This window comes from Leclercia sp. EC_58 (genome assembly GCF_019584355.1).
In the GTDB taxonomy this organism is placed as follows: Bacteria; Pseudomonadota; Gammaproteobacteria; order Enterobacterales; family Enterobacteriaceae; genus Enterobacter.
Map to the genome: position 1 here is coordinate 2593858 of NZ_VDAM01000001.1, position 115343 is coordinate 2709200.

The window sequence follows — 115343 nt, forward strand, 5'->3', positions numbered from 1 at the left end:
TACGCACCACGCCTTCAGTAGCGGAGCAGGAAGGACATCTGATGGAAATGGAAGCCACGCAAGCACCTTAAAATCACCATCATACACTAAATCAGTAAGTTGGCAGCATTACCCGGGAACGGTGGTGATCACAGAGGAAAGCGCGAAGCGCCTGTGGATCACCGCAGGCACATGGGATTTTGGTTCGGTATCGGTTAGGGCGGAATTATGACAACGAAGCCGGAAGTTGATTTTAACGAAGTGGTGAAAAAAAGCGGGATGCCGACCACGGCGGAGGAACTGCGCACGCAGTTCAACGCCATCGCGGCAGAAGAAGGGCTGATTACTAATACCTCCCGCATGTCGCCCTTCTGGCGGCTGATCACTGCCATCGTGACCACACCCGTTCTTTGGCTGAAAGACGCCCTGGTATCCACGGTGCTGGCGAATATGTTCGTGGCCACGGCATCCGGCCAGCTGCTGCGCCTGCTGGCATGGGCGGTGAACGTGACGCCGAAACCCGCCGTTGCCGCCCAGGGTGTTATTCGCTTTTACAAAACAGATGCGCGCGCGGTGGTCACGGTGAAAGCGGGAACGCTTATCCAGACTGAGCGCATTAACGGGGTGGTGTACGAGCTGGCGACCACGGCGGATTTCACCATCACCGCCGACACGGGCAGCGCACTGATCCCGGTAACTGCTTCCGCCACGGGCGGCGCCTGGAACCTTGCGCCGGGCTATTACCGTATTTTGCCTGTGGCCGTGGCGGGCATCAGCCGGGTGGTCAATGAGGATGACTGGCTGACCACACCGGGCGCGGATGAAGAGAGCGATGACGAGCTGCGCGAACGCTGCCGGAACCAGTTCAACCTGGTGGGTAATTACCACACCGATGCTGTTTACCGCTCAATGATTGCCAGCGTGGCCGGGCTGAGTATTGACCGCATTTATTTTGAGCATGACGCGCCGCGGGGGCCGGGTACGGCAAACGCTTATCTGTTGCTGGATACGGGCGTTATCTCGCAGCCGTTTATTGACGCGGTGAATGACCACATCACCGGGCAGGGCCACCACGGACATGGCGATGATATGCAGTGTTTTCCCCTGCCGGAAACCCTGCATCAGCTGAATGTGACCGTGTACGTTGAGAACCTGGCGAATCTGGCCGTGGATGAGTACACCGCCCTGCAATCCGGCGTTGAAAACCTGATCCGCAGCGCGTTCCGGGAAAACAGTGATTTTGATGTGAAGCGCACCTGGCCGTATGACCGGTTTTCATTTTCAAACCTCGGGCGGGAACTGCACAAAGCCTACGCTGTGATCGACTCCCTGGCATTTTCGCTGACCGATATCGTCAGCGATCTGAATGTCCCGCGCCTGTCCGATCTGACCGTGGAGCTGAAAGATGCCTGATTTTCTGAAAAAGCTGGCGTCACTGGCGCTGCCATTCTGGATGAATGACGGGGAGCCGAAAAAGCTGCTTGCCGCTGCCCGGCGATTCTGGGCGCAGGTGTATGGCTGGATTACATGGCCTGTTAACCAGTTTGATCCGCTGACCTGTAATGAGTCGCTGCTGAACCTGATGGCCTGGGATCGGGATATTTCCCGATTCAAGAATGAGCCGCTGAGCCTGTTTCGTAAGCGCGTGGCTTATGCCTTTGTGAATGCCCGTGATGCCGGGTCGGTTGCCGGGTTTATTGCCATTTTCGAGCGCCTCGGGATCGGTTATGTGGAACTGCTGGAACGCCAGCCCGGCATTGACTGGGACATCATCACCGTGCGCGTTTCAGACAGTCAGCTGGCGGCGAACTCAGAGCTGATGATCCAGATTATTCGCCAGTACGGGCGTACCTGCCGTCGTTACCAGTACGAGGTAATGACGGTTCTGAAACTGTTTATTAATGCCGGGTGGGATGAGGGGGAGCTGATTTGTTACAGCGCCCGCGAACCTGTGTCCGGCGCTGACCGGGAATACGGGGAATACATAACATTTCCCGCTGTATCACAAAACGAAAATAACGCCGTCTTTGGCGCAAAATTATAGGTGCTTTTATGAGTCAGACCGTTATCACCCAGGCCTTTGAGGCACTGAAAGCGCAGGAAGCAGCCAACGGCGGCGTGGTTACGCTTGATGAGTTCGTTTTTGCCAGCGTGCCGAACCTGAATATTACCGATCCCATTGACCGTTCCGAAGGCCTGCCACCTGCAGAACAAATCGTGCATCGCCAGGCCGTCAGCAAAACGGGCATGGTGAACAGCAACGCCGTGGTGTATTCAGTGGTGCTGGGCGCGGACGTGGGCGACTTCGAATTTAACTGGGTGGGTCTGCTCAATAAAGCCAGCGGCGTGGTGGCCATGATTGTGCACGCCCCGTCGCAGAAGAAAATTAAAACTGCCTCCGGCCAACAGGGCAACGTACTGACGCGCTCTTTCCTGATGGAATACAACGGGGCATCGACCCAGACGCAAATCACCACGCCTGCTGATACCTGGCAGATTGACTTTACAGCGCGTCTTAACGGTGTTGATGAGCGTGCGCGCATCGAAAATATTGATTTATATGGAGCAGCCTCTTTCCTGGGGGATGGCTTTAAGGTCAGTAAAAATGGCACAAAATACGCAGTAGAAAAGGGCACAGCTTATATTGCGGGTTTGCGTGCAGAATTGCTTTTTAATCAGGATATGACCGTCAGCAACGTCCCGTCAAAAATCTGGGTGGATGTGAGCTGGCAGGGAACAATGACCAGCGTATGGGCGGCGCAAACCAGGCTGACCGTTGCGGCAGAGCTGAATGATTACGTGGAAAATGACGCAGCCCACCATGTGTACGCTATTGCGGAAATTATGGCTGACGGCTCTGTGAAAGACCTGCGCCCGGTGGGCAGTGAAGCTGAACGAAAAACCCAGCCGCGCTCACCACTGCTTTCGGCTTTGTCGGGTATGGATACAAAAGCCGATACCATCCTTTATTTCACCGGGAAAGACCTTCCTGCGCTGACGCCACTGACTCAGTTTGTCCGGGGTATCCTGTCCAAAGATGACGTGGCAGGTGTGCTGGAGAGCATCGGCCTGGAAAAAGCACCTGGCAAATTGCTTGAGCTGGTGAGTATCAGTGATTATCTGGTTAACGGCGATGTGGCTGCTGCAATCATCAGCGCGCTGGCGGCGACCACAGGTACTGTGATCGTGCCGCCCGGTGACTTCACCGCCACGCCAACGCTTGCGCAGGTTCCGGCCGTGCTCAGGCTCCTGTCGCGCGCCGAATTGCGTGGGAAGCTGACGATCAAACTGCCAACAGGAAAAGCCACGCTTAGAGAGCCGGTTCTTGTGCAGGTGGCGGGCGGTGAAAATCTTTCACTTATTGGTCAGGACAGCATTGATGTAAACATCACGGGTCAGGTGAGTGTCAGCGGAAATGCTGGTAACTATCTGGTTACGCTTTCAGTGAACAGTACGGCAGGCATTGCTGTGGGGGATTACCTCCACACTAATCAGGCCAGCGGCACAGGTGCCTGCGATGTGCATCGTGGAGCGTGGCGCATTACCGCCATCGGTAGTGGAACCATCACGGTGCGTAACACCTGCTGGCTGGCTGCATTTCCGGCGAATACGATTTTTGGCAGTGGTAGCCGCGTTCTGAAATCAACGCTGCGCTTTGAAAACTGTGACGGACTTGTCGTCCCTGCTTCAGTAGTTGGGAATCTGGCCAACATCGCTCTGGAAGGTAACTCCGATGAATACTGGCTGGCACTGAGCGTGAGCAGTACGGAGAAAGGAACGCATGGCATTACCGTGGGTTCGAATACCGTAACCAGTAACGGCAAAGCCGACAGTGTCAATCCGCAGGGAATCAGCGGGGGGAGCGTGAGCTGTGGCAAATATGTCGGGATCAATGGCTTTGATCAGCAGGGAGTTGTTACAGAGCTGGGTGGCCGTGTATGGGGTGACTATCTTTGCTCCTGCAACAACAAACGCCGCGGTTTTTATGCCTCCACAGCGTCGGGAATCAGGGCAAAGCAGATTTCTGCGAACGGCAACTATCTTGATGGCGTTATTGCCGATCTGGGCGGTGATGTCTATGCGTCCAATATTTCCTGCGCAGTGGGTAATGGAGCCAGCGGCATCAGTGCCACTCAGAACGGGGTGATTGCGTTTGACACTGGCCGCTGCAGCTACAACAAGACGAACGGCGTCAACGGTGCTGCAGGTGGCTTCGCGCAGATGACAGGCGGCGTGATGACCGGGAACCTCGGATGCGGTGTCTTGCTGGTTTACGGAGCTATCGGGTATATCGACAACTCGGCCCTGGTTGGCAACGGAACTTATGGCATTGATCTGCAGGTGGGGGCGGTGTCCAGGATGAATACCTGCACCATCACAGCGAACGGCACAAATGGTATCCGTATCAGCCAGGGGTCAAAAGCGGTTTACACGGGCTCCAGTATCTCCGGCAATACCAGTTCAGACGTGAATATCCGGGAGGGTGGCATTGCTGTCAACGGGAATGACATTTACGGCGGTCCGGTTGTCGCAACAGAGTTGCGGCTGCTGAATTACAACACCGGGAAAAGTGCAAAGATTGCCACTACAACGGGCGGGGATGATCTGATCATCCTTCATGATACGGCGGGAAATGGGTCTTACACGGAGGCTTTCCATTTTCGCAGTGGTGACTCCGGGTTTTATGCTGGTTCTGATGCTTTTGCCAACGTCGGGCGTGCGGCTAACCGCTTCAATGTGGGGTTTTTTGCAGGTGGCACGCAATCAACCTCTGATGCACGGTTAAAAGATCCGGTTCGGGAGTTTACCCCGCAGGAACTGAACGCCGCCATGAAGCTGGCAAAAATGTTCGGGTTCTGGACATGGCTGGATGATGAGGCAAAACGACTTCATGCCGGAACAACAGTACAGGAAGTGCTGCGCGTGCTTGAAGAAGAGGGGCTGGACTGGCATCAGTATGGCTTTATTGGTTTTGACCAGTGGGGCGATGAATATAAGGCTGTGACCCGGGTCAATGAAGAAGGCGAACTGGTTGAAACTGGCGAATTGCAGCATGTGCGTCATGCTGGCTCCTTATGGCAACTTCGCGACCAGGATTTTGACCGTTTTGTAATGCGTGGTCTTTCCCAGCGCATCAGCAATCTGGAAGAGCGGCTGGAGGGTTACAAACCACTTATTCAGGAAGGGGCGTGATGATGTGGAAAAGAGCCACAATTGCGTTAAATCCTGATGTATCAGAGCTGGCGTGCTCAATCTCTGCCGCTCATCCGTGGGTTTACGGGCTGGGACAGAAAACGGAAAACGGCGTATACCTTAGCCCGGCAAACGCCGTGACCTGGCTTGCTGAAAAGATGGCCAGCCTGACGGATAACACAGAAGTGGTGATCCTCATGGTGACCGGGCAGACCCATGAAGAATTTATGGCAAATCTCGATCCGCTGACGGCTGTTTTCCCTGTGCCGGCTTTTACCCAGGTGTCGCGTCTGGCACGTTCGGCGGCGGAACTGGCCACGGTAAAAATGCAGATACCGGCGAAAGTCCCGAACGGCCTGCCATTAGCAGTTCCGCTTTCCGTACAGACAACGCGAATCATGAGCAGCGCGGCGGCAGTGGCCAGCGCAGCTGCACCCGGTTCGATGAGTCTTTCCGGCCTGAAAGCAAGCCTGGCAGATTTTATGGCGCAGCGTGCCGGGCTGCTGTCAGAAATTGCGGAGGCGGCGGGGGAGCTGGCGGGTAAGAGTGCCAGCGCCTGGGTGTTCACATCAACCGGAAGCGGTACCGGGATGGTGCGGGAACTGCTCACTGATATCCCGGCGGTGTCGTCAATCTACACCGCTGCCATCATGCTGACCGGTTCCGATCTCAGCAGCATCAGGGGGATGATCCATGACCGCGATCACACTGGCGCTTAACGGCGAATCCATCCGGCTTAAAAATATGCGGGTCACCGTTTCCCAGCAGTTCCCGGATAAAGACCAGTCGGGCGGTACATCGTCCACGGCCAAATCAGAAGAAGGCGCAAAAGGCAAGGAGCTGCGTGTGTCCGGTGAAATCCCGTTTAAGGATATTGCCATTCTTACGCGCCTGTTTCAGCTGGCCAACGCCACGGGATCAGGTGGCGCGCGCACCGTGTACCGGGTGGCAAATAACGTTGCCCGGGCAGTCAATCTGCGTGAAGCCTCGTTTTCCGGGACGATTGATGCACCACAGCAGGAAGGGCGCATGTCCTGGCTTGTCACGTTTACCCTGACCGAGTTCCTGAGCGTGGCAGAGAAAAAAGAAGCAGCTGCAACCTCCCGCGCAAACAGTAAAGCGCAGGGTGCTGGCGCTGGCACAGGTGATTCTGGAGCCGCAAGCGCGGGTGAATCAGACGAAAAAATGACGTGGTTTGAACGCAAGGTGCTGAAACCCGTAAACGATGCCCTGGAGTGATGAGTGAAACCAGTTAAACGCCTGTATTTGTCCACTGACGAAACCCATATAGCCGATGTGAATCTGGTGCTGGAGCTGAACAGCTGCGGCCGGGGCTTTATTACTGCCCAGACCGAGCAGAACTACACCGGGAAGATGGTGCGCCTTGATGTAGGCTATTCCGGTCAGCTGCTGCGCTGGTTTACCGGATACGTTGAGCGTGCGCAGCCCGCTGAAAAAGGGTTTATGCGTCTGTTTGTGCGGGAGCTGGCAGGCGTCTTTGACAGGGCGTGGCCATGTTCCTTTCAGCACCCGACGCTGCGCGACGTCGCTGCCTGGCTGACGGAAAACAGCGGCATCACTGTGTCCGTCCCTGATGCCAGCTACAGCAGGACGCCGATCCCGCATTTCACCCATTCAGGTACGGGCTTCCAGCTGCTGAGCAATCTGGGTAAAGCGTTCGGTATTAACGATTATGTCTGGTATCAGTTGCCTGACGGGTCGATGTACGCAGGCGGCGCAGAGGCGGCGCTGTTCGCCGGGCGTCCGGTTGAAATCCCCCACGAGTTCAGCCAGGGCGCAGCGGGCGGCAATACGATGACGCTGCCGCTGATCCAGTCCCTGCGCCCAGGTGTGGAGGTGAACGGCGAACGCCTGACACGGGTTGCGCTGACCAATGACACAATGGCGATCACCTGGACGCCGCGTAACAAAGCCACGGGGAAACCACTGCAAAAAACACCGATGCAGCGGCAGATTGAAAGCCATTACCCGGAGCTGGCCAGCGGCCTGCATGTGCCGAAGATGGCGCGGGTGGTCGCAGCCAGTGAGCCCGTTTCCAGCGGGAATTTTGCAGATCCCTATCGCCCACGTTATGCGGTGGATGTACAGCTGCTTGACGCAGACGGCAACCCGGACAGCACAACCCCGGTTTACTCTGCCGTGCCGCTGCCGGTTCCGATGGCCGGGAATGATTCGGGTATGTTTCAGTTTCCACCGGAAGGCACGCTGGTTGAAGTCGGTTTTACGGGCGGACGCCCGGATAAGCCGTTTGTACGCCAGACCATGCCGGAAGGGACGAGCCTGCCGGACGTGAAGCCGGGCGAGCAGCTGCAGCAGCAACGTGATGGTGTATCGCAGCGCGTTACCCAGGGCGGAGACTGGGAGCGGCAGACCGATCAGACTATCCGTGAAACGTCGATGGCGCGTACCGTTACCGCCGATACGGAAACCCGTGAACTGGTAACGCGGGAAACGACCATTAAGGCCACGGATAAAACAACGGTGATCGGCACGGCCACGCTGATGGCCGGAGTGATCCAGCGTATCAGCACGGGCGATTATGCGATGGCTGCAGGCGGGAACTATCTGGCCAGCATCAAAGGCGATGCTGAAATGGATGTTGAAGGCCGGCATTCCAGCAAGGTGGCCGGAAATATTGATATTGAGTCGGGCGGCGCGCTGACAGAGAAGATTGCTGCCCTGAGAAAGAGCGTGGCTGCAGGTCAGCAGATTATCGGCGATACGGTGCATATCGGCACCGGGAGCACCAACACCCTGACCATGCTGCTGGATACCATCGATCTGCTGGCAGAACTGGCGCAGCAGTGCGCCGGGCATACGCACCCGGGAACAGGTGCGCCAAACCAGGCCAGTGCCTTTACGGAAACGGCCAGCAAGGCAGGCGTAACGCGAGCAAAGTATGAACAGATAATTGCCTGAGTGAATGCACCTTTTGCCCGCCATTGCGCGGGCTTTTTTACGCCCTCTCACCAGACGCACCAGAACGCGCCCTGAGCGCATCAGCAGACAACCCACCCGCACGTAACACCCCAAAACGATCAAAGGCACGCTGTAGCGCTGGCGCAGCGGCGCAGCCACAAAATAAACGTGTCGCAGACAAAAACGGCACTACACCGCACCCGCCTGCGGTTTTTGGATCGCAGAAATTTTTCAGTTTTATTTTTCTACAAACCAGGCCGCCAGAGCGCGCCACCGCTGGCGGCTTCGCGGAGAACCAGAACTGAAAACATTGAAAAGAATTTCAGTTTTTTTCAGTTATAGATACCAGATAAAGATCGGGTAACATAATTAAGAATATGATTTTTATAGGTATTTATAGTATTTTGTCAGCGGGGGGAAGCATGTTTGGATCTTGGGCGATATTAACTCATTTAACAGAAAGCTAGACCGTGCAAGCTCCGCAAGCACTACAAGGCTTTTTAGAAACTGAAAAATAAAGTAACGATATAGGCCTTGTAGTGGTATGGATATGATAAAAATTAGGCTATCTTATAATCCAGTCAGTCTTGCATCAAGGAAATGCATTCTCTTTGCTTCATCAGCAACCCCTTTATAACCGGGGTATATTCTGGATGGGCCATAGCCAAAGTCTTTAAGATATTTTAAAGCCCTCCCGGCACAGCCTTTTTCAAGGGTTATACATTCGAAAAATTGTTCTTGTTTAAATTCATCGTCGATTGAATTGTAAATACGTTCATCTAATGGGCGTCTATCGACTTTGGCTTTATCCCTTACAGAAAGTGAGTCGGAAGAAAGAATAGTTTCAAAGTGCGTAAATAAACCCTGCTGGGCATTGAGGTTGGGATTGTCATAATAGGGTGGTGTAATAAACTTCAATAGTTTGAGTTCATTATTAAACATACTCATAAGTCTTACTTTTTCAGTGTCAAATTTCCAAATATGAATATCAGACTCAGCGGTTGCGTTTTCTAGTGCAAAATATATTGCTACAAATGGATCATGACTCCAGTCAAGAAATCTGGTTGGGATACCGTAGTGTTGGGCGAGTGCAGCAATTTCATGGAGGTCATCTGGAAGCCAAACACCATTATTGTTAGCTATGCTCAGTATCCATGAGTGGTCGATTTGGCCTTTTCTCAAAATATGAGAGACTGGTAATTTCAAACCACGCCGATCTGCAATTTTAAAAAATGAATTTATAATATTAATTTCAGCGTATAATTGCGTTTTAAGTTTATCTTTTTCTTCCGGACGGTCATGGTAAAAATGCAAAAGAGAATCTCTGTTTTCTGGTCTTAATACATTCGGGATAAGTTTGTAAGAAGTTTTTGAATGGCCTCGGTAAATGTAATTACCATGGTTTAAACCATAGTTATCCCACGGAAGGAAATAATTTAAAAAATTTTCAATGCTGGCGAAATATGTGTTTTTAATAAACATAAGAGCACCCATGTTAAAAATGTTAAATAAAGATATTAATTTTTGAGAACTATCAACTAAGAAGGTTCGGTTTGATGTCTTATTGTCATATCGGTTTCAACCTTAAGTTTCGTGGCTAAAGACAAAATAGGCGCTGAATTTTTTAGTTAACTATCTGTTTTTTTGATTTATTTTTTCGGCTTTGAATCCGATTCAGAAGTTTTCACAGATTCGACATCTGTTATTTTGATTGCATCGGCAGCTTGGATTAGTTTAAGAGCATCTTCAGTGGAAACTCCGCTTAAGCTAATAACCTTTCTGTCCGCGGCAACTTCGATCTTTATACTGCTTTTTCTTTGTAACATGTTCAAGACCTTCAATACCTGAGGTGCATACTTTTGTCCGCGCTCAAAAACTATACTGAGATAATCTTTGATGCTTGGGTTTGCCGAAAAGCACTGAACGTTTTTTGCTTCGAGGCCAACTTTTGAGCACTCATCAATAAAAAATTGTTTAATCTCTTCCGGTACATAGAAAGCTATTGAAGAGTACCTGGATTGATTTTGAGATGACACAATAATTTTCCCTTAGGTAAACAGCGCAAAAAGCTGTCGCCACTTTGTCGCCAATTGGCTTGATGAATGACTGTAACTTATTGGTTTCAAGGGGATAATATAGCAGGCAACAAAAAACCCATCAACCTTGAACCAAAACGGCGGGGTTGATGGGCTCCACAAATTGGGGACATCAAAGAAAAGCAGTGGCAATAGTTATGACTGACGTCTGGCAGAAAAGTTCTGCGCATAGCGAAAATTTTTTCGTCATTGCGCAAAAATTTTTTATCCCAGACCCGGCCAGATGATGATGATTAGCGTCCCCGCGAGGGTTAACAATACGTTAGCGATGGCATAGGTGCCCGCGTAGCCCAGCGCCGGAATGTTGCTGCGCGCGGTATCGCTGATGATTTCCATCGCCGGAGCGCAGGTACGCGCCCCCATCATGGCGCCAAACAGCATAGCGCGGTTCATGCGCAGCACGTAGGCACCGAACAGGAAACAGATCACCACCGGCACTAGGCTGACGATCAACCCGGCCACCAGCATCTGCCAGCCTACCGCGCCCAGGCTGTGGCCAATGCCGCTGCCTGCGCTTAAGCCGACGCCCGCCATGAACACCATCAGGCCAAACTCTTTCACCATGTTCAGCGCGCCCTGGGGGATATAGCCGAAGGTGGGATGGTTGGCGCGCAGGAAGCCGAGCATGATCCCGGCAAACAGCAGGCCGGCGGCGTTGCCGATGCCAAAGCTGAAATTGCTGAACTGGAAGGTGATCATCCCAATCATCAGGCCGACGATAAAGAAGGCGCAGAAGGCGAGCAGGTCGGTCACCTGGCTGTGAATGGAGATAAAGCCGATGCGGTCCGCAACGGTCTTCACGCGGCGCGTGTCGCCGCTCACCTGCAACACATCGCCCTTGTTCAGCACGATGTTGTCGTCGATAGGCATCTCAATCTGGCTGCGGATCACCCGGTTGAGGAAGCAGCCGTGGTCGGTCAGTTTAAGCTGTCCCAGGCGGCGGCCCACGGCGTTGTGGTTTTTCACCACGATCTCTTCGGTGACGATGCGCATGTCCAGCAGGTCGCGGTCGAACACCTCTTTGCCGTTACGGAAGCTGGGGTCGAGACGGGCGTGGGCGTCCGGGTAGCCGACCAGGGCGATATCGTCCCCCATCTGCAGTACCGCGTCGCCGTCCGGGTTCGCCAGAATGCCGTTACGGCGGATGCGTTCGATATAGCAGCCGGTCTGGCGATAAATGCCCAGCTCGCGCAGGTTTTTACCATCCGCCCAGGCCACTAGTTCCGGGCCGACACGGTAGGCGCGGATCACCGGGAGATAGACTTTGCGTTTGCTGTCCGTATCCAGACCGCGTTCGCGGGCGATTTGCTGGGCGCTGGTCTGCAGATCCTGATGCTGTAACTTCGGCAGATAGCGTGCGCCCACGATCAGGCTTACCAGACCAATCAGGTAGGTCAGAGCATAGCCAAGGCTGAGGTGATCCAGCGCCATAGAGAGCTGGGCGTTATCCAGCCCCAGATGGCGCAACGTATCCCCCGCGCCAACCAGCACCGGCGTGGAGGTCATCGAGCCGGCCAGCATGCCCGCCGTCAGGCCGATATCCCAGCCAAACAGTTTGCCTAAGCCTAACGCAATCAGCAGGGCACTGCCGACCATCACCAGCGCCAGCATCAGATAATTTTTACCGTCGCGGAAGAAAATTGAAAAAAAGTTAGGTCCGGCTTCAACACCTACACAAAAAATAAACAGCATAAAGCCCAGATTAAGGGCATCCGTGTTAATACTAAAATGTTGCTGGCCTAATAATAACGAGACGACTAAAACGCCAATAGAATTACCAAGTTGGATTGATCCGAGGCGTAATTTACCCAGGCACAGACCCAGCGCCAGTACCACAAATAATAGCAGGATGTAATTCCCGTTTAACAATTCTGCGACGTTTATGTTCACGAAGGATAACTTCTTGTTTACCAGTAAGTGGTTGAAGGGACAGATGATTTAGGCTACTGTTTTCCCGGTGTTGAGGAGCGCTGCGGCTCCCGGCCGCACACTATAATATATATCAAATAATAATACCAAACTATTACTTTATTTATAACAGACAGCAACATCTGCTCGTGATTGCGTAACGACGCGCCGTTCAGGCATGGAATGCCATATAAACCATCTGATTGTGCGTCCAGTGGACGAAAAATGAATTTGCCCACGCTGTAGGGGGACGATTTGAATATTAAACGTAACTGGTTTGGGGTGGCTTGCTGTTTTTTACTTTTTACTGGTGTATGCATCTGCCTGACGTTCAACGTAAGAGGGGCATTTATTGCCGCCGGGCGTCCTGAGCTGGGATTATTGTTCTTCACCTTGCCAGGTGCTGCCGCCAGTTTTGTCTCCCGTGGGGGAGAGGTCATCCGGCCGCTGGTCGGTGCGATGCTCGCTGCGCCCCTCTGTCTGGTAGTGATGCGTCTGGTCTTTATCCCGTCGCGCACCATCGTGCAGGAGATGGCATGGCTGTTAAGTGGGGTCTTCTGGTGTGCATTGGGGGCGCTGTTCTTTCTGTTCGTGCGCCGGGCGCTGGAGAATCGTCGGGCGAGAATAAAAACGCCCTCAGAGTGAGGGCGCGAAAGGCTTACTGGGCAGCAAACAGCCCGAGGTTCGCTTTGGCATAGGCTTCAAAATCGGTAAAGCCGCCAATGTGGTTCTGGTCGAGGAAGATCTGCGGTACGGTTTCAACCGGCTTACCGACGGTTTTTTCCAGATCGGCTTTGGTGATGCCTTCGGCATGAATGTCCACGTAGCGGTAGTTAAAATCATCACGCTCAGCGGTCAATTTTTCTGCCAGATCTTTTGCGCGCACACAGTAAGGGCAGCCTGGACGTCCAAAAATTACTGCAAACATGTTCTCTCTCCTGAAACTAAGCCTGACGGCGAATGACGCTATATTGCCGATAACTATCGGTAATGAAAAGCAGGTTCTGCCTGTTACATTGATATCTCCAGACTATGTTTCGCCAATTACAGCCGCCTTTTCTTTGCCTATACTGGCGATATTGTCATTAACGCCCGTACAGAGAGACCGCATGACGCCCGTAATTGATCTGCTTCGTTCCCACCGTTCCATTCGCCATTTTACCGATCAACCCATCAGCGATGCCCAGCGTGAGGCCATTCTTGCCGGTGCGCAGGGTACCTCCAGCTCCAGCTTCCTGCAGTGCAGCTCCATTATCCGCATCACCGATCCCGCGATGCGCGAACAGCTGGTGACCCTCACCGGCGGGCAGAAGCACGTGGCCGAGGCGGCGGAGTTCTGGGTCTTCTGCGCCGACTTCAACCGCCATCTGCAAATCTGCCCTGAGGCGCAGCTGGGCCTCGCCGAGCAGCTGCTGCTGGGCGTGGTGGATACCGCGATGCTGGCGCAGAACGCGATGACGGCGGCGGAGTCGCTGGGTCTGGGCGGGGTTTACATTGGCGGTATCCGCAACAGCATTGAGGCGGTGACCGAGCTGCTGCAGCTGCCGAAGCACGTCCTGCCGCTGTTTGGCCTCTGCCTCGGCTGGCCGGCGGATAACCCGGACGTCAAGCCGCGCCTGCCTGCGGCGATGGTGATGCATGAAAACCACTACCAGCCGGTCGATAAAGCGGTGCTGGCGCAGTACGACGAAGAGCTGGCGAACTACTACCTCAGCCGCGCGACCAATAACCGCCGCGACACCTGGAGCGACCATATCCGGCGCACCATCATCAAGGAAAACCGCCCGTTTATTCTCGACTATTTGCATAAACAGGGCTGGGCGACGCGATAAGGTCATTCATCCTGCGCCTCCCTGCGTGTATGATACGCAGGCTTTTACCAGATCATGTCTGAGAGGTGCAGGGTGAAAATTGCCATATTGTCCCGGGATGGAACGCTCTGGTCGTGTAAACGCCTGCGTGAAGCGGCGCAGCAGCGCGGCCATCTGGTGGAAATCCTCGATCCGCTGTCCTGCTATATGAATATCAGCCCGGCGGCATCTTCTATTCACTATAAAGGGCGCCAGCTGCCGCATTTTGACGCGGTAATTCCGCGCATTGGCTCAGCGATCACCTTTTATGGCACCGCCGCGCTGCGCCAGTTTGAGCTGCTCGGCAGTTATCCGCTGAATGAATCCGTGGCGATCACCCGGGCGCGTGACAAACTACGCTCCCTGCAACTGCTGGCCCGCCAGGGGATCGACCTGCCGATCACCGGTATTGCCCATTCGCCCGACGACACCCACGATCTGATCGAGATGGTCGGCGGCGCGCCATTGGTGGTTAAACTGGTTGAAGGCACCCAGGGCATTGGCGTGGTGCTGGCCGAAACCCGCCAGGCGGCAGAGAGCGTGGTGGATGCGTTTCGCGGCCTGAACGCGCACATTCTGGTGCAGGAGTACATTAAAGAGGCGAAAGGGCGCGATATTCGCTGCCTGGTGGTGGGCGATGAAGTGGTCGCCGCCATCGAGCGTCAGGCGAAAGAGGGCGATTTTCGCTCGAACCTGCATCGGGGCGGCGTGGCCCGGGTAGTGGAGATCACCCCACGCGAGCGGGAGATGGCCCTGCTGGCCGCCAGAACGCTGGGGCTGGACGTTGCCGGGGTCGATATCTTACGCGCCGACAGAGGGCCGCTGGTGATGGAAGTCAACGCCTCGCCAGGGCTGGAAGGCATTGAGAAAACCACCGGGATTGATATCGCCGGGAAGATGATCGGCTGGATTGAACGCCATGCCACGCCGGAGTTTTGCCTGAAAACGGGCGGATAACTGGCCTGCCGCGCCGTGTGGCCTGGGCCAGGCACTATTTTTTTGAAGGGGTTCCACCGTTATGGATTCACTTGTAGTACCGACACTTGATACGTTACGCCACTGGCTGGACAACATGGGCGTCAGCTTTTTTGAATGCGACACCTGCCAGGCGCTGCACCTGCCGCACATGCAAAACTTTGACGGCGTGTTCGATGCCAAGCTCGATCTGATCAATGACGTTATTCTTTTCTCTGCGCTGGCGGAGGTCAAACCCTCGGCGCTGCTGGCCTTAGCATCGGATTTGTCCGCCATCAATGCCAGTTCTTTGACGGTGAAAGCATTTCTCGATATACAGGATGATAATCTGCCAAAGCTGGTGGTTTGCCAGTCTTTATCCGCGTCCGTTGGGCTGACCTTCCCGCAGTTCGCGGCGTTTATCCAGCAGAGCGAAGAGCAGATCTCTATGGTAATGCTGGAAGCTAGCGCCCATCATTTGCTCTATAACGCTGAAGAGGGCGCTGAGCAGCCTGAATCTGCGGGCAATTTTCTGCACTAAACCTGTCTGACATTTAGGCAGTCGCTGTTGTGGCGGCTGCATAACACCCGCTTTTCTGCTGACTTTAACCTTTCTTTAAAGAATTATTCACCGCCATCCCGCCAATTCGGCTTATCACATAGATACTTCTTGCATAAAAAATTGTTAAAAGGCGTTTTTTAATCTGAGCTATAGCTACGGAGACAAGCTACAGTTTATTCTTGCGATGCTGTTAAACGCGAGCAGATACAGCCACCTGAGTAACATCTTCTGCGACAGGCAGAGTGATAAATTATGCACGTTTCTTGCATAGGCTAAGAGTGTTCATTTTTAGTGCGTTTGTTAACGTGCTTTCAGAAGGATTAACGCTATGATCGCTTTAAATAAAAAATGGTTATCGGGTCTGGTTGCGGGCGCGCTGATGGCGGTCTCTGCAGGCTCGCTGGCGGCAGAGCAAAAAACGCTGCATATCTACAACTGGTCTGATTATATCGCCCCGGATACGGTGGCGAATTTTGAAAAAGAGACCGGGATTAAAGTCGTCTATGACGTCTTCGATTCTAATGAAGTGCTGGAAGGCAAACTGATGGCGGGCAGCACCGGCTTTGACCTGGTCGTACCGTCAGCCAGCTTCCTGGAACGTCAGCTCTCTGCGGGCGTGTTCCAGCCGCTGGATAAAAGCAAACTGCCAGACTGGAAAAACCTCGACCCTGAGCTGCTGAAGCTTATCGCTAAACACGATCCGGACAACAAATACGCCATGCCGTACATGTGGGCCACCACCGGCATTGGCTATAACGTCGAGAAAGTGAAACAGGTGTTGGGTGCCGATGCGCCGGTAAACAGCTGGGATCTGGTGCTGAAGCCAGAGAACCTGGAAAAACTGAAAAGCTGCGGCGTGTCGTTCCTCGATGCGCCTGAAGAGATTTTTGCCACCGTCCTGAACTATCTCGGCAAAGATCCCAACAGCACCAAAGCGGATGATTACACCGGTCCGGCCACCGATCTGCTGCTGAAGCTGCGTCCAAATATCCGTTACTTCCACTCCTCCCAGTACATCAACGATCTGGCAAACGGCGATATCTGCGTAGCCATCGGTTGGGCAGGGGACGTGTGGCAGGCGGCGAACCGCGCGAAAGAGGCGAAAAACGGCGTGAATATTGCCTATTCGATTCCGAAAGAGGGGGCAATGGCCTTCTTTGACGTCTTCGCGATGCCAGCCGATGCGAAAAACAAAGAGGAAGCCTATCAGTTCCTGAACTATCTACTGCGTCCGGAAGTTATCGCCCACATTTCTGACCATGTCTTCTATGCCAACGGCAACAAAGAGGCCACGAAGCTTGTCAGCGCCGAAGTGCGTGATAACCCGGGGATCTACCCGCCGGCCGAGGTGCGCGCCAAGATGTTTACCCTGAGCGTGCAGGAGCCGAAAATTGACCGCGTCCGTACCCGTGCGTGGACGAAAGTGAAAAGCGGTAAATAACCGTTCGTCGTAGGCCGGGCAAGCGTAGCGCCCCCGGCAACAGGCGCACCGTTCTGGTGCGCCTGCACCATTTTGATTGATGCCGGAGAGCACCCCGTGAACGACGCGATCCCCCGCCCGCAGGCGAAAACCCGTAAAGCGCTGACCCCGCTGCTGGAAATCCGTAACCTGACCAAATCCTTTGATGGTCAGAATGCCGTGGATGATGTCAGCCTGACTATCTACAAAGGTGAAATTTTTGCTCTGCTTGGCGCATCTGGTTGCGGGAAATCGACCTTGCTGCGCATGCTCGCCGGGTTTGAACAGCCCAGCGCCGGGCAGATTATGCTGGATGGCGTTGACCTCTCCCGGGTGCCGCCTTATCAGCGTCCGATCAATATGATGTTCCAGTCTTATGCCCTGTTTCCGCACATGACCGTGGAGCAGAACATCGCCTTTGGCCTGAAGCAGGACAAACTGCCAAAAGCGGAAATCACCGCCCGCGTGGCCGAAATGCTGAGCCTGGTGCATATGCAGGAGTTTGCGAAGCGCAAGCCGCACCAGCTCTCCGGCGGCCAGCGTCAGCGCGTGGCCCTGGCCCGCAGCCTGGCGAAGCGGCCAAAGCTGCTGCTGCTCGATGAGCCGATGGGGGCGCTGGATAAAAAACTGCGCGACCGTATGCAGCTGGAGGTGGTGGATATTCTCGAGCGCGTGGGTGTGACCTGCGTGATGGTGACCCACGACCAGGAAGAGGCGATGACCATGGCCGGGCGTATCGCCATCATGAACCGCGGCAAGTTCGTGCAGATTGGCGAGCCGGAAGAGATTTACGAGCATCCGACCACCCGCTACAGCGCCGAATTTATCGGCTCCATGAACGTGTTTGAAGGGCTGCTGAAAAGCCGTGAAGAGGACGGGCTGGTGATTGACTCACCGGGGCTGATCCATCCCTTGAAAGTGGCGGCGGACAACTCGGTAGTGGATAACGTGCCGGTCTACGTGGCTCTGCGCCCGGAAAAAATCACCCTCTGCGAAGATGCGCCCGCGGATGGCTACAACTTTGCCGTGGGGGAAGTGGTGCATATCGCCTACCTCGGCGATCTCTCCATCTACCATGTCCGCCTGAAGAGCGGGCAGATGATCAGTGCGCAATTGCAGAACACCTTCCGCTACCGCAAGGGGTTACCGACCTGGGGTGACGAAGTGCGTCTGTGCTGGGAAGCCGATAGCTGCGTTGTGCTGACGGTATAAGGAAGGGCGATGAACAAACCTGAACCTGCGACCCGCGTAGCGGCGAGCATTGATACCAGCTGGCTGACCCGTATGCAGATGGCCCACGGCCGTAAGCTGGTGATCGCGCTGCCCTATCTGTGGCTGATCTTGCTCTTCCTGCTGCCGTTCCTGATTGTGTTTAAAATCAGTCTGGCAGAGATGGCGCGGGCGATCCCGCCCTACAGCGATCTGCTGGAGTGGGGAGACAGTCAGCTGTCGATCATGCTCAACCTGGGCAACTTCCTGCAGCTGACCGAGGATCCGCTCTATTTTGAGGCCTATCTGCAGTCGCTACAGGTCGCGGCTATCTCGACGATCTGCTGTCTGCTGCTGGCCTACCCGCTGGCCTGGGCGGTGGCGCACAGCAAGCCCTCGACGCGTAACATTTTGCTGCTGCTGGTGATTTTACCCTCGTGGACCTCATTCCTGATCCGCGTCTATGCCTGGATGGGGATCCTGAAAAACAATGGCGTGCTGAATAACGTTCTGCTCTGGCTCGGGGTTATCGACCAGCCGCTGACCATTCTGCACACCAATCTGGCGGTCTATATCGGCATTGTCTACGCCTATCTGCCGTTTATGGTGCTGCCTATCTACACCGCCCTGACGCGCATCGACTACTCGCTGGTGGAGGCGGCGCTGGATCTCGGTGCCCGCCCGATGAAAACCTTCTTCAGCGTGATTGTGCCACTGACCAAAGGCGGGATTATCGCCGGGTCGATGCTGGTGTTTATCCCGGCGGTGGGGGAGTTTGTGATCCCGGAACTGCTCGGCGGCCCGGACAGCATCATGATTGGCCGCGTGCTCTGGCAGGAGTTCTTTAATAACCGCGACTGGCCGGTGGCCTCGGCGGTGGCGATCGTGATGTTGCTGCTGCTGATCGTGCCGATCATGTGGTTCCACAAGTACCAGCAGAAACAGATGGGAGATCACGGATGAACAATTTACCGGTAGTGCGCTCTCCGTGGCGGATCCTGATCCTGGTCCTCGGCTTTACCTTCCTGTACGCGCCGATGCTGATGCTGGTGATCTACTCCTTTAACAGCTCCAAGCTGGTGACGGTGTGGGCGGGCTGGTCAACGCGCTGGTACGGCGAGCTGTTCCGCGACGAGGCGATGATGAGCGCCGTGGGCCTGAGCCTGACCATTGCCGCCTGCGCGGCGACGATGGCGGCCATTCTGGGCACGATTGCCGCGGTGGTGATGGTGCGCTTTGGTCGTTTTCGCGGGGCCAACGGCTTCGCCTTTATGATCACCGCCCCGCTGGTGATGCCCGATGTCATCACCGGCCTGTCGCTGCTGCTGCTGTTTGTCGCCATGGGGCACGCCATTGGCTGGCCATCGGATCGCGGCATGCTCACCATCTGGCTGGCCCACGTCACCTTCTGTACCGCCTATGTGGCGGTGGTCATCTCCTCGCGCTTGCGCGAGCTGGACCACTCCATTGAAGAGGCGGCGATGGATCTCGGGGCGACGCCGCTGAAGGTCTTCTTCATCATCACCCTGCCGATGATCATGCCGGCGGTGATCTCCGGCTGGCTGCTGGCCTTTACCCTCTCGCTCGACGACCTGGTGATCGCCAGCTTTGTCTCCGGCCCGGGGGCCACCACGTTGCCGATGCTGGTCTTCTCCAGCGTGCGCATGGGGGTCAACCCGGAGATCAACGCCCTGGCGACGCTGATTCTCGGCGTGGTCGGCATCATCGGGCTGATTGCCTGGTATCTGATGGCGCGGTCTGAAAAACAGCGTCAGCGCGATATCCAACGTGCAAGACGCGGCTGAAGCTCCTAAAATCTGCAAAGAAGCGAAATTAAGATGCCGCGTTATCGCGGCATCGTTTCATGGAAGACATCACGTTGGGATTTTTCACGAAAACAAGCCGTTCGCATGCCCGTCTGAACGTTCCTGCTCTGGTGCAGGTGGCGGCGCTCGCCATTATCATGATCCGCTGCCTTGATGTGTTTATGATTTTCAATACGCTGGGGATGCGCGGGCTGAGCGAGTTTGTTCACCGCAGCGTACAGACCTGGAGCCTGACGCTGGTCTTTTTCGCCAGCCTGATGCTGGTCTTTATCGAAATTTACTGCGCCTTTTCGCTGGTAAAAGGACGTAACTGGGCGCGGATTATCTACCTGCTGACCCAGATCACCGCCACCGGCTATCTGTGGGCCGCATCGCTGGGCTACGGCTATCCTGAGCTGTTCAGCATTCCCGGCGAGTCAAAGCGCGAGATTTTCCACACCCTGGTGATGCAAAAACTGCCCGACATCCTGGTGCTCGGCCTGCTGTTTGTCCCTGCGGCCAGCCGACGGTTTTTCCGTCTGCAATAACGTGTATAATCGCTGCCCCCAGACGTATTAAGGTTTCGTTATGCAGTGCGCACTCTATGATGCCGGTCGCTGTCGCTCCTGTCAGTGGATAGCGCAGCCGGTCTCTTCACAACTTTCCGCCAAAATGACCGATTTGCAGACGCTGCTCTCTGGCCTGCCGGTGGCGGAGTGGTGCGCGCCGGTCAGCGGGCCGGAACAGGCGTTTCGCAATAAAGCCAAAATGGTGGTCAGCGGCAGCGTCGAAAAACCGCTGCTCGGCATGCTGCACCGCGACGGCACCCCTGTCGATCTGACCGACTGCCCGCTCTATCCGGCCTCGTTCGCGCCGGTCTTTGCCGCCCTGAAACCCTTTATTGCCCGCGCGGGCCTGACGCCCTACAACGTGGAACGCAAGCGCGGCGAGTTAAAGTACATTCTGCTCACCGAAAGCCAGCTTGATGGTGGGATGATGCTGCGCTTTGTGCTGCGCTCAGAGGCCAAGCTGCCCCAGCTGCGCGCGGCGCTGCCGTGGCTACAGGAACAGCTGCCGCAGTTGAAGGTGATTACCGCCAATATTCAGCCAGTGCATATGGCGATCATGGAAGGGGAAGAGGAGATCTTCCTCACCGACGCTCAGGCGCTGGCAGAGCGTTTTAACGACGTGCCGCTGTGGATCCGCCCGAAAAGCTTCTTCCAGACCAACCCGACCGTGGCAAGCGAGCTGTACGCCACCGCACGCGACTGGGTGCGTGGTCTGCCGGTTAACCATATGTGGGATCTCTTCTGCGGCGTCGGCGGCTTTGGCCTGCACTGCGCCAACCCGCAGATGCAGCTGACCGGGATTGAGATCTCCGCCGAGGCGATCGCCTGCGCCACCCAGTCCGCCGCGGAACTGGGGCTGACGAATCTGCACTTCCAGGCGCTCGACTCGACGCAGTTCGCCACCGGCCAGGGCAACGTGCCGGAGCTGGTGCTGGTAAACCCGCCGCGTCGCGGGATCGGTAAGGCGCTGTGCGACTACCTGAGCCAGATGGCGCCAGAGTTTATTATCTACTCCAGCTGCAATGCGCAGACGATGGCAAAAGACATTCGCGACCTGCCCGGTTACCGGATTGCGCGGGTGCAGCTGTTCGATATGTTTCCGCATACTGCGCACTATGAAGTGCTGACGCTATTAGTTAAATCCTGAGGAACCGCCCGGCGGCGCTGCGCTTGCACGGGCCTACGGTTTCGTAGGCCGGGTAAGGCGCAGCCGCCACCCGGCAATCCCCCGCAGAATCTTAAACAAAATGTGAACGTTTCCCGCCCCGGAAATCGGGTAAGCTTTAGCTGTTAAGATTCAATAAGGCTGACCGATGAAGCATATCCTGCTGGTGGAGGACGACGGCGATATCGCCGCGTTACTGCGCCTCAATTTAGAAGACGAAGGTTACGTGATTACCCATGAAGCGGACGGGGGCAGGGCGCTGCAGCTGCTCGGGCAACCTCACTGGGACGCGGTGATCCTCGATCTGATGCTGCCCAACGTTGACGGGCTGACCCTCTGCCGGGCGATCCGCGCCCGGGACCACTACCTGCCGGTGATTATCATCAGCGCCCGCAGCAGCGAAACCGAGCGTATTCTGGGCCTGGAAACCGGGGCCGATGACTATCTGGCTAAACCCTTCTCGGTGCAGGAGCTGGTGGCGCGCATCCGGGCGCTGTTCCGCCGTCAGCAGGCGATGGGGCAGCAAACGTCCGGGCTGATTAACGCCCACGGCCTGACCATCGACCCGCTGGCCCGCAGCGTGCTGCTGCGCGGCGAGGTGGTTGACCTGACGCCGCGCGAGTTCGACTTACTCTACTTTTTCGCCCGCCATCCCGGCGAGGTCTTCTCCCGGCTCGCCCTGCTTGAACAGGTGTGGGGATACCAGCACGAAGGGTACGAGCACACCGTCAACACCCATATCAATCGTCTGCGGGTAAAAATTGAGAAAGATGCCGCCGAGCCGGAGATCATCCGCACCGTCTGGGGTAAAGGCTATCTGTTTGCGGAACGCCCGCTATGATCCGCCGTCTCACCCTGATCTTCATCCTCCTGCTGACGGGCTGTGCGGCGGTGGCCTGCGCGGTGCAGCTCTGGACCAGCATGCAGTACGGCAACGCCATGGTGCAGCGCCTTTCCGGCGGGCTGGCGCAGCACATCGCCCAGCGCGAAACCCTGCTGGATGCGCACGGGCAGGTCGATCGCTCCCGCCTCAAGCCGCTGTTCGACAGGCTGATGACTTACAACCCCAGCGTGGAGCTCTACATCCTCTCCCCGGACGGGCAGATCCTTGCCGATGCCGCGCCGCCGGGGCATATCAAACGCCAGCACCTCGCCGTGGCGCCGGTACAGCAGTTCCTGAGCGGCGGGATGATGCCGGTCTATGGCGACGATCCGCGCAGCCTGACGGGAGAGAAGGTTTTCAGCGCCGTGCCGCTGCATCAGGACGGCGTGTTGCGCGGCTATCTCTACATCATTTTGCAGGGTGAAGAGCTGAACGCCCTGGCGGAGCAGGCATGGCAGAAAACGCTCTGGAGCACGGTGCTCTGGTCCTTGCTGCTGGTGGCGATTTTCGGCGCGCTGGCGGGCGGCCTGGTCTGGTACTGGGTGACCCGGCCGGTGAAGCAGTTAACCGACGAGGTGAGCGGCCTGGATCGCGAAAGTATGCACGTCATCAAGCAGCTGGCCACCCAGCCCATACAGACTACGCCGTCTGATGAAGTGGCCCTGCTGCGTAATACCTTCATCGAACTGGCGCAGCAGATTGCCAGCCAGTGGGATCAGCTGGCCGACAGTGACCGGCAGCGCCGGGAGTTTATCGCCAATATCTCCCACGATCTGCGTACCCCGCTGACCGCGCTGCTGGGCTATCTGGAAACTTTGTCGCTGAAATCGGGCACGCTATCCGCAGAGGAGACGCAGCACTATCTCTCCATTGCCCTGCGTCAGGGGCATAAAGTGCGCCATCTGTCGCAGCAGCTGTTTGAGCTGGCGCGCCTTGAGCACGGCAGCATCAAGCCCCAGCGGGAGCGCTTTGCTATCGGGGAGCTCATCTCCGACGTGGCGCAAAAGTTTGACCTGGCGGTGGAGACGCGCAAGCTGCGGCTACATATCGACGTGCCGCGCCAGCTGCCGATGATCAATGCCGATCTGTCGATGATCGAGCGGGTGGTCACCAATCTGCTGGATAACGCCATCCGGCATACGCCGCCGGGCGGCGAGATCGGGTTGAAGGTGTGGCTGGAGGGCGAGCAGTTGCAGGTGGAAGTCAACGACAGCGGGCCGGGGGTAGATGAACACCTGCGTGACGATCTCTTTATGCGGCCTTCTGCGCTGAGTCAGCAGGCGTCGCGGGATAATCGCGGCGGGCTGGGGCTGTTGATCGTCAAAAGGATGCTGGAGCTGCACGGCGGGGGGATCAAGCTGATGGAGGCGGCGAAAGGGGCGCGTTTTCGCTTCTATGTGCCGTTATAAAAACGCCGGGTGGCGATAACGCTTACCCGGCCTACGGATGGTGCGGTCTGATGCCCGGTGGCGGCTACGCCTTACCGGGCCTACGCATGGTGCGGTTTGTGGTTTTGTAGGCCGGGTAAGCGCAGCGCCACCCGGCAAAACAGGCTTACTGCGGGAACCACTGGTCGCTGATTTTCTGATACGTGCCGTCAGCTTTAATCGCTTTCAGGGCGCCGTTCAGTTTCTCTACCAGGGCTTTGTTATCCGGACGAACCGCGATGCCCAGACCGGTGCCGAAGTACTGCGGGTCGGTCACTTTATCGGTAGCGGTACCCAGCTGCGGGTTGGTCTTCAGCCACTCGTTCACCACCGCCGTATCGCCAAACACGCCATCAATACGGCCATTTTTCAGGTCGATAATCGCATTCTGGTAGCTGTCATAAGCGACGGTTTTCACTTCCGGGTGCTTATCCTGGAGGTATTTCTGGTGCGTGGTGCCGTTTTCCATGCCGATGCGCTTGCCTTTCAGCTGCTCAAAGGAGGTGTACTGGCCTTTTTTGGCAATCACCACCGCGGAGTTGGCGTAGTACGGCTCGGTGAAGGCGACCTGCTTGCTACGCTCCGGAGTAATATCCATGCCGGAGATCACCGCGTCATATTTTTTAAATTTCAGGGACGGGATCAGGCTATCAAAAGCGTGGTTAGTAAAGGTGCACTCGGCCTGCATCTGCTTGCACAGCGCTTTCGCCAGATCGATATCAAACCCGACGATCTGGTTGCTGGCATCCAGTGATTCGAACGGTGGATAGGTCGCAGAAACACCGAAGTTGATCTTATCGGCAGCAGAGGCGCCTGCAGCGAAGGTAGCGAGTAAAGCGGCCAGAACTAACTTTTTCATGATGAAGCTCCCGTCTGTCAATCTTGTCATTATGTGCCGTGTCTGCGGCTGAGAGTTACAATGCCACTTAATGAATTTGTATGCAATAAAAATGATTAAATATTATTTTAGAAATAAAAAAGACGGGAAGCGGTCAGGCGTTCCCGTCTTTCTTAAATCAAACTTATGCAGTTTTAATTGCGGCGTTCGAAGGCCAGGGCTTTACGTTCAACCAGACGCATCAGCAGCGTCAGCAGGCCGTTGACGATGAGGTAGATAATACCTGCAGCGCCAAACACCATCACATCATAGGTGCGGCCGTACAGCAGCTGTCCGTGGCCCATCACCTCCATCAGCGTGATGGTGTAGGCCAGCGACGTACTCTTGAACACCAGCACCACTTCGTTGGAATACGACGAGAGGGCGCGTTTGAAGGCGTACGGCAGCAGGATCGCCAGCGTGTCTTTCTTGCTCATCCCCAGCGCGCCGCAGGACTGCCACTGACCGTCCGGAATAGCGCGGATCGCGCCGTAGAAGAGCTGCGTGGTATAGGCGGCACTGTTCAGCGACAGGGCGAGCAGGGCGCAGAGCCACGGCTCGGAGAGCAGATGCCACAGCACCGGATATTCCTGCAGCGTCGGGAACTGGCCCGGGCCGTAATAAATCAGGAAGATCTGCACCAGCAGCGGCGTGCCGGTAAACAGGGTGATGTAGCCACGCACGATCCACACCAGCACCGGCGTTTTGAGCGTCAGGATGATGGTAAAAATCAGCGCCAGGATCAGCGCCACGATAATCGAGGCCACCGTCAGCGTCAGGCTGGTGTGCAGCCCTTTCATCAGTTCGGGTAAGTAATCCAGCATCAGCCTGGTCTCCGTTCAAAACGCGTCGCACGCAGGTCAATACGCTTGAGAATGTACTGACTGAGCAACGTGATCACCAGGTAGATGGCCGCCGCCACGATGTACCAGGTAAAGGGCTCCTGAGTACGGGTGGCGATGCTTTTGGTTTGCAGCATCAGGTCGTTCACGCTGATTAAGCTCACCAGCGCGGTATCTTTCAACAGCACCAGCCACTGGTTGCCGAGCCCCGGCAGGGCATGACGCCACATCTGCGGCATCACCAGACGGAAGAAAATGGCGGTTTTCGACAGCCCCAGCGCCTGGCCAGATTCCCACTGACCCACCGGCACCGCTTTCAGCGCGCCGCGCAGGGTTTGCGAGGCATAGGCGGAGTAGAGCAGGGAGAGGGCGATCACGCCGCACAGGAACGGGCTGACGTCGAAGTTTTCAATCTGCATCTGAATCGGGATCTGCACCACGCCCAGATTGAGCGTAAAGCCGTCCGACAGTGTCAGCAGCAGCTGCGAGGAGCCAAAGTAAATAAACAGCACCACCAGAATTTCCGGCAGGCCGCGCAGCAGGGTCACCAGTGCTGAGCCGGCCCAGGCGACAGGTCGCCACTTAGCCGACTCCCACACGGCAAAGATCATCGCCAGCACCAGGCCGATGATCAGCGCACAAACGGCAAGGCCGACGGTCATCCCGGCGGCGCTTGCTAATGGAAAAATTTCGTTCATCAGATCTTACTTCTGGAACCATTTGTTGTAGATGGAATCGTAGGTGCCATCTTTCTTCACTTTTTCCAGCGCAGTATTGAATTTCTGCTGCAGCTCGGTGTTGCCCTGACGAACAGCGATGCCCAGACCGGTGCCGAAGTAGTCTTTATCCGTCACTTTATCGCCCACCGCGGCCAGCTTGTCGTTCGCTTTCAGCCATTCGGTGACCACCGCGTTATCACCAAAGACGGCGTCGATACGGCCATTTTGCAGATCCAGACGGGCGTTCTGATAGCTGTCGTAAGGCACGGTGGTGATTTCCGGGTGCTTATCCATAATGAATTTCTGGTGTGTGGTGCCGTTCTGCACGCCCACTTTCTTGCCTTTCAGCGCGTCGATAGAGGCATATTTACCCTTCTGACCGATGAACAGGGCGGAGTTCTCATAGTACGGGGTGCTGAACAGAACCTGCTTCTCACGTTCCGGGGTGATGTCCATACCGGCCATGACCGCGTCGATACGACGGAATTTCAGGCTTGGGATCAGGCTGTCGAAAGACTGGTTGGAGAAGGTACAGGTGGCGTCGATCTCTTTACACAGGGCGTTCGCCAGATCCACGTCAAAGCCCACAATCTTGTTATTCGCATCCATAGACTCAAACGGAGGGTAGGAGGCTTCCGTGGCGAAACGAATGGTCTGAGCTGCGGTGGCAGAGAGGCTAACGCTGGCAAGCAGCGCGGCAATCACTATTTTTTTCATTGTCGTTCTCTCGGTTCGATTAGTGAGACAGATAATTTCTGAATGCGTCGGTCTGCGGCTCGGCAAAGCAGCGCGCATCCCCTTGCTCCACAATATGACCGTTTTCCATATAGACCACACGGCTGGCGGTTTTACGCGCCACTTCCACCTCGTGGGTCACGATCACCTGGGTAATGTTGGTTTCCGCCAGTTCGCGAATGATGCTGACGATCTGGGCGGTGATTTCCGGGTCCAGCGCGGCGGTGGGTTCATCAAACAGAAGAACCTGCGGCTCCATCATCAGGGCGCGGGCAATGGCCACACGCTGCTGCTGACCCCCGGAGAGGTGCAGCGGATAACGGTCGCTGTAGGGCTTCAGGCGCAGACGTTCCAGCAGCTTCTCGGCACGCGCCAGCGCCTGCTCTTTGGAGAGACCCAGCACGCGGCACGGCGCTTCAATCAGGTTCTGCTGCACGGTGAGGTGCGGCCAGAGATTATATTGCTGAAAGACCATGCCGACATTCTGGCGCAGATCGCGGATCGCTTTCTCAGAAGGGGCTTTCGCAAAATTGAAGTGGTTACCCGCAATATCCAGCGTACCGGAGCGGGGCATTTCAAGCAGATTAAGGACGCGAAGCAGCGAGCTTTTACCCGCGCCGCTGGGACCAAGCAGAACCAGCGTTTCGCCCTCAGGGCAATTCAGTGTGATGTCGAACAGCGCCTGGTGTGCGCCGTAGAAGCAGTTAATGCCGTTTAGTTGAATACTCATCGGGGCAGTCTTTACTCATCCAGGCAATCTATAGCAATTGAGGCCGCAAATAGTACCGTTGACAGAATAGTTATGCAATATAACTGCGTTAAAAGTTAAATATAAACCGAATCTATACCTAAACATAGCACAAAATAGCGGAAGCTAAGGTCGGCGAGAATAAATGTCGGCATTCCTCACGAAATGCCAGACATTTTACGGGGTTTTCCCCTGCTTAACGGTCTGAAACGCGCATATTTAGCGGTTTTCAATCGACTGGCGCAGGGTGCCAGCCGGGGCGTGAACGCTGCCGCCCAGGTAGCGCACGTCATCGATAGCCCAGCACTGACCTTCGCGGATCATCAATACTTCATCCTGCCAGGTCTGGCTGCCCTGCGTCAGCTTGACGCGCAGCGGGATATTTCGTGCATCGGTATTCGGGATGGTTGATGCGCTGGAGACTTCGGCCTTTTCAGGCGCGGTGGTGCGGCTGGAGAAAGGATCGTCTTTCAACAGGTTACGGTGCTGCGGATCGCGGCTGGCATCGCTCAGCAGCTGGGCCAGGCTATCGCTCAGGTAGGGGCGCAGCGCGGTGAAGTCATTGCTGCGGTGCGTGATGCGGTAGTCATAGAACTGTTGAGCCACGGCATCCGGCCCGCCGGTGATGCAGCTGCCGCTGCGGGTACCGATGTCCTTGAAGGCCGGGGTGACTGGCGTTGTGCAGGCGCTGAGCAGCAGCGCGCAAGGCACTAAAAGCGTCAAAGCAGAATAGCGCATGATGATTTCCTTATTAGGCTGCAATAATTAACTAACCTTTAAATCATAGCGTAACGAGCAGATAATGATTTTGTTCTTAATCGCTTAGGCTCTTAACTCGCGCAAAGGAGACCAGGATGCAATTTTCAACTACCCCCACTCTGGAAGGACAACCCATCAGCGAATACTGCGGCGTGGTAACCGGGGAAGCCATACTCGGCGCCAACGTCTTCCGTGACTTTTTTGCTGGGATCCGCGATATCGTCGGCGGTCGCTCCGGCGCTTATGAGAAAGAGCTGCGCAAGGCGCGTGAAATTGCCTTCAGGGAGATGGGCGAGCAGGCGAAGGCGATGGGCGCAGATGCGGTAGTGGGGATCGATATCGACTACGAAACCGTCGGCAAAGACGCCAGTATGCTGATGGTCAGCGTCAGCGGTACGGCGGTGAAAACGCGCCGATGAAGCAGGCATTTGTGCCCCTCCTGCTGGCGTTGCTGCTGGCAGGCTGTGCGGCAGAAAAAGGGGTCATCGAGAAAGGGGCGTATGAGCTGGACACCCGGCGTCAGGCGCAGGCGGCCTATCCGCGCGTTAAGGTACTGGTTATCCATTACACCGCCGACGATTTTGACAGCTCGCTGGCCACCCTGACCGATAAAAATGTCAGCTCCCACTATTTAATCCCGGCGATCCCGCCCCTGCATAAAGGAAAACCGCGGATCTGGCAGCTGGTGCCGGAGCGGGATCTGGCCTGGCATGCCGGCGTCAGCTTCTGGCGTGGCGCCACGCGTATTAATGACACCTCTATTGGCATTGAGCTGGAAAACCGCGGCTGGCAAAAAATTAACGGCCAGAAACGCTTTGCTCCCTTCGAACCGGCGCAGATCGCTGCCCTGATCCCCCTGGCGAAGGATATTATCCAGCGTTACGACATCAAACCCCAGAATGTGGTCGCCCACGCGGACATCGCCCCGCAGCGCAAGGACGATCCCGGTCCGTTGTTCCCCTGGCAGGCGCTGGCGCAGCAGGGGATAGGTGCCTGGCCGGATCCGGCCCGGGTGGCGTTTTATCTGAACGGGCAACCGCCTTATCAACCCGCAGACAGTGCCACACTCCTCAGTTTATTATCTCGCTACGGATATGATGTTCCGGATAATATTTCGCCCCCACAACAAAAGCGCATTATTATGGCTTTTCAGATGCATTTCAGACCGCAATTATGGAATGGTGTTTCTGATAGAGAAACAATTGCTGTCGCGGAAGCGTTACTTGAAAAATATGGTCAGGGATAGGCCGCAAGCCCCGCCGTTCAAGGGCTTTACTCTGTACCCGACTTAAGATTAATCTTAGGTTCAATCGCGATTCATTTTTAGTTAATTGACTTAAATTTACCCGAATATAAGATGTACATATAGCTTGCTAACTATTATTACAAAGTAAATATTATTTGAGACTTACTCTCAGCAAAGTTATTTCGAATTATCCTTTGCGCCTTTTTAGACGCAGTGGGCTGCTTTATCCATAAAAATTTCAACAGGCATAATAATGTTAAACTTATACTCTAAAAATAGTCGACCGAAAAAGGCGATTGACGCCATTATTGCCGCTACGGCGGATTATCCTGAAAAAACGTTAAAGAAATGGCAGAAGATTATTACCGCCGATTCCCAATATGTTCATGTAATGGTCAGTGGTGAAGTCGAAATTCGTCGGAGCTCCGATGAGTTAAGTATGTTTACCATGCGTCAGGCCGGATTTTTAGGGGTCTCTGCCGTCTATAACAGAGCCTCTCACATGTACGGCCTGGTTCGCGATACCACCGTCATTCGCACCATCAAACGTGATGAGTTCGAACGTATCATTAGCGAGAAAAACCTGTGGCCAGAGTTCAGCCAGCTCTTGATCTGGTATATCGACGTACTGAGCAAGCGCGATGATATCCTGGTTGCCCGCAGCGCTTATTCTGTAGTCCGTGAATTCCTCCTCGAAATTAATGAACTGATTGTTCATCAGAATCGTGATATTAACGTTTATGATTACATTCAGGAATATACCAGCCTGGCGCGCAGTACCATCATTAAAATTCTCTCAGACCTGAAAAAAGGCCAGTATATTGTAGTTGAAAAAGGGAAATTAATAAATATCACCAGTCTGCCGGAACGCTACTGATAACCATTCCGCAAATCTCCATGGGTTAACGCCTGTGGAGATTTTTTTAGCATTGATGTAGCTATTTTTTCCGTTTTTAACGCTGCTGTCTGGTTTATCACCCGATTATTCGTCTCAGAATCAGCTTGTGTCTCATCAACCGGTGCATCCGGTATTTTTCCCTGCGAATAATCCTGCTGCTGCTCTTTTAATGCCTGCATAAACCGTTCTTTTAACGAATCGGAATCGGTTGCTTGCTGGGCGATGTGCGTATCGGGCAACGGTTCGCTGGAAATATCATTGTCCGGGGCCTGCTGCCAGTCCAAAGATTTATCCATCATCAACGGATCGTCTGAGGGTAGCGGCGGTGCGGCATACTCCGCGACTTTTGGTTTCGGTTCCGGAAACGGTTTCGAGATATAGACATAATGCATATCCGAAAGCTGCGTATCCGGTTGCGCCACGCTCACCGGTTTGGGTGCTGGCGCCGGATGCTGAAGATGCCAGTAAATATGGGCGTACAGCCCGGCGATCAAAACGGCCCCCAGGCAGCATAAGCAGGCCAGGGTTCTGAAGACGATTTTATGCAACGCGGGAAGGCGGTATGAGAACCAGACCGCCTCGCCGGTATTAAAGCTGCGCTGAGCAGCGAGGCATATAGTAGACATTAGTGCGTTTTTCCTTGCGCCAGAACTTGCGGTGCGGTGTCAGCGACCTGGGTGATGACCGTCGGGATGGTGTTATTGGCACGCATTAACTGCATCAGCGTCTCTTCCCCAGGCATGCCATCTACGTTCAGTCCGGCCTGGGCCTGAAATTCCCGGGTGCGCTGCACCAGCGTCTGCGTCCAGGACTGAGCATGGGTTTCGGGCTCATGCAGCGCCTGACTGAGTTGCGTATCGATCCAGGCCAGATCCTGGCGGCTGCTGGCGGCGCCGACCAAATCTTGTCCTGCCGGGGTCAGACGGTGCAACAACGTGTAATTCCCGGTGGCGTGGGCGTTAAACCAGCTGCGCTTCACCTGCCAGGTGCGATTATTCAGCAGTAAATCCAGCGAGTTCTGCCCGACGCGGGCCACCACCGCATAGTTCAGGTGATCGCCGGTTTTCAGTTCGCTCACCCACGGATAGCCCTCTTTTTCCAGCTCCTGCAGCGAGGCGTGGCCCTGTTTACAGGTGAGATTCACCCGGGCGGCATTCTGGCAAAGCGCCTCTTCCGTGGAGGGATCGTACCCCCACATGGTGTAGAGCTGATGCATGGCATCCGGCGAATTAACCACCTCTTTATCCAGGGTCGGCAGAACCGGGGCCTGCGGCGTATGGACTGTCTGTTTCCAGCTCGCCGGAACAGGCAGCGGCACAGGGAGTTTCGCTGTGATGGCGCCTGAGAAATACCATCCGCAGGCGGTAAACAGTACGCTGGCGAACAGGCCAACCGTCGCCAGGGTTTTGCGGTGGGTTTTGCGCGGCAGCACTTCACCCGCCGCCAGACGTAAATGGCGTGGCCCTACGCCGGGGGCTCGTTCGGTCCAGGCCGCCAGTAGCGACAGGTGCGCCAGCGCGTTCAGCTGGCTTACCGATCCTTTGCTCAGGGCGTGCATCCGGCGTATGCGGGCAGGGGTAAAGGGTGAGATTTCCGCCCCATGCTCCTGGGTCTGCGCCTGAACATAGCTCATCACTTCGCGGCAGGTGAGCGGGCGCAGGGTATGGCGGGTATGCACCCGGGACGCCAGCCCAGAGTGGTTCATCAGGCGCGCTTCCTGGTCAGGGGTGCCGGTCAGGACCAGCGTCAGCGACAGGTTGCACTCCTGCGCCCGGGAGAGCAGCATGCCCAGCGCCTCCCAGCAGTTATCGCGCATCGCCTGAACGGCAGAGACGGTCATTACCATGCCGCTCTTTTTGCAGGCAGGGTATTTCTCGTGCCACTGGCGCAGTACCGCGTCAATGGCATGAATTTTGTTGCTGGCATCTTTTGCCTGGGCGCTGAGTTTATACAGCAGCCCTTTCGCGTTCAGCTTCGGAAAAGCGTTAACGGCAACCCCGGCGGAGGTTTTCGCCAGCAGATGCCCGGTGAAGGTGTTGAGCAGTGCCTCGTCATCGCCAAACAGCGCCACAATCCCTGGCATGGTTGATTTCTCTGCCAGCATGCCGAAGACATCCTGATGATAAGCCGCAAAGAAACTGCCGCAGGGGCGGGCTGCGCTCCTGAAGGGGGGGCGGGCAAATTTAAAATGACTGAGGAACATAACGCTTCACCGTTGTATTTCATTGACCAAATGTCAACCTGGAAAGTAAGGGAAGCGCGGTAAAGGGTCAATTTCGCTGGAGGAGAAAAATAACCTGCGTCGGCTGGTTAACATCGGATATTTGTCTGGTCAATATTTTTCTTTATTAAAGTTAACGGCAAACCCGATGGAGCGGGGGGCGCATCATTATTACTATTTCTGGGTATTCAGGTGCAGCGCCAGGCTGCTAACTCCTGCATTGACTAAAAGGTCAGTTTTAAAAATGAAAATGCAGTTCTATTCCCGGTATATTGCGCCATGCGTAATGTTTGTCCTGCTGATATTTAGCGGTCAGCAGGGATATGTCGTATTTAAAGAGTATAAAAAGGCGGCCAATTCCAGTCCGGATAAGGCGCCCGCGCTTTCCCGTACGCAGCAGTCAGAGCAGGCCTTTGCCCTTTTCAAGCCAGCCGCTTACCAACCCGTGGCGCAGCAGGCGACAAAAAAGCGTATTTCTGCCGAGGTGGACGGCATCATCAACAGCGATGAAGCGTGGCTCTCCTTTGCCGTCATCAAAACGCCTGTCGGGCAGAAGAGCCTGCGTGAAGGCGATCCGCTGCCCGGTTACAACGATGCCTATATCGATGAGATCAACCCCGACAACGTGGTGGTGAGTTACGAGGGCGAGCGGCAGGTACTGGCGTTAAAACGCCCTGATTATTTTAAAGGCGATATGAATTCCTCGCCCGCGCAGAAGCCTAAAGGCGATGCCGGAGCAGATAATATCCATCTCGACGATTATTTAGTGCTGAAACCCTATATCGAAAAGGGTCAGCTCGAAGGCTATCAAATTAAGCCAAAAAATGCCTCTTCCTTTTTTAGCAATAGCGGGCTGGAAAAGGGAGATGTGGTAGTGAAAGTGAATTCCGTCGATATGACGCGAGCGGAGCAGGCGAAAAGTATTATTGCCGGCTGGTCGAAAATGAGAGAAGCGGAAGTCGTAGTCAGACGCCACGCTCATCTTGAAAATATTCGGGTTAATGTTTTAACCAATTAACAAGTGTAATGAGATGAAGAAATTTCCCTGGGCATGTATAGCGTTGACTGCCGCCTCTTTTATTTCCAGTTCGGTAATGGCGGCGAACTTCAGCGCCAGTTTCAAGAACACCGATATTCGTGAATTTATCGATACGGTAGGGCGCAACCTTAATAAAACCATCCTGGTCGATCCGTCCGTTCAGGGCAACGGTAATGCTGCCAACTTACTGATTTAGTGTATGATGGTGATTTTAAGGTGCTTGCGTGGCTTCCATTTCCATCAGATGTCCTTCCTGCTCCGCTACTGAAGGCGTGGTGCGTAACTGGCAAGGCTGGGACGGAAGTCACTGTCGTTCTCAAAATCGGTGGAGCTGCATGACAAGGTCATCGGGCATTATCTGAACATAAAACACTATCAGTAAGTTGGAGTCATTACCGTGGATCCCTGGTTATTATTTGCTATTGCGGACGTGGAATCCGGTCTCAATCCTAACGCGGTCGGTTATAACCATGACGGTTCACGGGATGTCGGGCTGATGCAAATAAATAGTTCGCATTTTGCCGAGCTGAAAAAAAAGGGCATTGATGAATACCGGTTAATGAATGAGCCCTGTACCTCAATTATGGTCGGTGCTTCTATTCTCTCCGGGATGATTAAAGTTTACGGCTATAACTGGGAAGCGGTCGGTGCCTATAACGCGGGGCTGAAACCGGAAAACTTTCCCCAGCGCAGGATTTACGCCAGAAAAGTCTGGGCGAAATATCAAAGAATAAAACGGATGTCGCAATACCGATAACCAGGCTTTTTTTTGAAGAATATCTTGCGGGTGTTCTTCAGAAAGAAAAGGTGCTGTCCCGGGTTTATTTATTAAAGGATTAATACATAAATCGAGATCGCATTGGTTATTATCGTTTTTAACAGGAATAATGTAGATGAATAAAAGGACATTGCTGAGCATTCTGGTCGCGGGGGCGTGTGTTGCGCCAGTGATGGCACAGGCAAACATGCTCAAGGCGGAAAGCAGCGAACCCTACACGATGAAAGCCAGCGATCTGGCGAAAAAGGAGCAGGAGTTAACGGATTTTCCGCTGATGAAGTCAGTTAAAGCGACAATTCGCACCCTGGATAACGCCCAGGTGGAACTGATTGAGCCGGGTAAGGCTACCAACCCGGATAACGTGAAGCGTGTTGAAAGTATTCTGAAGGAGAGCGACTGGGAGTATCTGTTCCCGCTGCGCGCCAAAGAGTACAGCTACAGCAACTTCCTGAAAGCGGTAGGTAAATTCCCGGCGCTGTGCGACACCTACACCGATGGCCGCGACAGCCTGGCCATTTGCCGTAAAGAGCTGGCGACCATGTTTGCGCACTTCGCGCAGGAGACCGGCGGGCATGAATCCTGGCGTCCGGAAGCCGAATGGCGTCAGGCGCTGGTATACGTTCGCGAAATGGGCTGGAGCGAAGGCCAGAAGGGCGGTTATAACGGCGAATGTAACCCGGATGTCTGGCAGGGTCAGACCTGGCCGTGCGGCAAAGACAAAGACGGCGATTTCCTGAGCTACTTTGGCCGCGGCGCCAAACAGCTCTCCTACAACTATAACTACGGTCCGTTCTCGGAAGCGATGTTCGGCGACGTCCGCACGCTGCTGGACAAACCGGAGCTGGTAGCCGACACCTGGCTGAACCTGGCGAGCGCCATCTTCTTCTTCGCCTACCCGCAACCGCCGAAGCCGAGCATGCTGCAGGTTATCGACGGCACCTGGCAGCCAAACGATCATGACAAAGCTAACGGCCTGGTTCCGGGCTTCGGTGTGACCACCCAGATCATTAACGGCGGCGTGGAATGCGGCGGCCCGACTGAGATTGCCCAGTCGGAAAACCGTATCAAATACTACAAAGAGTTCGCCAACTACCTGAAAGTGCCGGTTCCTGAAAACGAAGTACTGGGCTGCGCCAACATGAAGCAGTTTGATGAAGGCGGCGCCGGTGCTCTGAAAATTTACTGGGAACAGGACTGGGGATGGAGCGCGGATACGCCAGACGGCAAGACCTACGCCTGTCAGCTGGTGGGTTATCAGACGCCATTCAGCGCATTTAAAGAGGGCGACTACACCAAGTGCGTGCAGAAGTTCTTTAATGTGAATATCATCAATGACGACGGCTCTGCGGTTAACCCAAGCGATAACACGCCTGCGGACAATACCCCGGCAGACAATACGCCAGCGGATAACACCCCGGCTGACAACACGCCTGCGGACAACACCCCTGCTGACAATACGCCAGCAGACGAGACGCCAGCTGTGACCAACCATGCGCCGGTTGCGGTCATTTCTGGCCCGGTTGGTGCGGTTGACGCGGGTGCGCAGGTCTCCCTGAGCGCTGAAGGCTCCACTGACGAAGATGGCAACAAACTGACCTACACCTGGCGCTCCCAGGACGGCCAGACCGTCTCCGGTGAAGACAAAGCGGTAGTGACCTTTACTGCGCCTGAAGCAGCAACAGCTCAGCAGATTGAAGTGAGCCTGACCGTCAGCGATGGCGAACTGAGCGACACCACGACTTACCTGCTGAACGTGAAAGCGAAAGCGCAGACCCCGTCAGGTGACGAAGGCTCAGACACTTACGCGGCGTGGAGTGCTAACAGCAAGTACAACGCAGGGGATATCGTGAACAACCACGGTAAACTCTTCCAGTGCAAGCCATTCCCGTACAGCGGCTGGTGTAACAGCGCCTCGGCTTACTATGAACCAGGCGTAGGCCTGGCATGGGCAGACGCCTGGACCGCACTTTAATAGCAAAACGGCAACCTCAGGGTTGCCGTTTTTTTTGCTCTGCCGCGCGCCGGGCTGTTAGCGATGTAACTTCCCGTGATCCCGCAGCCAGGCCGCGGTGCGCACAATCCCCTCATCCAGCGTCACCAGCGGCTTATAGCCCAGCTCACTCTCAGCGCGTTGCGTATCGAGGGTAAAATCAAAGTTCAGTTTCGACACCCCGTAGTGCGTCAGCATCGGCTCTTTGGCAGCCTTATTCCCCAGCCGCTCCATGCTGCGGGCAATAATATCCAGCATCGGGTAGGGCACGGAGCGGATCCGGCAGTGAATGTTCAGCTCGTCGATCAGCTTTTGCACAATGCTGCGCAGCGAGCGCGGCTCACCGTTGGTGATGTTGTATGCCCGGCCGGATGGCAGCCCGTCGCATTCACGCTGGCTGGCCAGCCACATGGCATGAATGGCGTTGTCGTAATAGGTCATGTCCACCAGCGCATCCCCGCCGCGCGGCAGCAGCACGCTGCCGTAGTGGTGCATCATCTGCGCCAGGCGCGGGATAAACACTTTGTCGTGCGGGCCAAACAGGCTCTGCGGACGCAGAATGGTAAAACGGGTGTGCGGGTTAGACTGCGCCAGCAGATCGATCACCTCTTCGCTGGCGGCTTTACTGCGGGCAAATTCGCAGGCGAAGCGCGCCGGACGGAAATCTTCCTGGATGTCGCGATGGTGGTGATAGTCGAAATAGAGCGACGGCGAGGAGATATGCACGAAGTTACGCACACCCCAGGCCACGGCCCACTCGCCCAGACGGCGGGTGGCGCGCACGTTTGCCAGGTCGAACGCTTCCTGAGTTCCCCAGGGTGAGGTAAAGCTGGAGCAGTGCCACAGCGTATCGATTCCGGCCAGCATCACTTTTGCCTGGGAAGAGACCAGTTCCGTCAGATCGGCATGGACAAACTCTGCGCCCATTTTTTGCAGCAATTTACCCATCGCTTCATTACGACCGGTGGCCCGGACGCTGACGCCTTTATTGCGCAAAAACTCCACCGCGTTGCGGCCTAAGCCGCTGGTGGCGCCGGTAACCAGTACCTTCATATCGATCCACTGTATTGAAAGAATTTCGTGCGCATTCTTCCGTGAATTACGCCTGTATGCAATGGGAAACGTGAAAGATTCAGAGTTTTAATTAGTCTTTTTCTTTGTTTTGTTCTGCCAGAAAAACAATACGCCGGGCCATTCCTCGGAAGATAAACAGGTGCGCCGGGATCATCAGCAGCCAGTAGAACAGGCCAGGCATGCCGTGCGGATGCCACCAGGCGCGCACGTCCAGCTCCCGATGGTCGCCTTTGTCCTTCAGGGTAAAGCACAACCGCCCAAGACCGGGGGCTTTCATGCCAAATAGCAGCGCCAGCTGCTTTTGAGGTTCAACGATAATCACCTTCCAGCTGTCAACGGTATCGCCGGTTTGCAAATATGGCGCGGCCGGACGGCCTTTCGCCAGCTTATGCCCGACGAGCCGATCCATCATCGCCCGGGTTTGCCACAGCGCGTTGCCAAAGAAGTAGCACTCTTTACCGCCGATCTGGTTCACCACTTTCCAGAGCGCGCTAAGGCTGGCGGCGGTTTTCACCGTGCATCCGGCCTGTTTCGGGTAGTAACCATATTCCGGACGCCAGCGGGCGAAGGCCTGGGCGTCGTAGCCCCAGTCGCTGGAGTTCACCAGCTTCTCTTCTTCTTTTAGCGTATTGCGCACCGCGTCATCGAAGCGAATGAGTTCCTGCGGGATCAGCGCCCGCAGCGCGCGGTCGTCCGCCAGCAGATCGTGTTTTAGCCCCTGGATTAGGGCTTTGGCGGTGGTCGGCGGCACGGAGGTGATGACATTCAAAAACCACACCGAAATCCAGCGGGTCGGGAAGGGGATGGGGATCAGCGGGCGACGGCGGCCACTCACCGCCATAAAATGTTCGAACTGCTGCTGATAGCTCAGCACCTCGGGCCCGGCGGCCTCCAGCACCCGGTTCTCTTTGGTCGGGTGATTGAGCAGCTCCACCAGATAGTGCAGCAGGTTCTCCAGCGCAATCGGCGTGGTGCGCGAGCGCACCCAGCGCGGCGGGGTGAGCACCGGCAGGTTATAGACCATATCGCGCATTACTTCGAAAGCGGCAGAACCGGCACCAACGATAATCCCGGCCCGCAGTTCGGTAAGCGGGATCCCGGCGCTGCGCAGGGTGTCGGCGGTAAGCTGCCGGGCACGCAGATGGTCGGACTGCTCATGCGTCGGTGCCTGTAACGAACTGAGGAAGATAATCTGCTTAACCGGGTATTCCAGCAGCACGTCGCGCACGTTCAACGCCACCTGGCGCTCGTGGGCGATAAAGTCGCCCCCTTCGCCCATGCTGTGTACCAGATAGTAAAGGGTATCCACTCCCTCCAGCAGCGCCGCCAGCGTCTGCGGCCAGTTGAGGTCGATAGCATGGCAGGTGACGTTGGGCAGGGCCTGCTTTTGCAGGCGCTCAATGCTGCGTGCCGCAGCCCGTACCTGATGCCCGTGTGCGCTCAGGGCGGCCACCAGATGTTGACCAATATACCCGCTGGCACCGAGCACCAGAATACGTTGCGGCACGAGGAGTCCTTAGCGCTGCAAAAACGCCTGCCAGTGGGCAACCACTTCTGCCAGCTGCTCACGGTTGACGTCGAGATGCATCACCAGACGTACTACCGGCGCGGCGTTAATCAGCACGCCGCGCGCCTTCATAAATTCGCCCAGCGCCGCGGCGTGTTCCTCTCCGACGCGGACAAACAGCATGTTGGTGTCGTGACGCATGACGTCAGCGCCGATCTCGCGCAGCTGCGCGGCCATCCACGCGGCGTTGTCGTGATCGTCCTTCAGGCGGGCAACGTTATTTTTCAGGGCGTACAGACCCGCCGCGGCGAGGATACCGGCCTGGCGCATGCCGCCGCCGGTCATTTTGCGCCAGCGGTTGGCGCGCTTGATATAGTCGGCGTTGCCCACCAGCAGAGACCCCACCGGCGTGCCCAGCCCTTTGGAGAGACAAATGGTGAAGGAGTCGCAATATTGCGTAATCGCTTTCAGCTCGCAGCCATACTCCACCACGGCGTTGAAGATGCGCGCGCCGTCGACGTGCAGCCCCAGTTTGCGCTCGCGGGTAAATTCCCACGCCGCTTTCAGGTAGTCGCGCGGCAGCACTTTGCCGTTATGGGTGTTTTCGAGGCTGAGCAGTCTGGTGCGGGCGAAGTGGATATCGTCGGCTTTGATTTTCGCCGCCACCTTGTCCAGCGGCAGGGAGCCGTCGGGGGCGGCATCGATAGGCTGCGGCTGAATGCTGCCGAGCACCGCCGCGCCGCCCGCTTCGTACAGATAGTTATGCGCCCCCTGGCCGACGATATACTCTTCGCCGCGCTCGCAGTGGCTGAGCAGGGCCACCAGATTCGCCTGGGTGCCGGTTGGCAGGAACAGCGCAGCCTCGTGGCCACTCAGTTCGGCGGCATAGCGCTGAAGTTCGTTAACGGTGGGGTCATCGCCATAGACGTCGTCCCCGACCGGCGCGGCCAGCATCTCCTTGAGCATGGCCTGCGTCGGGCGGGTTACGGTATCGCTACGTAAATCAATCATTTCACATCCCTATAGTTTAAAAGGTGATGTGAAATGTTTTACCTGAGCCAGTTGGTTTTTGCCAGCTCCAAAACTTCGTCACCGCGACCACTAATAATAGCGCGCAGCATGTACAGGCTAAAGCCCTTCGCCTGTTCCAGTTTGATCTGCGGCGGTATAGCCAGCTCCTCTTTGGCGACCACCACATCCACCAGCACCGGGCCGTCGGTAGCAAAGGCGCGCTGCAAGGCCTCATCCACCTCTGACGCTTTCTCCACGCGGATACCGGTAATGCCGCAGGCTTCGGCGATGGCGGCGAAGTTGGTGTCGTGCAGATCCGTACCGTCGGTCAGATAGCCTCCGGCTTTCATCTCCATCGCCACAAAGCCCAGCACGCCGTTGTTAAAGACGATGATTTTGATCGGCAGTTTCATCTGCGCCACCGAAAGGAAATCGCCCATCAGCATGCTGAAGCCGCCGTCGCCGCACATCGCCACCACCTGACGGTCCGGCGCGGTGGCTTTTGCCCCCAGCGCCTGCGGCATGGCGTTGGCCATTGAGCCGTGGTTAAACGATCCCAGCAGGCGGCGCTTGCCGTTCATTTTCAGGTAGCGTGCCGCCCAGACGGTGGGGGTACCCACGTCGCAGGTAAAGATGGCGTCTTCGTCGGCGTAACGGCTGATCTGCTGGGCCAGATACTGCGGGTGCAGCGCCTTATCGCTGGGTTTCGCCTTGTCATCCAGCCCTTTGCGGGCATCGCGATAATCACTCAGGGCCTTGTCCAGGAAGGTGCGATCGGTCTTCTCCTCCAGCAGCGGCATGAGTGCGCTCAGGGTCGCCTTGATGTCGCCCACCAGCGCCATATCCACTTTGCTGTGCGCCCCGATGCTGGCGGGGTTAATGTCGATCTGGATAATTTTGGCGTCAGTAGGGTAGAAGGCGCGATAGGGGAACTGGGTCCCGAGCAGCACCAGGGTGTCGGCATTCATCATGGTGTGGAACCCGGAGGAGAAGCCAATTAGCCCGGTCATCCCCACGTCGTACGGGTTATCGTAATCCACATGCTCTTTCCCGCGCAGGGCGTGAACAATCGGCGCCTTCAGGGTGCCGGCAAATTCCAGCAGCTCATCGTGGGCCCCGGCGCAGCCGCTACCGCACATCAGGGCGATATTGCTGGAATAGCGCAGCAGCTGGGCCAGTTTTTTCAGCTCAGCGAGGGCGGGCGTCACCACCGGCTGGGGCGCGGGATACCAGTGGGTGCTGGCACTTTCCGGCGCCGCCTGCAGCGCCACGTCGCCTGGCAGCACAATCACCGAGACGCCGCGCTTAAGAATGGCGTTGCGCATCGCCAGGGCCAGCACCTGGGGGATCTGCTCAGGGGAGGAGACCAGTTCACAGTAGTGGCTGCATTCACGGAACAGCTCCTGCGGATGCGTCTCCTGAAAATAGCCGCTGCCAATCTCGCTTGACGGAATATGTGCGGCGATAGCCAGCACCGGGACATGGTTACGGTGACAATCAAACAGACCATTAATCAGATGCAGGTTGCCTGGCCCGCACGAGCCCGCACAGACCGCCAGCTCTCCGGTAAGTTGGGCTTCTGCCCCGGCGGCGAACGCGGCGACCTCCTCATGGCGGGTCGGCATCCATTCGATGGTGCCCATTCGGTTCAGGCTGTCGCTCAGACCGTTGAGGGAATCCCCGGTAACACCCCAGATCCGTTTTACCCCGGCCTGTTCCAGCATTTTCGCAATATAGTTCGCCACGGTTTGTTTCATGGTAGTCCATCTCCTGAATGTGATAACGCTTTCAAGCTTAGATGAAACTGACCGGCATGCCCGTGAAATCCCCCTTATTAATCGTTGCTTTCACTGTGCAACATTCCGTCATATTGTGGTGGTTATTCAGCTAAAAATAGAGTTAATTCAGATGGTTAAATCATTGTTGATTGCTGTTAATAAAACACTAATGCACGAAGATTTCGGCAGATTGTTGCTGCGGCTGGCGGTGGTACTTTTGGGGGCAGGGCGGTTTGCAGTGGTGAGCGATCCGGCGTGGAAGTAATGCCGGGCGGCACTGCGTTTGCCCGGCCTACGGTTCGCGGTCTTTTGTAGGCCCGGATCGCTACGCGCCACCGGGCTTTTTATCAGGCCAGCACCAGATCCCCCTGCGGATGGCAGGAGCAGGCAAGTACATAGCCTTCCGCCACTTCGGCAGCCGTCAGCGTCATGGTGCTGGTAACGGTATAGTTCCCGTCCACCACTTTTGTTTTACAGCAGCCGCACACGCCTGCGCGACAGGCAGCCGCCACCGGCACGTTATTGCTCTCCAGCGCCTCCAGCAGCGTGCTGCCCACGCGGCCAAAGAAGGTTTTCGCAGGCTGCAATTTAGTGAATTTCAGCCCGCTGGTGGCAGCTTCCGCGACCGGAGTAAAGAACTGCTCTTTAAAGAAGCGGGTCACGCCCAGGGCCTTCACCTCTTCTTCCACGATCTCCATATAGGGCGCCGGGCCACAGGTCATCACCGTGCGGGAGGCGATGTCCGGTACGCTTTGCAGCAGCTCGCGGCTCAGGCGACCGGCGACAAACCCCTCTGTGGCGTTGTTTTCCGCCACCAGGGTAACCGGGTAGTGACGCCATTCGTCTGCAAAAATGACATCCTGCGGCGAGCGCACGCTGAAGATCACCGCCACGTCAGCCTGCGGGCGGTTCTTCGCCAGCCAGCGACGCATCGACATCACCGGCGTCACGCCGCAGCCAGCGGCCAGCAGCAGGAATTTATCTTCCGGCTTATCGTCGCAGGTAAAATCTCCCTGCGCGTCCGACAGCCAGATGTAATCCCCACGCTTCACCTCACCGGTCAGCCACTGTGACCCCGCCCCCTCATCAATGCGACGAACTGTCAGCGTTATGTACTCGCTGATGCCCGGCGTCGAGGAGATCGTATACGCCCGCAGCGTCTCTGCGGAGTTACGCACGCTGACCAGCGCATACTGCCCGGCACGGTAAGGATAATAGTCGTGACACAGCAGCGAAATCGTCCAGACATCCGGCGTTTCCTGATGGATGTGGTGAACCTGCATCCGCCATGGGCACTGATGGGTTGGCATCGTCATACTTTTACTCCTTACGCGCTCAGCAGTTGCTTCATATCGTCTTCAACGGTGGTCACGGAACGCAGACCGAACTTCTCGTTGAGGACCGCCAGCAGATCCGGGGTAAAGAAGCCAGGCGCCGTCGGGCCGGTGACGATGTTTTTCACGCCCAGCGAGAGCAGGGTCAGCAGGATCACAATCGCTTTCTGTTCGAACCAGGAGAGCACCAGCGACAGCGGCAGATCGTTTACGCCGCAGCCCAGTTTTTCCGCCAGGGTGACCGCGAGGATGATGGCTGAGTAGGCATCGTTACACTGACCGGCGTCGATCAGGCGCGGCAGCCCTTCGATATCGCCGAACTCCAGCTTGTTGAAGCGGTACTTACCGCAGGCCAGGGTCAGGATCAGGCAGTCGTCCGGGACGCTGGTGGCGAAGTCGGTGAAGTAGTTACGTTCCCCGCGCGCGCCGTCGCAGCCGCCCACCAGGAAGATGTGACGCAGTTTTTCGCGGCTCACCAGATCAATCAGGGAGTCCGCCGAACCCAGCAGGGTCTGACGTCCAAAACCGACGGTGATGAGGTGTGGAATTTCACTGTAGGGGAAGCCCGCCATCTGCTGGGCCTGAGCAATCACCGGACCAAAATCGTCGCCTTCGAGGTGGCTCACGCCCGGCCAGCCGACGATGCTCCGGGTCCAGATACGGTCATCGTAAGCACCCACCGTCGGGTCGATGATGCAGTTAGAGGTCATCACGATGGGGCCCGGGAAGCGGGCGAATTCCACCTGCTGGTTCTGCCAGCCGCTGCCGTAGTTCCCGATCAGATGTTTGAATTTACGCAGTTCCGGATAGCCATGGGCGGGCAGCATCTCACCGTGGGTGTAGACGTTAACGCCGGTGCCGTCGGTCTGCTCCAGCAGGTTGTAGAGATCTTTCAGGTCGTGACCGGAGATCAGGATGCACTTGCCTTCGGTCGCTTTGACGTTGACCTGCGTCGGGGTCGGGTGGCCGTATTTGGTGGTTTCACCGGCGTCCAGGATGCTCATCACTTTGAAGTTCATCTGGCCGATCTCCATTGAGCACTCGAGCAGGGCGTTCATGTCGGAAGGCCAGGTGCCGAGCCACGCCATAATTTTGTGGTACTGGGCGTAGATGTCGTTGTCGTACTGATCCAGGACGTGGGCGTGTTCCATATAGGCCGCGGCCCCTTTCAGGCCGTACAGGCAGAGTAAACGCAGGCCGAGAATGTTCTCGCCAATCGCCGCTTTGTCTTTGTTCGGGGTAAATTCAGCCGCCTGGCGCTGCAGGTCGCCCAGATCGTCGCTGACCAGTTGCAGGTCGGCCATTGGATTGTCGACACGGGCGCTGGCATCCACATTCAGGCACTGCGCTTTCAGGGCTTCACGCAGGGCGATGGCTTCGCGGGCGTAGCCCACAATGCGCGGGGAGTCGAAGTTCACGTTAGTCAGGGTAGAGAAAAACGCGCGCGGGGCGAAGTGATCGACGTAGTGGTCGATGATGCCATATTCCCGGGCTTTAACTGCCCAGGCGGATAAACCCTGCAGGGAGGCGATCAGTAAATCCTGCAGATCGGAGGTTTCTGCGGTTTTACCGCACATGCCCTGTGCGTAAGAGCAGCCGTTGCCAGCTGGGGTACGGATGGTTTGTTCACATTGCACACAAAACATAATCACACCTGTTAAAGTTATATTTGAGATACATCTTTAAGGTTATGCCTGTGGCGATACGGTGAAAAGGGCTTTCTGCTACAAAATAGAGGGTTATTGATTTAGCGCAATTTTGGCGGCAGCAGGCTACCGCCAAAGAAGTATCAGGCTGAGAAGAACGCCATCATGACGGGCACCAGCAGGCTTAAAATAAAGCCGTGAACGATGGCGGCAGGTACCATCTCCAGCCCGCCCGAGCGTTGCAGCACCGGCAGGGTGAAGTCCATTGAGGTCGCACCGCACAGCCCCAGCGCCGTGGAACGACTGCGGCGCACCAGACCCGGGATCAGCATGATGGCGATCAGCTCGCGCCCCAGATCGTTAAAGAAAGCGGCGCTGCCAATGACCGGACCGAAAGACTCGGTTAACAGAATGCCGGAAAGCGAATACCAGCCAAAACCGGAGGCCATCGCCAGGGCGGTATTCAGCGGCAGGTCGAGAATAAAGGCGTTAATCACCCCGCCAATCAGCGAACTGCCCACCACGATCACCGCCACTATCATGCCGCGACGGTTGAGAACGATCTGTTTTAAGGTCATGCCATTATTTCGCAGCTGAATACCAATAAGGAACAGCAGGAAGATCAGCGTATATTCACTGGCCTCGGTGGCGTGTTGTAAAAAAGAGAATCCTGTCAGCCCCAGCAAAAAACCGAGCACCACCACGCCGCATAATTTTAAGGACTCCAGCGCCATGGCAATACGCGAAGGCAATTTTTCCTGATGGTGATGGTTTTTCCACGGAATAGCGCGCTCCAGCCAGAACAGGGCCGCGATATTGCAGAGCAAAATAACGGTCATCGTAATAATGGAGTAGTGCAGGATAGAGAGCAGATTGGTGGCAAGATTATCGAGGAAGGCGAGGCTGATCCCCATAAAAAAGAGAATGACGTAGACAATCCCGCTCAAAAGACGATTGATCAGTTTTAACGCTGACAGCTGATGAAGAGGAATGAGATAGCCCACGATCAGTGGGAGCAGAATGATTAAGAGTCCTGAAAACATGAACAACCGGTCCTGTATTTGAGTGGCGCTGAGACACTACCCAATTCAGACGGTTCAGTAAAGGTGAAAACAGTGCCGGGCGGCGCTTCGCTTGCCCGGCCTACGAAATGCTGTCCCGTAGGCCGGGTAAGGCGAAGCCGCCACCCGGCGCCACAACGCGCGCACGCTTAATCGCGTTTTTCCAGCAGGGTGCGGTACAGCACGCCGCCAATAATACCGCCGATAATCGGCATCACCCAGAACAGCCACAGCTGCTCCAGCGCCCAGCCGCCCTGGAAGATGGCTACCGCTGTGCTGCGCGCCGGGTTAACAGAGGTGTTGGTCACCGGAATGCTGATCAGGTGGATCAGGGTCAGCGCCAGGCCAATCGCAATCGGCGCGAAACCGGCCGGGGCGTGTTTGTCCGTTGCGCCGTGGATCACCAGCAGGAAGCCTGCAGTCAGCACGATTTCAATCACGATGGCAGAGAGCATGGAGAAACCGCCAGGGGAGTGTTCACCAAAGCCGTTTGAGGCAAAGCCGCTGGCCGCAGCATCAAAGCCCGCTTTACCGCTGGCAATGACATACAGAATAGCGGCAGCAATAATTCCGCCAATGATCTGGGCAATAATATAGCCAAGAACCTCTTTTGCCGGAAAACGACCGCCGGCCCACAATCCTAATGTTACCGCCGGGTTAAAATGACCACCGGAAATATGGCCCACGGCATATGCCATCGTTAAAACCGTTAAGCCGAAGGCCAGCGAAACACCAACGAAACCAATTCCCAGCTCCGGGAATCCTGCTGCCAGGACGGCACTGCCACAGCCACCAAATACCAACCAGAATGTACCAAAAAATTCCGCTGCTAATTTTCTGAACATAACCACCTCAAAGAAAAAATGAGCGCAATCCTGCGCCATTGTTATTTATCGCCAAAATAAGCGACGAGTTTTAAAACGCCACTATTCTAAAAATGAATATTCCCCCTCACCAGTTAAATAAATACGGTAAGTTTGATGTAGGGCAATGTGTTGCGCTTCCTTGCTAAATTAAGGCGAGTAAAGCAGAGTTGCATTTTCGGCAGCAAGAGTATGCGGCGGAAATGGTTATTACAAATGAAACTGTCTGGTTAAATTCTTAATTTTCGCTTCTGGCTGGCATTATTCCGCCTACGATGGAGTGTCCGTCCGGGCCCGCTGGCGTTATACTCCTGATAACTTAAAGGAAAAAGTTCATCTCTCCCGGAGGGTACATGTTGCTAGAGCGTGTGGAAATCGTGGGGTTTCGCGGCATTAACCGTCTGTCGCTGATGCTTGAGCACAACAACGTGCTAATCGGAGAAAACGCCTGGGGTAAATCGAGCCTGCTGGACGCCCTGACGCTGCTGCTATCGCCGGAATCCAGTTTGTACCATTTTGTCCGGGAAGATTTCTGGTTCCCCCCCGGGGATATGCTGGGGCGTGAACACCATCTGCATATTATCCTTACCTTTCGTGAAAGCGAGCCGGGGCGCCATCGCGTTCGCCGCTATCGTCCTCTTGCCGAATGCTGGGTGCCCTGTGATGATGGCTATCGGCGCATTTTTTATCGCCTGGAAGGTGAGCTCGCCAGCGATGACAGTGTGCTGACCCTGCGCGGTTTTCTCGATACTGACGGCCAGGCCCTGCCGCTGGAGGATATCGATGAGCGGGCGCGTCATCTGGTCCGTCTGATGCCGGTGCTGCGCCTGCGCGATGCCCGCTTTATGCGCCGCATCCGCAACGGTACCGTCCCCGACATGCCTGATGTGGAGGTCACCGCCCGGGAGCTGGACTATCTGGCCCGGGAACTGGTCGCCCGTCCGCAAAACCTGACCGACGGCCAGATCCGCCAGGGACTGTCGGCAATGGTACAACTGCTGGAGCACTACTTCTCCGAACAGGGCACCTCCCCGGTGCGCAACCGGCTGATGCGGCGGCGCTCCCATGACGAGCAGCGCAGCTGGCGCTACCTCGACATCATCAACCGGATGATTGACCGTCCCGGCGGCCGCTCGCACCGGGTGATCCTGCTGGGGCTCTTCTCCACGTTGTTGCAGGCCAAAGGCACCGTCCGGCTGGACCGGGATGCCCGCCCGCTGCTGCTGGTGGAAGATCCCGAGACGCGCCTGCACCCGATCATGCTCTCGGTGGCCTGGCACCTGTTGAATCTGCTGCCGCTGCAGCGCATCACCACCACCAACTCCGGCGAACTGCTGTCGCTAACCCCGGTTGAGCACGTCTGTCGTCTGGTGCGTGAGTCGTCGCGCGTCTCGGCTTACCGCCTGGGGCCGGGGGGCATGAATGCAGAAGATAGCCGCCGTATCGCCTTCCATATTCGCTTCAACCGCGCCTCCTCGCTGTTTGCCCGCTGCTGGCTGCTGGTGGAAGGGGAGACCGAAACCTGGGTGATTAACGAGCTGGCCCGTCAGTGTGGGCACCACTTTGATGCCGAGGGCATCAAAGTGATTGAATTTGCCCAGTCGGGGCTGAAACCGCTGATTAAATTTGCCCGGCGGATGGGCATCGAATGGCATGTGCTGGTGGACGGTGACGAGGCGGGTAAGAAATATGCCGCGACCGTGCGCGGGCTAATCAATAACGACCGGGAAGAGGAGCGCGAGCACCTGACGGCGCTGCCCGCCATGGACATGGAGCACTTCATGTACCGGCAGGGCTTTTCCGATGTCTTTCACCGGGTGGCGATGATCCCGGAGGATATCCCGATGAATATGCGGCGGGTGATCATGAAGGCCATTCACCGTTCGTCGAAACCCGATCTGGCGATTGAGGTGGCGATGGAGGCCGGTCGTCGCGGCGTGGAGGCGGTGCCCACGCTGTTGCGGAAGATGTTCTCCCGCGTGCTGTGGCTGGCACGCGGGAGGGCGGACTAGCGGCGGGTCGCCTGGTTGACCTGATCGATCAGGCTGTCCAGCAGGGTAAACCGGCGGCGATACTCAGCGCGTTTTTTGCTGGCGATCTCCTCCATCGGTTTGCGCGGCATGGCGAGCGGCAGCCTGAAGTTGCCCTCGCTGTCGCGCTCCCCGCCCAGCGACAGCCAGAAACTGTCGTAGTCGGCCAGCAGTTTCCCCTCTTTTTTCTTGCGATAGCGCCAGCTGCGATAAATATGGGTGCTGTTGCTGACGGCGATAATCTGCTCCACGGCCAGGGCGCTGCCGAGCGTCATGGCGGCTTCCACCAGCAGGCGTTTCGGGAACAGGCCGTGACAGGCTTTGGTGGCGCTCTGGATCGCCTCGTGCGGCACAAAGGCTTTTGCCCCCTGCATCCCGCCGATAAACAGCGTCGGGGTGCCGTTAACCTGACACAGCGTAAAGGTCATCTCCGCCAGCACAGTCTGCTGCTCGTCGCAAAACGCCAGCGTCGCTTCGCCCTCTTTATCGAGGAAGGCATCGGCGCACAGACGCAGGGTAAAGGCGCGATCGTCTTTGCCGTTCAGGGTCAGTAACGTGACCCCCTCCCGGGAGAGATAGCCGTTCATCAGCGCGGCCGGGAGCTGGCGCTGCAGGGTCTGATAGTGCCAGTTCAGCGCCTGGAGCGTTTGCTGGCGATTCATCGCCACCGAGAGCCACGGGCGATGCAGGCGGCAGGGCAGCCCCGGCTGGACCTGTAACAGTTGCAGGAGTTGCGGCTGTTTTGTCAGGCTTGCCAGCAGACGTGCGGTGCTGAACGGCGTCATCAGCGAGCGCAGCATAAATTTGCGGCGATAGGCCGGATTACGCCAGGCAAGGCCGGGGGTTAATGTTCCGGATGCCAGATGCTGAAATAGCTGCCAGGCTGATTTAGGTTGCGGCTGCTGTGAATAAGATGACTCTGCGATGGAGGACATAATAGATCCCGGTCTTGTTGCCAGGCCTTTATTTCAGCAGGGGTTTTATCAACCTCTCCTCAACAACGTTTACGCGCCACGAAAAGCAGGGGTTTCGTTGAGGCGCGGTTTAGTTAGAATCAACAGTTATGTAAGCCGGAATAGCTATTTGGAATATTTATGAACTTAAAGGGAAAGCGCAGGAAGCTGTTTCTGCTGCTGGTGCTGATTGTACTGGTGGGTGGATTCTGGCTGTGGCGGGTGCTAAACGCACCGGTGCCGCAATATCAGACATTGATTGTCCGGCCGGGCGAGCTGCAGCAGAGCGTGCTGGCGACCGGCAAACTGGACGCGCTACGCAAGGTTGACGTGGGTGCCCAGGTCAGCGGCCAGTTGAAGACGCTGTCGGTGGAGATTGGCGACAAGGTGAAAAAAGGGCAACTGCTGGGGGTTATCGATCCGGAGCAGGCCGAAAACCAGATCAAAGAGGTGGAAGCGACGCTGATGGAGCTGCGCGCCCAGCGCAGCCAGGCGGAAGCGGAGCGTAAGCTCGCCCAGGTGACCCTGAACCGTCAGCGGCAGCTGGCGACCACCCAGGCGATCTCGCAGCAGGATCTGGATACCTCGACCACCGAGCTGGCGGTAAAGCAGGCGCAGATTGGCACTATCGACGCGCAGATCAAACGCAACCAGGCCTCGCTGGATAGTGCCAAAACTAACCTTGAGTACACCCGCATCGTTGCGCCGATGGCCGGGGAAGTAACGCAGATTACGACCCTGCAGGGACAGACGGTTATCGCTGCCCAGCAGGCGCCGAACATCCTGACCCTCGCGGATATGGGTACCATGCTGGTGAAGGCGCAGGTTTCGGAAGCGGATGTGATCCACCTGAAGCCGGGGCAAAAAGCCTGGTTTACCGTGCTGGGGGACCCGCAAACCCGCTATGAAGGGGTGCTGAAGGATATTCTCCCGACGCCGGAGAAGGTCAACGACGCCATTTTCTATCACGCCCGGTTTGAAGTCCCCAACCCGCAGGGGGTGCTGCGCCTGGACATGACTGCCCAGGTGCATATTCAGCTCTCCGGGGTGAAAAACGTGCTGACCATTCCGCTGGCGGCGCTGGGCCAACCGGTAGGAGATAACCGCTATAACGTGAAGGTGCTGCGTAACGGTGAAATCCGCGAGCGTGAGGTGAGCCTCGGCTCGCGCAACGATACCGATGTGGTGGTGGTGAAAGGGCTGGAAGAGGGTGAAGAGGTGGTCATCAGCGAGAGCCAGCCGGGGGCGGCGAAATGACCGCCCTGCTGGAGCTGAATGATATCCGCCGCAGCTACCCCTCCGGCGACGGGCCGGTGGAGGTGCTGAAGGGCATCACCCTGCGGGTAGAGGCGGGGGAGATGGTGGCGATTGTCGGGGCGTCAGGCTCCGGTAAATCGACGCTGATGAATATTCTCGGCTGTCTGGATAAACCCACCAGCGGCACCTATCGTGTGGCGGGCACCGACGTCGCCACGCTGGACAGCGACGCGCTGGCCAAACTGCGTCGGGAACATTTCGGTTTTATCTTCCAGCGTTACCATCTGCTTTCGCATCTGAGCGCGGCGCAAAACGTCGAGGTGCCCGCGGTCTATGCTGGCGTGGAGCGCAAAAAACGCCTTGAGCGGGCGCAGGCGCTGCTTACCCGGCTGGGGCTGGGGGAGCGGGTGGATTACCAGCCGTCGCAGCTTTCCGGCGGCCAGCAGCAGCGGGTGAGTATCGCCCGGGCGCTGATGAACGGTGGTCAGGTGATCCTGGCGGATGAACCGACCGGGGCGCTGGACAGCCACTCCGGGGAAGAGGTGATGGCGATCCTGCACCAGCTGCGGGATCAGGGGCACACGGTGATTATCGTCACCCACGACCCGGAGGTGGCCTCCCAGGCAGGACGCATTGTCGAGATCCGCGACGGCGAGCTGGTCAGCAATCCGCCGCCTGGCCTCAATGCCACCCGGCGGCAGGAGATATCCTTACCGCCGCCTTCGGGCTGGCGGCAGTTTGCCAGCAGCTTTCGCGAAGCGCTGACCATGGCCTGGCTGGCGATGGCCGCCAACAAAATGCGCACCCTGCTGACCATGCTTGGGATCATCATCGGCATCGCCTCGGTGGTGTCGATTGTGGTGGTGGGCGACGCGGCCAAACAGCTGGTGCTGTCGGATATCCGCTCCATCGGTACCAATACCATTGACGTCTATCCCGGCAAAGATTTTGGCGATGACGAGCCTCAGTACCAGCAGGCGCTGAAGTATGACGATCTCACGGCCATTCAGAAGCAGCCGTGGGTTAACTCCGCCACACCGGCGGTGTCCCAGAGCCTGCGTCTGCGCTATGCCAATATCGATGTGGCGGCCAGCGCCAACGGTGTCAGCGGCGACTACTTCAACGTCTACGGCATGACCTTCAGCGAAGGGGGCACCTTCAATGCAGAGCAGCTGGCAGGGCGGGCGCAGGTGGTGGTGCTCGACAGCAATGCCCGGCGACAGCTGTTCCCCAATAAAGCGAAGGTGGTAGGTGAGATCGTGCTGGTGGGGAACATGCCCGCGACGGTGATTGGCGTGGCGGAGGAGAAGCAGTCGATGTTTGGCAGCAGCAAGATTTTGCGCGTCTGGCTGCCTTACACCACCATCTCCGGGCGCATTATGGGCCAGTCGTGGCTCAACTCCATTACTGTCCGGGTGAAAGATGGCTACGACAGCGCCCAGGCAGAGCAACAGCTTGAACGCCTGTTAACCCTGCGCCACGGGAAGAAAGATTTCTTCACCTGGAACATGGATGGGCTCTTGAAAACGGCGGAAAAGACCACACGTACTCTTCAGCTCTTCCTCACGCTGGTGGCGATCATCTCCCTGCTGGTCGGGGGGATCGGGGTGATGAATATCATGCTGGTGTCGGTGACGGAGCGGACGCGTGAAATCGGCATCCGTATGGCGGTGGGCGCCCGGGCCAGCGATGTGTTGCAGCAGTTTTTGATTGAAGCGGTGCTGGTCTGTCTGGTGGGCGGTGCGCTGGGGATTACGCTCTCGCTGCTCATCGCCTTTACGCTGCAGCTGTTTTTACCCGGCTGGGAAATTGGTTTTTCACCGATGGCGCTGCTAACTGCCTTCCTGTGTTCTACCTTTACCGGGGTACTGTTTGGCTGGTTGCCGGCCAGAAACGCCGCGCGATTAGATCCGGTGGATGCGTTAGCCCGGGAGTGAACCTGTTGCCAGGTGGCGGCTACGCCTTACCCGGCCTACAAAATCCGTAGGCCTGCGCAAGCGCAACGCCGCCGGGCATCAGGTCGCATCACCGCACACAAATAAAAATGCCAGCGCATCGGGCTGGCATTTTGAGTGCGGGGTGTACACAATGAAACAGAGGGCTATGCCACCACTTCTGCTTCGATGGGCACAATAACGCTGGCATGATTGCCTTTTGGCCCAAGGTGTACATCGAACCGGACGGCCTGCCCGGCTTTCAGCGTTCTGTATCCATCCATCTGAATGGTGGAGTAATGTGCGAAAATGTCTTCGCCGCCGCCTTCAGGGCAGATAAAACCAAACCCTTTGGCGTTGTTGAACCACTTAACTGTACCCGTTTCCATGCTTCGACATCCTTCGTAAATCTTATTGAGTTAGATGTAATGAACCGGTGGTGGAGTGGGAGCTGTTCAAAACCTCGCCAACTCACGCTTGTACAATTTAGATAAACCAAAGGGATCGTCAAGCATTTGCCGGGCAAGGACGGGTAAAAATGAGTCAAAATTTGAAGCAGTTAACGCTATTGAACGGTATTGTGACAGACATCGCGGATGGCAATAATAGATGTAGGTTATCTGACATCTAAGGTAGATTCAGGTTATGTATAGCCTCCCGTCAGCATCAGAACACGCGACCGGAGACCGTAAACGAAGATGACGACTGACAATGGGTAAGACGAACGACTGGCTCGATTTCGACAAGCTGGCGGAAGATCAAGTGCGCGACGCGCTAAAACCGCCATCTATGTATAAAGTTATGTTAATGAACGATGATTACACGCCGATGGAATTTGTTATTGACGTGCTACAAAAGTTCTTTTCTTATGATGTTGAACGTGCAACGCAACTGATGCTTACGGTTCACTATCATGGCAAAGCCATCTGCGGGGTGTTTACCGCAGAAGTCGCCGAAACCAAGGTGGCAATGGTGAACCAGTATGCAAGGGAGAATGAGCATCCGTTGCTGTGTACGCTGGAAAAAGCCTGAATAAGGCAATGAAAATTGGGGGAGGTGCCTATGCTCAATCAAGAACTGGAACTCAGTTTAAACATGGCTTTCGCCAGAGCGCGTGAGCACCGACATGAGTTTATGACGGTCGAGCACCTGCTGCTTGCACTGCTCAGTAACCCATCCGCCCGCGAAGCGCTTGAAGCCTGCTCCGTGGATCTGGTGGCGCTGCGTCAGGAACTTGAAGCCTTCATCGAACAGACCACACCTGTACTGCCCGTCAGTGAAGAGGAGCGCGACACGCAACCGACGCTCAGCTTCCAGCGTGTACTCCAGCGTGCGGTATTTCACGTCCAGTCCTCCGGACGTAGCGAAGTCACCGGTGCCAACGTGCTGGTTGCCATCTTCAGCGAGCAGGAGTCGCAAGCCGCCTACCTGCTGCGCAAACACGAAGTCAGCCGCCTCGATGTGGTGAACTTTATCTCTCACGGAACGCGAAAAGACGAATCGAATCCGTCTTCGGATTCCAGCCATCAGGTCAACAGCGAAGAGCAAGCAGGCGGGGAGGAACGTATGGAAAACTTCACCACCAATCTTAACCAGCTTGCCCGTGTTGGCGGTATCGACCCGCTGATAGGCCGCGATAAAGAGCTGGAACGGGCGATTCAGGTGCTGTGCCGCCGCCGCAAGAACAACCCGCTGCTGGTGGGGGAATCTGGCGTCGGTAAAACCGCCATTGCCGAAGGGCTGGCCTGGCGCATCGTGCAGGGCGACGTTCCGGAAGTGATTGCCGACTGCACCATCTATTCGCTGGATATCGGTTCCCTGTTGGCCGGAACCAAATACCGCGGCGATTTTGAAAAACGTTTCAAAGCGCTGCTGAAACAGCTGGAGCAGGATACCAACAGCATCCTGTTTATCGACGAGATCCATACCATCATCGGCGCCGGTGCGGCATCGGGTGGCCAGGTGGATGCCGCCAACCTGATTAAACCGCTGCTCTCCAGCGGCAAGATCCGGGTGATCGGCTCAACCACCTATCAGGAGTTCAGCAATATTTTCGAAAAAGACCGTGCTCTGGCGCGTCGCTTCCAGAAAATCGATATTACTGAACCGTCGGTTGAGGAAACGGTGCAGATCATCAACGGCCTGAAGCCGAAGTACGAAGCGCACCATGACGTGCGTTATACCGCGAAAGCGGTGCGTGCGGCGGTGGAGCTGGCGGTGAAATACATCAACGATCGCCACCTGCCGGATAAAGCGATTGATGTGATCGACGAAGCGGGCGCGCGTGCGCGTCTGATGCCGGTCAGCAAGCGTAAGAAAACGGTCAACGTGGCGGATATCGAATCCGTGGTGGCCCGCATCGCGCGTATCCCTGAGAAGAGCGTTTCTCAGAGCGACCGCGATACGCTGAAAAACCTCGGCGATCGCCTGAAAATGCTGGTCTTTGGACAGGATAAAGCCATTGAGGCCTTAACCGAGGCCATTAAGATGGCCCGTGCCGGACTAGGGCATGAGCACAAACCTGTCGGTTCTTTCCTGTTCGCCGGTCCGACCGGGGTGGGGAAAACCGAGGTGACGGTTCAGCTCTCCAAAGCGCTGGGTATTGAGCTGCTGCGCTTTGATATGTCCGAGTATATGGAGCGTCACACCGTCAGCCGTCTGATTGGTGCGCCTCCGGGCTACGTGGGCTTTGATCAGGGCGGCCTGCTTACCGACGCGGTGATCAAGCATCCGCACGCGGTTCTGCTGCTCGATGAAATCGAGAAAGCGCACCCGGACGTGTTCAACATCCTGCTGCAGGTGATGGATAACGGGACGCTGACCGATAACAACGGGCGCAAGGCGGACTTCCGCAACGTGGTGCTGGTGATGACCACCAACGCCGGGGTGCGTGAAACCGAGCGTAAATCCATCGGCCTGATCCACCAGGATAACAGCACCGATGCGATGGAAGAGATCAAGAAGATCTTCACGCCGGAGTTCCGTAACCGTCTGGACAACATTATCTGGTTCGAACATCTCTCTACCGAGGTGATTCATCAGGTGGTGGATAAGTTCATCGTCGAGCTGCAGGTTCAGCTGGATCAGAAAGGTGTGTCGCTGGAAGTGAGTCAGGAGGCTCGCAACTGGCTGGCAGAGAAAGGCTACGACCGTGCGATGGGTGCCCGTCCGATGGCGCGTGTGATTCAGGACAACCTGAAGAAACCGTTGGCTAACGAGCTGCTGTTTGGTTCGCTTGTCGATGGGGGCCAGGTGACGGTGGCGCTGGATCAGGCGAAGAACGAGCTGACGTATGATTTCCAGAGTGCGGCGAAGCATAAGCCGGAGGCGGCTCACTAACGCTGTTGCGTGATGGTAAAAACCGGGCGAAAGCCCGGTTTTTTTATGGTTTTTTCATGGATGTGGCCGGGTTGGTAATGTTGAATACCTGAAGCGATAAAGTCATTAAAGGTGAATTGAGAGTTACAGCGATGACCAGGTCCGGCTGAAAATCGCCGAAGCGTTTCCGTAAGGCCGGGGCGAGGCGCATGGACGCGCCGAGAGGGCATAGCCTGCATGGATGCAGGCTGGTGCCCGACCCGAAAGCCTGAAGGAATAAGCTGAGGGCACCGCGAAGCGGCGATTTTCTTTGCCGGGAGCCGGGGTTGCCAGGGGGGAGGCGGCGAGCCCCCCTGGCACGTTCACCGGTTCCGGCGTATCAGAGAAGCAAGGAACGTAAGGTGAACGGAACGACTACTTAAGCCGCATATTCACCTTACCCCACATCAAAATTTTGCGAGGCGTTATCCAGAATTTAAACGAGAAAATTGCTGGATAAAATCACAGTATTAGAATGGCGATGCACCTGCAAAATCAGGTGCCAGGATTGGCATCCTGAAAGCGCGCACAATGATAATTTGCCGTGCATAAAGGACTCTTTATGACTAATGAAAACCCTATTCCCCAGCTTTATAGCGAACTTGAAGTCTGTGCCCACGATCTCTCCACGCTCGCTGCGCGCTGCAACCTGCTTACCGAAATCCTTGTCGATTGCGACTCGCTGCCGCAAACGCAGCCTGTCTGCCGCTGCCTGGCAGCCTACCTTGATGCATTCAGCGCTGAGCTGGCAAAATCCATGACCGATTTTCGCGTGCTGGATGAAAATGAAATCCCGCCCTCGCATAAACAGGAGTGGCTGCTGGACAGCACCGAAGCCCAGTGCAATTACTGCCGGGCCTTAAACCATGTGCTGTTGGTGTCGCATTTCGACCGCGAGATGCTCCCGCACCTTACCGGGCTGCTGCATGATATTGCGCATACCATGCTGGCGGATCTGACCGTAGTGCGTATCCACTGATACGGGCGGGGCATAAAAAAAGGCCGGGATAACCCGGCCTTTATTATTCTTTATACGCCATTGCAGGCGAAATACTCTTAGCGACTACGGAAGACAATGCGGCCTTTGCTCAGGTCGTACGGGGTCAGCTCAACAGTCACTTTGTCGCCCGTCAGAATACGGATATAGTTCTTACGCATTTTACCGGAGATATGCGCGGTAACGACGTGACCGTTTTCCAGTTCTACGCGAAACATGGTGTTAGGCAACGTTTCCAGAACGGTACCCTGCATTTCAATATTGTCTTCTTTGGCCATCTAATCCTCTGGGGTATCACTACCAAGTTTTGAACCGGCAAGATAATGCCGAAATTCATCAATTAAGTAAAGATTTGTGCGTTTAAAACGCAACAAAGCAGTTTTCAGCGTATTGCCCGGACGTCACGGTTCAACCGTACGAAAAGCGCATACGTAAAGGGGAGGTGGCAGGATAAACGATAGGGCGTTATCGGATGCGAACTATTCCCAAACGGCGGCGGGGCAACAGGCAGAACCTACTCTGCGGCAGAATTATAGCACCTTGAGGAAAAATATGCGGAAAACATTTATCCCTGGGGCGTAAATAACGTCGTTGGCACCCAGAAATTTTGCGGTAATTTTTGCATGCGCAGGGTCGCCAGCTGCGCCAGATATTCATGGCGCGAGATCTCCACCACACCCAACGAGGCGGTATGTTCGTTCAGCACCTGGCAGTCAACTAACTTGCCGCCGCTGCGGGCGAAGCGTTCGCAGAAGACCAGCAGCGCGGTTTTGGAGGCGTTAACCGCGCGGCTGAACATCGACTCGCCGCAAAACAGCGTGCCCTGTGCCACGCCGTACATGCCGCCCACCAGTTCATTCTTATCGTCCCATACCTCAATCGAATGGGCGTAGCCCAGCTCGTGCAGGCGATGGTAGGCGACAATCACCTCGGGTGTGATCCAGGTTCCTTCAAAGCGATCGCTGGCGCAGCCCTCGATCACCTGACCAAACGCATGGTTGAGGGTGACGCGATAAGGGGAGCGGGCGTGAAAACGCTTCATGCTGCGGCTGATATGAAACTCCGCAGGCCACAGAACGGCGCGGGGGTCGGGCGACCACCATAAGATGGGATCGCCAGGAGAGAACCACGGAAAAATCCCCCGCTGGTAAGCCATCAATAAACGCGACGGACTCAGATCGCCGCCCAGGGCCAGCAAACCATTAGGTTCACGCAGCGCCCCTTCCGGAGAAGGGAACGCAAGAGAATGACGAGAGAGCTGGACCAGGCGCATGACAACAAAACTCCAGTACGCAAAGTGGGGATCGGTTCAAATATAGACTACAGACGTTGTTTAAAGTGGTAGTAGCGGCCCTGTTTTGCCAACAGTTCAGCGTGATTACCTTGCTCAATAATTTGTCCGTTGTCCATCACAATAATTTGATCGAAATCCGCCAGACCGCGCAGACGGTGCGTCACCATCAGCACGGTTTTGTCCTGCATCTCTTTTTTTAGTAAATCAAGGATTTGCCGCTCGGTAGTCGCGTCCAGCCCTTCGGTTGGCTCATCCAGTAGCATCAGCGGCGCATTGTGAAGCAGCGCGCGCGCAATGGCCAGGCGACGCAGCTCGCCGCCGGACAACTGACGGCCGCCTTCGCCAAGCCAGCTGTTGAGCCCTTCATCTTCCAGCAGCTTCTGCAGACCCACTTTTTCCAGCATCCCGCGTAACACCTCATCGGCAGCGCCGGGTGCGGCTAACAGCAGATTATCGCGCAGGGTGGCGCTGAAAAGATGAACCCGCTGGGGCACTACGCTTACCGTTTTGCGCAGCGCAGTCTCGCTCATCTGCACCAGAGGCATATCGTTAAACAGGATCTGACCCTGCGCCGGGTCCCATGCTCTGGTCAGCAACTGCAGCAGTGTCGATTTACCGCAGCCTGTACGACCCAGCACCGCCACATGGGCGCCCGCGGGGATCGTCAGGTTAATGTGGTCCAGCGCGGGCTGCGCCTGACCTTCGTAGGCAAAACTCACATCCGAAAGGCGCAGGGCCAGCTGCTCAGGGACCGCTGATGCGGTCGTACTGAACTGCACTTCCGGCTGCTGGCCGGTAATCTGGGTGATCCGCAGCGCGGAGGCCACCACTTGGCCCAGGTGCTGAAAGGCACCGGTCACCGGCGCCAGGGCTTCAAACGCCGCCAGCGCACAGAAGACAAACAGTGCGATTAACGGGCCTGGCTGCGCGTTATCGCCCACGCCGCCGGAAGCCATCCACAGCATCGCCATGACTGCGCCTCCGCCAATTAACAGCATCAGCGCCTGCGAGAGGGCCGTGAGTTCCGACTGCTTGCGCTGGGCTTCGTGCCAGTTCAGCTCGGTATTTTCCATCTGCGCGCGGTAGCGGCGGCTGGCACCAAAGATGGTCAGCTCCGCCTGACCCTGCAGCCAGCCCGTCAGCTGCTGGCGATACTCGCCCCGCAGACGCGTCAGCTTTTCACCGGTCGGTTTGCCGACGCGGTAAAACAGCGGGGGTAAGATAAAGAGCGTTGCGAGCATGATCCCGCCGAGCGTCAGCGCAATGTGAACGTCCAGCAGGCACAGCCCAAGGGTGACCACCACAATCACCACCAGGGCGCCCACCAGCGGAGAGATAACGCGCAAATAAAGATGATCGAGGGTATCCACATCAGCGACGACGCGGTTAAGCAATTCCCCCTGGCGATAGCGTGCCAGTCCGGCGGGGGAGAGGGGGAGCAGCTTACTGAAGGTGGTAACGCGCAGGTGCTGCAACACGCGGAAGGTCGCGTCATGGCTAACCAGACGCTCGAAGTAGCGCCCGGCGGTGCGGGTGATGGCCGTGCCGCGCACCCCGGCGGCGGGCAGCATATAGTTAAAGCTGTAGAGCCCGGCAAAACCGGCGACCGCCGAGGCAGAGAGGAACCAGCCGGAGAGCGTCAACAGGCCGATACTGGCCAGCAGGGTGACAATCGCCAGCACCACCCCCAGCGTCAGCATCCATTTGTGGCGCATATAAAGCGCCAGATAAGGCAGTAAAGCGCGCATCAGATCTCCTCCTGACGGTTTGCCAGCAGGGCCGCAAACGGCCCCTGTGCCGCCGCGAGCGTAGCGTAATCGCCCTGCTCAACAAGCTGACCATTGTCCATGACCCAGATCTGATCCCACCGGGAGATGCCCTCCAGCTGGTGGGTTACCATCAGCGTGGTTTGCTGCTGCGAGGCGGCATCAAGGGCCATCATCACGCGCTGTTCACTGTGCGCATCCAGGCTGGCGGCGGGTTCATCCAGCAATAAAAGCTGACACGGGTTAAGCAGGGCGCGGGCTACGGCAATACGCTGCGCCTGGCCGACGGAAAGCCCCGCCGACTGATCGCCCACCATCGTATCCACGCCGTTCGGCAGCAGGGGCAGGAACTCACTGACCCAGGCGCGATCGAGGACTGACTGTAACTCTTCTTCGCTGGCGTCCGGGCGCGCCAGCAGCACGTTTTCACGCAGCGTGGCCGCCGGAAGCTGCGGGTTCTGACCCACCCAGCTTAAATGGGTGCGCCACTCGTCAGGATCGAGCGCTGAGAGCTCGGCCTGGTTGATGCGCAGCGAGCCGCTGTAGGCCATAAAACCGGATAACGCATTCAGAAGGGAGCTTTTACCGGAGCCGCTGGTGCCGACCAGCACCACGCGCTGGCCTGCCGCGAGGGTAAAGTTCAGAGGGCCGGCAAGGACTTTACCTTCCGGCGAGAGCACGCAAAAATCTTCCGCTTCAATGCTGACCGGTCTGGTGGTGTTCAGGGTCACGTCGCCACGCTGCGGATGAGCCAGCGGCGTTTCAAGGAAGGTTTTCAGGCTATCGGCGGCACCCACGGCTTGCGCTTTCGCATGGTAGAAAGTGCCCAGATCGCGCAGAGGCTGGAAAAATTCCGGCGCCAGAATTAACGCCAGAAAGCCTGCAAAAAGGGTCACGGCAGTACCGTAATGACCGAAATCAAGGGCGCCCAGATAGGAGAAACCGAAATAGACGGCAACCAGCGCAATCGACAGTGAGGTGAAGAACTCCAGCACCCCGGAGGATAAAAATGCCAGGCGTAACACTTCCATGGTGCGCTGACGGAAATCCTGGGAGGCGTGGCGGATGTTGTCGGTTTCGGCTTTACCGCGACCAAAAATACGCAGCGTTTCCATGCCGCGCAGACGGTCAAGGAAGTGGCCGCTGAGACGTCCGAGCGCCAGGAAGTTCCGGCGGTTGGCGTCGGCAGCACCCATGCCGACCATCGCCATAAAGAGCGGGATCAGCGGGGCGGTGCCCAGCAGGATCAGCGCGGCGACCCAGTTGTAAGGAAAAATCGCGAGCACAATTAGCAGGGGAACGAAAGCGGCCAGCGCCATCTGGGGCAGATAGCGGGCGTAGTAGTCATGCATATCATCGATCTGTTCGAGGATAAGCGTCGCCCAGCTTCCGGCGGGCTTGCCCTGGATCCAGGCAGGCCCGGCCTCCTGTAGCCTGTCCAACACCTGGCGGCGAATTTCATAGCGAATGTTCTGCCCGGCGTGGAAGCCCACGCGCTCGCGCAACCAGACCACCCAGGCACGCAGAACAAAGACCAGAATCAACACAATGAAAGGCAGTAACAGCGCCTCACGCGGGATATTTTCCATAATCATATGGTTAAGAATGCGGGCCAGAAGCCATGCCTGGCCGACAATCAACAGTCCGCTGATAAACCCCAAAAGACGGGAAATATTCAGCCAGCGGCGGGAAATAACGCTTTGCTTTTTAAGCCAGCGAGTTAACTCTTGTTGACGGGTTTTTTCCATTGCGTGCTTTGCAGGTGATGTTATTAGGTATTGGGCACGGCAATGTTACAACGCAGAGACGATAAAGGCGACTTATCGCCGCCTTATTTACGTTTGTTGCTGATTTGTAAAAATTATTTACTCTGATCGGCCAGTCCGTCGAGATATCGTTCTGCATCCAGCGCCGCCATACAACCGGTGCCCGCAGAGGTGATCGCCTGACGATAAATGTGGTCCATCACGTCGCCCGCAGCGAACACGCCCGGGATGCTGGTCTGGGTAGCATTACCGTGAATACCTGACTGCACTTTGATGTAGCCGTTCTCCAGCTCAAGCTGGCCGTCGAAGATAGCGGTGTTCGGGCTGTGGCCGATGGCAACAAACAGACCTGCCACTTCCAGCGTTTCAACGTTGTCGGTGTTCTGGGTATCACGGATGCGCAGGCCCGCCACGCCCATCTGATCGCCGGTTACTTCTTCCAGCGTGCGGTGGGTGTGCAGCACGATATTGCCGCTGGCCACTTTGTCCATCAGACGTTTGATCAGGATCTTTTCCGCGCGGAAAGTATCACGGCGGTGAATGAGGTGCACTTCAGAGGCGATATTCGCCAGATAGAGTGCCTCTTCAACTGCGGTGTTGCCGCCGCCGATGACCGCGACCTTCTGGTTGCGATAGAAGAAACCGTCGCAGGTTGCGCAGGCAGATACGCCGCGACCTTTAAATTCCTCTTCAGAAGGCAGACCCAGATAGCGGGCAGAGGCGCCGGTAGCGATGATCAGCGCATCGCAGGTGTACTCCGCGTTGTCACCGGTCAGGCGGAACGGACGGTTTTGCAGATCGACCTTGTTGATGTGGTCAAAAATGATTTCGGTATCAAATTTGGCGGCATGCTCGTGCATGCGCTCCATCAGCAGCGGCCCGGTCAGGCCTTCAGGATCGCCTGGCCAGTTTTCAACTTCGGTGGTGGTGGTCAGCTGACCGCCTTTTTCCATGCCCGTAATCAGTACCGGTTGCAGGTTAGCGCGTGCAGCGTAGACCGCTGCGGTATATCCCGCAGGTCCAGAACCAAGAATTAGCAGCTTACTGTGTTTGGCCGTGCCCATGAGATCCTCATTGTTGTTGGCAGACATTTTCCCGGATTGTAGGGAATTTGTTGGCGTAAAAAAAGGGCGCAGCGATTTTGTTAACGATGTGTGTGATAGAAAGGGCCAATCAACGACAGGGAAGAAAAGGTGATTTTATAACAATAATCATGGGTAATCGGTCGAAACGACGGCGATAAAATGAGGATTAATCGCCGGACGTAATGAATATCCGACATGTTGTACTAAAAATCGATGTTTTGCTTTGACAATCCCCTGCGCTTTTGCGAAAACATTCAAGGAAGAAAAAAAATGGTCTTTGTGTAACGCATAGTCATGCACAAAATCACCATTTTTACCGGGTCAGCGAAATCTACGCATGGTGTGGACAGATGCCATACGTGATGTTGATGGCCGCCTCTGGGCAACGGTCTTCATACCACATAACCCCAATCGGATCGCGCAAACTATAAAACAGGCGATGCGATTAACCGCGGGGAAAGACTCTGAACAGTGAAGTGCACAGGGTCCTGGCAGGAGTTAGGGAAGGAATACAGAGAGACAATAATAATGGTAGATAGCAAGAAGCGCCCTGGCAAAGATCTCGACCGCATCGATCGTAACATTCTTAATGAATTGCAAAAGGATGGGCGTATTTCCAACGTCGAGCTTTCAAAACGTGTGGGACTTTCCCCGACGCCATGCCTTGAGCGTGTGCGCCGACTGGAAAGACAGGGTTTTATTCAGGGCTATACAGCGCTGCTGAACCCGCATTATCTGGATGCCTCACTTCTGGTATTTGTTGAGATTACTCTGAATCGTGGTGCGCCGGATGTGTTTGAGCAATTTAATGCCGCCGTACAAAAACTTGAAGAAATTCAGGAGTGTCATCTGGTTTCCGGTGATTTCGACTACCTGTTGAAAACCCGCGTGCCTGATATGTCCGCCTACCGTAAGCTGCTGGGCGAAACCCTGCTGCGACTGCCTGGTGTGAACGACACCCGTACCTACGTGGTAATGGAAGAAGTCAAACAGAGCAATCGTCTGGTTATTAAGACGCGCTAACACGGAACAGGTGCATTATCAGCGTACTTTGATTACACTCCTGGTAATCCATACAGCAACAGTGTCGGGCTTCCCGGCACTGTTGTCCGTTTAGCACGCAGGCAGGAATTGCCTGATACCTGGAGAGCCTGTTTTGAGCCAGGAATATACCGAAGACAAAGAAGTCAATTTAACCAAGCTCAGCAGTGGACGCCGACTCCTTGAGGCGTTACTGATCCTTGTTGCTCTTTTTGCCGTCTGGTTGATGGCAGCCTTACTCAGTTTCAATCCCTCCGATCCCAGCTGGTCACAAACCGCATGGCATGAGCCTATCCATAATTTAGGCGGCGTACCGGGGGCATGGCTGGCGGACACGCTATTCTTTATCTTTGGCATAATGGCGTACACCCTTCCCGTCATTATTATTGGCGGCTGCTGGTTTGCCTGGCGCCATCGCCAGAACGATGATTACATCGACTATTTTGCTGTCTCGCTGCGCCTGATTGGTGCGCTTGCCCTGATCCTCACCTCCTGCGGTCTGGCGGCGATTAACGCCGACGACATCTGGTATTTTGCCTCCGGCGGCGTGATTGGCAGCCTGCTGAGCACCGCGCTACAGCCGATGCTGCACAGCAGCGGTGGTACGCTGGCGCTGCTCTGCGTCTGGGGTGCGGGGCTGACGCTGTTTACCGGCTGGTCCTGGGTCACCATCGCCGAGAAAATTGGCAGCGTGATCCTCAATATCCTGACCTTTGCCAGCAACCGCACCCGTCGCGACGATACCTGGGTTAACGACGAAGAGTACGAAGATGACTACGAAGAGGCTGAGCCGAGCGCTGAGCGTCGTGAATCTCGCCGCGCCCGCATTATGCGCGGGGCGCTGGCGCGCCGTAAGCGTGTGGCAGAGAAATTCGCCAATCCATTAGGCCGCAAAACCGACGCGGCGTTGTTCTCCGGCAAACGGATGGATGACGAAGAAGAGGTGGCTTATAGTGCCCGTGGTGTTGCCGCCGATCCGGATGATGTATTGTTCTCCGGTAATCGTGCGCTGCCGTCCGATTATGATGAGTTCGATCCGCTGCTCAACGGTCACTCAGTAGCTGAGCCCCTTGCTGCCGCTGCCGCCGCAACCACGGCAACCCAGGCCTTTGCTGCGCCGGTTGAACCGATCACCCCGACGCCTTCTGTGCCAGAGATGCCGCTGCAGCAACATGCGGTTGAATGGCAAGCGGAACCTGCTGCGCCTGCATCGCCGATCCCTGCGCCGGAGCCGGAGCAGTATGTCGCCGCCGCGCAGCAGGAGTGGCAACCGCCTTATCAGCCTGAACCTGTCTACGCGCAGCCGCAGTATGAGCCGCCGCAGCAGCCTGTTTATCAGCCTGAACCTGTTTATCAGTCTGAACCTGTTTATCAGCCAGAGCCGGTCTATCAGCCTCAGCCTGTTATCACCCCGCCGGTTGTCGAAGAGCCGCCGGTTGAAGAGGTGAAACCGTCCCGTCCGCCGCTTTACTATTTCGAAGAGGTGGAAGAAAAACGTGCCCGTGAGCGCGAACAGCTTGCGGCATGGTATCAGCCGGTGCCCGAGGAGGCACAAGAACCAGCCCCGGTTAAAGCCGCTGAAACCCCGACAATTCCGGTTCCCGCTGTGGAACCCGCTTCCGCCGTCGCTCCTGTTGCCGCAAGCGTACAGCAGGCAACAAGCGCAGGCGCCGCTGCGGCCAGCGCCGCCGCGCCGTTATTCAGCCTGGCAACCGGCGGCGCACCGCGTCCGCAGGTAAAAGAGGGGATTGGTCCGCAGTTGCCGCGCCCTAATCGCGTACGTGTTCCGACCCGCCGTGAACTGGCCTCGTATGGTATCAAGCTGCCTTCCCAACGAATGGCCGAAGAGAAAGCGCGTGAAGCCGGACGCCATCAGTATGATGAACACTACGACGACGATGCCGATGAAATGCAGCAGCAGGAGGAGCTGGCCCGCCAGTTCGCTCAGCAGCAACAGCAGCGGTACGGTGGTGATGAGTATCAGGCCCAGCCACAGTCCTTTGAAACGCAGGATGACGAAGATAGCGCCGCCGAAGCGGAGCTGGCTCGCCAGTTCGCCGCCACCCAGCAGCAGCGTTATTCCGGTGAGCAACCGACAGGCGCTAACCCCTTCTCGCTGGCGGACTTTGAATTCTCGCCAATGAAAGATCTGGTGGATGATACGCCGAGTGAACCGCTGTTTACGCCTGGCGTGATGCCGGAAGCCGAGCCGCCGCGTCAGCCGGTTACGCCGCCCCAGCCGCAGCAGTCCGTGCAGCCACAACATGTTGCACAGCAGCAGCCTGTTCAGCCGCAGCAGTATGCAAAACCGCAGCAGCCTGTTCAGCCGCAGCAGTATGCACAACCGCAGCAATCTGTGCAGCCACCGCAGTATGCGCAGCCTCAGCAGCCCGTGCAGCCACAGCAGTATGCGCAGCCGCAACAGCCGGTACAGCCACAGCAGCCAGCCGCTCAGCCTCAGCAGAGCCTGATCCATCCGCTGTTGATGCGCAATGGCGACAGCCGCCCACTGCAAAAGCCAACCACGCCGCTGCCGTCGCTGGATCTGTTAACGCCGCCGCCAACGGAAGTGGAGCCGGTCGATACCTTTGCCCTGGAGCAGATGGCACGTCTGGTTGAAGCGCGTCTGGCCGACTTCCGTATTAAAGCGGATGTGGTGAACTATTCCCCGGGCCCGGTCATCACCCGCTTCGAGCTGAACCTGGCGCCGGGTGTTAAAGCCGCGCGTATTTCCAATCTCTCCCGTGACCTGGCGCGTTCGCTGTCGACTGTGGCTGTGCGCGTGGTTGAGGTGATCCCAGGCAAACCCTATGTGGGTCTGGAGCTGCCGAACAAAAAACGCCAGACCGTTTACCTGCGTGAAGTGCTTGATAACGCCAAGTTCCGCGATAACCCGTCGCCACTGAGCGTGGTGCTGGGTAAAGATATCGCGGGTGAGCCGGTGGTGGCCGATCTGGCTAAAATGCCGCACCTGCTGGTGGCAGGTACCACCGGCTCCGGTAAATCTGTCGGCGTGAACGCCATGATCCTCAGCATGCTTTATAAAGCGCAGCCGGAAGATGTGCGTTTCATCATGATCGACCCGAAAATGCTGGAGCTGTCAGTCTATGAAGGCATCCCGCATCTGCTGACCGAAGTCGTGACCGACATGAAAGACGCTGCCAACGCCCTGCGCTGGAGCGTCAACGAGATGGAGCGTCGCTACAAGCTGATGTCTGCGCTGGGCGTGCGTAACCTCGCCGGTTATAACGACATCATTGCCGAAGCGGCGAAGATGGGACGCCCAATTCCGGATCCGTACTGGAAACCGGGCGACAGCATGGATGCCGAACATCCGGTACTGGAAAAGCTGCCGTATATCGTGGTGCTGGTGGATGAATTTGCCGACCTGATGATGACCGTCGGTAAGAAAGTGGAAGAGCTGATCGCCCGCCTGGCGCAAAAAGCCCGTGCGGCAGGGATCCATCTGGTGCTGGCGACCCAGCGTCCATCGGTGGATGTGATCACCGGCCTGATCAAAGCCAACATCCCGACTCGCATCGCCTTTACCGTGTCGAGCAAAATCGACTCCCGTACCATCCTTGACCAGGGGGGCGCGGAATCGCTGCTCGGCATGGGGGATATGCTCTATTCGGGGCCGAACTCGACTTCCCCGGTACGTGTCCACGGCGCGTTTGTTCGTGACCAGGAAGTGCATGCCGTGGTGCAGGACTGGAAAGCGCGCGGTCGTCCGCAATATGTCGAAGGCATCACCTCTGACAGCGAAAGCGAAGGCGGTGGTGGCGGCGGCTTTGACGGCGGTGAAGAGCTGGATCCATTGTTCGATCAGGCGGTTAACTTCGTTACCGAGAAACGTAAAGCCTCCATCTCCGGCGTACAGCGCCAGTTCCGCATCGGCTATAACCGCGCGGCGCGCATTATCGAGCAGATGGAAGCGCAGGGTATTGTTAGCGAGCAGGGACATAACGGCAACCGTGAAGTACTGGCCCCGCCACCGTTTGAGTAACGGCCTCGATTGCAAAGATGGGTAAAGCAGCAAAAATTAAGCATTTTCTTCTGTCGCCTGCCTGCGGGCAGGTCCAGAATAGTGACAGAAACCCCCATTTCGGGAAGACGCTTTGTAAGGATGAACAATGAAAAAAATCGCAATCACCTGTGCATTACTCACTGGCTTTGTGGCAAGCAGCGTCTGGGCTGATGCCGCCAGCGACCTGAAGAGCCGCCTGGATAAAGTGAGCAGCTTCCATGCCAGCTTCACGCAGAAAGTGACCGACGGCAGCGGCAATGCGGTGCAGGAAGGCCAGGGTGACTTGTGGGTTAAACGTCCGAATCTGTTCAACTGGCATATGACCCAGCCGGACGAAAGTATCCTTGTCTCCGACGGCAAAACCCTGTGGTTCTTTAACCCGTTTGTTGAGCAGGCCACCGCCACCTGGCTGAAAGATGCGACCAGCAACACGCCGTTTATGCTGATTGCCCGTAACCAGTCCAGCGACTGGCAGCAGTACAACATCAAACAGACCGGCGATGAGTTCGTGCTGACGCCGAAAGGCAGCACGGGCAACCTGAAGCAGTTCACCATCAACGTGAGCAGCAACGGTACTATTAATCAATTCAGCGCCGTTGAGCAGGACGATCAGCGCAGCAGCTATCAGCTGAAATCCCAGCAGAACGGTGCGGTCGATGCATCGAAATTCACCTTTACCCCGCCGAAGGGCGTAACGGTGGACGATCAACGTAATAAGTAAGAGGCGTGAGTGAGCAACCTGTCGCTCGATTTTTCAGATAATGCGTTTCAACCTCTGGCCGCCCGTATGCGGCCAGAAAATTTAGCGCAGTATATCGGCCAGCAGCATCTGCTGGCCACGGGCAAACCCTTGCCGCGCGCCATTGAAGCCGGGCATCTGCACTCGATGATCCTCTGGGGGCCACCGGGCACCGGTAAAACGACCCTGGCGGAAGTGATCGCCCGCTATGCTGATGCAGATGTCGAGCGCATCTCCGCCGTCACCTCCGGCGTGAAAGAGATCCGCGAAGCCATCGAACGGGCGCGACAGAACCGTAACGCCGGTCGCCGCACAATCCTGTTTGTCGATGAGGTGCACCGCTTTAACAAAAGCCAGCAGGATGCCTTCCTGCCGCATATTGAAGACGGCACCATCACCTTTATCGGCGCCACCACGGAAAACCCCTCGTTTGAACTCAACTCCGCACTGTTGTCCCGTGCCCGTGTCTATCTGCTGAAATCGTTAACCACTGATGATATCGAGCAGGTGCTGACGCAGGCGATGACCGACAAGGCCCGGGGCTACGGCGGCCAGGATATCGTTCTACCTGACGAGACCCGTCGCGCCATTGCAGAGCTGGTTAATGGCGATGCGCGCCGGGCGCTGAATACCCTTGAAATGATGGCCGATATGGCCGAAGCCGACGACAGCGGTAAGCGGGTCTTGCTCCCGGCGCTGCTGACCGAAATCGCCGGTGAACGTAGCGCGCGTTTCGATAATAAAGGCGATCGTTTTTACGACCTGATCTCGGCGCTGCACAAATCAGTGCGCGGCAGTGCGCCCGATGCCGCGCTTTACTGGTATGCGCGTATTATTACCGCCGGAGGCGATCCGCTGTACGTTGCCCGCCGCTGTCTGGCGATTGCCTCCGAAGATGTCGGTAACGCCGATCCGCGCGCCATGCAGGTGGCGATCTCTGCCTGGGACTGCTTCACCCGGGTCGGGCCTGCTGAAGGCGAGCGCGCCATTGCCCAGGCCATTGTCTATCTGGCCTGCGCACCCAAAAGTAATGCCGTCTATACCGCCTTCAAAGCGGCGATGTCCGATGCCCGCGAACGTCCTGATTACGATGTTCCAGTCCACCTGCGCAATGCGCCGACCAAACTGATGAAAGAGATGGGCTACGGTCAGGAATACCGCTACGCCCACGACGAGCCCAACGCCTACGCTGCCGGGGAGGAGTATTTCCCACAGGAAATGGCACAAACACGCTACTATCACCCGACAAACAGAGGCCTTGAGGGTAAGATTGGCGAAAAGCTCGCCTGGCTTGCCGGACAGGATCAAAATAGCCCTATAAAACGCTACCGTTAGGGCTATCGTTGCGGTAATGTTTGCAATTGTATCTTCGTGACCGCAGGCTGTGGTCACATTTCCTATTTTAATTCGATAAGCACAGGATAAGCATGCTCGATCCCAATCTGCTGCGTAACGAGCCAGACGCAGTCGCTGAAAAACTGGCACGCCGGGGCTTTAAACTGGATGTAGATAAGCTGCGCGCTCTTGAAGAGCGTCGTAAAGTTCTGCAGGTACAAACCGAAAACTTGCAGGCAGAGCGTAACTCTCGATCGAAATCCATCGGCCAGGCGAAAGCGCGCGGGGAAGACATTGAGCCATTACGCCTGGAAGTGAACAAGCTGGGTGAAGAACTGGATCAGGCGAAAGCTGAGCTGGATCTTCTTCAGGCCGAAATTCGTGATATCGCGCTGGCGATCCCGAATATCCCTGACGACAGCGTACCTGTCGGCAAAGACGAAAACGACAACGTCGAAGTGAAACGCTGGGGTACGCCTCGCGAGTTCGACTTCGAAGTTCGCGATCACGTTACGCTGGGCGAAATGCATGCAGGGCTCGATTTTGCCGCTGCCGTTAAGCTGACCGGTTCCCGCTTTGTGGTGATGAAAGGGCAGATCGCCCATCTGCACCGCGCGCTGGCGCAGTTCATGCTGGATCTGCACACCGAGCAGCACGGCTACAGCGAAACCTACGTACCGTATCTGGTTAACCACGATACGCTGTACGGCACCGGCCAGCTGCCGAAATTTGCCGGCGATCTGTTCCATACTCGTCCGCTGGATGAAGAAGCAGACAGCAGCAACTACGCGCTGATCCCAACGGCAGAAGTGCCGCTGACCAACCTCGTGCGTGACGAAATCCTCGACGAAGATGACCTGCCGATCAAACTGACGGCACACTCTCCGTGCTTCCGTTCTGAAGCGGGCTCTTATGGCCGTGATACCCGCGGTCTGATCCGTATGCACCAGTTCGACAAAGTTGAGATGGTACAGATCGTGCGTCCGGAAGAGTCCATGACGGCGCTGGAAGAGATGACCGGCCACGCGGAAAAAGTGCTGGAGCTGTTGGGTCTGCCGTACCGCCGCGTGGCGCTCTGTACGGGTGATATGGGCTTTGGCGCCTCCAAAACCTTCGACCTCGAAGTATGGGTACCGGCGCAGGGCACCTACCGTGAGATCTCCTCCTGCTCTAACGTAGGTGATTTCCAGGCGCGCCGCATGCAGGCTCGCTGCCGCAGTAAATCCGACAAGAAAACCCGCCTGGTGCACACCCTGAACGGCTCCGGCCTGGCAGTGGGGCGCACGCTGGTCGCGGTGCTGGAAAACTACCAGCAGGCCGATGGCCGTATCGAAATCCCTGAAGTGCTGCGTCCGTACATGAAAGGCCAGCAGTACATCGGTTGATTTGTTTTTAAGTAAAAAGCGCCTGCGGGCGCTTTTTTTATGCCCCGCTTTTGATGTCAGGCAATAACCCCTCCCTCTAAAGTAGTAATACTTGCCAAACAGTTGGTTAGCGTAAACGTCTGCTAACGCACGCCATCCTTACATAAAAAACTATATAGCGGTGACTGCCGCACCTTTGAACTTTGTGAGCAACCAAAGTGAGAATCTATGAAAATAAAAACGCCTGAAGCTCTGCTGGCTGCTGAGGTGAGTCGACGTGGATTGATGAAAACCACGGCGATTGGCGGCCTGGCTGTTGCCAGTAGCGCATTCACATTGCCTTTTTCACGTCTGGCATCGGCTGCACAAGCCACTGAGACCGTTAAACCTGATGAGAAAGTGGTCTGGAGCGCCTGCACGGTGAACTGCGGCAGCCGCTGTCCGCTGCGCATGCATGTCGTTGACGGTGAAATTAAATACGTTGAAACCGACAATACCGGGGATGATAACTACGAAGGATTACATCAGGTTCGCGCCTGCCTGCGTGGCCGCTCGATGCGCCGCCGCGTCTACAATCCGGATCGCCTGAAGCAGCCGATGAAGCGCGTGGGTAAACGCGGAGAAGGCAAATTCGAACCCATCAGCTGGGAAGAAGCCTTTGATACCATCGCCGGTACGATGCAGCGTCTGATTAAGGATTACGGTAACGAATCTATCTATCTGAACTACGGTACCGGCACCCTCGGCGGCACCATGACCCGCTCCTGGCCGCCGGGAAAAACCCTGATCGCCCGTCTGATGAACTGCTGCGGGGGGTATCTTAATCATTACGGTGACTACTCAACCGCACAGATTGCCGCTGGCCTGAACTACACCTACGGCGGCTGGGCAGATGGCAACAGCCCGTCGGATATCGAAAACAGCAAGCTGGTAGTGCTGTTCGGCAATAACCCTGGCGAAACGCGCATGAGCGGCGGCGGGGTGACGTATTACGTTGAACAGGCTCGGGAAAAATCGCAAGCCCGGATGATCGTCATTGACCCGCGCTATACCGACACCGGGGCAGGACGCGAAGATGAGTGGATCCCCATCCGTCCCGGCACCGATGCAGCGCTGATCTCTGCCCTGGCTTGGGTCATGATCACTGAAAACCTCGTCGACCAGCCTTTCCTCGATAAATATTGCGTCGGCTACGACGAAAAAACGCTGCCTGAAGGGGCTCCGGCGAACGGCCACTATAAAGCCTATATTCTCGGCCAGGGCAATGACGGCATCGCCAAAACCCCGGCCTGGGCTGCGGCCATCACCGGTATACCTGAGGCGCGAATCATCAAACTGGCACGTGAAATCGCCGGGGCGAAGCCCGCGTTTATCTCTCAGGGGTGGGGGCCGCAGCGTCATGCGAATGGTGAACTGGTCTCCCGCGCTATCGCCATGCTGGCGATTTTGACCGGCAATGTGGGGATTAACGGTGGCAACAGCGGCGCGCGTGAAGGCTCATATTCACTGCCCTTTGTACGCATGCCGACCCTGGAAAACCCGGTTAAGACCAGCATTTCAATGTTTATGTGGACCGATGCCATCGAGCGCGGCCCGGAAATGACCGCCACCCGTGATGGGGTACGCGGCAAAGATAAACTCGACGTGCCAATTAAGATGGTCTGGAACTACGCCGGGAACTGCCTGATCAACCAGCATTCGCAGATCAACCGTACCCATGAGATCCTGCAGGATGACAAAAAATGCGAGCTGATTGTGGTGGTGGACTGCCATATGACCTCTTCGGCGAAGTATGCCGACATTTTGCTGCCAGACTGCACCGCCTCGGAACAGATGGACTTCGCCCTTGATGCCTCCTGCGGCAATATGTCGTACGTGATTTTTGCGGACCAGGCGATCAAACCGCGCTTCGGCTGCAAAACCATCTATGAGATGACCACAGAGCTGGCGAAACGTATGGGCGTTGAGCAACAGTTCACCGAGGGGCGCACCCAGGAAGGGTGGATGCGCCACCTGTACGAGCAGTCCCGCGAAGCCATTCCGGAATTGCCTTCATTTGATGAATTCCGCCAGCAAGGCATGTTCAAAAAGCGTGACCCGGAAGGGCATCACGTGGCGTATAAAGCCTTCCGTGCCGATCCTGTGGCCAATCCGCTGACCACCCCGTCAGGCAAAATTGAGATCTACTCCGCTGAGCTGGCGCAGATCGCCGCGACGTGGGAGCTCGAGAAAGACGATGTGATCGATCCACTCCCGGTTTACAGCCCGGGCTTCGAAAACTACGACGATCCGCAGGTCAAATCCTTCCCGCTGCAGCTGACTGGCTTCCACTACAAAGCACGTACGCACTCTACCTACGGCAACGTTGATGTCCTTAAGGCGGCCTGTCGTCAGGAGATGTGGATCAATCCGCTGGATGCTAACGCCCGCGGGATCGCCAACGGCGACCGGGTACGGATCTTTAACAGCCGTGGCGAAGTACACATTGAAGCCAAAGTGACGCCGCGTATTCTGCCGGGCGTCGTCGCGCTAGGTGAGGGCGCCTGGTACAACCCGGACGCCAACCGCGTCGATCAGGCTGGCTGCATTAACGTGCTCACCACGCAACGCCCGTCGCCGCTGGCGAAAGGCAATCCGTCTCACAGTAACCTTGTTCAGGTTGAAAAGGCGTAAGGAGTAGCCGATGACCACTCAGTATGGATTTTTTATTGATTCCAGCCGCTGCACCGGGTGTAAAACCTGCGAGCTGGCCTGTAAAGACTATAAGGATCTGACGCCGGATGTCAGCTTCCGCCGTATCTACGAGTACGCGGGCGGCGACTGGCAGGAGGACAACGGCGTCTGGCATCAGAACGTCTTTGCCTACTATCTCTCCATTGCCTGCAACCACTGCGAAGATCCCGCCTGTACCAAGGTGTGCCCGAGCGGCGCGATGCACAAGCGCGACGACGGTTTTGTCGTGGTGAATGAAGATGTCTGCATCGGCTGTCGTTATTGCCATATGGCCTGCCCGTACGGCGCGCCGCAGTACAACGCCGACAAAGGTCATATGACCAAGTGCGACGGCTGCCATGATCGTGTGGCTGAAGGCCATAAGCCGATTTGCGTTGAATCCTGCCCGCTACGGGCGCTGGATTTCGGTCCGATTGCCGAGCTGCGCCAGAAGTACGGCAAGCTGGCTGCGGTCGCGCCGCTGCCGTCGGCACACTTTACGAAGCCGAGTATCGTCATTAAACCCAATGCCAACAGCCGACCAACGGGTGATACCACCGGCTATCTGGCCAATCCAAAGGAGGTGTGAGATGGGAAGCGGATGGCATGAATGGCCGTTAATGATTTTTACCGTCTTCGGACAGTGTGTGGCGGGCGGTTTTATTGTGCTCGCGCTGGCGCTGTTAAAAGGTGATCTGAAGGCTGAACAACAGCAGCGTCTGGTGCTGAGCATGTTTGGCCTGTGGGTGCTGATGGGGATCGGCTTTATTGCCTCTACGCTGCATCTGGGCTCACCGATGCGCGCGTTCAACTCCCTCAACCGCGTGGGTGCTTCGTCACTCAGTAATGAGATCGCCAGCGGGGCGATCTTCTTTGCTGTTGGTGGTCTGGGCTGGCTGCTGGCCGCAATGAAGAAACTGCCTGTCGGGCTGCGCAGCTTGTGGCTGATTGTCACGATGGTGCTGGGCGTGGTGTTCGTCTGGATGATGGTTCGGGTCTATAACACAATCGACACCGTGCCTACCTGGTACAGCGTCTGGACCCCAATGAGCTTCTTCCTGACGATGTTTATCGGCGGGCCGCTGCTCGGTTTCCTGCTGCTGCGCGTGGCGGGTGTGGACGGCTGGGCCATGCGTTTATTGCCTGCCGTCTCCCTGCTGGCGCTGGTGGCGAGCGCCCTCGTTGCCCTGATGCAGGGGGCGGAGCTGGCAACCATCAGCAGCTCCATTCAGCAGGCGTCAGCTCTGGTGCCGGATTACGGCTCGCTGATGGCCTGGCGCGTGGTGCTGTTAGCGGCCGCGCTGGCCTGCTGGATTGTGCCGCAGCTTAAAGGCTATCAGCCTGCGTTACCGTTATTGTCGCTGGCATTTGTGCTGGTGCTGGCGGGCGAATTACTGGGTCGCGGCGTATTCTACGGTCTGCATATGACTGTTGGAATGGCTGTCGCCAGTTAACGTTAATCTTTGTTATAGAAAGCCGGGACTTAGTGCCCGGTTTTTTTTATTTTCGATCATGAAATTTTTCTACTGTCGTTTGGCTTCAATTTTGTCTCTATATAAACAAAAACAAACACATAAATATTATTGATAGCCGCCATTCCATTAGCAGGATGAGTTTTTTCAATCGACGAGGATCATATCGTGCTTGCGGCTCAAGAGGGTGGATTGACTTTGTTTTTGCCAGTGGCATGATGCGCACGAAATCTGAACTTCCTCACGGTTTTTAATCCATGTCGACCTATACCCGGCCAGTGCTCCTGTTGCTCTGTGGCCTGCTTTTGCTGACCCTCGCGATCGCGGTGTTAAATACGCTCGTCCCGCTGTGGCTCGCCCATGAAAATTTACCGACCTGGCAGGTTGGCATGGTCAGCTCGTCCTTTTTTACCGGTAACCTGCTGGGAACATTAATGACGGGAAGCCTGATCAAACGTTTTGGCTTTAACCGCAGCTATTATCTGGCGTCGCTTATTTTTGCTGCCGGCTGTGCCGGGCTGGGGCTGATGGTTGGCTTCTGGAGCTGGATGGTCTGGCGCTTTATTGCTGGCGTAGGTTGCGCCATGATCTGGGTGGTCGTGGAAAGCGCCCTGATGTGCAGCGGTACCTCCCGCAACCGCGGTCGTCTGCTGGCGGCCTATATGATGGTCTATTATGTTGGGACCGTGCTGGGCCAGCTGATGGTCAGCAAACTTCCAACCGACCTGATGAGCGTGCTGCCGTGGGTCACGGGCATGGTGCTGGCCGCTATTCTGCCGCTGCTCTTTACGCGCATTGTGAACCAGAGCAGCGAGCACCAGGAAGCGACCCACGTCTGGCCGATGCTGAGACTGCGCCAGGCGCGTCTGGGCGTTAATGGCTGCATCATCTCCGGGATTGTACTGGGCTCGCTGTATGGCCTGATGCCGCTCTATCTCAACCATCAGGGGGTGAGTGATTCCGGTATCGGTTTCTGGATGGCGGTGATGGTTAGCGCCGGGATTGTTGGACAGTGGCCGGTGGGGCGTCTTGCCGACCGCTTTGGGCGCCTGCTGGTGCTGCGCGTTCAGGTCTTCGTGGTGATCATGGGGTGCTTTGCCATGCTCAGTAATGCCGCCATGGCGCCTGCACTGTTTATTCTGGGCGCGGCGGGCTTTACCCTCTATCCGGTGGCGATGGCCTGGGCCTGTGAGAAAGTGGAGCATCATCAGCTGGTGGCGATGAACCAGGCGCTGCTGCTGAGTTACACTATCGGCAGTTTGCTGGGTCCGACCTTTACCGCCATGCTGATGCAGAATTATTCTGACAATCTGCTGTTTATTATGATCGCCAGTGTGTCGTTTATTTATCTCTTAATGTTGCTGCGCAAAGCGGGCGAACACCCGACGCCAGTGGCGCATGCCTGAACAAATAAAAGCCTGTCGATGACAGGCTTTTTTGTCTCTGTCACATCTAAGAGTTTTACGCATTGTTTGTTTATCATGCCAGGCGATAATTCAGATGCGTTCTACCACTAAAAGGCAGCGATCATGTCTACTCGTCGTTTTACCACTACCGCGCTGGCAGTAGTGTTGTCTTTATCATTTGCAACTGCACCTGTTATGGCTAATCCAGGCAATGGGAATGGAAATGGCCACGGCAATGGCGGTGGGCAAGGTAATAGCGGTAATCATGGGAACGGAAATACCGGGAAGGGGAATTCCGATAATCATGGTAATAAACAAAATAACGGTAACCACACTTCCGGCAAATCAAATAAAAGCGTAAGAGAGGATGTGGATGCACGTGTCAGTTACGATCATGCCCGTCATCTGGCGTTAAACTATGGTTTAACAGGTTATGACTCACTGCCGCCGGGGATTGCGAAAAACCTCGCCCGCGGTAAACCGCTGCCGCCGGGAATTGCGAAAAAGACCGTACCGGCTTCAATGTTAGGTCAATTGCCTTCTTACCCTGGTTATGAATGGCGGGTAGTCGGCAAGGATCTGGTCTTAATTGCGCTGAGTACGGCAATTGTGACGACCATTATTAATGGTGTCTTTGACTAATAAATAAAACGCCCGGTAAAGACCGGGCGTTTTGTTAATACATGACCTTGTGACCGTACTGCTCCAGAATGCCTTTCACGCGTTCCATGGTCTCTTTCTTCGGCGGCTTCACGCCATCAAGTTTGTATTCTTCGCCCATCGCCACCCATTTATGCTTGCCCAGCTCGTGATACGGCAGCAATTCAATTTTCTCGACATTGCCCATATCGCGCGTGAACTCACCCAGGCGGTGGGCTGAATCATCATCATCTGACCAGCCTGGAACGACGACATAACGGATCCAGGTTTTGATGCCTTTGGCGGAGATGTATTTTGCAAACTCCAGAGTGCGGTGGTTGGAGACCCCCACCAGGTTCTGGTGGATCTCGTCGTTCATCTGCTTGAGATCGAGCATCACCAGATCGGTCACTTCCAGCAGTTCATCGATTACCGGATCGTAGCGACGGACAAAGCCGTTGGTATCCAGACAGGTATGAATACCCTCTTTACGGCAGGCGCGGAACCAGTCGCGCACAAACTCAGCCTGCAGGATCGCTTCCCCGCCGGATGCGGTTACGCCGCCGCCAGAGGCGTTCATAAAGTGGCGATAGGTCACCACTTCTTTCATTAAATCTTCAACGGTGACCTCTTTGCCGCCGTGGGTATCCCATGTATCGCGGTTATGGCAATACATGCAGCGCATCAGGCAGCCCTGGAAGAAGGTAATAAAACGGATGCCCGGGCCATCGACGGTGCCACAGGACTCAAAGGAGTGGATGCGACCAATAGTTGACATTGCGGTGATATCTCCAGGTTCGGCCCTTCCGGGGCCTGTTTATGTGCACAACTCGGAGGCTGTGTCGAGTCTGTTTTGGCTGTTATCCATTCATTATAGATAGCGGGCAAAAGAGACTGCGGAGCGGGAGGTGTTAAAAAGGCCCCACTTGCGTGGAGCCTTTATTGTACGCCTTTTACTGCGCGATTTCAGTCAAATCCACTTACATGGACTGAGTGAAAGTACGGGTAATAACGTCTTTCTGCTGCTCTTTAGTCAGCGAGTTAAAACGTACTGCGTAGCCAGAAACACGGATGGTCAGCTGAGGATATTTCTCAGGGTGTTCCATCGCGTCGAGCAGCATTTCACGGTTCATGACGTTCACGTTCAGGTGCTGACCACCTTCGATGGTCGCTTCATGATGGAAGTAACCGTCCATCAGACCCGCGAGGTTGGTTTTACGCACTTCGTCATCTTTACCCAGCGCATTTGGAACGATAGAGAAGGTGTAAGAGATACCATCTTTAGCGTAAGCAAACGGCAGTTTTGCAACGGAGGTCAGAGAGGCAACAGCACCTTTCTGGTCACGGCCGTGCATTGGGTTAGCACCTGGTCCGAATGGCGCGCCAGCACGACGTCCGTCTGGGGTGTTACCGGTTTTCTTACCATACACAACGTTAGAGGTGATGGTCAGAACAGACTGAGTCGGGATAGCGTTACGGTAGGTAGTGAGTTTCTGAATTTTCTTCATGAAACGTTCTACCAGGTCAACCGCCATGTCATCAACGCGAGCGTCGTTGTTACCAAACTGCGGGTATTCGCCTTCGATTTCGAAGTCGATAGCCAGACCGTCTTCGTCACGAATTGGTTTAACTTTCGCATATTTGATAGCAGACAGGGAGTCAGCCGCAACGGACAGACCTGCGATACCACATGCCATGGTGCGCACTACGTCACGGTCGTGCAGCGCCATCAGAGAGGCTTCGTAGCTGTACTTGTCGTGCATGTAGTGAATAACGTTCAGCGCGGTGACGTACTGTTTAGCCAGCCAGTCCATGAAGTGATCCATGCGATCCATGACTTCGTCATAGTTCAGCACGTCGCCTTTGATCGGCTCAGACTTAGGACCAACCTGCATTTTCAGTTTTTCATCAACGCCGCCGTTGATTGCGTACAGCATGGTTTTCGCCAGGTTTGCACGCGCACCGAAGAACTGCATTTGTTTACCAACAACCATTGGGCTTACGCAGCAAGCGATAGCGTAGTCATCGTTGTTGAAGTCAGGACGCATCAGGTCATCGTTCTCATACTGCAGAGAAGAGGTGTCGATGGACACTTTAGCGGCAAATTTCTTGAAGTTCAGTGGCAGTTTTTCAGACCACAGAACGGTGATGTTCGGCTCGGGAGAAGGACCCATGGTGTACAGGGTGTTCAGGAAGCGGAAGCTGTTTTTGGTTACCAGAGTACGGCCATCTACGCCCATACCACCGATGGATTCCGTTGCCCAGATTGGGTCACCAGAGAACAGCTCATCATATTCTGGGGTACGCAGGAAGCGAACCATACGCAGTTTCATGACCAGGTGGTCAATCATTTCCTGAGCGTCTTGTTCAGTGATTTTGCCTGCTTTCAGGTCACGTTCGATGTACGCATCCAGGAAGGTGGATACACGACCGAAGGACATTGCTGCACCGTTCTGAGACTTAACAGCAGCCAGGTAACCGAAGTAGGTCCACTGGATCGCTTCCTGAGCGTTGGTTGCAGGGCCGGAGATATCGCAACCGTATTTCGCTGCCATCTCTTTGATCTGACCCAGCGCACGGTGCTGTTCAGCGATTTCTTCACGCAGACGGATAGTGGCTTCCAGGTTTACGCCATTCTCCAGGTCAGACTGCAGAGACTGGAACTGGGCATATTTGTCTTTCATCAGGAAGTCGATACCGTACAGCGCAACGCGACGGTAGTCACCGATGATACGGCCACGGCCATACGCATCTGGCAGGCCGGTCAGAACGCCAGATTTACGGCAGTTCAGGATGTCTTTGGTGTATACGTCAAACACGCCCTGGTTGTGGGTTTTGCGGTATTCGGTGAAGATTTTTTTCAGCATTGGGTCCAGCTCGCGATTGTACGCTTTGCAGGAACCTTCAACCATTTTGATACCACCGAACGGGATAATCGCACGTTTCAGTGGCGCTTCAGTTTGCAGACCAACAATCTTCTCGAGGGACTTGTTGATATAACCCGCGTCGTGAGAAGTGATGGTGGACGCGATGGAGGTGTCGAAATCAACAGGCGCGTGAGTGCGGTTTTCCTGCTTAACGCCTTCCATAACGCTATCCCACAGGGCAGTGGTTGCGTCGGTGGCACCGGCCAGGAAGGATTCGTCACCTTCATATGGGGTGTAGTTTTTCTGGATGAAGTCACGAACGTTGACTTCATTCTGCCAATCACCTTTGGCAAAACCTTCCCATGCTGTGGCTAACTTTTCATTAAGTTCGGACATGTAACACCTACCTTCTTAAGTGGATTTTTTATTTACTGCCTGAGACAACCGTTAATGATGGTTATCGCCACGCAGGTAAATGACCCAGTATGTCAACCCAACCAGCAGACCACCGCCGATAATGTTCCCGATTGTGACTGGGATCAGGTTATCAGTAATGAAGTTCATAACGGTCAGGTGAGAGAAATTCTCCGGGCTTGAACCAACAGCGGTCCAGAACTCCGGGCTGGCAAAGTCACGGATTACGATACCGAAAGGAATCATAAACATGTTTGCAATGCTGTGTTCAAAGCCGCTGGCGACGAACATGGCGACGGGCAGTACCATAATCATGGCTTTGTCCATCAGGCTGCGGCCGGAGTAACTCATCCAGACGGCCAGGCAGACCATGAGGTTCGCCAGGATGCCAAGGGCAACGGCTTCAATAAATGTGTGGTGCATTTTGTGGTCGGCGGTTTGCAGGACATTCAGACCCCAGCCCCCGTTGGCTGTCATATATTCACCGGACAACCACATCAACAGGACAAACAGTAAACATCCAATCAGGTTACCGATATAAACGTTAATCCAGTTTTTGGCCAGTTGACCCCAGGTGATTCTACCGCTGGCTTTCGCCACGACGATGAGTACCGTCGAGGTAAAAAGATCGGCGCCGCAGATGACGCAGAGAATCAGACCCAGCGAGAAACAGATGCCACCAATCAGCTTGGCAATACCGAAAGGCATTGCGGCGGTACCGGTAGTGGCAGTGATATAGAAAACAAAAGCGATGGAGATGAACACGCCAGCGGTAATCGCCAGGAAGAACGTCGTCATCGGTTGTTTTGTTGCTTTATAGACACCCGCTTCTTCGGCAACTTTTGCCATCGCAGCTGGGAGTAAAAGATCAAAAGGGTTGTCAGCTTTCACACTAACTCTCTCTTTATTAAGTCGGCGACGAGATACTAACAAAGCATTATAGAAGAGAAATTGATGTAGATCATATCTCGCCTGGCTTATAGGCCCGCAAACTGTGTGGTTTTACAGCAAATGCGGAGTAAGTTTTTGATTATCCTGATAAAAATAAATTTTAAAAGTTACAAAATGAGTTGATTTTTTTCTCCTGACCCTCTCCCGGACAGTTAATTAAAATGGAGTATTTCATATAAATAGTAACAATACTCGGCAAGCTGGAATTATTATAGCTACCAATATTTAACTTTATTATTACAACTAAAATTTATTACCGCGCAAATAGAAAACGGGGCAATAAAAATTGCCCCGTAATATAACGTAGGCGATTGTATTCGCCTACTGTTTGTAATGGTATGTAACGTTATTTAGCCCAGTACGCGCTTTTGGCTTTCTGCAGTTTCTCATAGGCCTTCAGCAAGGACTGGTGAGCAGGGAAGGCTTTCAGATTGCTGTCTACGGCCTGCAGGCCATAGAACGGCGCTTCGCCGCTCAGGGCCGCGCTGGCGTTCTCTACCGCTTCGGCACCGTACATGCGGGTGAAGGCGTTGAGATACTGCAGCGGCTGACGATCCTCTTCCTGCGCCAGCAACAGCAGCGTCTGCAGGCAACGGTAGTAGTTTGCGCGCTCCGCGCTGAATACCGAGGCGTTGAATTCGATGGTCCATTCGGTCCAGATCAGTGCCTGTTCCAGATCGCCGCCTGCCAGCGCCAGCATCGCCTTCAGCTCGCCAATACGCAGGGTGTACCAGCCATTGTCTTTACCCGTCGCCAGACCCAGCAGCTCGCGTACGCGGGTAAAGTCATCGTGGCCTTCGTCGTCCAGCTGGGTAATGAGGTTCAGGTAGTCCTCTTTCTCCCATGCGCTCTCCGGCAGTGCCAGCAGGGTTTCGCGCAGGTGGCTACCCATGCTGTTATTGGCCAGCCACAGATCTTCCACCGGATAGATGTCGGACATGCCCGGCACCAGAATACGGCAGGCGTAGACGCCCAGGTGTTCATAATCGGCGATGTACACTTCCTGCCCTTCGGCAGTGAAGATAGCCATCAGGGTGGCGAACTCTTCTTCCGTGGTGCCGGAGAAGCTCCAGTCAACAAACGGATAATCCGCGTCCTGCTTGAACAGATCCCAGGAGATAGAGCCGCTGGAGTCGATGAAGTGCGTCTCCAGGTTGGCATGTTCCGCCACTTCTTCGTCATCAAACGTCGGCGGAGTGAAGACATCGAGATCTTTCAGGCTACGGCCCTGCAGCAGCTCGGTAACGGTACGTTCCAGCGCTACGCCGAAGTCCGGGTGCGCCCCGAAGGAAGCGAAGCAGGTGCCGTTCGCCGGGTTGAAGAGCACCACGCAGATCACCGGATACTTCCCGCCCAGCGAGCCGTCATAGGCGAAGATTGGGAAGCCTTCTGCTTCCAGTTTGGCAATGGACTCCACCACGCCCGGATAGCGGGCCAGTACCTCAGCCGGGATCTCCGGCAGGCTGATAGATTCCGCGATAATGCGGTTTTTAATATGGCGCTCAAAGACTTCGGACAGACCCTGAACACGCGCTTCGTTGCGGGTGTTACCGGCTGACATGCCGTTGGAGACATACAGGTTGCCGACGATGTTCATCGGAATATAGACGGTTTGCTCGTCAGACTGACGGGTAAACGGCAGGGCGCAGATACCGCGATCTTCATTACCTGACTGCAAATCAACCAGCATGCTGGCGGTCAGTTGATTCTCCAGATCGTAAAACGCACGCAGACGATCGTCGAGGATCCCTTCCGGCAGTTCGTCATCTTCGGTCAGCGGGAACCATTTTTCATTTGGATAGTGAACAAACGGGCCATTCGCCACGGTCTCGCCCAGCCAGAAATCGGCAAAGAAATAGTTAGTGGACAGACGTTCAAAATACTCACCCAGCGCAGAGGCCAGCGCCGCTTTTTTGGTCGCACCTTTGCCATTGGTAAAGCACAGCGCGCACTCTTTATCGCGAATATGCACAGACCAGACGTGGGGAACCGGGTTGAGCCAGGAGGCCTCTTCGATGTTAAAGCCCAGGTCGGTCAGTTTTTGCTGGAAGCGAGCGATGGAATCTTCCAGGGCGGCGTCTTTGCCGGGGATAAACGTTTGAGTCATGGGGATCACTTATATCGTACGGAAAGCGCGCAATGATACGGGTTTTGCATGACAGGCGCTATCTCCCCGGCGGTTTCGGCGAAAATAAAAGGCTGGACTATGCTTATATCCAGTAACCTACTGTAAAGGAATATAAAAAATGAAAGCATTCGATCTTCAACGAATGGCCTTTGATAAAGTACCCGTTGAGTTTTTAGGCGAGGTAGCGCTGCGAAGTCTCTATACCTTTGTACTGGTTTTCCTGTTCCTCAAACTTACCGGACGACGCGGCGTGCGTCAGATGTCGCTCTTCGAAGTGTTAATCATTTTGACCCTGGGGTCGGCGGCGGGGGACGTGGCATTTTATGACGATGTGCCGATGATTCCCGTCTTTGTTGTTTTCATCACCCTGGCGTTGCTCTACCGGCTGGTGATGTGGCTGATGTCGAAAAGTGAAAAGCTGGAAGACCTGCTTGAGGGAAAACCGGTCGCCATTGTCGAAGAGGGCAAACTGGCCTGGGAAAAAGTAAAGCGTGCCAACATGACCGAGTTTGAGTTCTTTATGGAACTGCGGGTGAGCGGCGTCGAGCAGCTTGGGCAGGTTAAGCTTGCCATTATGGAGACCAACGGGCAGATAAGCGTTTACTTTTATGACGACGATCAGGTCAAGCCCGGGCTGTGCATATTGCCGGATGAATTTGTGAAACGATTTATGACGATACCGGAAGTCGGCGAATATGCCTGTCGGCGTTGCGGTCATGTTCAGACTCTACAGGCCGGGGCGCATCAATTATGTCCACGTTGTACGAATCCGGAATGGACGAAGGTTAGCCTGGCCAAACGCATCACTTGACAGCAATTTTGTCGGTTTTGTGACAGCCCGCTGGCAGAATGTATTGTGTGATGGCGGGCACATTTTCCGGGGCATGAGTTTTAGACATTGCGGCGCGTGTCACTGAATGATAAAACCGATATCCACAGTTATTACTTATGGCTTTATAGCGTGGTGAGGGGAAATGGCTCAGGTCTTTAATTTTAGTTCAGGTCCGGCAATGTTACCGGCGGATGTGCTCAAACAGGCTCAACAGGAGCTGTGCGACTGGAATGGTCTTGGCACGTCGGTAATGGAAGTCAGCCACCGTGGTAAAGAGTTTATTCAGGTGGCGGAAGAGGCAGAAGCAGATTTTCGTTTCCTGCTGAATATCCCCTCAAATTACAAAGTATTATTCTGTCACGGCGGCGGGCGCGGTCAGTTTGCGGGTATTCCACTGAACCTGCTGGGCGACAAAACCACCGCCGACTATGTTGATGCCGGTTACTGGGCTGCCAGCGCGGTAAAAGAAGCGCACAAATACTGCTCCCCGAACGTGATTGATGCCAAAGTCACCGTTGACGGCTTACGCGCGGTAAAACCGATGAGCGAATGGCAGCTCTCCCGCGATGCGGCCTATCTGCACTACTGCCCAAATGAAACCATCGACGGCATCGCTATCCACGAAGAGCCAAACTTTGGCGAGAATGTAGTCGTCACGGCGGACTTCTCCTCCACCATTCTCTCTGCGCCGCTGGATGTCAGCCGCTACGGCGTGATCTACGCTGGCGCGCAGAAAAACATTGGCCCGGCCGGTCTGACTCTGGTGATCGTGCGCGAAGATCTGCTGGGTAAAGCCCACAAATCCTGCCCGTCGATTCTGGATTACAGCGTGCTGAACGATAACGACTCCATGTTCAACACCCCGCCGACCTTTGCCTGGTATCTCTCTGGCCTGGTCTTTAAATGGCTGAGAAACAATGGCGGCGTGGCGCAGATGAATAAGATCAACCAGCAGAAATCCGAGCTGCTCTACAGCGTGATCGATGGCAGCGACTTCTATCGCAACGACGTCGCCAAAGCGAACCGCTCCCGCATGAACGTGCCGTTCCAGCTGGCTGACAGCAACCTCGATAAGCTCTTCCTCGAAGAGTCCTTCGCTGCTGGCCTGCATGCGCTGAAAGGCCACCGCGTGGTTGGCGGAATGCGTGCCTCCATCTATAACGCCATGCCGATCGAAGGCGTTAAGGCGTTGACCGACTTCATGACTGACTTCGAACGTCGCCACGGTTAATCGCGCCCGTGTTTATTCCCCCGTAGCCTGGCTGCGGGGTTTTTATTATGTTGAGTTGAGACTTAAATTTCATGGAATCCCTGACGTTACACCCTATCGCGCGGGTAGATGGCACCATCAATCTGCCTGGTTCAAAAAGTGTCTCGAACCGCGCCTTGCTGCTGGCTGCGCTGGCAAATGGCACCACTGTTCTCACTAACCTGCTGGACAGCGATGACGTTCGCCATATGCTTAATGCGCTGAAAGCGTTGGGAGTCCACTACACCCTGTCTGCGGATCGTACCCGTTGTGAAGTGACGGGCAATGCGGGTGCGCTGCACTCCGCCGACGCGCTGGAGCTCTTCCTCGGCAATGCCGGCACGGCTATGCGCCCGCTGGCGGCAGCCCTCTGCCTGGGCAGCAATGACATCGTGCTGACGGGCGAGCCGCGCATGAAAGAGCGTCCGATTGGCCATCTGGTTGATGCGCTGCGTCAGGGCGGCGCGCAGATTGACTATCTGGAGCAGGAAAACTATCCGCCGCTGCGTCTGCGCGGTGGCTTTACCGGCGGTGAAGTGGCGGTGGACGGCAGCGTATCCAGCCAGTTCCTGACCGCGTTGTTGATGACCGCACCGCTGGCGCCACAAAACACCACTATCACCATTAAAGGCGAGCTGGTTTCCAAACCCTATATCGATATCACGCTGCACCTGATGAAGACCTTTGGCGTTGAGGTGGAAAACCACAGCTACCAGCGTTTCGTGGTGCGCGGCGGGCAGCAGTACCAGACACCGGGCAACTACCTGGTGGAAGGCGATGCCTCGTCGGCCTCTTACTTCCTGGCAGCGGGCGCCATTAAAGGCGGTACCGTTAAAGTGACCGGTATTGGTCGCAACAGCGTGCAGGGCGACATTCGCTTTGCTGATGTGCTGGAGAAGATGGGCGCCGTGGTGACCTGGGGCGATGACTATATCTCCTGCACCCGCGGGGAGCTGAACGCCATTGATATGGACATGAACCATATTCCTGACGCGGCGATGACCATTGCCACGGCGGCGCTGTTTGCCAAAGGCACCACCACGCTGCGCAACATCTATAACTGGCGCGTGAAAGAGACCGATCGCCTGTTTGCTATGGCGACCGAGCTGCGTAAAGTCGGTGCCGAAGTGGAAGAAGGCGAGGACTATATCCGCGTAACGCCACCGGCCAGGCTGCAGGCGGCGGAAATTGGCACCTACAACGACCACCGTATGGCGATGTGCTTCTCGCTGGTGGCGCTCTCCGATACGCCGGTCACCATCCTTGACCCGAAATGTACCGCGAAAACCTTCCCCGACTACTTCGAGCAGCTGGCGCGTATTAGCACTCCTGCATGATATTGCTGCGCCGCATCACCTGATGCGGCGTTTCCTTACGCTTCCTGACGTCATCATCGTCCATTTCTTCTACACTCAGCTTCAATCATTCCGTAATTTGCACGCAAAGGTAACAGTTGTGCACATTGGCGCGTATAATGCGCGGCGTTTACACAACGGTATGCCTAATTTAAGGAGAAAAAGATGACGGCAATTGCCCCGGTAATCACCATTGACGGGCCGAGTGGCGCAGGTAAAGGCACGCTATGCAAAGCCATGGCGGAAGCACTGCAATGGCATCTTTTAGATTCGGGCGCAATCTATCGTGTGCTGGCGCTGGCTGCATTGCATCATCATGTCGATGTCGCCTCTGAAGAGGCACTGGTGCCGCTGGCCGCCCATCTGGATGTACGTTTCATCTCCACCAACGGCAACCTGGAAGTGATCCTCGAAGGGGAAGATGTCAGCGCTGAGATCCGCACTCAGGAAGTGGCGAACGCCGCCTCTCAGGTCGCGGCGTTTCCGCGCGTTCGCGAGGCGCTTTTACGTCGCCAGCGCGCGTTCCGTGACGCCCCGGGCCTGATCGCCGACGGACGCGACATGGGAACCGTGGTCTTCCCTGATGCGCCGGTGAAAATTTTCCTTGACGCTTCCTCGGAGGAGCGCGCGCAGCGCCGTATGCTGCAGTTGCAGGAAAAGGGCTTTAGTGTTAACTTTGAACGTCTTTTGTCTGAGATAAAAGAGCGTGACGATCGCGACCGTAATCGCGCCGTTGCACCGCTTGTTCCCGCAGATGATGCATTAGTTCTGGATTCTACCAGTTTAACTATTGAGCAAGTGATTGAAAAAGCGCTACAATATGCGCGCCAGAAATTGGCTCTCGCGTAATCGCGACCGATTTAGCAGTACCCCCGCTGCAATGGATTGACGGCGGGTATGTGAAACAACCCCATCCGGCACGGAGCCAGGTGGACGTTAATATTAACCTGAAGATTAAACATGACTGAATCTTTTGCTCAACTGTTTGAAGAATCCTTAAAAGAAATCGAAACCCGTCCGGGTTCCATCGTTCGTGGCGTTGTTGTTGCTATCGACAAAGATATCGTACTGGTTGACGCCGGTCTGAAATCTGAGTCTGCCATTCCGGCAGAGCAGTTCAAAAACGCTCAGGGCGAGCTGGAAATCCAGGTTGGTGACGAAGTTGACGTTGCTCTGGACGCAGTAGAAGACGGCTTCGGCGAAACCCTGCTGTCTCGTGAAAAAGCGAAACGTCACGAAGCATGGATCACGCTGGAGAAAGCTTACGAAGAAGCTGAAACTGTGGTCGGTGTTATCAACGGCAAAGTTAAAGGTGGCTTCACTGTTGAGCTGAATGGTATTCGTGCGTTCCTGCCAGGTTCACTGGTAGACGTTCGTCCAGTTCGTGACACCCTGCACCTGGAAGGCAAAGAGCTTGAGTTCAAAGTAATCAAGCTGGACCAGAAGCGTAACAACGTTGTTGTTTCCCGTCGTGCCGTTATCGAATCCGAAAACAGCGCAGAACGCGATCAGCTGCTGGAAAACCTGCAGGAAGGCATGGAAGTCAAAGGTATCGTTAAGAACCTCACTGACTACGGCGCATTCGTTGACCTGGGCGGCGTTGATGGCCTGCTGCACATCACCGACATGGCGTGGAAACGCGTTAAGCACCCAAGCGAAATCGTGAACGTGGGCGACGAAATCACTGTTAAAGTGCTGAAGTTCGACCGCGAGCGTACTCGTGTATCCCTCGGCCTGAAACAACTGGGCGAAGATCCATGGGTAGCTATCGCTAAACGTTACCCAGAAGGTACTAAACTGACTGGTCGCGTTACCAACCTGACCGACTACGGCTGCTTCGTTGAAATCGAAGAAGGCGTTGAAGGCCTGGTTCACGTTTCCGAAATGGACTGGACCAACAAAAACATCCACCCATCCAAAGTTGTTAACGTTGGTGATGTAGTGGAAGTTATGGTTCTGGATATCGACGAAGAACGTCGTCGTATCTCCCTGGGCCTGAAGCAGTGCAAAAACAACCCATGGCAGCAGTTCGCGGAAACCCACAACAAGGGCGACCGTGTTGAAGGTAAAATCAAGTCTATCACTGACTTCGGTATCTTCATCGGCCTGGACGGCGGCATCGACGGCCTGGTTCACCTGTCTGACATTTCCTGGAACGTTGCAGGCGAAGAAGCAGTACGTGAATACAAAAAAGGCGACGAAATCGCAGCAGTTGTTCTGCAGGTTGACGCAGAGCGTGAGCGTATCTCCCTGGGCGTTAAACAGCTCGCAGAAGATCCGTTCAACAACTGGGTTGCACTGAACAAGAAAGGCGCAATCGTAAACGGTAAAGTGACTGCAGTTGACGCGAAAGGCGCAACCGTAGAACTGGCTGACGGCGTTGAAGGTTACCTGCGCGCTTCTGAAGCTTCACGTGACCGCGTTGAAGATGCAACTCTGGTTCTGAGCGTAGGCGACGACGTTGAAGCTAAATTCACCGGCGTTGATCGTAAGAACCGTGCAATCAGCCTGTCTGTTCGTGCTAAAGACGAAGCTGATGAGAAAGATGCAATCGCAACTGTTAACAAACAGGAAGATGCAAACTTCTCTAACAACGCAATGGCTGAAGCTTTCAAAGCAGCTAAAGGCGAATAAGTTACTCGTAGAGTGACTTGACAGATTGCAGGATTCGTCCTGTAATCAATAACAAAGGGCGGCTACGGCCGCCCTTGTTTAAGCTGTTTAGCTAATTGGTTTGAAGGAACCGGAGGAATCATGACCAAGTCAGAATTGATTGAAAGACTTGCCAGCCAGCAATCGCATATACCTGCGAAAGCAGTGGAAGACGCCGTAAAAGAGATGCTGGAGCATATGGCTACCACTCTTGCACAGGGCGAGCGCATTGAAATCCGCGGTTTCGGTAGTTTTTCTCTGCACTATCGTGCTCCACGTACCGGGCGTAACCCGAAGACTGGCGACAAAGTAGAGCTGGAAGGTAAATACGTTCCGCACTTTAAGCCGGGTAAAGAGCTGCGCGATCGCGCCAATATTTACGGCAACTGAGTTTCGCCTGCGGGCAAAACTGAGTGACCACAAAAAAAGCACCTGCGGGTGCTTTTTTGTTTTTCTCCTTTTTATCCTGAAGCTGCGCCGCAAATTTCCCGGCTTTTTGCTGCACGACGTTGATTTATGCCAGCCTGCGTCGCAACCGCACAATTTCGCACCTGACAGACTTAACGTCTGAACGCACACTGCCCTGACACAGGGAGGTGTAAATGCGTTTAACGTCGTTAGCGACATGTCTGATCCTGGCTATCCTGCCACTTCTGTGGCTGCCCGCTCTGCCAGCGCTGCCGGTTATCCAGGCCATAGCAGTTGCCGGATTTCTGCTCGCCTTAATTCGTCATAACGTGGCCCGCTACAGTGGTTTCTGGCTGCTCTTCTTTGCCTGGGGAGCGCTGGCCGCGCAAAGTGCGGTCTGGCCAATGCAGAATCTGACCCGGGGTCCGCAGAAAGCGGAGATAGAGATCGTAGCGGTTGAAAACGAGGCGACCTATCGGGCCCGCATTATCCAGCTCAACGGCAAAGCGATAGTGCCAGCAGTAGGCGTCACGCTGTATGGCAACACGCTGCCGCAACCGGGCTGCGCCGGGCAGCGTTGGGCGATGACCTTGTCATTACGTGCCGTTCACGGGCAACTCAACGATGGCGGGTTCGATTCCCAGCGCTATGCCCTGGCACAGCATCAACCCCTGACCGGGCGTTTTACCCATGCCGATGTAACAGATGATCGCTGTAGCTTACGCGCCCGCTATCTCACCTCGCTAACGGCCACACTTTCTACCTATACCTGGGGGCCGGTTCTGCTGGGGCTGGGCATGGGGGAGCGGCTGGCGGTAACGTCAGAGATAAAAAATCTGATGCGGGAAACCGGCACCGGGCATCTGATGGCGATCTCAGGTTTGCACATAGCCCTGGCGGCGTCGGTTGTCTGGCTGCTGGTGCGGGGCATACAGTTTTTCATCCCGGGACATTGGGTAAGCTGGCGAGCCCCGCTGGTGGCAGGTTTCTGCTTTGCCGCCTTTTACGCCTGGCTTACCGGAATGCAACCTCCTGCGTTGCGCACCGTCGTCTCACTGGGCGCTTGTCTGGCGTTGCAATTGAGCGGTCGTCTCTGGTCGCCCTGGCAGGTATGGCGAGTCTGCATTGCTACCATTTTGCTGGCCGATCCGCTGGCCGTGCTGTCGTACAGTCTTTTACTGTCCGCTTTTGCCGTGGCGGTGCTGATTTTCTGGTATCAGTGGATGCCTGCCCCGCGCTTTTCCGGCCCGTGGGTCGTCAGGGCTGTGGCTAGCTTGCTGCACCTGCAACTTGGCATGCTGTTGCTGTTGCTGCCGGTACAGATTGTCGTCTTCCATGGTTTCAGCCTCTCTTCACTGGTCGCGAATCTGGTGGCGGTGCCGCTGGTGACCTTTATTTCGGTGCCTTTGATCTTACTGGGAATGGGGCTGCACCTCTGCATGTGGCCGGCGGCGGAAAATATGGTCTGGACGTTTGCGGATGGCTCACTGTCGCTGCTGTTCAGATTTTTAACCGCGCTCCCTGACGGTTGGATCCCGGTCGATAAACGCTGGCTGTGGCTGACCCTGCTGCCCTGGGCCGCCATCGTCGCCTGGCGGCTGCGCGGGGCGCGTACCTGTCCGGTGGTCTGTGTCTCGGCACTGGTGCTGGCAACCAGTCCACTATGGCGGGCTGATCAAACAGAGGGCTGGGCCGTGCATATGCTGGATGTCGGGCAGGGGCTGGCAATGGTGATCGAGCGGCAGGGGAGAGCAATTCTTTATGACACCGGACCCGCCTGGCCGGGCGGGGACAGTGCGCAACAGCTGATCATTCCATGGTTACGGTGGCACCATTTACGCCCGGAGGGGGTGATTATCAGCCACGAACACCTCGACCATATCGGCGGGCTGGTATCGCTACGTAAGGCGTGGCCGACTATGTGGATAAGAAGCCCGCTGCGCTGGGCCGGGCATGGCCCTTGTGTGCGCGGGGAGCGCTGGCAGTGGCGAGGGCTCACCTTCAGCGCACACTGGCCCCTCGCTAACAAACCGCAGCGCGGCAACAACGGTTCCTGCGTAGTTAAAGTTGAGGACGGTACCCATAGCGTGTTGTTAACCGGCGATATTGAAGCGAAGGGAGAAAAAACGATGCTCAGTCGTCACTGGCAATATCTTGCGTCTACACTTATCCAGGTGCCGCACCATGGCAGTAATACCTCCTCGTCACTCCCTCTGGTGCAGCGCGTGGGTGGGAAGATCGCTCTGGTGTCTGCCTCTCGCTATAACGCGTGGCGACTGCCTTCGATCAAAGTGGCTCGCCGCTACCGAAAGGAGGGGTATCGCTGGCTAACAACACCCCGACTGGGACAACTTACCGTTTCTTTTTCGCAACATGGCTGGCAAATCCATAGCTTACGGGATCAAATTTTGCCCCGTTGGTATCATCAGTGGTTTGGCGCGCCCGGAGATAACGGGTAGAATATGCGGCTATTTCAACAAATGCTGGTTTTTTGAATGCATAACGACAAAGATCTCTCCACGTGGCAGACCTTCCGCCGACTCTGGCCGGTGATTGCACCCTTCAGAACGGGCCTAATCGTGGCGGGCGTAGCGTTAATCCTCAACGCAGCCAGCGATACCTTCATGTTATCGCTCCTCAAACCGTTACTGGACGACGGTTTTGGTAAAACGGATCGCTCAGTGTTGCTATGGATGCCGCTGGTGGTTATCGGCCTGATGATTTTACGCGGCATCACCAGCTATATCTCCAGCTACTGCCTCTCCTGGGTTTCGGGCAAAGTGGTGATGACCATGCGCCGCCGCCTGTTCAGCCATATGATGGGCATGCCGGTCGCGTTTTTTGACAAGCAGTCGACCGGAACCCTGCTGTCGCGCATTACTTACGACTCCGAGCAGGTGGCTTCCTCCTCCTCCAGCGCGCTGATCACCGTTGTGCGTGAAGGGGCGTCGATTATTGGTCTGTTCGCCCTGATGTTCTGGTACAGCTGGCAGCTGTCGCTGATCCTGATTGTGCTGGCGCCGATTGTGTCGATTGCGATCCGCGTCGTCTCGAAGCGTTTCCGCAGCATCAGTAAGAACATGCAGAACACGATGGGGCAGGTGACTACCAGCGCCGAGCAGATGCTGAAAGGCCACAAAGAGGTGCTGATTTTTGGCGGCCAGGAACTCGAAACCAAGCGCTTCGATAAGGTCAGCAATAAGATGCGTCTGCAGGGGATGAAGATGGTGTCTGCTTCTTCCATCTCCGATCCGATCATTCAGCTCATCGCCTCCCTGGCGCTGGCGTTTGTGCTCTATGCCGCCAGCTTCCCGAGCGTGATGGAAACCCTCACCGCCGGTACCATCACCGTGGTCTTCTCGTCGATGATTGCCCTGATGCGCCCGCTGAAATCGTTAACCAACGTTAATGCCCAGTTCCAGCGCGGGATGGCAGCCTGCCAGACGCTGTTTGCGATCCTTGATTCCGAACAGGAAAAAGACGAAGGCAAACGCGTGATTGAGCGCTCAACCGGCGACGTGGAGTTCCGCAATGTGACCTTTACCTATCCGGGTCGCGATACGCCTGCTCTGCGCAATATCAATCTGAAAATTCCGGCAGGCAAGACTGTAGCCCTGGTGGGCCGCTCTGGCTCGGGTAAATCAACCATCGCCAGCCTGATCACCCGCTTCTACGATATTGATGAGGGTGAGATCCTGATTGATGGCCACGATCTGCGCGAGTACACCCTGCGGTCGCTGCGTAATCAGGTCGCGCTGGTCTCTCAGAATGTGCACCTGTTCAACGACACTGTGGCTAATAACATCGCCTATGCCCGTAATGAAGAGTACAGCCGCGAGCAGATCGAAGCGGCGGCGCGGATGGCCTACGCCATGGACTTCATCAATAAGATGGATAACGGGCTGGATACCATTATCGGTGAAAACGGTGTCCTGCTCTCCGGCGGTCAGCGCCAGCGTATTGCTATTGCGCGCGCGCTGCTGCGTGACAGCCCAATCCTGATCCTCGATGAAGCTACCTCGGCGCTGGATACCGAGTCCGAACGCGCTATCCAGTCTGCGCTGGATGAGCTGCAGAAGAACCGTACCTCACTGGTGATTGCCCACCGCCTGTCGACGATTGAAAAAGCCGACGAAATCGTGGTGGTGGAAGATGGCTACATCGTCGAGCGGGGCAGCCATGCTGACCTGCTGGCGCACCAGGGCGTGTATGCCCAGCTTCATAAAATGCAGTTTGGCGAATGATCGCTCGCATCTGGTCCGGTGAGTCTCCGCTCTGGCTGTTGCTGTTGCCGCTCTCCTGGCTGTATGGCCTGGTCAGCGGCCTGATCCGCCTGAGTTATAAAGTGGGGCTCAAACGGGCCTGGCACGCACCGGTGCCGGTGGTGGTGGTGGGCAACCTTACCGCTGGCGGTAACGGTAAAACGCCGGTGGTGATCTGGCTGGTGGAACAGCTGACAAAACGTGGGATTCGCGTGGGGGTTGTCTCCCGGGGATACGGCGGCAAGGCGGAGCGCTATCCGCTGCTGCTGAGCGCGCAAACCACCACGGCGCAAGCGGGGGATGAGCCGGTGCTGATCTTTCAACGCACCGGTGCGCCGGTAGCGGTTTCGCCGGTGCGCAGCGAGGCGGTGCAGGCTCTGCTGACGCAGGCGAATGTCCAGATTGTGATCACTGACGACGGCCTGCAGCACTACGCGCTGGCCCGGGATAAAGAGATCGTGGTGATTGATGGCGTTCGCCGCTTTGGTAACGGCTGGTGGTTACCTGCCGGACCGATGCGCGAGCGCGCGTCGCGTTTGCGGTCCGTGGATGCGGTTATCGTCAACGGTGGTACGGCGCAGGCGGGGGAGATCCCGATGCAGCTGCAACCAGGACTTGCCGTTAATCTGCTGACCGGCGAACGGCGCGACGTTGCTGAGCTTAACCATCTGGTGGCGATGGCCGGTATCGGTCATCCTCCGCGCTTTTTCTCCACCCTGGAAGCCTGCGGCGCCAAACTTCAGCGTAGCGTGCCGCTGGCCGACCACCAGGCGCTGAGCCTGGAGCAGGTTGCGGCGTTTACTGCGCCTGGTCAGACGTTGATCATGACCGAAAAAGATGCGGTGAAATGCCGCGCCTTTGCCCGGGATAACTGGTGGTATTTACCGGTTGATGCCCAACTGCAGGGCGAACAGCCTGAACAACTGCTCCAGGAACTGATTGCCCTGGCAGGAGAGGCCTCACCCGCGCACTAACTGACAGGACAAGGCATGGCTTTACCGCAACTCACGCTTTCAGCCGCACGTCATCTGCATCTTGCCGCCCAGGGGCTTTTAAAAAAGCCCCGTCGTCGCGCCCGACCCACCGATATTCTTACCACCATCAAGCGCATGTCGCTGCTCCAGATCGACACCATTAATATTGTTGCCCGCAGCCCTTACCTGGTGCTGTTCAGCCGTCTCGGCCCCTATTCGCCCGACTGGCTGGATAACGCCCTGCGTCAGGGAGAGCTGATGGAATACTGGGCGCACGAGGCGTGTTTCCTGCCGCGCAGCGACTTTGCGCTGGTGCGTCACAGAATGCTCGCGCCCGATAAAATGGGCTGGAAATACCGCCAGGCCTGGATGCAGGAACATGCGGATGAAATAGAGGAGCTTATCGCCCATATTCAGGAGAAAGGCCCTGTCCGTTCCGCCGATTTTGAACATCCCCACAAAGGAACGAGCGGGTGGTGGGAGTGGAAGCCGCATAAACGCCATCTTGAGGGATTGTTCACCGCTGGCAAGGTGATGGTGGTGGAACGGCATAACTTTCAGCGCGTTTACGATCTCACACATCGGGTGATGCCGGAGTGGGATGACAGCCGGGATATGCTGACCCAGGCGGCGGCAGAAGCCATAATGCTGGAAAACAGCGCCCGCAGCTTAGGCATTTTCCGCCCCCAGTGGTTGGCCGACTATTACCGCCTGCGTCAGCCCGCGCTGGCCCCCTTGCTTGAGCGCTGGCAGGCGCAGCAGCAGGTGGTCCGCGTCGAGGTGGAGACGCTGGGGGAGATGTGGCTGCATGCCGATCTGCTGCCGTTGCTTAACGAAGCGCAGGAAGGGAAACTCACCGCAACCCATACCGCCGTTCTCTCACCCTTCGATCCGGTGGTCTGGGATCGTAAGCGTGCGGAACAGCTCTTTAACTTCAGCTACCGGCTGGAATGTTATACCCCGGCGCCGAAACGTCAGTATGGCTATTTCGTTCTGCCGCTGTTGCATAGAGGGCAGCTGGTGGGGCGGATGGATGCCAAAATGCACCGCAAAACCGGCGAGCTACAGGTTATCGCCCTTTATCTGGAAGAGGGTGTTCGGATAAGCGTCGCGCTGGAGAAGGGACTCGCCACGGCAATCAGCGATTTTGCGGGCTGGCAGGGAGCGACACGCATCGCGCTGGGCCATCTTCCTGACGGACTTTTTCACACCTGTCGAACGGGCTGGGAAATAGACGCGGTCTGAAAAAGGAATATGGTAAACTTTACCGATTATTGATACGGAGGAACTATGGATCACCGTTTACTGGAAATTATTGCCTGCCCGGTGTGCAACGGCAAACTCTACTACAGCCAGGATAAGCAGGAGCTGATTTGCAAAGTGGATAGCCTTGCCTTCCCTCTGCGCGACGGCATTCCCGTCCTGCTGGAAACCGAAGCCCGCGCCCTGGCGCCTGAAGAGAGCAAACCATGAGTTTTGTTGTCATTATTCCGGCGCGCTTTGCCTCCACGCGTCTGCCGGGCAAACCGCTGGTGGATATCAACGGCAAGCCGATGATCGTGCATGTGCTCGAACGTGCCCGTGAGTCCGGCGCGGAGCGGATCATTGTCGCCACCGATCATGAAGAGGTGGCGCGTGCAGTTGAAGCGGCGGGCGGCGAAGTCTGCATGACCCGCGCCGATCACCAGTCCGGCACTGAGCGTCTGGCCGAAGTGGTGGAAAAATGCGGTTTCAGCGACGACACGGTGATTGTTAACGTGCAGGGCGATGAGCCGATGATCCCGGCGGTCATTATTCGTCAGGTGGCGGAAAACCTGGCCCAGCGTCAGGTGGGTATGGCGACCCTGGCCGTGCCGGTTCATAGCGCAGAAGAGGCATTCAACCCGAATGCGGTGAAGGTGGTACTGGACGCTGAAGGCTATGCGCTCTATTTCTCCCGCGCCACTATCCCCTGGGATCGCGATCGCTTTGCCGAATCCCGGGATAACATTGGTGATAGCATCCTGCGTCATCTGGGCATTTATGGCTATCGTGCAGGCTTTATCCGCCGTTACGTCAACTGGCAGCCGAGCCCGCTGGAGAACATCGAAATGCTCGAGCAGCTGCGTGTGCTGTGGTACGGCGAAAAGATCCACGTCGCCGTCGCGCACGAGGTTCCGGGTACAGGCGTCGATACGCCAGAAGATCTGGCCCGCGTTCGCGCTGAACTTCGCTAATCCCCGCCATCCCCTCTTTTGAGGGGATTTTTTTGTCTCATTTTTCTGAATTTCTGCTACAGAATCTTCTCATAAGAGTGACATCCGCCCGCCACACGCTCATTATAAAAGCAGTAGTCTTAATGGGGGTAATCTCAAATGGAACAGCTGCGAGCCGAACTCAGCCATCTGCTGGGTGAAAAACTGAGCCGTGTGGAATGCGTGCATGAAAAGGCGGATACCACGCTATGGTCGCTGTACGACAGCCAGGGAAACCCCATGCCGTTACTGGCGCGAAGCTTCTCTTCACCGGATGTGGCCCGACAGCTGGCGTGGAAAATCTCCATGCTGGCCCGCAGCGGCACGGTAAGAATGCCGACCGTGTATGGCGTGATGACCCACGAAGAACATCCGGGCCCGGATGTCCTGCTGATTGAGCGTCTGCGCGGTGTCCCGGTGGAAGCGCCAGCCCGCACGCCTGAACGCTGGGAGCAGCTAAAAGATCAGATAGTTGAAGCGCTGCTGGCCTGGCACCGGCTGGACAGCGGAGGGCTGGTCGGCTCGGTGGACAGCACCCAGGAAAATCTCTGGCCACTCTGGTACCGCCAGCGGGTTGAGGTGCTGTGGGGGACGCTAAACCAGTATCACAACACCGGCCTGACCATGCAGGATAAACGGATCCTGTTTCGTACCCGCGAGTGCCTGCCCACCCTGTTTGAAGGATTCAATGACAACAGCGTGCTGATCCACGGCAATTTTACGCTGCGCAGTATGCTCAAGGATCCCCGCAGCGATCAGCTGCTGGCGATGGTCGGGCCCGGCGTGATGCTGTGGGCCCCCCGGGAGTATGAACTGTTTCGCCTGAGCGAGAGCGGGCAGGCGGAGGATTTACTCTGGCACTACCTGCGGCGCGCGCCGGTCTCAGAGTCGTTCCTCTGGCGGCGCTGGCTCTATACGCTGTGGGACGAAGTGGCGCAGTTGGTGAATACCGGGCATTTTAGCCGCGCCAACTTCGATCTGGCCTCGAAATCACTGCTCCCCTGGCTCGCCTGACAGGCCCTTCAGCCACTGCCAGACGCGCCCAAGCGTTTCATAGCCCACGCGATCGCTGTGCATCAGCCATACCGGGGACGGAATGATCCGTTCCCAGGGGTTAAGCGGGGCGCTAATCGCCAGCTGGTTCGCGGGCGCGGGTAGAGGATGCAGACCCTGGCGTTCAAAGAAGATCATCGCCCGCGGCAGATGGGAGGCTGAGGTCACCAGCAGGAAGGGCGCATCGCCTATCGCCTGCTTCACCGCGGCGGCTTCCTCTTCGGTATCCTTTGGACTGTCGAGAGTGATGATCGCCTCGCGCGGCACGCCCAAAGACTGCGCCACGCGCGCGCCCGCTTCGGCGGTACTCACCGGATTACTTTGTGCTGCCGCCCCGGTGAAGATCATCTTCGACCCGGGATTCGCCAGCCACAGCCGCATGCCTTCATTGAGGCGCGGCAGGCTGTTGTTGATCAGATTGGAGCTGGGAGCCCATTGTGGATCCCAGGTGTAGCCCCCGCCGAGCACCACGATGTACTTAACCTTCTCATTTCCCTGCCAGGTGGGGTATTTGTCTTCGACCGGACGTAACAGCCCATCCGCAACCGGCTGCAGGCTCAGCAGCGTCAGCGCCAGCCAGCCTGCCGTAACCAAAATTTTGCCGCTTTTCTGATGGCGGCTGAACCACAGCAACCCCAGGCCCAGCGCGATACACAGCAGAAGAAGAGGGAGGGGAAGCATCATGCCGCCAATATATTTTTTTAGAGTAAAAAGCATCCTTTCTGGCTCCTTTTTTGACCATATAGCTGATGATTGTCAGCGATATTACACCAGAGAGGTTCATTCTCCGCCCGGCTGTGACAAAATAGCGGTTTTGTTGTGAGTGGGTGGAGCTCTCCCAATGCGGGATCGCAATTTTGATGACATCGCGGAAAAGTTTGCCCGCAATATTTACGGCACGACCAAAGGCCGTCTACGGCAGACGATCCTCTGGCAGGATCTGGACATCCTGTTGGCCGGATTTGGCGACAAGAAACTGCGTGTCCTCGACGCTGGCGGCGGTGAAGGCCAGACGGCGATAAAAATGGCTGAGCGTGGGCACCACGTTATCCTTTGCGATCTCTCTGCTGAAATGATCGCCCGCGCTGAAAGTGCCGCGGTGGAGAAAGATGTGAGCGATAACATGCAATTTATACATTGTGCCGCTCAGGAGATCGCTCAACATTTGGAAAGCCCGGTTGATCTGATATTGTCTCATGCGGTGCTGGAATGGGTAGCCGAACCCCAGGCGCTGCTGAAGACGCTCTGGTCGATACTGCGCCCCGGCGGCGCGCTGTCGCTGATGTTTTACAACGCTAACGGCCTGTTAATGCGTAACGTGCTGGTGGGGAATTTCGGTTATGTACAGCAGGGCATGTACAAGAAGAAACGCCGTACGCTGTCACCGGACTTTCCGCGCGACCCGCAGCAGGTTTATGGCTGGCTGGAAACCTCCGGTTGGCAGATTACCGGGAAAACCGGCATCAGGGTGTTTCATGATTATCTGCGCGATAAACAGAAGCAGCATGAGTGCTTTGACGCCCTGACAGAATTAGAGACGCGGTACTGCCGCCAGGAGCCTTATATTAGCCTTGGTCGCTACATTCACGTCACCGCGCGCAAGCCGCAGAGCAAGGATAACTTATGAGTGAATTTTCCCAGACAGTCCCCGAGCTAGTTGCCTGGGCCCGAAAAAACGATTTCTCCCTCTCGCTGCCGGTAGACAGACTCTCTTTTCTGCTGGCGGTCGCCACGCTGAACAGCGAACGGCTGGATGGAGAAATGAGCGAGGGCGAACTGGTGGATGCGTTCCGCCATGTCAGTGATGCGTTTGAGCAAACCAGCGAAACCATTAATGTGCGTGCCAATAACGCGATTAACGATATGGTGCGTCAACGTCTGCTGAACCGCTTTACCAGCGAGCTGGCAGAAGGGAATGCCATCTATCGTCTGACGCCACTGGGCATCGGCATTACCGACTACTACATTCGCCAGCGCGAATTCTCGACCCTGCGCCTCTCGATGCAGCTCTCCATTGTGGCGGGTGAACTGAAGCGTGCAGCCGATGCCGCAGATGAGGGCGGTGACGAGTTCCACTGGCACCGTAACGTCTACGCGCCGCTGAAATATTCAGTAGCCGAGATTTTCGACAGCATCGATTTGACGCAGCGCATCATGGATGAGCAGCAGCAGCTGGTGAAAGAGGACATCGCCCAGCTTCTGAACAAAGACTGGCGGGCGGCAATCTCCAGCTGTGAAATGCTGCTGTCAGAAACTTCCGGCACCCTGCGTGAACTGCAGGATACGCTGGAGGCTGCGGGGGACAAGCTGCAGGCTAACCTTCTGCGCATTCAGGATGCCACCCTGGCCCAGGACAACCTGCATTTTGTCGATCGCCTGGTCTTTGACCTGCAAAGCAAACTCGATCGCATTATCAGCTGGGGCCAGCAGGCGATCGACCTGTGGATCGGCTATGACCGCCACGTGCATAAATTTATTCGTACCGCTATCGACATGGATAAAAACCGCGTGTTTGCCCAGCGCCTGCGCCAGTCGGTACAGACCTATTTCGATGCGCCGTGGGCGCTGACCTACGCCAGCGCTGATCGCCTGCTCGATATGCGTGACGAAGAGATGAGCCTGCGCGACGAAGAGGTGACCGGCGAGCTGCCAGCCGATCTGGAATATGAAGAGTTTAACGAAATACGGGAACAGCTTGCGGCGATGATCGAGGAGCAACTGGCGATCTTCAAAACCAAAAACAAACCACTCGATCTCGGTCTGGTGGTACGTGACTACCTCGCACAATACCCGCGTGCCCGCCATTTCGATATCGCCCGCATCGTGGTCGATCAGGCGGTACGCCTGGGCGTCGCGCAAGCAGATTTCACCGGCCTGCCGCCGAAGTGGCAGCCGATCAACGATTACGGAGCCAAGGTACAGGCGCATGTCATTGACAAATATTGAACACGTGATGCCAGTTAAGCTGGCCCAGGCGCTGGCAAATCCGATCTTTCCGGCGCTGGACAGCCAGCTGCGTGCCGGTCGTCACATTGGTCTCGACGAGCTGGATAATCACGCTTTTTTAATGGATTTTCAGGAGTACCTGGAAGAGTTTTACGCCCGCTATAACGTGGAGCTGATCCGCGCGCCGGAGGGGTTCTTCTATCTGCGTCCGCGCTCCACCACGCTCATCCCGCGCTCGGTGCTCTCCGAGCTGGACATGATGGTCGGCAAAATTCTCTGCTATCTCTACCTCAGCCCGGAGCGTCTGGCGAACGAAGGCATCTTCACTCAGCAGGAGCTCTATGACGAGCTGATGACCCTGGCGGACGAAGGCAAGCTGCTGAAGCTGGTAAACAACCGCTCCACCGGCTCGGACGTTGACCGTCAGAAGTTACAGGAAAAAGTGCGCTCCTCCCTGAACCGTCTGCGCCGTCTGGGGATGGTGTGGTTTATGGGCCATGACAGCAGCAAATTCCGCATCACCGAATCTGTGTTCCGCTTCGGTGCCGACGTGCGCGTGGGCGATGATGCCCGCGAAGCGCAACTGCGTATGATCCGTGATGGCGAAGCGATGCCGGTGGAAAACCATCTGCAGCTCAATGACGAGCATGAAGACAATCAGCCGGATAGCGGGGAGGAAGAGTAATGATTGAACGCGGTAAATTTCGCTCACTGACGCTGGTTAACTGGAACGGTTTCTTTGCCCGCACCTTTGATCTCGATGAGCTGGTGACCACGCTCTCGGGCGGTAACGGGGCGGGGAAATCCACCACCATGGCGGCTTTCGTCACGGCGCTGATCCCGGACTTAACCCTGCTGCACTTCCGTAACACCACCGAAGCCGGCGCGACCAGCGGTTCCCGTGATAAGGGTCTGCACGGTAAGCTGAAGGCGGGTGTCTGTTACTCTGTGCTGGACGTGATCAACTCCCGCCATCAGCGCGTGGTGGTTGGCGTCCGCTTACAGCAGGTCGCCGGTCGCGACCGTAAAGTGGATATCAAACCGTTCGCCATTCAGGGGCTGCCAACCTCCGTTCAGCCCACCGCGCTATTGACGGAAACCCTGAACGAACGCCAGGCGCGCGTGCTGACGCTGCAGGAGCTGAAAGACAAGCTGGAAGCCATCGAAGGCGTGCAGTTTAAGCAGTTCAACTCCATCACCGAATACCACTCGCTGATGTTCGATCTGGGCATCGTCGCCCGTCGTCTGCGCTCCGCCTCGGACCGCAGTAAATATTATCGTCTGATCGAAGCCTCGCTCTACGGCGGGATCTCCAGCGCCATTACCCGCTCCCTGCGTGATTACCTGTTACCGGAAAACAGCGGTGTGCGTAAGGCGTTCCAGGACATGGAAGCGGCGCTGCGTGAAAACCGTATGACGCTGGAAGCCATTCGCGTCACGCAGTCTGACCGCGACCTGTTCAAGCACCTGATCAGCGAAGCCACCAACTATGTGGCGGCGGACTACATGCGTCACGCCAACGAGCGCCGCATTCATCTCGATCAGGCTCTCGAGTATCGCCGTGAGCTCTTCACTTCCCGTCAGCAGCTGGCCTCTGAACAGTACAAGCACGTTGAGATGGCCCGCGAGCTGTCCGAGCATAACGGGGCAGAAGGGGATCTGGAGGCCGACTATCAGGCCGCCAGCGATCACCTGAACCTGGTACAGACCGCGCTGCGTCAGCAGGAAAAAATCGAGCGCTATGAAGCGGATCTCGATGAACTGCAAATTCGTCTGGAAGAGCAGAACGAAGTGGTGGCGGAAGCTGCCGACAAGCAGGAAGAGAACGAAGCCCGGGCCGAAGCCGCCGAGCTGGAAGTGGATGAGCTGAAAAGCCAGCTTGCCGACTATCAGCAGGCGCTCGACGTCCAGCAAACCCGCGCCATTCAGTACAATCAGGCGTTGCAGGCGCTGGAACGTGCAAAAGCGCTTTGCCATCTGCCGGACCTAACGCCAGAGAGCGCGGATCAGTGGCTGGAGACTTTCCAGGCCAAAGAGCAGGAAGCCACAGAAAAACTGCTGAATCTTGAGCAGAAAATGAGCGTGGCGCAAACTGCGCACAGTCAGTTTGAACAGGCATATCAGCTGGTGGCCGCCATTAACGGCCCGCTGGCGCGCGCCGAAGCGTGGGAAGTGGCCCGCGAGCTGCTGCGTGATGGTGTTAACCAGCGCCATCTGGCGGAACAGGTTCAGCCGCTGCGTATGCGTCTGAACGAGCTGGAGCAGCGCCTGCGTGAACAGCAGGAGGCGGAACGCCTGCTGGCTGAGTTCTGCAAGCGTCAGGGTAAACGGGTCGATATTGACGATCTGGAATCCCTGCATCAGGAGCTGGAAGCCCGTATCGCGTCGCTCTCCGACAGCGTATCCAGCGCCAGCGAACAGCGCATGGCGCTGCGTCAGGAGATGGAGCAGCTCCAGTCGCGTATTCAGACGCTGATGCAGCGCGCCCCGATCTGGCTGGCCGCCCAGAGCAGCCTCAGCCAGCTCAGCGAGCAGTGCGGCGAAACCTTCGAATCCAGCCAGGAGGTCACGGAGTATCTGCAGCAGCTGCTGGAGCGTGAACGCGAAGCGATTGTTGAACGTGACGAAGTGGGGGCGCGTAAGCGCGCCGTCGATGATGAGATTGAACGTTTAAGCCAGCCGGGCGGCGCAGAAGACGCCCGTCTGAACACCCTTGCAGAGCGTTTTGGCGGCGTGCTGCTGTCAGAGATTTATGACGACGTCAGCCTGGAAGACGCGCCGTACTACTCGGCGCTGTATGGTCCATCCCGCCACGCGATTGTGGTGCCGGATCTGTCGCTGATCGCGGACCAGCTCGAAGGGCTGGAAGATTGCCCGGAAGATCTCTACCTGATCGAAGGGGATCCGCAGTCGTTCGATGACAGCGTCTTCGGCGTCGACGAGCTGGAAAAAGCGGTAGTGGTGAAAATCGCCGATCGCCAGTGGCGCTATTCGCGCTTCCCGGCGCTGCCGCTGTTTGGCCGCGCGGCGCGTGAAAGCCGTATTGAGAGCCTGCACACCGAGCGCGAAGCGCTGTCAGAACGTTTTGCGACGCTCTCGTTCGACGTGCAAAAAACGCAGCGTCTGCACCAGGCGTTCAGCCGCTTTATCGGCAGCCATCTGGCCGTGGCCTTTGAGGCCGATCCGGAAGCCGAGATCCGCAAGTTCACCACCCGTCGTACCGAGCTTGAACGCGCGATTTCAGCCCACGAAAATGATAACCAGCAGAGCCGCCTCCAGTTCGAGCAGGCTAAAGAGGGCGTCGCTGCCCTTAACCGCATTCTGCCGCGCCTGAACCTTCTGGCGGACGACACCCTCGCCGATCGCGTGGATGAGATCCAGGAGCGTCTCGACGAAGCGCAGGAAGCCGCGCGCTTTGTGCAACAGTACGGCAATCAGCTGGCGAAGCTGGAACCGATGGTCTCTGTGCTACAGAGCGACCCGGAACAGTTCGAACAGCTGAAAGAAGATTATGCCTGGTCGCAGCAGGTCCAGCGCGAAGCGCGTCAGCAGGCGTTTGCCCTGACCGAAGTTTCCCAGCGCCGGGCGCACTTCAGCTACTCCGACTCGGCGGAGATGCTGAACGGCAACAGCGATCTGAACGAAAAACTGCGCCAGCGTCTGGAGCAGGCGGAAACGGAACGTACCCGCGCCCGTGAGGCGATGCGTAGCCATGCCGCGCAGCTGAGCCAGTACAATCAGGTGCTGGCGTCGCTGAAAAGTTCGTTTGATACCAAGAAAGAGCTGCTGACCGACCTGCATAAAGAGCTGCAGGATATTGGCGTGCGGGCCGACAGCGGGGCAGAGGAGCGGGCGCGCATTCGTCGCGACGAACTCCATGCCCAGCTCAGCAATAACCGCGCCCGCCGCAACCAGCTGGAAAAAGCGCTCACCTTCTGTGAAGCGGAGATGGATAACCTGACCCGCCGTCTGCGCAAGCTGGAACGCGACTACCACGAGAAGCGCGAGCAGGTGGTGACCGCCAAAGCGGGCTGGTGCGCCGTGATGCGGATGGTGAAAGACAACGGCGTTGAACGTCGTCTGCACCGCCGCGAGCTGGCCTATCTCTCCGGCGATGAGCTGCGTTCAATGTCGGATAAGGCGCTGGGTGCGCTGCGTCTGGCGGTGGCGGATAACGAACACCTGCGCGATGTGCTGCGCATCTCGGAAGATCCGAAGCGTCCTGAGCGCAAAATTCAGTTCTTCGTGGCGGTCTATCAGCATCTGCGCGAGCGTATTCGCCAGGATATCATTCGCACCGATGACCCGGTTGAAGCCATTGAACAGATGGAGATTGAACTGGGGCGTCTGACGGAAGAGCTGACCTCCCGCGAGCAGAAGCTGGCGATCAGCTCCCGCAGCGTGGCCAATATCATCCGTAAGACGATCCAGCGCGAGCAGAACCGTATCCGTCAGCTGAACCAGGGCCTGCAGAGCGTCTCCTTCGGCCAGGTCAACAGTGTGCGACTGAACGTCAATGTGCGTGAAGCCCACGCCACGCTGCTGGATGTGCTGGCCGAGCAGCACGAGCAGCATCAGGATCTGTTCAACAGCAACCGCCTGACCTTCTCCGAAGCGCTGGCGAAGCTGTATCAGCGTCTGAACCCGCAGATCGACATGGGCCAGCGTACGCCGCAGACCATCGGTGAGGAGCTGCTGGACTACCGTAACTATCTCGAGATGGAAGTGGAAGTTAACCGTGGCTCTGACGGCTGGCTGCGCGCGGAATCGGGTGCGCTGTCAACAGGTGAAGCGATCGGTACCGGGATGTCGATTCTGGTGATGGTGGTCCAGAGCTGGGAAGATGAATCCCGCCGTCTGCGCGGTAAGGATATCTCCCCATGTCGTCTGCTGTTCCTTGATGAGGCGGCGCGTCTGGATGCCCGTTCGATCGCCACGCTGTTTGAGCTGTGCGACCGTCTGGATATGCAGCTGATTATCGCGGCGCCGGAAAATATCAGTCCGGAGAAAGGCACTACCTATAAACTGGTGCGTAAGGTCTATCAGAACAGCGAGCACGTCCACGTTGTGGGTCTGCGCGGCTTTGCCCCGCAGCCGCCAGAGTCCTTGCCCGGAACGGCTGACGCCTCCTGAGGAATCTGAAAATTAGCGATGGCGGCCCCCGGGCCGCCTTTTTTATTCCTTGAGCTTGTACTGGCGGCTGCGTTAACTTTAAACTTCTTTACATAAGGTAAGGCTGGTGCCGGTCTGCCTTTCTATAATGAAGTGAAGCCCCGGTGATGAGGGCGTGACGTATAGCAAACAGGGGGCAAGGGATGTTGCTGAATAATATGTATGGTCGTCAGCTGTCGGCAGTCAGTTTGTGTCTGACGGTAATAGTTGCTCCGCTGTTTAGTGCGCGGGCGGATGAGCCCGAGCTGGTTCCTGTCGATAGCTCCGCCACGGTGGGCGCGCAACCGACTGCGCTGTCCCAGCCGCTTGAACAATCGCCTGCCACCGCCATAATGGCCGGTATCCGGTCGCTGCCTGCAGATATCAATGCAGAGCAACGCCGTCAGGAATTGCTTGCGGCGCTGCCTGCCGGCTACACCCCGGCCTATCTCAATCAACTTACGCTGCTGTATGCCGCGCGCGACATGAAGCCCATGTGGGACGATCGTGAAGCTGTGCGCGCGTTTCAGCAGCAGCTGGCTGAAGTCGCCATCGCCGGTTTTCAGCCGCAATTTACTGCCTGGGTCGAGTTGCTGACCCAGCCTGCCGTCACCGGAATGGCGCGTGACGTCGTTCTGTCCGATGCAATGATGGGCTACCTGCAGTTTGTGGCGGGGATCCCGGTCAACGGCAACCGCTGGCTCTACAGCAATAAGCCTTACAAGCTGGCGACACCGCCGCTGTCGGTGATTAACCAGTGGCAGCTGGCGCTGGATAACGGCACGGTGCCGCACTTCCTTGCCGGGCTGGCCCCGACCCATCCGCAATATGCTGTGATGCACCAGTCGCTGCTGCAGCTGGTGGCTGACACGCAGCCCTGGCCACAGATTCAGGGCACCGCTAAGTTAAGCCCTGGGCAGTGGAGTAGCGACGTACCCGCGTTGCGAGAAATCCTCAAACGTTCCGGCGTGATTGATGGCGGGCCGAAAATTGCCCTGCCGGGTGACGATCCGCAAAGCGTGGTCGTCAGTCCGTCGGCTCCGTCTGTCGAAAAGAAGACGAAGTCCGTCTCCAGCAAGCCGGCCTCCTATGACCGCAGCCTGGTTGAAGCGGTAAAAGCGTTCCAGGCCAGCCAGGGGTTGGGCGCGGATGGCGTTATCGGCCAGGCGACGCGTGAGGCGCTAAACATGACCCCCGCACAGCGTGCCGGGGTGCTGGCGTTGAATATCCAGCGTCTGCGTTTGCTGCCGGGAACACTCTCGACGGGCATCATGGTGAATATCCCGGCCTTTTCGCTGGTCTATTACCAGAACGGCAGTGAAGTGCTGGCCTCCCGCGTGATTGTGGGCCGCCCGGATCGTAAAACGCCGATGATGAGCAGCGCGCTGAACAACGTGGTGGTCAACCCGCCGTGGAACGTGCCGCCGACGCTGGCGCGCAAAGATATTCTGCCGAAGGTGTGGAATGACCCGGGTTATCTTGAACGCCATAACTATACCGTGCTGCGCGGCTGGAACAGTAAAGAGGCGATAGATCCGTGGCAAGTCGACTGGGCGACCATCACGCCGGCGAATTTACCCTTCCGTTTCCAGCAGGCACCAGGTGCGCACAACTCGCTGGGCCGGTATAAATTCAATATGCCAAGTTCGGATGCTATCTATCTGCACGATACGCCTAACCACAACCTGTTCCAGAAAGATGCCCGTGCACTCAGTTCTGGGTGCGTACGTGTCAATAAGGCGTCAGAACTGGCAAATATGTTGTTACAGGATGCTGGCTGGAACGACACACGTATCTCGGATGCGCTGAAGCAGGGCGACACGCGATATGTGAATATCCGCCAGAATATTCCGGTTAATCTGTACTATCTCACCGCCTTCGTCGGCAAGGATGGCCGGACGCAGTATCGTACAGATATTTACAATTATGATGAGACTGCCCGGTCCAACACACAAATTCTGCTTCTGCCCAAGGCAGAGCAATTGATCAGATAAATGAAGAAGTTCGGAAAATTCCGGTAGTCTAAATGGAAAAATAAACGGGGTCTTGCGGTTGCAAGCCCCGTCTTTCCTGGGTTGTAGTGCCTTGACGATGACAGGTTTGCCCGGTAATGTGCCCTTCGTGCGCTGTAAAGCATCTATACGATAACATTGACCTGTAGACCTGATTACCATGGACAAATTCGACGCTAATCGCCGTAAGTTGTTGGCGTTAGGTGGCATTGCGCTGGGCGCGGCCATCTTACCTACGCCATCATTTGCCACGCTCTCTACCCCTCGACCACGTATTTTGACGCTTAATAACCTGCACACAGGTGAGTCGATCAAAGCTGAGTTTTTTGATGGTCGGGGCTATATTCAGGATGAATTAGCCAAGCTGAATCACTTTTTCCGTGATTTCCGCGCCAATAAAGTAAAGGCCATCGATCCGGGATTATTTGACCAGCTTTACCGCCTGCAGGGTTTGCTTGGCACCCGCAAACCGGTACAGCTCATTTCCGGCTACCGCTCTCTTGATACCAATAATGAATTGCGCGCCCACAGCCGCGGTGTAGCTAAAAAGAGCTATCACACCAAAGGGCAGGCGATGGATTTTCATATTGAAGGCGTTTCGTTAGCCAATGTTCGCAAAGCTGCGTTATCTATGCGCGCAGGTGGTGTAGGATATTACCCACGTAGCAACTTTGTGCATATTGATACCGGGCCATTGCGGCACTGGTAATAACAAATCAGGAGCAGTATGAACTATCGTATTATTCCGGTCACCGCCTTCTCCCAGAACTGTTCGCTTATCTGGTGTGAACAAACCAAACTGGCAGCCCTGGTCGATCCCGGTGGCGATGCAGAGAAGATCAAACAGGAAGTCGCTGCCGCTGGCGTGACCTTAATGCAGATCCTGCTGACCCACGGCCATCTCGATCACGTGGGGGCGGCGGCGGAACTGGCACAGCATTATGGCGTGCCGGTGATTGGCCCGGAAAAAGAAGATGAGTTCTGGCTGCAGGGATTACCGGCGCAGAGCCGCATGTTTGGTCTTGATGAATGTCTTCCCCTGACGCCAGATCGCTGGCTGAATGAAGGCGAGAGCGTCAACGTGGGCAATGTGACATTACAGGTCTTGCATTGTCCAGGGCACACTCCAGGCCATATTGTTTTCTTTGATGACCAGTCGCGCCTGCTGATCTCCGGCGATGTGATCTTTAAAGGCGGCGTAGGGCGCAGTGATTTCCCGCGTGGGGATCATGGTCAGCTGATCCGCTCGATCAAAGAGAAGTTATTACCGCTGGGCGACGATGTGACCTTTATTTCAGGTCATGGCCCGATGTCGACGCTGGGCTACGAACGGCTGCACAACCCATTCCTGCAGGATGAAATGCCGGTCTGGTAAAGAACATTAAAAAAGCCTGCTTTAAGCAGGCTTTTTTAATTGCCCGGTGGCGCTACGCTTACCGGGCCTACACGTAGGCCGGGCAAACGCAGTGCCGCCCGGCTTAAAGCATTACAGTACCGCTACAATCGCTTCGCACAGCGGCGCCATGTTATCCGGCGTCATCCCCGCCACGTTAACACGACCGGAAGCCACCGCGTACACGCCAAACTCTTCACGCAGACGCAGAACCTGCTCTTTGGTCAGGCCGCTGAATGAGAACATGCCGTTCTGCTTGATGATGAAGCTAAAGTCGCGATCCGCCCCTTTTTCCGCCAGGGTGTTCACAAATAGCTGACGCATGCGCTGAATACGCTGACGCATGTCGTTCAGTTCCTGCTCCCAGATAGCGCGCAGAGCGTCATTACTGAGGATAGTCGCCACTACAGACGCACCGTGAGCTGGCGGGTTAGAGTAGTTAGCGCGAATAACAGATTTCATCTGGCTGAATGCACGGTCAACGGTCTGCTCATCAGACGCCACCAGCGTACAGGCACCTACGCGCTCGTTGTAGAGGCCGAAGTTCTTGGAGTAGGAGCTGGCAACAATCAGCTCTTTATGGACTGCTGCGAAAGCGCGCAGGCCTTCGGCATCTTCTTCCAGACCACGAGCAAAGCCCTGATACGCGAAGTCGAACAGCGGCAGCCAGCCTTTATCTACGGAGAGTTTCGCCAGCTGTTCCCACTGCTCCAGCGTCGGATCAATGCCGGTTGGGTTATGGCAGCAGCCGTGGAACAGCACCACATCGCCCGCCTGCGCTTCGCTCAGGCTTGCCAGCAGGCCGTCGAAGTCCAGAGAGTGGTTCGCCGCGTCGTAGTAAGCATATTCACGCACTTCCAGACCCGCAGAGTTAAAGACACTCTTGTGGTTCGGCCAGCTCGGATTGCTCACCCAGACGGTTTTTACGCTGGTGTTTTTGGCAAGGAAATCCGCTGCCACGCGCAGGGCGCCAGTACCGCCAGGGGTCTGCGCCGTGCGGGCACGTTTATCGCTGACAATCGCGCTGCCTTTGCCGAACAGCAGTTCCTGGGTGCAACGACCAAATTCCGGAATACCGTCGATGCCGAGGTAGTTTTTGGTATTTTCATTTTCCAGCAGATACTGCTCAGCTTTTTTAACGCTGGTCAGTACCGGGGTCTTGCCGGTCTCATCTTTATAGACACCAATACCCAGGTTAATTTTCCCAGGGCGGTCATCGGCACGAAACAGATCGGCCAGGCCCAGAATAGGGTCGGCAGGGGCGGCGGTAATGTTCTCAAACATGACGAAGTTCCATTGTGGTTACGGAAGTGAAATCCGCTATCAGGTTAACGATAGTTCTACAAAATGCCAACCGTTTGCTACAAAAAGCGTGCGGCTTTTCAAAAGTCGCCATTTTTTGCTTTCAGGCATAAAAAAACAGGGCCGAAGCCCTGTTTTTTAGACATATAACAAAGTGGTGTACTGATTAGAACTGGTAAACGATACCTACACCCGCCTGGTCGTCGGTAGACAGGCCAGTTGCTTCGGTGTAGTTGTTGTCGTCCAGCAGGTTGAAGCGGTATGCAGCGTACACGTTCATGTTCTTGTTGAAGTAGTACCAGGTACCCACTTCTACGTATTTCACCAGGTCAGCATCGCCGCCGGAGAAACCGTTACGAGCGGTCAGATCTTTACCTTTGGACTGCACGTAACCCACGGATGGACGCAGACCGAAGTCGAACTGGTACTGAACCACAGCTTCAACGTTCTGAGTCTTGTTCGCGAACTCGTCGTCGTTTTCACGGGTCATGTTCTGAGATTCGCCGTACATGACCGCTGCGTACAGGTTGTTTGCGTCATATTTCAGGGAGGTTGCCCAGCCTTCAGCACGTTCGCCTTTACCGTCTCGGCTCTGCGCAGCAGTACGATCGGAGTTAGAGTAGGCCGCGGTTACGTTGAAGCCTTCAGCGAAGTCATAACCCAGAGAGTAGCTACCGCCGTCGCCGTTCTGACGCTCGGTATTGTGGTTAGAAGTGTTTGTGCCCTGGTACTGCAGACCCACTGCCAGGCCGTCAACCAGACCGAAGAAGTCAGAGTTACGGTAGGTAGCCAGACCGGTGCTACGTCCGGTCATGAAGTTGTCGGTTGCCGCCAGGGAGTCGCCGCCCCAGATGACGAACATATCGGTAGAAGCCAGCGCATCGTAGAACACGCCGTAGTTACGACCGTAGTCGAATGAACCGTAATCACCAGCTTTCAGGCCTGCGAATGCCAGACGGGTCTTGGTACCCTGAGCGCCTTCCTGGGAAGAAGCGTCCATGTTGTATTCCCACTGACCGTAACCGGCCAGCTGGTCATTAATCTGAGTTTCACCTTTAAAGCCGATACGCGCATAGGTGGTGTCAGCGTTAGAAGTATCACCGTTGGTGGTCCAGATGTGCTCACCTACAGCTTTACCGTAGAAGTCCAGCTTGTTAGCGTTTTTGTTATAGATTTCTGCTGCGTTAGCTGCACCGGCTGCCAGCAGGGCAGGGATAACCACTGCCAGGATATTGCGCTTCATCATTATTTATTACCCTCATTGGTTTTTTTATGACACTCGCCACTGCCGCCAATAAATTCTGTCAATAAATATTTCCGGAACTATTGATGAGAGTTTGGTGTCTTTATGTGTCTGACAGGCATCTTTCCATTCAAATAGCGGTTTCGCTAGCCTGAAAGTGCTACAAACATAAAGAATCGGTTACAATAAGAAAATATATGTAACTAAATGTGAATTTTAAGGGACTTTGTGAGGCACCTCAAAGTTCAGAGTTGAATGGCTAAATTTAAAGCTTCATATATTCTATCTATATGAATTGCTTATCTTAATTTTAGATAATGACTTTTTTTATGATCCGAAGCATTAGCGAACAATTTTTCTTATTTCTGAAGATGGATGTCTGGATAGCCGGGAGTTTGTGCGAAAAGTGTGCTAATGCTTAAGAAAGAGATTAGGCGCAATAAGAATAGGGTTTATTTTTTGTTCAAAGATGTTTCGTGGAAATAAAGCGTAACACTGAAGAGGATATTGCGGGGTTGCGCTTTAAAGATGCTGACTTTCAACTGACACAAGTTGACACGGCAGGATAAAATAATGGCCAGCATAGCTGGCCATTGAGTATTACGGGATTAGAACGTTGCGCTGCGCGGAGTACGCGGGAAAGGAATGACATCACGCACGTTCTGAACGCCGGTGACATAGGCAATCAGACGCTCAAAGCCGAGCCCGAAACCGGAGTGCGGCACGGTGCCATAGCGACGTAAATCGCGATACCACCAGTAGTCCTCTTTGTTGAGACCCATTTCAGCCATACGCGCATCCAGCACATCCAGACGCTCTTCACGCTGAGAACCCCCGATGATTTCACCGATGCCCGGCGCCAGCACGTCCATCGCGGCAACGGTTTTGCCATCTTCGTTAAGGCGCATATAGAACGCCTTAATGTCTTTCGGATAGTTTTTAACAACCACTGGCGCCTTGAAGTGTTTCTCGGCAAGGTAACGTTCATGCTCGGAAGCCAGATCAACGCCCCAGTAAACCGGGTTCTCGAACTTCTCACCGCATTTCTCAAGGATCGCGACGGCATCGGTGTAATCCACCTGCGCAAAGTCAGCAGAGACGAAACGCTCCAGACGGGCAATCGCATCGCTGTCGACGCGCTCGGCGAAGAATTTCATGTCGTCTGCACGCTCGGTAAGCACGGCCTTGAAGACGTACTTCAGCATTGCTTCTGCCAGGCCCGCAACATCATTAAGATCGGCGAAGGCCACTTCTGGCTCCAGCATCCAGAATTCTGCCAGGTGACGGCTGGTGTTGGAGTTTTCAGCACGGAAGGTCGGGCCGAAGGTGTAGATTTTAGACAGCGCACAGGCGTAGGTTTCGCCGTTCAGCTGGCCAGACACGGTCAGGAAGGCCTCTTTACCAAAGAAATCTTTGTCGTAATCCACTTTGCCTTCTGGCGTGCGCGGCAGGTTTTCCATATCCAGCGTGGAGACACGGAACATCTCGCCTGCGCCTTCGGTATCAGAAGCGGTGATAAGCGGTGTGGAGACCCAGAAGAAACCCTGCTCGTCGAAGAAGCGGTGCAGCGCCTGTGCAAGCGTATGACGGACACGGGCCACAGCACCAATCATGTTGG

Annotated in this window: 96 protein-coding genes and 6 pseudogenes (1 of these 102 running past the window's edge); 66 read left to right on the top strand and 36 right to left on the bottom strand. The window is 56.1% G+C overall.

Translation table 11 applies throughout. The features are described 5' to 3' along the window. The 8 genes and pseudogenes from FHC51_RS12705 to FHC51_RS12735 form a co-directional block, all read left to right on the top strand. On the top strand, window positions 1-211 hold a 211-nt coding region (locus FHC51_RS12705; protein ID WP_220435694.1), incomplete at its 5' end, for a DUF2590 family protein. Continuing rightward, entirely contained in the window at window positions 208-1392 is a 1185-nt protein-coding gene (locus FHC51_RS12710) for a baseplate J/gp47 family protein (protein WP_220435695.1), read from the top strand. The genes FHC51_RS12705 and FHC51_RS12710, both read left to right, overlap by 4 nt. Continuing rightward, window positions 1385-2023 (top strand): phage tail protein, encoded by a 639-nt coding sequence (locus tag FHC51_RS12715; protein WP_220435696.1) that lies wholly within the window; start codon window positions 1385-1387, stop codon window positions 2021-2023. The genes FHC51_RS12710 and FHC51_RS12715 overlap by 8 nt, the downstream gene beginning before the upstream one ends. A gap of 8 nt (window positions 2024-2031) precedes the next feature. Beyond that, window positions 2032-2880, top strand: a pseudogene (locus tag FHC51_RS22940) (phage tail protein); the annotation flags it as partial. Window positions 2881-4338: 1458 nt separating this feature from the next. After that, window positions 4339-5172: a tail fiber domain-containing protein gene (locus FHC51_RS23240; protein ID WP_375373822.1), complete on the top strand. Its 834-nt coding sequence runs from the start codon at window positions 4339-4341 to the stop codon at window positions 5170-5172. Window positions 5173-5174: 2 nt separating this feature from the next. Beyond that, window positions 5175-5891: a hypothetical protein gene (locus FHC51_RS12725; RefSeq protein WP_220436688.1), complete on the top strand. Its 717-nt coding sequence runs from the start codon at window positions 5175-5177 to the stop codon at window positions 5889-5891. Further along, a complete protein-coding gene (locus tag FHC51_RS12730) occupies window positions 5866-6411 on the top strand; it encodes a hypothetical protein (RefSeq protein WP_220435698.1) in 546 nt (181 codons plus the stop codon). The genes FHC51_RS12725 and FHC51_RS12730 overlap by 26 nt, the downstream gene beginning before the upstream one ends. Before the next feature lie 3 nt (window positions 6412-6414). Then, on the top strand, window positions 6415-8112 hold the full coding sequence (locus FHC51_RS12735; protein WP_220435699.1) for a hypothetical protein: 1698 nt from the start codon (window positions 6415-6417) through the stop codon (window positions 8110-8112). Between the two features lie 570 nt (window positions 8113-8682). Here FHC51_RS12735 and FHC51_RS12740 read toward each other — a convergent pair. The 3 genes from FHC51_RS12740 to FHC51_RS12750 all read right to left on the bottom strand — a co-directional run bounded on the left by FHC51_RS12740 (window position 8683) and on the right by FHC51_RS12750 (window position 12098). Next, window positions 8683-9594, bottom strand: a complete 912-nt coding sequence (locus tag FHC51_RS12740; protein ID WP_220435700.1) for an FRG domain-containing protein — start codon at window positions 9592-9594, stop codon at window positions 8683-8685. Window positions 9595-9761: 167 nt separating this feature from the next. Continuing rightward, a complete protein-coding gene (locus FHC51_RS12745; RefSeq protein WP_220435701.1) occupies window positions 9762-10148 on the bottom strand; it encodes a hypothetical protein in 387 nt (128 codons plus the stop codon). A 264-nt stretch (window positions 10149-10412) separates the two neighbouring features. Further along, on the bottom strand, window positions 10413-12098 hold the full coding sequence (locus tag FHC51_RS12750; RefSeq protein WP_103178853.1) for an aspartate:alanine antiporter: 1686 nt from the start codon (window positions 12096-12098) through the stop codon (window positions 10413-10415). A gap of 273 nt (window positions 12099-12371) precedes the next feature. On the opposite strand from FHC51_RS12750, the gene FHC51_RS12755 reads away from it, so the two are divergent. Next, complete coding sequence (locus tag FHC51_RS12755) at window positions 12372-12761, top strand: inner membrane protein YbjM (RefSeq protein ID WP_103823440.1); 390 nt, start codon at window positions 12372-12374, stop codon at window positions 12759-12761. 13 nt (window positions 12762-12774) lie between these two features. Here FHC51_RS12755 and FHC51_RS12760 read toward each other — a convergent pair whose 3' ends face one another. Further along, a complete protein-coding gene (locus FHC51_RS12760; RefSeq protein WP_103823439.1) occupies window positions 12775-13044 on the bottom strand; it encodes a GrxA family glutaredoxin in 270 nt (89 codons plus the stop codon). 181 nt (window positions 13045-13225) lie between these two features. On the opposite strand from FHC51_RS12760, the gene nfsA reads away from it, so the two are divergent. The 11 genes from nfsA (at window position 13226) to FHC51_RS12815 (ending at window position 23981) form a co-directional block, all read left to right on the top strand. Beyond that, the gene (nfsA, locus tag FHC51_RS12765; protein ID WP_103178856.1) at window positions 13226-13948 is read left to right on the top strand and encodes an oxygen-insensitive NADPH nitroreductase; all 723 of its coding nucleotides are present in this window, start codon (window positions 13226-13228) and stop codon (window positions 13946-13948) included. Between the two features lie 72 nt (window positions 13949-14020). Next, window positions 14021-14923, top strand: coding sequence for a 30S ribosomal protein S6--L-glutamate ligase (gene rimK, locus FHC51_RS12770; RefSeq protein ID WP_103823438.1), 903 nt, complete (start codon window positions 14021-14023; stop codon window positions 14921-14923). 61 nt (window positions 14924-14984) lie between these two features. Further along, on the top strand, window positions 14985-15461 hold the full coding sequence (locus FHC51_RS12775; RefSeq protein WP_103178858.1) for a YbjN domain-containing protein: 477 nt from the start codon (window positions 14985-14987) through the stop codon (window positions 15459-15461). Window positions 15462-15810: 349 nt separating this feature from the next. Further along, the gene (gene potF, locus FHC51_RS12780; protein ID WP_103178859.1) at window positions 15811-16923 is read left to right on the top strand and encodes a spermidine/putrescine ABC transporter substrate-binding protein PotF; all 1113 of its coding nucleotides are present in this window, start codon (window positions 15811-15813) and stop codon (window positions 16921-16923) included. A 96-nt stretch (window positions 16924-17019) separates the two neighbouring features. Then, window positions 17020-18153 carry a putrescine ABC transporter ATP-binding subunit PotG gene (gene potG / locus FHC51_RS12785; protein WP_220435702.1) on the top strand — a complete coding sequence of 378 codons (1134 nt, stop codon included), beginning with the start codon at window positions 17020-17022 and terminating at the stop codon, window positions 18151-18153. 9 nt (window positions 18154-18162) lie between these two features. After that, a complete protein-coding gene (gene potH, locus FHC51_RS12790) occupies window positions 18163-19113 on the top strand; it encodes a putrescine ABC transporter permease PotH (RefSeq protein WP_220435703.1) in 951 nt (316 codons plus the stop codon). Then, a complete protein-coding gene (gene potI / locus FHC51_RS12795; RefSeq protein WP_103178862.1) occupies window positions 19110-19955 on the top strand; it encodes a putrescine ABC transporter permease PotI in 846 nt (281 codons plus the stop codon). The genes potH and potI overlap by 4 nt, the downstream gene beginning before the upstream one ends. Window positions 19956-20014: 59 nt before the next feature. Continuing rightward, the gene (locus FHC51_RS12800; RefSeq protein WP_103823434.1) at window positions 20015-20503 is read left to right on the top strand and encodes a YbjO family protein; all 489 of its coding nucleotides are present in this window, start codon (window positions 20015-20017) and stop codon (window positions 20501-20503) included. Window positions 20504-20543: 40 nt separating this feature from the next. Next, on the top strand, window positions 20544-21671 hold the full coding sequence (rlmC, locus tag FHC51_RS12805) for a 23S rRNA (uracil(747)-C(5))-methyltransferase RlmC (RefSeq protein WP_220435704.1): 1128 nt from the start codon (window positions 20544-20546) through the stop codon (window positions 21669-21671). Between the two features lie 166 nt (window positions 21672-21837). Beyond that, on the top strand, window positions 21838-22530 hold the full coding sequence (locus FHC51_RS12810) for a response regulator transcription factor (RefSeq protein WP_103823432.1): 693 nt from the start codon (window positions 21838-21840) through the stop codon (window positions 22528-22530). After that, window positions 22527-23981 carry a sensor histidine kinase KdpD gene (locus FHC51_RS12815; protein WP_220435705.1) on the top strand — a complete coding sequence of 485 codons (1455 nt, stop codon included), beginning with the start codon at window positions 22527-22529 and terminating at the stop codon, window positions 23979-23981. Before FHC51_RS12810 ends, FHC51_RS12815 begins: the two co-directional genes overlap by 4 nt. A 145-nt stretch (window positions 23982-24126) precedes the next feature. Here FHC51_RS12815 and artJ read toward each other — a convergent pair whose 3' ends face one another. From artJ to FHC51_RS12845, 6 genes are all read right to left on the bottom strand, one after another. Beyond that, the gene (gene artJ, locus FHC51_RS12820) at window positions 24127-24858 is read right to left on the bottom strand and encodes an arginine ABC transporter substrate-binding protein ArtJ (protein ID WP_103823610.1); all 732 of its coding nucleotides are present in this window, start codon (window positions 24856-24858) and stop codon (window positions 24127-24129) included. Between the two features lie 173 nt (window positions 24859-25031). Beyond that, complete coding sequence (gene artM, locus FHC51_RS12825; protein WP_103823430.1) at window positions 25032-25700, bottom strand: arginine ABC transporter permease ArtM; 669 nt, start codon at window positions 25698-25700, stop codon at window positions 25032-25034. Beyond that, window positions 25700-26416, bottom strand: coding sequence for an arginine ABC transporter permease ArtQ (gene artQ / locus FHC51_RS12830; protein ID WP_103178868.1), 717 nt, complete (start codon window positions 26414-26416; stop codon window positions 25700-25702). Before artQ ends, artM begins: the two co-directional genes overlap by 1 nt. A gap of 6 nt (window positions 26417-26422) precedes the next feature. After that, window positions 26423-27154 carry an arginine ABC transporter substrate-binding protein ArtI gene (artI, locus tag FHC51_RS12835; RefSeq protein ID WP_103178869.1) on the bottom strand — a complete coding sequence of 244 codons (732 nt, stop codon included), beginning with the start codon at window positions 27152-27154 and terminating at the stop codon, window positions 26423-26425. A gap of 19 nt (window positions 27155-27173) precedes the next feature. Continuing rightward, window positions 27174-27902 (bottom strand): arginine ABC transporter ATP-binding protein ArtP, encoded by a 729-nt coding sequence (gene artP / locus FHC51_RS12840; protein WP_039029538.1) that lies wholly within the window; start codon window positions 27900-27902, stop codon window positions 27174-27176. A 237-nt stretch (window positions 27903-28139) separates the two neighbouring features. After that, a complete protein-coding gene (locus tag FHC51_RS12845) occupies window positions 28140-28658 on the bottom strand; it encodes a lipoprotein (protein ID WP_220435706.1) in 519 nt (172 codons plus the stop codon). Window positions 28659-28774: 116 nt separating this feature from the next. Here FHC51_RS12845 and FHC51_RS12850 point away from each other — a divergent pair, with 116 nt between their 5' ends. From FHC51_RS12850 to FHC51_RS12860, 3 genes are all read left to right on the top strand, one after another. Beyond that, entirely contained in the window at window positions 28775-29098 is a 324-nt protein-coding gene (locus FHC51_RS12850) for a heavy metal-binding domain-containing protein (RefSeq protein WP_103178871.1), read from the top strand. Next, window positions 29095-29925, top strand: a complete 831-nt coding sequence (locus FHC51_RS12855) for an N-acetylmuramoyl-L-alanine amidase (protein ID WP_220435707.1) — start codon at window positions 29095-29097, stop codon at window positions 29923-29925. Before FHC51_RS12850 ends, FHC51_RS12855 begins: the two co-directional genes overlap by 4 nt. 253 nt (window positions 29926-30178) lie before the next feature. Beyond that, window positions 30179-30802 (top strand): helix-turn-helix domain-containing protein, encoded by a 624-nt coding sequence (locus FHC51_RS12860; RefSeq protein ID WP_103823425.1) that lies wholly within the window; start codon window positions 30179-30181, stop codon window positions 30800-30802. On the opposite strand, the gene FHC51_RS12865 is transcribed toward FHC51_RS12860, so the two are convergent. Both FHC51_RS12865 and FHC51_RS12870 read right to left on the bottom strand, forming a co-directional pair. After that, entirely contained in the window at window positions 30796-31449 is a 654-nt protein-coding gene (locus FHC51_RS12865) for a hypothetical protein (RefSeq protein ID WP_233210530.1), read from the bottom strand. The two genes, FHC51_RS12860 and FHC51_RS12865, sit on opposite strands and share 7 nt — an antisense overlap. Beyond that, window positions 31449-33026 carry an ExeA family protein gene (locus FHC51_RS12870; RefSeq protein ID WP_220435708.1) on the bottom strand — a complete coding sequence of 526 codons (1578 nt, stop codon included), beginning with the start codon at window positions 33024-33026 and terminating at the stop codon, window positions 31449-31451. Before FHC51_RS12870 ends, FHC51_RS12865 begins: the two co-directional genes overlap by 1 nt. 304 nt (window positions 33027-33330) lie before the next feature. Here FHC51_RS12870 and gspC point away from each other — a divergent pair, with 304 nt between their 5' ends. The 6 genes and pseudogenes from gspC (at window position 33331) to FHC51_RS12895 (ending at window position 36833) form a co-directional block, all read left to right on the top strand. Beyond that, window positions 33331-34062, top strand: a complete 732-nt coding sequence (gene gspC / locus FHC51_RS12875; protein ID WP_220436689.1) for a type II secretion system protein GspC — start codon at window positions 33331-33333, stop codon at window positions 34060-34062. A 13-nt stretch (window positions 34063-34075) separates the two neighbouring features. Beyond that, window positions 34076-34249, top strand: a pseudogene (locus FHC51_RS12880) (hypothetical protein); the annotation flags it as partial. A 58-nt stretch (window positions 34250-34307) separates the two neighbouring features. Further along, window positions 34308-34376: pseudogene (locus tag FHC51_RS23245) on the top strand (IS1 family transposase); the annotation flags it as partial. Beyond that, window positions 34367-34465: pseudogene (locus FHC51_RS12885) on the top strand (IS1 family transposase); the annotation flags it as partial. The pseudogenes FHC51_RS23245 and FHC51_RS12885, both read left to right, overlap by 10 nt. A 15-nt stretch (window positions 34466-34480) precedes the next feature. After that, window positions 34481-34840: a transglycosylase SLT domain-containing protein gene (locus tag FHC51_RS12890; protein WP_309236324.1), complete on the top strand. Its 360-nt coding sequence runs from the start codon at window positions 34481-34483 to the stop codon at window positions 34838-34840. 136 nt (window positions 34841-34976) lie between these two features. Then, window positions 34977-36833, top strand: coding sequence for a glycoside hydrolase family 19 protein (locus tag FHC51_RS12895; protein ID WP_220435709.1), 1857 nt, complete (start codon window positions 34977-34979; stop codon window positions 36831-36833). A gap of 57 nt (window positions 36834-36890) precedes the next feature. Here FHC51_RS12895 and FHC51_RS12900 read toward each other — a convergent pair whose 3' ends face one another. From FHC51_RS12900 to poxB, 4 genes are all read right to left on the bottom strand, one after another. Next, entirely contained in the window at window positions 36891-37904 is a 1014-nt protein-coding gene (locus tag FHC51_RS12900; protein WP_103178888.1) for an NAD(P)-dependent oxidoreductase, read from the bottom strand. A 91-nt stretch (window positions 37905-37995) separates the two neighbouring features. Next, window positions 37996-39432, bottom strand: a complete 1437-nt coding sequence (locus FHC51_RS12905; RefSeq protein ID WP_220435710.1) for an SDR family oxidoreductase — start codon at window positions 39430-39432, stop codon at window positions 37996-37998. Between the two features lie 9 nt (window positions 39433-39441). Further along, window positions 39442-40443: a low-specificity L-threonine aldolase gene (gene ltaE, locus FHC51_RS12910; protein ID WP_220435711.1), complete on the bottom strand. Its 1002-nt coding sequence runs from the start codon at window positions 40441-40443 to the stop codon at window positions 39442-39444. A gap of 38 nt (window positions 40444-40481) precedes the next feature. After that, on the bottom strand, window positions 40482-42200 hold the full coding sequence (poxB, locus tag FHC51_RS12915; RefSeq protein ID WP_220435712.1) for a ubiquinone-dependent pyruvate dehydrogenase: 1719 nt from the start codon (window positions 42198-42200) through the stop codon (window positions 40482-40484). 151 nt (window positions 42201-42351) lie between these two features. Here poxB and FHC51_RS12920 point away from each other — a divergent pair. Then, window positions 42352-42432, top strand: a pseudogene (locus FHC51_RS12920) (GntR family transcriptional regulator); the annotation flags it as partial. 136 nt (window positions 42433-42568) lie between these two features. Here the strand turns inward: FHC51_RS12920 and hcr are convergent. The 4 genes from hcr to aqpZ all read right to left on the bottom strand — a co-directional run bounded on the left by hcr (window position 42569) and on the right by aqpZ (window position 47107). Then, on the bottom strand, window positions 42569-43537 hold the full coding sequence (hcr, locus tag FHC51_RS12925; protein WP_220435713.1) for an NADH oxidoreductase: 969 nt from the start codon (window positions 43535-43537) through the stop codon (window positions 42569-42571). Between the two features lie 11 nt (window positions 43538-43548). Beyond that, window positions 43549-45201 carry a hydroxylamine reductase gene (gene hcp / locus FHC51_RS12930; protein WP_220435714.1) on the bottom strand — a complete coding sequence of 551 codons (1653 nt, stop codon included), beginning with the start codon at window positions 45199-45201 and terminating at the stop codon, window positions 43549-43551. A 143-nt stretch (window positions 45202-45344) separates the two neighbouring features. Then, the gene (locus FHC51_RS12935; protein WP_103823404.1) at window positions 45345-46244 is read right to left on the bottom strand and encodes a lysine exporter LysO family protein; all 900 of its coding nucleotides are present in this window, start codon (window positions 46242-46244) and stop codon (window positions 45345-45347) included. A gap of 167 nt (window positions 46245-46411) precedes the next feature. After that, window positions 46412-47107, bottom strand: coding sequence for an aquaporin Z (aqpZ, locus tag FHC51_RS12940; protein ID WP_220435715.1), 696 nt, complete (start codon window positions 47105-47107; stop codon window positions 46412-46414). Window positions 47108-47478: 371 nt separating this feature from the next. Here aqpZ and FHC51_RS12945 point away from each other — a divergent pair, with 371 nt between their 5' ends. Further along, window positions 47479-49137, top strand: coding sequence for an ATP-dependent endonuclease (locus tag FHC51_RS12945; RefSeq protein WP_220435716.1), 1659 nt, complete (start codon window positions 47479-47481; stop codon window positions 49135-49137). Here FHC51_RS12945 and FHC51_RS12950 read toward each other — a convergent pair. After that, a complete protein-coding gene (locus FHC51_RS12950; RefSeq protein WP_220435717.1) occupies window positions 49134-50090 on the bottom strand; it encodes a VirK/YbjX family protein in 957 nt (318 codons plus the stop codon). The genes FHC51_RS12945 and FHC51_RS12950 overlap by 4 nt on opposite strands. Before the next feature lie 159 nt (window positions 50091-50249). On the opposite strand from FHC51_RS12950, the gene macA reads away from it, so the two are divergent. Together macA and macB are read left to right on the top strand one after the other, a co-directional pair. Then, a complete protein-coding gene (gene macA / locus FHC51_RS12955; protein WP_103178898.1) occupies window positions 50250-51365 on the top strand; it encodes a macrolide transporter subunit MacA in 1116 nt (371 codons plus the stop codon). Next, on the top strand, window positions 51362-53302 hold the full coding sequence (gene macB / locus FHC51_RS12960; protein ID WP_220435718.1) for a macrolide ABC transporter ATP-binding protein/permease MacB: 1941 nt from the start codon (window positions 51362-51364) through the stop codon (window positions 53300-53302). The genes macA and macB overlap by 4 nt, the downstream gene beginning before the upstream one ends. 164 nt (window positions 53303-53466) lie before the next feature. Here the strand turns inward: macB and cspD are convergent, their stop codons facing one another. Continuing rightward, entirely contained in the window at window positions 53467-53688 is a 222-nt protein-coding gene (cspD, locus tag FHC51_RS12965; protein WP_032617324.1) for a cold shock-like protein CspD, read from the bottom strand. 322 nt (window positions 53689-54010) lie between these two features. Between cspD and clpS the strand changes: the two genes are divergently transcribed. The 3 genes from clpS to FHC51_RS12980 all read left to right on the top strand — a co-directional run bounded on the left by clpS (window position 54011) and on the right by FHC51_RS12980 (window position 57635). Beyond that, on the top strand, window positions 54011-54331 hold the full coding sequence (gene clpS, locus FHC51_RS12970) for an ATP-dependent Clp protease adapter ClpS (RefSeq protein WP_114315466.1): 321 nt from the start codon (window positions 54011-54013) through the stop codon (window positions 54329-54331). Between the two features lie 30 nt (window positions 54332-54361). Beyond that, a complete protein-coding gene (gene clpA / locus FHC51_RS12975; protein WP_114387535.1) occupies window positions 54362-56638 on the top strand; it encodes an ATP-dependent Clp protease ATP-binding subunit ClpA in 2277 nt (758 codons plus the stop codon). 580 nt (window positions 56639-57218) lie between these two features. Next, entirely contained in the window at window positions 57219-57635 is a 417-nt protein-coding gene (locus tag FHC51_RS12980) for a hypothetical protein (protein ID WP_220435719.1), read from the top strand. Between the two features lie 77 nt (window positions 57636-57712). Here the strand turns inward: FHC51_RS12980 and infA are convergent, their stop codons facing one another. The 6 genes and pseudogenes from infA to trxB all read right to left on the bottom strand — a co-directional run bounded on the left by infA (window position 57713) and on the right by trxB (window position 63543). Next, window positions 57713-57931, bottom strand: coding sequence for a translation initiation factor IF-1 (gene infA / locus FHC51_RS12985; RefSeq protein WP_001040187.1), 219 nt, complete (start codon window positions 57929-57931; stop codon window positions 57713-57715). After that, window positions 57859-58032 (bottom strand): annotated as a pseudogene (locus FHC51_RS23250) (hypothetical protein); the annotation flags it as partial. The gene infA and the pseudogene FHC51_RS23250, both read right to left, overlap by 73 nt. A gap of 186 nt (window positions 58033-58218) precedes the next feature. Further along, complete coding sequence (aat, locus tag FHC51_RS12990) at window positions 58219-58926, bottom strand: leucyl/phenylalanyl-tRNA--protein transferase (protein ID WP_156238291.1); 708 nt, start codon at window positions 58924-58926, stop codon at window positions 58219-58221. Between the two features lie 47 nt (window positions 58927-58973). After that, window positions 58974-60695 carry a cysteine/glutathione ABC transporter ATP-binding protein/permease CydC gene (gene cydC / locus FHC51_RS12995; protein WP_220435720.1) on the bottom strand — a complete coding sequence of 574 codons (1722 nt, stop codon included), beginning with the start codon at window positions 60693-60695 and terminating at the stop codon, window positions 58974-58976. Continuing rightward, complete coding sequence (cydD, locus tag FHC51_RS13000; protein WP_220435721.1) at window positions 60695-62461, bottom strand: cysteine/glutathione ABC transporter permease/ATP-binding protein CydD; 1767 nt, start codon at window positions 62459-62461, stop codon at window positions 60695-60697. Before cydD ends, cydC begins: the two co-directional genes overlap by 1 nt. Before the next feature lie 113 nt (window positions 62462-62574). After that, window positions 62575-63543 carry a thioredoxin-disulfide reductase gene (gene trxB / locus FHC51_RS13005; protein ID WP_103178905.1) on the bottom strand — a complete coding sequence of 323 codons (969 nt, stop codon included), beginning with the start codon at window positions 63541-63543 and terminating at the stop codon, window positions 62575-62577. 549 nt (window positions 63544-64092) lie between these two features. Here trxB and lrp point away from each other — a divergent pair. From lrp to FHC51_RS13055, 10 genes are all read left to right on the top strand, one after another. Next, window positions 64093-64587, top strand: a complete 495-nt coding sequence (gene lrp, locus FHC51_RS13010) for a leucine-responsive transcriptional regulator Lrp (RefSeq protein ID WP_000228469.1) — start codon at window positions 64093-64095, stop codon at window positions 64585-64587. Between the two features lie 133 nt (window positions 64588-64720). Beyond that, window positions 64721-68611 (top strand): DNA translocase FtsK, encoded by a 3891-nt coding sequence (gene ftsK / locus FHC51_RS13015; protein ID WP_220435722.1) that lies wholly within the window; start codon window positions 64721-64723, stop codon window positions 68609-68611. Between the two features lie 127 nt (window positions 68612-68738). Continuing rightward, on the top strand, window positions 68739-69353 hold the full coding sequence (gene lolA, locus FHC51_RS13020) for an outer membrane lipoprotein chaperone LolA (protein ID WP_103823389.1): 615 nt from the start codon (window positions 68739-68741) through the stop codon (window positions 69351-69353). Between the two features lie 9 nt (window positions 69354-69362). Beyond that, window positions 69363-70706: a replication-associated recombination protein RarA gene (gene rarA, locus FHC51_RS13025; protein WP_220435723.1), complete on the top strand. Its 1344-nt coding sequence runs from the start codon at window positions 69363-69365 to the stop codon at window positions 70704-70706. Window positions 70707-70798: 92 nt separating this feature from the next. After that, window positions 70799-72091 carry a serine--tRNA ligase gene (gene serS / locus FHC51_RS13030; RefSeq protein ID WP_220435724.1) on the top strand — a complete coding sequence of 431 codons (1293 nt, stop codon included), beginning with the start codon at window positions 70799-70801 and terminating at the stop codon, window positions 72089-72091. 207 nt (window positions 72092-72298) lie between these two features. Further along, window positions 72299-74743: a dimethylsulfoxide reductase subunit A gene (dmsA, locus tag FHC51_RS13035; RefSeq protein WP_220435725.1), complete on the top strand. Its 2445-nt coding sequence runs from the start codon at window positions 72299-72301 to the stop codon at window positions 74741-74743. Window positions 74744-74753: 10 nt separating this feature from the next. Further along, the gene (locus FHC51_RS13040; RefSeq protein ID WP_220435726.1) at window positions 74754-75371 is read left to right on the top strand and encodes a DMSO/selenate family reductase complex B subunit; all 618 of its coding nucleotides are present in this window, start codon (window positions 74754-74756) and stop codon (window positions 75369-75371) included. 1 nt (window position 75372) lies between these two features. Then, the gene (locus FHC51_RS13045; protein WP_220435727.1) at window positions 75373-76236 is read left to right on the top strand and encodes a dimethyl sulfoxide reductase anchor subunit family protein; all 864 of its coding nucleotides are present in this window, start codon (window positions 75373-75375) and stop codon (window positions 76234-76236) included. A gap of 275 nt (window positions 76237-76511) precedes the next feature. After that, window positions 76512-77660 carry an MFS transporter gene (locus FHC51_RS13050; protein WP_103178912.1) on the top strand — a complete coding sequence of 383 codons (1149 nt, stop codon included), beginning with the start codon at window positions 76512-76514 and terminating at the stop codon, window positions 77658-77660. A gap of 123 nt (window positions 77661-77783) precedes the next feature. Beyond that, window positions 77784-78302: an anti-virulence regulator CigR family protein gene (locus tag FHC51_RS13055; protein WP_220435728.1), complete on the top strand. Its 519-nt coding sequence runs from the start codon at window positions 77784-77786 to the stop codon at window positions 78300-78302. Between the two features lie 34 nt (window positions 78303-78336). On the opposite strand, the gene pflA is transcribed toward FHC51_RS13055, so the two are convergent. The 4 genes from pflA to ycaO form a co-directional block, all read right to left on the bottom strand. Then, complete coding sequence (gene pflA / locus FHC51_RS13060) at window positions 78337-79077, bottom strand: pyruvate formate lyase 1-activating protein (protein WP_103823383.1); 741 nt, start codon at window positions 79075-79077, stop codon at window positions 78337-78339. 202 nt (window positions 79078-79279) lie between these two features. Continuing rightward, on the bottom strand, window positions 79280-81562 hold the full coding sequence (pflB, locus tag FHC51_RS13065; RefSeq protein WP_103823382.1) for a formate C-acetyltransferase: 2283 nt from the start codon (window positions 81560-81562) through the stop codon (window positions 79280-79282). 51 nt (window positions 81563-81613) lie between these two features. Further along, window positions 81614-82471, bottom strand: a complete 858-nt coding sequence (focA, locus tag FHC51_RS13070; protein WP_139157106.1) for a formate transporter FocA — start codon at window positions 82469-82471, stop codon at window positions 81614-81616. A 406-nt stretch (window positions 82472-82877) separates the two neighbouring features. Next, complete coding sequence (gene ycaO, locus FHC51_RS13075) at window positions 82878-84638, bottom strand: 30S ribosomal protein S12 methylthiotransferase accessory factor YcaO (protein ID WP_220435729.1); 1761 nt, start codon at window positions 84636-84638, stop codon at window positions 82878-82880. A gap of 139 nt (window positions 84639-84777) precedes the next feature. Here ycaO and FHC51_RS13080 point away from each other — a divergent pair, with 139 nt between their 5' ends. The 13 genes from FHC51_RS13080 (at window position 84778) to FHC51_RS13140 (ending at window position 99639) form a co-directional block, all read left to right on the top strand. Then, window positions 84778-85470 carry a DUF421 domain-containing protein gene (locus FHC51_RS13080; protein WP_220435730.1) on the top strand — a complete coding sequence of 231 codons (693 nt, stop codon included), beginning with the start codon at window positions 84778-84780 and terminating at the stop codon, window positions 85468-85470. Window positions 85471-85633: 163 nt separating this feature from the next. Beyond that, window positions 85634-86722, top strand: a complete 1089-nt coding sequence (gene serC / locus FHC51_RS13085) for a 3-phosphoserine/phosphohydroxythreonine transaminase (protein ID WP_220435731.1) — start codon at window positions 85634-85636, stop codon at window positions 86720-86722. 71 nt (window positions 86723-86793) lie between these two features. After that, a complete protein-coding gene (gene aroA, locus FHC51_RS13090) occupies window positions 86794-88077 on the top strand; it encodes a 3-phosphoshikimate 1-carboxyvinyltransferase (protein ID WP_114387525.1) in 1284 nt (427 codons plus the stop codon). A gap of 183 nt (window positions 88078-88260) precedes the next feature. Beyond that, a complete protein-coding gene (cmk, locus tag FHC51_RS13095; RefSeq protein WP_103178921.1) occupies window positions 88261-88944 on the top strand; it encodes a (d)CMP kinase in 684 nt (227 codons plus the stop codon). Window positions 88945-89055: 111 nt separating this feature from the next. Beyond that, window positions 89056-90729, top strand: a complete 1674-nt coding sequence (gene rpsA / locus FHC51_RS13100; RefSeq protein WP_032617357.1) for a 30S ribosomal protein S1 — start codon at window positions 89056-89058, stop codon at window positions 90727-90729. Window positions 90730-90849: 120 nt separating this feature from the next. Next, entirely contained in the window at window positions 90850-91137 is a 288-nt protein-coding gene (gene ihfB, locus FHC51_RS13105; RefSeq protein WP_039029484.1) for an integration host factor subunit beta, read from the top strand. Window positions 91138-91349: 212 nt separating this feature from the next. Then, window positions 91350-93614, top strand: coding sequence for a ComEC family protein (locus FHC51_RS13110; protein ID WP_220435732.1), 2265 nt, complete (start codon window positions 91350-91352; stop codon window positions 93612-93614). Between the two features lie 36 nt (window positions 93615-93650). Further along, window positions 93651-95399, top strand: coding sequence for a lipid A ABC transporter ATP-binding protein/permease MsbA (gene msbA / locus FHC51_RS13115; protein ID WP_103178923.1), 1749 nt, complete (start codon window positions 93651-93653; stop codon window positions 95397-95399). Further along, window positions 95396-96391 carry a tetraacyldisaccharide 4'-kinase gene (lpxK, locus tag FHC51_RS13120; RefSeq protein WP_220435733.1) on the top strand — a complete coding sequence of 332 codons (996 nt, stop codon included), beginning with the start codon at window positions 95396-95398 and terminating at the stop codon, window positions 96389-96391. The genes msbA and lpxK overlap by 4 nt, the downstream gene beginning before the upstream one ends. Window positions 96392-96406: 15 nt before the next feature. Continuing rightward, window positions 96407-97636, top strand: coding sequence for a winged helix-turn-helix domain-containing protein (locus tag FHC51_RS13125; protein ID WP_114387522.1), 1230 nt, complete (start codon window positions 96407-96409; stop codon window positions 97634-97636). 45 nt (window positions 97637-97681) lie between these two features. Beyond that, window positions 97682-97864, top strand: coding sequence for a protein YcaR (gene ycaR, locus FHC51_RS13130; RefSeq protein WP_103178926.1), 183 nt, complete (start codon window positions 97682-97684; stop codon window positions 97862-97864). After that, window positions 97861-98607 (top strand): 3-deoxy-manno-octulosonate cytidylyltransferase, encoded by a 747-nt coding sequence (gene kdsB / locus FHC51_RS13135; protein ID WP_103823372.1) that lies wholly within the window; start codon window positions 97861-97863, stop codon window positions 98605-98607. Before ycaR ends, kdsB begins: the two co-directional genes overlap by 4 nt. Before the next feature lie 138 nt (window positions 98608-98745). After that, the gene (locus FHC51_RS13140) at window positions 98746-99639 is read left to right on the top strand and encodes a YcbJ family phosphotransferase (RefSeq protein WP_156238307.1); all 894 of its coding nucleotides are present in this window, start codon (window positions 98746-98748) and stop codon (window positions 99637-99639) included. Here the strand turns inward: FHC51_RS13140 and elyC are convergent. Further along, entirely contained in the window at window positions 99616-100395 is a 780-nt protein-coding gene (gene elyC, locus FHC51_RS13145; RefSeq protein ID WP_114315443.1) for an envelope biogenesis factor ElyC, read from the bottom strand. The two genes, FHC51_RS13140 and elyC, sit on opposite strands and share 24 nt — an antisense overlap. Before the next feature lie 124 nt (window positions 100396-100519). Here elyC and cmoM point away from each other — a divergent pair, with 124 nt between their 5' ends. The 7 genes from cmoM to FHC51_RS13180 all read left to right on the top strand — a co-directional run bounded on the left by cmoM (window position 100520) and on the right by FHC51_RS13180 (window position 111162). Further along, entirely contained in the window at window positions 100520-101305 is a 786-nt protein-coding gene (cmoM, locus tag FHC51_RS13150; RefSeq protein WP_114315442.1) for a tRNA uridine 5-oxyacetic acid(34) methyltransferase CmoM, read from the top strand. Continuing rightward, window positions 101302-102624, top strand: a complete 1323-nt coding sequence (mukF, locus tag FHC51_RS13155; RefSeq protein ID WP_103823368.1) for a chromosome partition protein MukF — start codon at window positions 101302-101304, stop codon at window positions 102622-102624. Before cmoM ends, mukF begins: the two co-directional genes overlap by 4 nt. Continuing rightward, on the top strand, window positions 102605-103309 hold the full coding sequence (gene mukE, locus FHC51_RS13160) for a chromosome partition protein MukE (protein WP_103178932.1): 705 nt from the start codon (window positions 102605-102607) through the stop codon (window positions 103307-103309). Before mukF ends, mukE begins: the two co-directional genes overlap by 20 nt. Beyond that, the gene (gene mukB, locus FHC51_RS13165) at window positions 103309-107757 is read left to right on the top strand and encodes a chromosome partition protein MukB (protein ID WP_220435734.1); all 4449 of its coding nucleotides are present in this window, start codon (window positions 103309-103311) and stop codon (window positions 107755-107757) included. The genes mukE and mukB overlap by 1 nt, the downstream gene beginning before the upstream one ends. Window positions 107758-107939: 182 nt before the next feature. Next, window positions 107940-109769 (top strand): L,D-transpeptidase, encoded by a 1830-nt coding sequence (ldtD, locus tag FHC51_RS13170; RefSeq protein WP_220435735.1) that lies wholly within the window; start codon window positions 107940-107942, stop codon window positions 109767-109769. A gap of 178 nt (window positions 109770-109947) precedes the next feature. Next, window positions 109948-110496, top strand: coding sequence for a YcbK family protein (locus FHC51_RS13175; RefSeq protein WP_103823365.1), 549 nt, complete (start codon window positions 109948-109950; stop codon window positions 110494-110496). A gap of 18 nt (window positions 110497-110514) precedes the next feature. Beyond that, window positions 110515-111162 carry an MBL fold metallo-hydrolase gene (locus FHC51_RS13180; RefSeq protein ID WP_039029469.1) on the top strand — a complete coding sequence of 216 codons (648 nt, stop codon included), beginning with the start codon at window positions 110515-110517 and terminating at the stop codon, window positions 111160-111162. A gap of 111 nt (window positions 111163-111273) precedes the next feature. Here FHC51_RS13180 and FHC51_RS13185 read toward each other — a convergent pair whose 3' ends face one another. From FHC51_RS13185 to asnS, 3 genes are all read right to left on the bottom strand, one after another. Continuing rightward, a complete protein-coding gene (locus tag FHC51_RS13185; RefSeq protein WP_220435736.1) occupies window positions 111274-112464 on the bottom strand; it encodes an amino acid aminotransferase in 1191 nt (396 codons plus the stop codon). A 184-nt stretch (window positions 112465-112648) separates the two neighbouring features. Beyond that, window positions 112649-113728, bottom strand: coding sequence for a porin (locus tag FHC51_RS13190; RefSeq protein WP_103823363.1), 1080 nt, complete (start codon window positions 113726-113728; stop codon window positions 112649-112651). A gap of 605 nt (window positions 113729-114333) precedes the next feature. Then, a protein-coding gene (gene asnS / locus FHC51_RS13195; RefSeq protein WP_103178939.1) for an asparagine--tRNA ligase crosses the window boundary here: on the bottom strand, window positions 114334-115343 show its 3' portion. 391 nt of this gene lie beyond the right edge of the window; only the last 1010 of its 1401 coding nucleotides appear in the window; the start codon falls outside the window, past its right edge — the gene reads right to left on this strand; the stop codon is at window positions 114334-114336.

Excerpts from the sequence above, each read along its gene's own strand:
- potI (WP_103178862.1), top strand. The coding sequence starts at position 19,110 with ATGAACAATTTACCGGTAGTGCGCTCTCCGTGGCGGATCCTGATCCTG.
- FHC51_RS13110 (WP_220435732.1), top strand. The coding sequence starts at position 91,350 with ATGCGTTTAACGTCGTTAGCGACATGTCTGATCCTGGCTATCCTGCCA.
- cmk (WP_103178921.1), top strand. The coding sequence starts at position 88,261 with ATGACGGCAATTGCCCCGGTAATCACCATTGACGGGCCGAGTGGCGCA.
- FHC51_RS13185 (WP_220435736.1), bottom strand. The coding sequence starts at position 112,464 with ATGTTTGAGAACATTACCGCCGCCCCTGCCGACCCTATTCTGGGCCTG.
- aqpZ (WP_220435715.1), bottom strand. The coding sequence starts at position 47,107 with ATGTTCAGAAAATTAGCAGCGGAATTTTTTGGTACATTCTGGTTGGTA.
- lolA (WP_103823389.1), top strand. The coding sequence starts at position 68,739 with ATGAAAAAAATCGCAATCACCTGTGCATTACTCACTGGCTTTGTGGCA.
- FHC51_RS12845 (WP_220435706.1), bottom strand. The coding sequence starts at position 28,658 with ATGCGCTATTCTGCTTTGACGCTTTTAGTGCCTTGCGCGCTGCTGCTC.
- FHC51_RS12900 (WP_103178888.1), bottom strand. The coding sequence starts at position 37,904 with ATGAAGGTACTGGTTACCGGCGCCACCAGCGGCTTAGGCCGCAACGCG.
- mukE (WP_103178932.1), top strand. The coding sequence starts at position 102,605 with ATGTCATTGACAAATATTGAACACGTGATGCCAGTTAAGCTGGCCCAG.
- FHC51_RS12800 (WP_103823434.1), top strand. The coding sequence starts at position 20,015 with ATGGAAGACATCACGTTGGGATTTTTCACGAAAACAAGCCGTTCGCAT.
- FHC51_RS12870 (WP_220435708.1), bottom strand. The coding sequence starts at position 33,026 with ATGTTCCTCAGTCATTTTAAATTTGCCCGCCCCCCCTTCAGGAGCGCA.
- gspC (WP_220436689.1), top strand. The coding sequence starts at position 33,331 with ATGTTTGTCCTGCTGATATTTAGCGGTCAGCAGGGATATGTCGTATTT.
- lrp (WP_000228469.1), top strand. The coding sequence starts at position 64,093 with ATGGTAGATAGCAAGAAGCGCCCTGGCAAAGATCTCGACCGCATCGAT.
- FHC51_RS12810 (WP_103823432.1), top strand. The coding sequence starts at position 21,838 with ATGAAGCATATCCTGCTGGTGGAGGACGACGGCGATATCGCCGCGTTA.
- artM (WP_103823430.1), bottom strand. The coding sequence starts at position 25,700 with ATGCTGGATTACTTACCCGAACTGATGAAAGGGCTGCACACCAGCCTG.
- FHC51_RS13180 (WP_039029469.1), top strand. The coding sequence starts at position 110,515 with ATGAACTATCGTATTATTCCGGTCACCGCCTTCTCCCAGAACTGTTCG.
- macA (WP_103178898.1), top strand. The coding sequence starts at position 50,250 with ATGAACTTAAAGGGAAAGCGCAGGAAGCTGTTTCTGCTGCTGGTGCTG.
- nfsA (WP_103178856.1), top strand. The coding sequence starts at position 13,226 with ATGACGCCCGTAATTGATCTGCTTCGTTCCCACCGTTCCATTCGCCAT.
- FHC51_RS13045 (WP_220435727.1), top strand. The coding sequence starts at position 75,373 with ATGGGAAGCGGATGGCATGAATGGCCGTTAATGATTTTTACCGTCTTC.
- lpxK (WP_220435733.1), top strand. The coding sequence starts at position 95,396 with ATGATCGCTCGCATCTGGTCCGGTGAGTCTCCGCTCTGGCTGTTGCTG.
- FHC51_RS12760 (WP_103823439.1), bottom strand. The coding sequence starts at position 13,044 with ATGTTTGCAGTAATTTTTGGACGTCCAGGCTGCCCTTACTGTGTGCGC.
- infA (WP_001040187.1), bottom strand. The coding sequence starts at position 57,931 with ATGGCCAAAGAAGACAATATTGAAATGCAGGGTACCGTTCTGGAAACG.
- cydC (WP_220435720.1), bottom strand. The coding sequence starts at position 60,695 with ATGCGCGCTTTACTGCCTTATCTGGCGCTTTATATGCGCCACAAATGG.
- FHC51_RS12895 (WP_220435709.1), top strand. The coding sequence starts at position 34,977 with ATGAATAAAAGGACATTGCTGAGCATTCTGGTCGCGGGGGCGTGTGTT.
- FHC51_RS12855 (WP_220435707.1), top strand. The coding sequence starts at position 29,095 with ATGAAGCAGGCATTTGTGCCCCTCCTGCTGGCGTTGCTGCTGGCAGGC.
- FHC51_RS12850 (WP_103178871.1), top strand. The coding sequence starts at position 28,775 with ATGCAATTTTCAACTACCCCCACTCTGGAAGGACAACCCATCAGCGAA.
- mukB (WP_220435734.1), top strand. The coding sequence starts at position 103,309 with ATGATTGAACGCGGTAAATTTCGCTCACTGACGCTGGTTAACTGGAAC.
- ihfB (WP_039029484.1), top strand. The coding sequence starts at position 90,850 with ATGACCAAGTCAGAATTGATTGAAAGACTTGCCAGCCAGCAATCGCAT.
- trxB (WP_103178905.1), bottom strand. The coding sequence starts at position 63,543 with ATGGGCACGGCCAAACACAGTAAGCTGCTAATTCTTGGTTCTGGACCT.
- pflB (WP_103823382.1), bottom strand. The coding sequence starts at position 81,562 with ATGTCCGAACTTAATGAAAAGTTAGCCACAGCATGGGAAGGTTTTGCC.
- FHC51_RS13125 (WP_114387522.1), top strand. The coding sequence starts at position 96,407 with ATGGCTTTACCGCAACTCACGCTTTCAGCCGCACGTCATCTGCATCTT.
- serS (WP_220435724.1), top strand. The coding sequence starts at position 70,799 with ATGCTCGATCCCAATCTGCTGCGTAACGAGCCAGACGCAGTCGCTGAA.
- FHC51_RS12710 (WP_220435695.1), top strand. The coding sequence starts at position 208 with ATGACAACGAAGCCGGAAGTTGATTTTAACGAAGTGGTGAAAAAAAGC.
- potH (WP_220435703.1), top strand. The coding sequence starts at position 18,163 with ATGAACAAACCTGAACCTGCGACCCGCGTAGCGGCGAGCATTGATACC.
- clpA (WP_114387535.1), top strand. The coding sequence starts at position 54,362 with ATGCTCAATCAAGAACTGGAACTCAGTTTAAACATGGCTTTCGCCAGA.
- rpsA (WP_032617357.1), top strand. The coding sequence starts at position 89,056 with ATGACTGAATCTTTTGCTCAACTGTTTGAAGAATCCTTAAAAGAAATC.
- FHC51_RS13040 (WP_220435726.1), top strand. The coding sequence starts at position 74,754 with ATGACCACTCAGTATGGATTTTTTATTGATTCCAGCCGCTGCACCGGG.
- FHC51_RS13190 (WP_103823363.1), bottom strand. The coding sequence starts at position 113,728 with ATGATGAAGCGCAATATCCTGGCAGTGGTTATCCCTGCCCTGCTGGCA.
- artJ (WP_103823610.1), bottom strand. The coding sequence starts at position 24,858 with ATGAAAAAGTTAGTTCTGGCCGCTTTACTCGCTACCTTCGCTGCAGGC.
- FHC51_RS12865 (WP_233210530.1), bottom strand. The coding sequence starts at position 31,449 with ATGTCTACTATATGCCTCGCTGCTCAGCGCAGCTTTAATACCGGCGAG.
- FHC51_RS12740 (WP_220435700.1), bottom strand. The coding sequence starts at position 9,594 with ATGTTTATTAAAAACACATATTTCGCCAGCATTGAAAATTTTTTAAAT.
- msbA (WP_103178923.1), top strand. The coding sequence starts at position 93,651 with ATGCATAACGACAAAGATCTCTCCACGTGGCAGACCTTCCGCCGACTC.
- artI (WP_103178869.1), bottom strand. The coding sequence starts at position 27,154 with ATGAAAAAAATAGTGATTGCCGCGCTGCTTGCCAGCGTTAGCCTCTCT.
- FHC51_RS13055 (WP_220435728.1), top strand. The coding sequence starts at position 77,784 with ATGTCTACTCGTCGTTTTACCACTACCGCGCTGGCAGTAGTGTTGTCT.
- dmsA (WP_220435725.1), top strand. The coding sequence starts at position 72,299 with ATGAAAATAAAAACGCCTGAAGCTCTGCTGGCTGCTGAGGTGAGTCGA.
- clpS (WP_114315466.1), top strand. The coding sequence starts at position 54,011 with ATGGGTAAGACGAACGACTGGCTCGATTTCGACAAGCTGGCGGAAGAT.
- FHC51_RS12945 (WP_220435716.1), top strand. The coding sequence starts at position 47,479 with ATGTTGCTAGAGCGTGTGGAAATCGTGGGGTTTCGCGGCATTAACCGT.
- FHC51_RS13080 (WP_220435730.1), top strand. The coding sequence starts at position 84,778 with ATGAAAGCATTCGATCTTCAACGAATGGCCTTTGATAAAGTACCCGTT.
- FHC51_RS13140 (WP_156238307.1), top strand. The coding sequence starts at position 98,746 with ATGGAACAGCTGCGAGCCGAACTCAGCCATCTGCTGGGTGAAAAACTG.
- FHC51_RS13175 (WP_103823365.1), top strand. The coding sequence starts at position 109,948 with ATGGACAAATTCGACGCTAATCGCCGTAAGTTGTTGGCGTTAGGTGGC.
- FHC51_RS12980 (WP_220435719.1), top strand. The coding sequence starts at position 57,219 with ATGACTAATGAAAACCCTATTCCCCAGCTTTATAGCGAACTTGAAGTC.
- aroA (WP_114387525.1), top strand. The coding sequence starts at position 86,794 with ATGGAATCCCTGACGTTACACCCTATCGCGCGGGTAGATGGCACCATC.
- elyC (WP_114315443.1), bottom strand. The coding sequence starts at position 100,395 with ATGCTTTTTACTCTAAAAAAATATATTGGCGGCATGATGCTTCCCCTC.
- FHC51_RS12860 (WP_103823425.1), top strand. The coding sequence starts at position 30,179 with ATGTTAAACTTATACTCTAAAAATAGTCGACCGAAAAAGGCGATTGAC.
- FHC51_RS12715 (WP_220435696.1), top strand. The coding sequence starts at position 1,385 with ATGCCTGATTTTCTGAAAAAGCTGGCGTCACTGGCGCTGCCATTCTGG.
- ycaR (WP_103178926.1), top strand. The coding sequence starts at position 97,682 with ATGGATCACCGTTTACTGGAAATTATTGCCTGCCCGGTGTGCAACGGC.
- ltaE (WP_220435711.1), bottom strand. The coding sequence starts at position 40,443 with ATGATTGATTTACGTAGCGATACCGTAACCCGCCCGACGCAGGCCATG.
- aat (WP_156238291.1), bottom strand. The coding sequence starts at position 58,926 with ATGCGCCTGGTCCAGCTCTCTCGTCATTCTCTTGCGTTCCCTTCTCCG.
- FHC51_RS12775 (WP_103178858.1), top strand. The coding sequence starts at position 14,985 with ATGGATTCACTTGTAGTACCGACACTTGATACGTTACGCCACTGGCTG.
- potF (WP_103178859.1), top strand. The coding sequence starts at position 15,811 with ATGATCGCTTTAAATAAAAAATGGTTATCGGGTCTGGTTGCGGGCGCG.
- FHC51_RS12815 (WP_220435705.1), top strand. The coding sequence starts at position 22,527 with ATGATCCGCCGTCTCACCCTGATCTTCATCCTCCTGCTGACGGGCTGT.
- hcp (WP_220435714.1), bottom strand. The coding sequence starts at position 45,201 with ATGTTTTGTGTGCAATGTGAACAAACCATCCGTACCCCAGCTGGCAAC.
- serC (WP_220435731.1), top strand. The coding sequence starts at position 85,634 with ATGGCTCAGGTCTTTAATTTTAGTTCAGGTCCGGCAATGTTACCGGCG.
- artP (WP_039029538.1), bottom strand. The coding sequence starts at position 27,902 with ATGAGTATTCAACTAAACGGCATTAACTGCTTCTACGGCGCACACCAG.
- FHC51_RS13050 (WP_103178912.1), top strand. The coding sequence starts at position 76,512 with ATGTCGACCTATACCCGGCCAGTGCTCCTGTTGCTCTGTGGCCTGCTT.
- FHC51_RS12935 (WP_103823404.1), bottom strand. The coding sequence starts at position 46,244 with ATGTTTTCAGGACTCTTAATCATTCTGCTCCCACTGATCGTGGGCTAT.
- macB (WP_220435718.1), top strand. The coding sequence starts at position 51,362 with ATGACCGCCCTGCTGGAGCTGAATGATATCCGCCGCAGCTACCCCTCC.
- hcr (WP_220435713.1), bottom strand. The coding sequence starts at position 43,537 with ATGACGATGCCAACCCATCAGTGCCCATGGCGGATGCAGGTTCACCAC.
- cspD (WP_032617324.1), bottom strand. The coding sequence starts at position 53,688 with ATGGAAACGGGTACAGTTAAGTGGTTCAACAACGCCAAAGGGTTTGGT.
- FHC51_RS12730 (WP_220435698.1), top strand. The coding sequence starts at position 5,866 with ATGACCGCGATCACACTGGCGCTTAACGGCGAATCCATCCGGCTTAAA.
- rlmC (WP_220435704.1), top strand. The coding sequence starts at position 20,544 with ATGCAGTGCGCACTCTATGATGCCGGTCGCTGTCGCTCCTGTCAGTGG.
- ldtD (WP_220435735.1), top strand. The coding sequence starts at position 107,940 with ATGTTGCTGAATAATATGTATGGTCGTCAGCTGTCGGCAGTCAGTTTG.
- FHC51_RS12950 (WP_220435717.1), bottom strand. The coding sequence starts at position 50,090 with ATGTCCTCCATCGCAGAGTCATCTTATTCACAGCAGCCGCAACCTAAA.
- artQ (WP_103178868.1), bottom strand. The coding sequence starts at position 26,416 with ATGAACGAAATTTTTCCATTAGCAAGCGCCGCCGGGATGACCGTCGGC.
- cydD (WP_220435721.1), bottom strand. The coding sequence starts at position 62,461 with ATGGAAAAAACCCGTCAACAAGAGTTAACTCGCTGGCTTAAAAAGCAA.
- kdsB (WP_103823372.1), top strand. The coding sequence starts at position 97,861 with ATGAGTTTTGTTGTCATTATTCCGGCGCGCTTTGCCTCCACGCGTCTG.
- ycaO (WP_220435729.1), bottom strand. The coding sequence starts at position 84,638 with ATGACTCAAACGTTTATCCCCGGCAAAGACGCCGCCCTGGAAGATTCC.
- poxB (WP_220435712.1), bottom strand. The coding sequence starts at position 42,200 with ATGAAACAAACCGTGGCGAACTATATTGCGAAAATGCTGGAACAGGCC.
- cmoM (WP_114315442.1), top strand. The coding sequence starts at position 100,520 with ATGCGGGATCGCAATTTTGATGACATCGCGGAAAAGTTTGCCCGCAAT.
- pflA (WP_103823383.1), bottom strand. The coding sequence starts at position 79,077 with ATGTCAACTATTGGTCGCATCCACTCCTTTGAGTCCTGTGGCACCGTC.
- FHC51_RS23240 (WP_375373822.1), top strand. The coding sequence starts at position 4,339 with ATGAATACCTGCACCATCACAGCGAACGGCACAAATGGTATCCGTATC.
- FHC51_RS12725 (WP_220436688.1), top strand. The coding sequence starts at position 5,175 with ATGTGGAAAAGAGCCACAATTGCGTTAAATCCTGATGTATCAGAGCTG.
- mukF (WP_103823368.1), top strand. The coding sequence starts at position 101,302 with ATGAGTGAATTTTCCCAGACAGTCCCCGAGCTAGTTGCCTGGGCCCGA.